The 111341-nt window shown below is 72.0% G+C and carries 105 protein-coding genes and 6 pseudogenes (2 of these 111 running past the window's edge); 65 read left to right on the forward strand and 46 right to left on the reverse strand.

Going from position 1 to position 111341, the window contains the following annotated elements:
• The 6 genes from ACZ4MF_RS22965 to ACZ4MF_RS22990 form a co-directional block, all read right to left on the reverse strand.
• Positions 1-516, reverse strand: partial view of an Ldh family oxidoreductase gene (locus ACZ4MF_RS22965; RefSeq protein WP_467493801.1) — the 5' portion only. Its footprint begins 630 nt before the window's first position; only the first 516 of its 1146 coding nucleotides appear in the window; the start codon lies at positions 514-516; the stop codon falls past the left edge of the window.
• Complete coding sequence (locus tag ACZ4MF_RS22970; RefSeq protein ID WP_467493802.1) at positions 513-1889, reverse strand: M20/M25/M40 family metallo-hydrolase; 1377 nt, start codon at positions 1887-1889, stop codon at positions 513-515. The genes ACZ4MF_RS22965 and ACZ4MF_RS22970 overlap by 4 nt, the downstream gene beginning before the upstream one ends.
• Entirely contained in the window at positions 1886-2794 is a 909-nt protein-coding gene (locus tag ACZ4MF_RS22975) for a sugar phosphate isomerase/epimerase family protein (protein ID WP_467493803.1), read from the reverse strand. Before ACZ4MF_RS22975 ends, ACZ4MF_RS22970 begins: the two co-directional genes overlap by 4 nt.
• Positions 2791-3801 (reverse strand): Gfo/Idh/MocA family protein, encoded by a 1011-nt coding sequence (locus ACZ4MF_RS22980; RefSeq protein ID WP_467493804.1) that lies wholly within the window; start codon positions 3799-3801, stop codon positions 2791-2793. The genes ACZ4MF_RS22975 and ACZ4MF_RS22980 overlap by 4 nt, the downstream gene beginning before the upstream one ends.
• A gap of 96 nt (positions 3802-3897) precedes the next feature.
• On the reverse strand, positions 3898-4191 hold the full coding sequence (locus ACZ4MF_RS22985; protein ID WP_467493805.1) for a hypothetical protein: 294 nt from the start codon (positions 4189-4191) through the stop codon (positions 3898-3900).
• Between the two features lie 95 nt (positions 4192-4286).
• Entirely contained in the window at positions 4287-4769 is a 483-nt protein-coding gene (locus ACZ4MF_RS22990; protein ID WP_467493806.1) for a hypothetical protein, read from the reverse strand.
• A gap of 559 nt (positions 4770-5328) precedes the next feature.
• On the opposite strand from ACZ4MF_RS22990, the gene ACZ4MF_RS22995 reads away from it, so the two are divergent.
• The gene (locus tag ACZ4MF_RS22995) at positions 5329-6564 is read left to right on the forward strand and encodes a nucleotide sugar dehydrogenase (RefSeq protein WP_467493962.1); all 1236 of its coding nucleotides are present in this window, start codon (positions 5329-5331) and stop codon (positions 6562-6564) included.
• Positions 6565-6621: 57 nt separating this feature from the next.
• On the opposite strand, the gene ACZ4MF_RS23000 is transcribed toward ACZ4MF_RS22995, so the two are convergent.
• The gene (locus tag ACZ4MF_RS23000; RefSeq protein WP_467493963.1) at positions 6622-8232 is read right to left on the reverse strand and encodes an FAD-dependent monooxygenase; all 1611 of its coding nucleotides are present in this window, start codon (positions 8230-8232) and stop codon (positions 6622-6624) included.
• Positions 8233-8321: 89 nt separating this feature from the next.
• Between ACZ4MF_RS23000 and ACZ4MF_RS23005 the strand changes: the two genes are divergently transcribed.
• Positions 8322-9044 (forward strand): TetR/AcrR family transcriptional regulator, encoded by a 723-nt coding sequence (locus tag ACZ4MF_RS23005; protein WP_467493807.1) that lies wholly within the window; start codon positions 8322-8324, stop codon positions 9042-9044.
• Positions 9045-9296: 252 nt separating this feature from the next.
• Positions 9297-9950 carry a DedA family protein gene (locus ACZ4MF_RS23010; RefSeq protein WP_467493808.1) on the forward strand — a complete coding sequence of 218 codons (654 nt, stop codon included), beginning with the start codon at positions 9297-9299 and terminating at the stop codon, positions 9948-9950.
• A gap of 35 nt (positions 9951-9985) precedes the next feature.
• Here ACZ4MF_RS23010 and ACZ4MF_RS23015 read toward each other — a convergent pair.
• Positions 9986-11637: pseudogene (locus tag ACZ4MF_RS23015) on the reverse strand (amidohydrolase).
• A gap of 215 nt (positions 11638-11852) precedes the next feature.
• On the opposite strand from ACZ4MF_RS23015, the pseudogene ACZ4MF_RS23020 reads away from it, so the two are divergent.
• Positions 11853-12266 (forward strand): annotated as a pseudogene (locus tag ACZ4MF_RS23020) (nitrate reductase); the annotation flags it as partial.
• A 50-nt stretch (positions 12267-12316) separates the two neighbouring features.
• Here ACZ4MF_RS23020 and ACZ4MF_RS23025 read toward each other — a convergent pair.
• Positions 12317-12805 carry a hypothetical protein gene (locus ACZ4MF_RS23025; RefSeq protein ID WP_467493809.1) on the reverse strand — a complete coding sequence of 163 codons (489 nt, stop codon included), beginning with the start codon at positions 12803-12805 and terminating at the stop codon, positions 12317-12319.
• A gap of 141 nt (positions 12806-12946) precedes the next feature.
• On the opposite strand from ACZ4MF_RS23025, the gene ACZ4MF_RS23030 reads away from it, so the two are divergent.
• Both ACZ4MF_RS23030 and ACZ4MF_RS23035 read left to right on the forward strand, forming a co-directional pair.
• Positions 12947-13306, forward strand: a complete 360-nt coding sequence (locus ACZ4MF_RS23030; RefSeq protein WP_071374411.1) for a DUF779 domain-containing protein — start codon at positions 12947-12949, stop codon at positions 13304-13306.
• Between the two features lie 92 nt (positions 13307-13398).
• Entirely contained in the window at positions 13399-14640 is a 1242-nt protein-coding gene (locus ACZ4MF_RS23035; RefSeq protein ID WP_467493810.1) for a phosphodiester glycosidase family protein, read from the forward strand.
• Positions 14641-14652: 12 nt separating this feature from the next.
• Here the strand turns inward: ACZ4MF_RS23035 and ACZ4MF_RS23040 are convergent, their stop codons facing one another.
• From ACZ4MF_RS23040 to ACZ4MF_RS23065, 6 genes are all read right to left on the reverse strand, one after another.
• Positions 14653-14847 carry a hypothetical protein gene (locus tag ACZ4MF_RS23040; RefSeq protein WP_071374410.1) on the reverse strand — a complete coding sequence of 65 codons (195 nt, stop codon included), beginning with the start codon at positions 14845-14847 and terminating at the stop codon, positions 14653-14655.
• Between the two features lie 103 nt (positions 14848-14950).
• Positions 14951-15814 (reverse strand): phosphatidylinositol-specific phospholipase C/glycerophosphodiester phosphodiesterase family protein, encoded by an 864-nt coding sequence (locus ACZ4MF_RS23045; protein WP_467493811.1) that lies wholly within the window; start codon positions 15812-15814, stop codon positions 14951-14953.
• A gap of 162 nt (positions 15815-15976) precedes the next feature.
• The gene (locus tag ACZ4MF_RS23050; RefSeq protein WP_467493812.1) at positions 15977-17068 is read right to left on the reverse strand and encodes an acyl-CoA dehydrogenase family protein; all 1092 of its coding nucleotides are present in this window, start codon (positions 17066-17068) and stop codon (positions 15977-15979) included.
• The gene (locus ACZ4MF_RS23055; RefSeq protein ID WP_467493813.1) at positions 17065-18246 is read right to left on the reverse strand and encodes an acyl-CoA dehydrogenase family protein; all 1182 of its coding nucleotides are present in this window, start codon (positions 18244-18246) and stop codon (positions 17065-17067) included. The genes ACZ4MF_RS23050 and ACZ4MF_RS23055 overlap by 4 nt, the downstream gene beginning before the upstream one ends.
• The gene (locus ACZ4MF_RS23060) at positions 18243-19208 is read right to left on the reverse strand and encodes an NADPH:quinone oxidoreductase family protein (RefSeq protein ID WP_467493814.1); all 966 of its coding nucleotides are present in this window, start codon (positions 19206-19208) and stop codon (positions 18243-18245) included. The genes ACZ4MF_RS23055 and ACZ4MF_RS23060 overlap by 4 nt, the downstream gene beginning before the upstream one ends.
• 137 nt (positions 19209-19345) lie before the next feature.
• Complete coding sequence (locus tag ACZ4MF_RS23065; RefSeq protein WP_467493815.1) at positions 19346-19918, reverse strand: helix-turn-helix domain-containing protein; 573 nt, start codon at positions 19916-19918, stop codon at positions 19346-19348.
• Between the two features lie 64 nt (positions 19919-19982).
• Here ACZ4MF_RS23065 and ACZ4MF_RS23070 point away from each other — a divergent pair, with 64 nt between their 5' ends.
• The 5 genes from ACZ4MF_RS23070 (at position 19983) to ACZ4MF_RS23090 (ending at position 24708) form a co-directional block, all read left to right on the forward strand.
• The gene (locus ACZ4MF_RS23070; RefSeq protein ID WP_467493816.1) at positions 19983-20921 is read left to right on the forward strand and encodes an NAD(P)/FAD-dependent oxidoreductase; all 939 of its coding nucleotides are present in this window, start codon (positions 19983-19985) and stop codon (positions 20919-20921) included.
• A 52-nt stretch (positions 20922-20973) separates the two neighbouring features.
• Entirely contained in the window at positions 20974-22521 is a 1548-nt protein-coding gene (locus tag ACZ4MF_RS23075; protein WP_467493817.1) for an ATP-dependent DNA ligase, read from the forward strand.
• The gene (locus ACZ4MF_RS23080) at positions 22518-22991 is read left to right on the forward strand and encodes an NUDIX hydrolase (RefSeq protein ID WP_467493818.1); all 474 of its coding nucleotides are present in this window, start codon (positions 22518-22520) and stop codon (positions 22989-22991) included. Before ACZ4MF_RS23075 ends, ACZ4MF_RS23080 begins: the two co-directional genes overlap by 4 nt.
• A gap of 75 nt (positions 22992-23066) precedes the next feature.
• Positions 23067-24452 (forward strand): NADP-dependent succinic semialdehyde dehydrogenase, encoded by a 1386-nt coding sequence (locus ACZ4MF_RS23085; RefSeq protein ID WP_467493819.1) that lies wholly within the window; start codon positions 23067-23069, stop codon positions 24450-24452.
• 25 nt (positions 24453-24477) lie between these two features.
• On the forward strand, positions 24478-24708 hold the full coding sequence (locus ACZ4MF_RS23090; protein ID WP_356026634.1) for a DUF6213 family protein: 231 nt from the start codon (positions 24478-24480) through the stop codon (positions 24706-24708).
• A gap of 6 nt (positions 24709-24714) precedes the next feature.
• Here the strand turns inward: ACZ4MF_RS23090 and ACZ4MF_RS23095 are convergent, their stop codons facing one another.
• The gene (locus ACZ4MF_RS23095) at positions 24715-25371 is read right to left on the reverse strand and encodes a thiaminase II/PqqC family protein (RefSeq protein ID WP_467493820.1); all 657 of its coding nucleotides are present in this window, start codon (positions 25369-25371) and stop codon (positions 24715-24717) included.
• Between the two features lie 185 nt (positions 25372-25556).
• On the opposite strand from ACZ4MF_RS23095, the gene ACZ4MF_RS23100 reads away from it, so the two are divergent.
• Genes ACZ4MF_RS23100 through ACZ4MF_RS23110 form a run of 3 tightly spaced genes read left to right on the forward strand, consistent with a single transcriptional unit; the run spans position 25557 to position 28372 of the window.
• Positions 25557-26621: a type III polyketide synthase gene (locus ACZ4MF_RS23100; protein WP_071379863.1), complete on the forward strand. Its 1065-nt coding sequence runs from the start codon at positions 25557-25559 to the stop codon at positions 26619-26621.
• 7 nt (positions 26622-26628) lie between these two features.
• Positions 26629-27843 (forward strand): cytochrome P450, encoded by a 1215-nt coding sequence (locus tag ACZ4MF_RS23105; RefSeq protein ID WP_467493821.1) that lies wholly within the window; start codon positions 26629-26631, stop codon positions 27841-27843.
• A gap of 7 nt (positions 27844-27850) precedes the next feature.
• The gene (locus ACZ4MF_RS23110; protein WP_356026642.1) at positions 27851-28372 is read left to right on the forward strand and encodes a cupin domain-containing protein; all 522 of its coding nucleotides are present in this window, start codon (positions 27851-27853) and stop codon (positions 28370-28372) included.
• A 198-nt stretch (positions 28373-28570) separates the two neighbouring features.
• Here ACZ4MF_RS23110 and ACZ4MF_RS23115 read toward each other — a convergent pair whose 3' ends face one another.
• On the reverse strand, positions 28571-29800 hold the full coding sequence (locus tag ACZ4MF_RS23115) for an acyl-CoA dehydrogenase family protein (RefSeq protein WP_467493822.1): 1230 nt from the start codon (positions 29798-29800) through the stop codon (positions 28571-28573).
• Between the two features lie 170 nt (positions 29801-29970).
• On the opposite strand from ACZ4MF_RS23115, the gene ACZ4MF_RS23120 reads away from it, so the two are divergent.
• The gene (locus ACZ4MF_RS23120) at positions 29971-30615 is read left to right on the forward strand and encodes a TetR/AcrR family transcriptional regulator (RefSeq protein WP_467493823.1); all 645 of its coding nucleotides are present in this window, start codon (positions 29971-29973) and stop codon (positions 30613-30615) included.
• Between the two features lie 194 nt (positions 30616-30809).
• On the opposite strand, the gene def is transcribed toward ACZ4MF_RS23120, so the two are convergent.
• Complete coding sequence (gene def / locus ACZ4MF_RS23125) at positions 30810-31349, reverse strand: peptide deformylase (protein WP_467493824.1); 540 nt, start codon at positions 31347-31349, stop codon at positions 30810-30812.
• A 150-nt stretch (positions 31350-31499) separates the two neighbouring features.
• Between def and ACZ4MF_RS23130 the strand changes: the two genes are divergently transcribed.
• From ACZ4MF_RS23130 to ACZ4MF_RS23175, 10 genes are all read left to right on the forward strand, one after another.
• Positions 31500-32738 carry a DUF1727 domain-containing protein gene (locus ACZ4MF_RS23130; protein WP_467493826.1) on the forward strand — a complete coding sequence of 413 codons (1239 nt, stop codon included), beginning with the start codon at positions 31500-31502 and terminating at the stop codon, positions 32736-32738.
• 37 nt (positions 32739-32775) lie between these two features.
• Entirely contained in the window at positions 32776-33504 is a 729-nt protein-coding gene (locus tag ACZ4MF_RS23135; RefSeq protein WP_467493827.1) for a type 1 glutamine amidotransferase, read from the forward strand.
• Between the two features lie 202 nt (positions 33505-33706).
• Complete coding sequence (locus ACZ4MF_RS23140) at positions 33707-34732, forward strand: 6-phosphofructokinase (RefSeq protein ID WP_467493828.1); 1026 nt, start codon at positions 33707-33709, stop codon at positions 34730-34732.
• Positions 34733-34852: 120 nt separating this feature from the next.
• Entirely contained in the window at positions 34853-35803 is a 951-nt protein-coding gene (locus ACZ4MF_RS23145; RefSeq protein WP_356026953.1) for a cytochrome c oxidase assembly protein, read from the forward strand.
• A gap of 72 nt (positions 35804-35875) precedes the next feature.
• Entirely contained in the window at positions 35876-36043 is a 168-nt protein-coding gene (locus tag ACZ4MF_RS23150; RefSeq protein WP_107471099.1) for a hypothetical protein, read from the forward strand.
• Between the two features lie 37 nt (positions 36044-36080).
• On the forward strand, positions 36081-36575 hold the full coding sequence (locus ACZ4MF_RS23155) for an Lrp/AsnC family transcriptional regulator (RefSeq protein WP_356026958.1): 495 nt from the start codon (positions 36081-36083) through the stop codon (positions 36573-36575).
• 152 nt (positions 36576-36727) lie between these two features.
• Positions 36728-37537 carry a dimethylargininase gene (ddaH, locus tag ACZ4MF_RS23160; RefSeq protein ID WP_467493829.1) on the forward strand — a complete coding sequence of 270 codons (810 nt, stop codon included), beginning with the start codon at positions 36728-36730 and terminating at the stop codon, positions 37535-37537.
• A complete protein-coding gene (gene rocD, locus ACZ4MF_RS23165) occupies positions 37537-38769 on the forward strand; it encodes an ornithine--oxo-acid transaminase (RefSeq protein ID WP_376288398.1) in 1233 nt (410 codons plus the stop codon). The genes ddaH and rocD overlap by 1 nt, the downstream gene beginning before the upstream one ends.
• A 140-nt stretch (positions 38770-38909) precedes the next feature.
• Positions 38910-41369: a SpoIIE family protein phosphatase gene (locus ACZ4MF_RS23170; RefSeq protein ID WP_467493830.1), complete on the forward strand. Its 2460-nt coding sequence runs from the start codon at positions 38910-38912 to the stop codon at positions 41367-41369.
• 111 nt (positions 41370-41480) lie between these two features.
• Complete coding sequence (locus tag ACZ4MF_RS23175) at positions 41481-42710, forward strand: PP2C family protein-serine/threonine phosphatase (RefSeq protein ID WP_467493831.1); 1230 nt, start codon at positions 41481-41483, stop codon at positions 42708-42710.
• An 18-nt stretch (positions 42711-42728) separates the two neighbouring features.
• Here ACZ4MF_RS23175 and ACZ4MF_RS23180 read toward each other — a convergent pair whose 3' ends face one another.
• Positions 42729-43349, reverse strand: a complete 621-nt coding sequence (locus tag ACZ4MF_RS23180) for a DUF305 domain-containing protein (protein WP_467493832.1) — start codon at positions 43347-43349, stop codon at positions 42729-42731.
• 97 nt (positions 43350-43446) lie between these two features.
• Positions 43447-43845: a DUF6153 family protein gene (locus tag ACZ4MF_RS23185; protein WP_467493833.1), complete on the reverse strand. Its 399-nt coding sequence runs from the start codon at positions 43843-43845 to the stop codon at positions 43447-43449.
• Positions 43846-44099: 254 nt separating this feature from the next.
• Here ACZ4MF_RS23185 and ACZ4MF_RS23190 point away from each other — a divergent pair, with 254 nt between their 5' ends.
• On the forward strand, positions 44100-44825 hold the full coding sequence (locus ACZ4MF_RS23190; RefSeq protein ID WP_467493834.1) for a lysophospholipid acyltransferase family protein: 726 nt from the start codon (positions 44100-44102) through the stop codon (positions 44823-44825).
• A 95-nt stretch (positions 44826-44920) separates the two neighbouring features.
• Positions 44921-45914: pseudogene (locus ACZ4MF_RS23195) on the forward strand (NAD-dependent epimerase/dehydratase family protein).
• 67 nt (positions 45915-45981) lie between these two features.
• Here ACZ4MF_RS23195 and ACZ4MF_RS23200 read toward each other — a convergent pair.
• The 8 genes from ACZ4MF_RS23200 to ACZ4MF_RS23235 all read right to left on the reverse strand — a co-directional run bounded on the left by ACZ4MF_RS23200 (position 45982) and on the right by ACZ4MF_RS23235 (position 52851).
• Positions 45982-47589, reverse strand: a complete 1608-nt coding sequence (locus ACZ4MF_RS23200) for an alpha/beta hydrolase (protein WP_467493835.1) — start codon at positions 47587-47589, stop codon at positions 45982-45984.
• Between the two features lie 167 nt (positions 47590-47756).
• Complete coding sequence (locus tag ACZ4MF_RS23205; RefSeq protein WP_467493964.1) at positions 47757-48518, reverse strand: urease accessory protein UreD; 762 nt, start codon at positions 48516-48518, stop codon at positions 47757-47759.
• Complete coding sequence (gene ureG / locus ACZ4MF_RS23210; protein ID WP_467493836.1) at positions 48515-49192, reverse strand: urease accessory protein UreG; 678 nt, start codon at positions 49190-49192, stop codon at positions 48515-48517. The genes ACZ4MF_RS23205 and ureG overlap by 4 nt, the downstream gene beginning before the upstream one ends.
• A gap of 100 nt (positions 49193-49292) precedes the next feature.
• Positions 49293-49967, reverse strand: a complete 675-nt coding sequence (locus tag ACZ4MF_RS23215) for an urease accessory protein UreF (RefSeq protein ID WP_356026984.1) — start codon at positions 49965-49967, stop codon at positions 49293-49295.
• Complete coding sequence (locus ACZ4MF_RS23220; RefSeq protein WP_467493837.1) at positions 49967-51688, reverse strand: urease subunit alpha; 1722 nt, start codon at positions 51686-51688, stop codon at positions 49967-49969. The genes ACZ4MF_RS23215 and ACZ4MF_RS23220 overlap by 1 nt, the downstream gene beginning before the upstream one ends.
• Entirely contained in the window at positions 51681-51992 is a 312-nt protein-coding gene (locus ACZ4MF_RS23225; RefSeq protein ID WP_467493838.1) for an urease subunit beta, read from the reverse strand. The genes ACZ4MF_RS23220 and ACZ4MF_RS23225 overlap by 8 nt, the downstream gene beginning before the upstream one ends.
• Before the next feature lie 10 nt (positions 51993-52002).
• Positions 52003-52305, reverse strand: coding sequence for an urease subunit gamma (locus ACZ4MF_RS23230; protein WP_467493839.1), 303 nt, complete (start codon positions 52303-52305; stop codon positions 52003-52005).
• A 234-nt stretch (positions 52306-52539) separates the two neighbouring features.
• Positions 52540-52851: a type II toxin-antitoxin system Phd/YefM family antitoxin gene (locus ACZ4MF_RS23235; RefSeq protein WP_467493840.1), complete on the reverse strand. Its 312-nt coding sequence runs from the start codon at positions 52849-52851 to the stop codon at positions 52540-52542.
• Positions 52852-52939: 88 nt separating this feature from the next.
• Here ACZ4MF_RS23235 and ACZ4MF_RS23240 point away from each other — a divergent pair, with 88 nt between their 5' ends.
• The 3 genes from ACZ4MF_RS23240 to ACZ4MF_RS23250 all read left to right on the forward strand — a co-directional run bounded on the left by ACZ4MF_RS23240 (position 52940) and on the right by ACZ4MF_RS23250 (position 54941).
• Positions 52940-53575 carry an ATP-dependent Clp protease proteolytic subunit gene (locus ACZ4MF_RS23240; protein WP_467493841.1) on the forward strand — a complete coding sequence of 212 codons (636 nt, stop codon included), beginning with the start codon at positions 52940-52942 and terminating at the stop codon, positions 53573-53575.
• A gap of 7 nt (positions 53576-53582) precedes the next feature.
• Positions 53583-53888 carry a hypothetical protein gene (locus tag ACZ4MF_RS23245; RefSeq protein WP_356030122.1) on the forward strand — a complete coding sequence of 102 codons (306 nt, stop codon included), beginning with the start codon at positions 53583-53585 and terminating at the stop codon, positions 53886-53888.
• Positions 53889-54467: 579 nt separating this feature from the next.
• Positions 54468-54941: a C40 family peptidase gene (locus ACZ4MF_RS23250; RefSeq protein WP_356030121.1), complete on the forward strand. Its 474-nt coding sequence runs from the start codon at positions 54468-54470 to the stop codon at positions 54939-54941.
• A gap of 360 nt (positions 54942-55301) precedes the next feature.
• Here the strand turns inward: ACZ4MF_RS23250 and ACZ4MF_RS23255 are convergent, their stop codons facing one another.
• The gene (locus ACZ4MF_RS23255; protein ID WP_356030119.1) at positions 55302-55733 is read right to left on the reverse strand and encodes an ATP-binding protein; all 432 of its coding nucleotides are present in this window, start codon (positions 55731-55733) and stop codon (positions 55302-55304) included.
• Positions 55734-55944: 211 nt separating this feature from the next.
• Here ACZ4MF_RS23255 and ACZ4MF_RS23260 point away from each other — a divergent pair, with 211 nt between their 5' ends.
• On the forward strand, positions 55945-56805 hold the full coding sequence (locus ACZ4MF_RS23260) for a helix-turn-helix domain-containing protein (RefSeq protein WP_376288358.1): 861 nt from the start codon (positions 55945-55947) through the stop codon (positions 56803-56805).
• 15 nt (positions 56806-56820) lie between these two features.
• Positions 56821-57042 carry a DUF397 domain-containing protein gene (locus ACZ4MF_RS23265; RefSeq protein ID WP_467493842.1) on the forward strand — a complete coding sequence of 74 codons (222 nt, stop codon included), beginning with the start codon at positions 56821-56823 and terminating at the stop codon, positions 57040-57042.
• An 80-nt stretch (positions 57043-57122) separates the two neighbouring features.
• On the opposite strand, the gene ACZ4MF_RS23270 is transcribed toward ACZ4MF_RS23265, so the two are convergent.
• The gene (locus ACZ4MF_RS23270) at positions 57123-58250 is read right to left on the reverse strand and encodes an 8-amino-7-oxononanoate synthase (protein ID WP_467493843.1); all 1128 of its coding nucleotides are present in this window, start codon (positions 58248-58250) and stop codon (positions 57123-57125) included.
• 147 nt (positions 58251-58397) lie between these two features.
• On the opposite strand from ACZ4MF_RS23270, the gene bioB reads away from it, so the two are divergent.
• From bioB to ACZ4MF_RS23290, 4 genes are all read left to right on the forward strand, one after another.
• Complete coding sequence (gene bioB / locus ACZ4MF_RS23275) at positions 58398-59630, forward strand: biotin synthase BioB (protein WP_467493844.1); 1233 nt, start codon at positions 58398-58400, stop codon at positions 59628-59630.
• A complete protein-coding gene (locus ACZ4MF_RS23280; protein WP_467493845.1) occupies positions 59623-60903 on the forward strand; it encodes an adenosylmethionine--8-amino-7-oxononanoate transaminase in 1281 nt (426 codons plus the stop codon). The genes bioB and ACZ4MF_RS23280 overlap by 8 nt, the downstream gene beginning before the upstream one ends.
• A gap of 1 nt (position 60904) precedes the next feature.
• Positions 60905-61621, forward strand: coding sequence for a dethiobiotin synthase (gene bioD, locus ACZ4MF_RS23285; RefSeq protein ID WP_467493846.1), 717 nt, complete (start codon positions 60905-60907; stop codon positions 61619-61621).
• Positions 61622-61690: 69 nt separating this feature from the next.
• Positions 61691-62383, forward strand: coding sequence for a class I SAM-dependent methyltransferase (locus ACZ4MF_RS23290; RefSeq protein WP_467493847.1), 693 nt, complete (start codon positions 61691-61693; stop codon positions 62381-62383).
• A 24-nt stretch (positions 62384-62407) separates the two neighbouring features.
• On the opposite strand, the gene ACZ4MF_RS23295 is transcribed toward ACZ4MF_RS23290, so the two are convergent.
• Both ACZ4MF_RS23295 and ACZ4MF_RS23300 read right to left on the reverse strand, forming a co-directional pair.
• Complete coding sequence (locus ACZ4MF_RS23295; RefSeq protein ID WP_071386775.1) at positions 62408-62782, reverse strand: fic family toxin-antitoxin system, toxin component; 375 nt, start codon at positions 62780-62782, stop codon at positions 62408-62410.
• Between the two features lie 4 nt (positions 62783-62786).
• Complete coding sequence (locus ACZ4MF_RS23300; RefSeq protein ID WP_071374364.1) at positions 62787-63032, reverse strand: toxin-antitoxin system, antitoxin component; 246 nt, start codon at positions 63030-63032, stop codon at positions 62787-62789.
• Positions 63033-63171: 139 nt separating this feature from the next.
• On the opposite strand from ACZ4MF_RS23300, the gene ACZ4MF_RS23305 reads away from it, so the two are divergent.
• From ACZ4MF_RS23305 to mug, 9 genes are all read left to right on the forward strand, one after another.
• Complete coding sequence (locus ACZ4MF_RS23305; protein WP_356030107.1) at positions 63172-63966, forward strand: ABC transporter ATP-binding protein; 795 nt, start codon at positions 63172-63174, stop codon at positions 63964-63966.
• Positions 63960-66527, forward strand: a complete 2568-nt coding sequence (locus tag ACZ4MF_RS23310) for an ABC transporter permease (protein ID WP_467493848.1) — start codon at positions 63960-63962, stop codon at positions 66525-66527. The genes ACZ4MF_RS23305 and ACZ4MF_RS23310 overlap by 7 nt, the downstream gene beginning before the upstream one ends.
• A gap of 423 nt (positions 66528-66950) precedes the next feature.
• Entirely contained in the window at positions 66951-67229 is a 279-nt protein-coding gene (locus ACZ4MF_RS23315; protein ID WP_467493849.1) for a hypothetical protein, read from the forward strand.
• A 121-nt stretch (positions 67230-67350) separates the two neighbouring features.
• The gene (locus tag ACZ4MF_RS23320) at positions 67351-67785 is read left to right on the forward strand and encodes a GNAT family N-acetyltransferase (RefSeq protein WP_376288349.1); all 435 of its coding nucleotides are present in this window, start codon (positions 67351-67353) and stop codon (positions 67783-67785) included.
• A 153-nt stretch (positions 67786-67938) separates the two neighbouring features.
• Positions 67939-69282, forward strand: coding sequence for a hemolysin family protein (locus ACZ4MF_RS23325; protein ID WP_467493850.1), 1344 nt, complete (start codon positions 67939-67941; stop codon positions 69280-69282).
• Positions 69279-70298 (forward strand): hemolysin family protein, encoded by a 1020-nt coding sequence (locus ACZ4MF_RS23330; protein WP_467493851.1) that lies wholly within the window; start codon positions 69279-69281, stop codon positions 70296-70298. Before ACZ4MF_RS23325 ends, ACZ4MF_RS23330 begins: the two co-directional genes overlap by 4 nt.
• A gap of 490 nt (positions 70299-70788) precedes the next feature.
• Positions 70789-71577 (forward strand): SGNH/GDSL hydrolase family protein, encoded by a 789-nt coding sequence (locus ACZ4MF_RS23335; RefSeq protein ID WP_467493852.1) that lies wholly within the window; start codon positions 70789-70791, stop codon positions 71575-71577.
• Between the two features lie 131 nt (positions 71578-71708).
• Positions 71709-73151 carry an adenylosuccinate lyase gene (purB, locus tag ACZ4MF_RS23340; protein ID WP_356030097.1) on the forward strand — a complete coding sequence of 481 codons (1443 nt, stop codon included), beginning with the start codon at positions 71709-71711 and terminating at the stop codon, positions 73149-73151.
• Complete coding sequence (gene mug / locus ACZ4MF_RS23345) at positions 73148-73693, forward strand: G/U mismatch-specific DNA glycosylase (protein ID WP_467493965.1); 546 nt, start codon at positions 73148-73150, stop codon at positions 73691-73693. The genes purB and mug overlap by 4 nt, the downstream gene beginning before the upstream one ends.
• 101 nt (positions 73694-73794) lie before the next feature.
• Here the strand turns inward: mug and ACZ4MF_RS23350 are convergent, their stop codons facing one another.
• From ACZ4MF_RS23350 to ACZ4MF_RS23360, 3 genes are read right to left on the reverse strand one after another with little or no spacing between them, the layout of a single operon-like run.
• The gene (locus tag ACZ4MF_RS23350; RefSeq protein WP_467493853.1) at positions 73795-74205 is read right to left on the reverse strand and encodes a hypothetical protein; all 411 of its coding nucleotides are present in this window, start codon (positions 74203-74205) and stop codon (positions 73795-73797) included.
• A 41-nt stretch (positions 74206-74246) separates the two neighbouring features.
• Positions 74247-74957: an ABC-2 transporter permease gene (locus ACZ4MF_RS23355; RefSeq protein ID WP_467493854.1), complete on the reverse strand. Its 711-nt coding sequence runs from the start codon at positions 74955-74957 to the stop codon at positions 74247-74249.
• A gap of 2 nt (positions 74958-74959) precedes the next feature.
• Entirely contained in the window at positions 74960-75880 is a 921-nt protein-coding gene (locus ACZ4MF_RS23360) for an ATP-binding cassette domain-containing protein (RefSeq protein ID WP_467493855.1), read from the reverse strand.
• Between the two features lie 114 nt (positions 75881-75994).
• On the opposite strand from ACZ4MF_RS23360, the gene ACZ4MF_RS23365 reads away from it, so the two are divergent.
• The 3 genes from ACZ4MF_RS23365 to ACZ4MF_RS23375 all read left to right on the forward strand — a co-directional run bounded on the left by ACZ4MF_RS23365 (position 75995) and on the right by ACZ4MF_RS23375 (position 79107).
• Positions 75995-77149 (forward strand): sensor histidine kinase, encoded by a 1155-nt coding sequence (locus ACZ4MF_RS23365; RefSeq protein ID WP_467493966.1) that lies wholly within the window; start codon positions 75995-75997, stop codon positions 77147-77149.
• Between the two features lie 41 nt (positions 77150-77190).
• Positions 77191-77847 carry a response regulator gene (locus tag ACZ4MF_RS23370; RefSeq protein ID WP_467493856.1) on the forward strand — a complete coding sequence of 219 codons (657 nt, stop codon included), beginning with the start codon at positions 77191-77193 and terminating at the stop codon, positions 77845-77847.
• 102 nt (positions 77848-77949) lie between these two features.
• The gene (locus tag ACZ4MF_RS23375) at positions 77950-79107 is read left to right on the forward strand and encodes an ROK family transcriptional regulator (protein ID WP_467493857.1); all 1158 of its coding nucleotides are present in this window, start codon (positions 77950-77952) and stop codon (positions 79105-79107) included.
• Positions 79108-79164: 57 nt separating this feature from the next.
• On the opposite strand, the gene ACZ4MF_RS23380 is transcribed toward ACZ4MF_RS23375, so the two are convergent.
• Both ACZ4MF_RS23380 and ACZ4MF_RS23385 read right to left on the reverse strand, forming a co-directional pair.
• Complete coding sequence (locus ACZ4MF_RS23380) at positions 79165-79926, reverse strand: GntR family transcriptional regulator (RefSeq protein WP_467493858.1); 762 nt, start codon at positions 79924-79926, stop codon at positions 79165-79167.
• Positions 79927-80173: 247 nt separating this feature from the next.
• Positions 80174-81070: an RNA polymerase sigma-70 factor gene (locus tag ACZ4MF_RS23385; protein ID WP_467493859.1), complete on the reverse strand. Its 897-nt coding sequence runs from the start codon at positions 81068-81070 to the stop codon at positions 80174-80176.
• Between the two features lie 178 nt (positions 81071-81248).
• Here ACZ4MF_RS23385 and ACZ4MF_RS23390 point away from each other — a divergent pair, with 178 nt between their 5' ends.
• From ACZ4MF_RS23390 to ACZ4MF_RS23405, 4 genes are all read left to right on the forward strand, one after another.
• Complete coding sequence (locus tag ACZ4MF_RS23390; protein ID WP_467493860.1) at positions 81249-81902, forward strand: NADPH-dependent F420 reductase; 654 nt, start codon at positions 81249-81251, stop codon at positions 81900-81902.
• A gap of 91 nt (positions 81903-81993) precedes the next feature.
• Positions 81994-82824: an alpha/beta fold hydrolase gene (locus tag ACZ4MF_RS23395; RefSeq protein ID WP_467493861.1), complete on the forward strand. Its 831-nt coding sequence runs from the start codon at positions 81994-81996 to the stop codon at positions 82822-82824.
• A 135-nt stretch (positions 82825-82959) separates the two neighbouring features.
• Positions 82960-84543: an alkaline phosphatase D family protein gene (locus ACZ4MF_RS23400; RefSeq protein WP_467493862.1), complete on the forward strand. Its 1584-nt coding sequence runs from the start codon at positions 82960-82962 to the stop codon at positions 84541-84543.
• Positions 84544-84741: 198 nt separating this feature from the next.
• Entirely contained in the window at positions 84742-86172 is a 1431-nt protein-coding gene (locus ACZ4MF_RS23405; protein WP_467493863.1) for a GNAT family N-acetyltransferase, read from the forward strand.
• 17 nt (positions 86173-86189) lie between these two features.
• Here ACZ4MF_RS23405 and ACZ4MF_RS23410 read toward each other — a convergent pair whose 3' ends face one another.
• Entirely contained in the window at positions 86190-87410 is a 1221-nt protein-coding gene (locus tag ACZ4MF_RS23410; RefSeq protein WP_467493864.1) for a trans-sulfuration enzyme family protein, read from the reverse strand.
• A 60-nt stretch (positions 87411-87470) separates the two neighbouring features.
• On the opposite strand from ACZ4MF_RS23410, the gene ACZ4MF_RS23415 reads away from it, so the two are divergent.
• The 6 genes from ACZ4MF_RS23415 to ACZ4MF_RS23440 all read left to right on the forward strand — a co-directional run bounded on the left by ACZ4MF_RS23415 (position 87471) and on the right by ACZ4MF_RS23440 (position 93524).
• On the forward strand, positions 87471-87956 hold the full coding sequence (locus tag ACZ4MF_RS23415) for an Lrp/AsnC family transcriptional regulator (RefSeq protein ID WP_356030079.1): 486 nt from the start codon (positions 87471-87473) through the stop codon (positions 87954-87956).
• A 53-nt stretch (positions 87957-88009) separates the two neighbouring features.
• Positions 88010-89701: a DUF885 domain-containing protein gene (locus ACZ4MF_RS23420; protein WP_467493865.1), complete on the forward strand. Its 1692-nt coding sequence runs from the start codon at positions 88010-88012 to the stop codon at positions 89699-89701.
• A gap of 165 nt (positions 89702-89866) precedes the next feature.
• Entirely contained in the window at positions 89867-90532 is a 666-nt protein-coding gene (locus ACZ4MF_RS23425; protein ID WP_467493866.1) for a hypothetical protein, read from the forward strand.
• 86 nt (positions 90533-90618) lie between these two features.
• Complete coding sequence (locus tag ACZ4MF_RS23430; RefSeq protein ID WP_467493867.1) at positions 90619-90876, forward strand: ferredoxin; 258 nt, start codon at positions 90619-90621, stop codon at positions 90874-90876.
• Complete coding sequence (locus tag ACZ4MF_RS23435; RefSeq protein WP_467493868.1) at positions 90866-92257, forward strand: NAD(P)/FAD-dependent oxidoreductase; 1392 nt, start codon at positions 90866-90868, stop codon at positions 92255-92257. Before ACZ4MF_RS23430 ends, ACZ4MF_RS23435 begins: the two co-directional genes overlap by 11 nt.
• A 34-nt stretch (positions 92258-92291) precedes the next feature.
• Entirely contained in the window at positions 92292-93524 is a 1233-nt protein-coding gene (locus tag ACZ4MF_RS23440; protein ID WP_467493869.1) for a cytochrome P450, read from the forward strand.
• Between the two features lie 20 nt (positions 93525-93544).
• Here ACZ4MF_RS23440 and ACZ4MF_RS23445 read toward each other — a convergent pair whose 3' ends face one another.
• Positions 93545-94060: an immunity 21 family protein gene (locus ACZ4MF_RS23445; RefSeq protein ID WP_467493870.1), complete on the reverse strand. Its 516-nt coding sequence runs from the start codon at positions 94058-94060 to the stop codon at positions 93545-93547.
• Positions 94061-94086: 26 nt separating this feature from the next.
• The gene (locus tag ACZ4MF_RS23450; RefSeq protein WP_467493871.1) at positions 94087-94572 is read right to left on the reverse strand and encodes a rhodanese-like domain-containing protein; all 486 of its coding nucleotides are present in this window, start codon (positions 94570-94572) and stop codon (positions 94087-94089) included.
• Positions 94573-94666: 94 nt separating this feature from the next.
• On the opposite strand from ACZ4MF_RS23450, the gene ACZ4MF_RS23455 reads away from it, so the two are divergent.
• Positions 94667-95113, forward strand: a complete 447-nt coding sequence (locus ACZ4MF_RS23455; RefSeq protein WP_356030067.1) for an Lrp/AsnC family transcriptional regulator — start codon at positions 94667-94669, stop codon at positions 95111-95113.
• Positions 95114-95133: 20 nt separating this feature from the next.
• Here ACZ4MF_RS23455 and ACZ4MF_RS23460 read toward each other — a convergent pair.
• The 3 genes and pseudogenes from ACZ4MF_RS23460 to ACZ4MF_RS23470 all read right to left on the reverse strand — a co-directional run bounded on the left by ACZ4MF_RS23460 (position 95134) and on the right by ACZ4MF_RS23470 (position 97150).
• Positions 95134-95927, reverse strand: a pseudogene (locus ACZ4MF_RS23460) (SAM-dependent methyltransferase).
• A gap of 58 nt (positions 95928-95985) precedes the next feature.
• Positions 95986-96189 (reverse strand): annotated as a pseudogene (locus ACZ4MF_RS23465) (SbcC/MukB-like Walker B domain-containing protein); the annotation flags it as partial.
• A 121-nt stretch (positions 96190-96310) separates the two neighbouring features.
• The gene (locus tag ACZ4MF_RS23470; RefSeq protein WP_467493872.1) at positions 96311-97150 is read right to left on the reverse strand and encodes a site-specific integrase; all 840 of its coding nucleotides are present in this window, start codon (positions 97148-97150) and stop codon (positions 96311-96313) included.
• 334 nt (positions 97151-97484) lie between these two features.
• Here ACZ4MF_RS23470 and ACZ4MF_RS23475 point away from each other — a divergent pair, with 334 nt between their 5' ends.
• From ACZ4MF_RS23475 to ACZ4MF_RS23495, 5 genes are all read left to right on the forward strand, one after another.
• Entirely contained in the window at positions 97485-98444 is a 960-nt protein-coding gene (locus ACZ4MF_RS23475) for an MBL fold metallo-hydrolase (RefSeq protein WP_467493873.1), read from the forward strand.
• A 196-nt stretch (positions 98445-98640) separates the two neighbouring features.
• Positions 98641-99006 carry a hypothetical protein gene (locus ACZ4MF_RS23480; protein WP_467493967.1) on the forward strand — a complete coding sequence of 122 codons (366 nt, stop codon included), beginning with the start codon at positions 98641-98643 and terminating at the stop codon, positions 99004-99006.
• A complete protein-coding gene (locus tag ACZ4MF_RS23485) occupies positions 98996-103300 on the forward strand; it encodes a DUF6531 domain-containing protein (RefSeq protein ID WP_467493874.1) in 4305 nt (1434 codons plus the stop codon). Before ACZ4MF_RS23480 ends, ACZ4MF_RS23485 begins: the two co-directional genes overlap by 11 nt.
• A gap of 9 nt (positions 103301-103309) precedes the next feature.
• Positions 103310-103759 (forward strand): hypothetical protein, encoded by a 450-nt coding sequence (locus tag ACZ4MF_RS23490; RefSeq protein ID WP_467493875.1) that lies wholly within the window; start codon positions 103310-103312, stop codon positions 103757-103759.
• 937 nt (positions 103760-104696) lie between these two features.
• Positions 104697-104996, forward strand: a complete 300-nt coding sequence (locus ACZ4MF_RS23495; protein WP_467493876.1) for a hypothetical protein — start codon at positions 104697-104699, stop codon at positions 104994-104996.
• Positions 104997-105153: 157 nt separating this feature from the next.
• Here the strand turns inward: ACZ4MF_RS23495 and ACZ4MF_RS23500 are convergent, their stop codons facing one another.
• The gene (locus tag ACZ4MF_RS23500) at positions 105154-106113 is read right to left on the reverse strand and encodes a ParB/RepB/Spo0J family partition protein (protein ID WP_467493877.1); all 960 of its coding nucleotides are present in this window, start codon (positions 106111-106113) and stop codon (positions 105154-105156) included.
• Here ACZ4MF_RS23500 and ACZ4MF_RS23505 point away from each other — a divergent pair.
• Positions 106070-107533 (forward strand): hypothetical protein, encoded by a 1464-nt coding sequence (locus tag ACZ4MF_RS23505; protein ID WP_467493878.1) that lies wholly within the window; start codon positions 106070-106072, stop codon positions 107531-107533. The two genes, ACZ4MF_RS23500 and ACZ4MF_RS23505, sit on opposite strands and share 44 nt — an antisense overlap.
• A gap of 203 nt (positions 107534-107736) precedes the next feature.
• On the opposite strand, the pseudogene ACZ4MF_RS23510 reads toward ACZ4MF_RS23505, so the two are convergent.
• Both ACZ4MF_RS23510 and ACZ4MF_RS23515 read right to left on the reverse strand, forming a co-directional pair.
• A pseudogene (locus tag ACZ4MF_RS23510) lies at positions 107737-108420 on the reverse strand (transposase); the annotation flags it as partial.
• 183 nt (positions 108421-108603) lie between these two features.
• On the reverse strand, positions 108604-111341 hold the 3' portion of the coding sequence (locus ACZ4MF_RS23515; protein ID WP_467493879.1) for an AAA family ATPase. 259 nt of this gene lie beyond the right edge of the window; 2738 of the gene's 2997 nt are visible here — the last part of the coding sequence; its start codon lies beyond the right edge, outside the window — the gene reads right to left on this strand; it ends in the stop codon at positions 108604-108606.

Here is a 111341-nt window from a genome sequence, read left to right on the forward strand (position 1 = left end):
ATCGCGTCCGCCGACGGCGGGAGCCAGCCTCTGATGGCCGCAGTTGGCGGTGACGAGGCCCACCATGTTCTCGCGCGCGGCCCGCACGGCGTGGTACCCGGCGCAGCCGAAATGGGTGCCGCCGCGCACGGAGACCATCCCGATGCCGTACTCGCGGGCCCGCTCGACGGCGAGGTCCATGGCCCGGCCGGCGGCCCACAGCCCCAACGCCCGGCGGGCGTCGAGGAGGACCGAGGCGCCGCGATCGGTGACGATCACCGGCTCGGCCCGCGGATCGCACCGGCCGCTGTCCAGCAACGGCAGGTACAGACGGGAGAGATTGGCCACCCCGTGGGAGGGAAAGCCCGCCAGATCGCCGTAGCACAGGGCTTGCGCGGCCTCGGCGGCGTCGGCGGGCGGTATGTCGTGGGCGGTGAGGACGCCGGTCACGAAGGTGAGCAGGGCGTGGTAGTCGACCCGTGGCCCGTCGGGGGCGCCGTCCGCGCTGTCGACGGGGCGGTGCACTGCCTGCGTCATGCTGTCTCCTCTGCCCGCAGCGGATCTGCCCGCAGCGGGCCATGGTGGTCACCGGTGATCACGGAACGCGCGTAGCCGACCAGGATCCTGGCGATGCCCGCGGCGAACGCCTCCAGTTCCGTCAGCTCGGCGAACTCCCCTTCGGCGTGGGCCCGGTTGGCATCCAACCGTCCGGGGCCGTAGACGGCGGTGTACGTGTCGGGCACGTCCGCCGTCCAGATGGCGTCGCAGGTGAAGGCGGGTTCGTCGGCGGGCCAGGGCGGCACGTCCGCGGCGTCCAGCAGTTCCTCGGCCCACTCCGCCCGGCTGACCAGCGTGGGCAGGCCCCGCTTCAGCCACCGCACGCGCAGGATCGACGCCGCGTCCGCCGCGGTGCGCGCGAAGTCGGGCACGGCGCCGAACCGTGCGCGGAACTCCGCGACGGCATCGCGCACGGCCTCCTCCAGCACGGTCTCGATCCGGGGGCCGGCCGCCGGGGAGCCGTAGGCGAAGTTGAGCAGCAACTGCCCCGAGCCGTAGACGCGGTTGTGTCCGTCTCCCGTGTGCAGTCCGGCGAGGCACATGCGGCCGGCCCGGTCCAGCCGTGGCGGGACCGCGAGGGCCAGGTGCCGTGCGAGATGTCCGAGCAGGGCGGTCGCGTTGTGTCCCGCCTCGGGGCTGTCGTCGACCGCGTCCTCGCCGCTCACCTGCACACAGGCGGTCATCGACGCGGTGGCGCGGGGCAGTCGGCGCAGGCCCGTCGGCTCGCAGAAGAGGTTGAGGCGTCCGACGTGCCCCTGCTCGACAAGGGTTCTGGTGCCGAACGTGCCCATGGCGCCGCCTTCTTCGCCCGCCACCGCCTGCACCAGCACGGCGACCCGATCGCCCAGCGCGGGTTCGAGGCGCCGGGCGGCCCGGATGCCCGCGAGGAGGGCCACGGCCGGACCTTTGGCGTCGATCGCGCCGCGGCCGTGGAAGCGCCGGCCGTCGAACCGGGCGGGCCACCATCCGGCCACGGTGTCGAGATGGACGTTGCACATCACGGTGGCCGGGTGCGGCAGTTCCGGTCCGAGGCGGAGCAGCAGGTTGGGCTGGCACGCCAGAAAACCGGGCTCCCGCGCGGCGTCCTGGACGGCGGCCGGCACGTCATCGCGTCCGACGACGAAGGCGGCAGCGGCGGCGGTGTGCGAGACGACGTTCATGCCGATGGTCGCGGCGGCCCGCGCGTACGCCCGTCCCGCTTCCCACAGCCGGGGCTCGGGCGCCGCACCGCCGGTCTCCAGCGGACCGGCGGTGGGGGTGTCGAGCAGGCGCAGCAGCAAGGCGCGTTCCGAGGCCGTCAGGGACACCCGGCGCAGCGGTGCGAGGCCTGGCGTCGTGGCAGCGCCGGTCACCGCACCGCCTGCTCTCGTGCTGCGCCCGCACCGCTCGGGCCGACCACCTCGTCGTGCACCAGGCGCCGCAGGTGCCGCCCGTAGGCGGCGAAGAGCGTCGGACCCGACTCCGCGGTGTCGTCGTGCCCGTCGTGCGGACGCAGGGCGAGGTGCGGCTCGATCGACCAGGCGCCGGTGTATCCGTGCCCGAGCAGCGTCCGCAGGCAGTCCGCGACCCCGGCGACGCCGAGCCCCGGCTGCGTGTACGTCACACCGTCGGGGCCCGGCACGGCGTCCTTGATGTGCACGTGGGCCACATGGTCGATGATCTGGCGGAGCAGCGCGTGGCTGTCGTACCCGTAGGGGACGCCGTTGCCGGTGTCGAACAGCAGGCGCAGGGCCGGGCTCGCGACGTCGGCCAGCAGGTCCAGCATGCGTTCGGCCCGTGTGCCGGCCCAGCCCGCGCAGTTCTCGTGGAGCAGGACCAGGCCGTGTTCCTCGGCGTGCCGCGTCAGCACGCGCAGGCGGCGCACGGCCTCCGCCCGCCAGGCCGTCTCGCTCAGCCCGGCGTTCGGGTACGACATGACGCGCACGTACCGGGTGCCGAGTCGACGGCACCGGGGGACGAGAGCGTCGAGTTCGGCGATGTCGTGCTCGAAGGGTCCCGTGACCGACCGTGACCAGTCACCGATCCGGGAATCGAGGCAGACGACGTCCAGCCCGGCTTCGCCGAGCCGGTCGGCGAGTCCGGCGAAGGTCTTGTCGTCGAGATCCGCGACCGCGACGTTGCCGACTGTCCGCAGCTCGATGGCGTGCCAGCCCAGAGCGTGCAGCGCCGACACCTGTTGGTCGAGTGCGGCGCCCGCCTCGTCGCCGATGCCCGCGTAGACGATGCCGAAGGGCGCTTCGCTGTCCGCACCGTTCATGGTGTCCGCTCCAGGGGTGTGCGGGTGAAGGCCCGCCGCTTGGCGTCCAGCAACAGGCGGCAGCAGCGCACCTGTTCCTCCAGGTCGGTGTCGCGGCCGGGGGCGCCGCTGCCGGCGTAGCGCCGGTAGGCGCGCGTGAAGAAGGTGCCGAGCGCCTCGTCCTGGACGACCTCACGGACCGCCGCGTCGCCACGGCCGTTCGCGTGGGTGACTCTGAGCTGGCCGTAGTCGTCGTCCTGCCCGATCGGGTAGTCGGCCGTGATGCCGCCTGCGGTGAACGACAGAACCACACGCCGCTGCCGGACGGGGGAGGTGAGGTCGGAGTCGATGACGGTGCGCACTCCCTTGTCGTGATGATGCAGTGTCAGGTGGGCGGATCCCATGCGCCGCACCACCTCCCCGCCCAGGTCGAGGTCCGTGGCCCGGGCGCTGACCACTTCGGCGTCTCCGGCCAGCCGCAGCGCCAGGCCGAGCGCGTGCGGTATCTCGACGTCGAAGGCGGACTCGTGGCTGCGGCTGGTCGAGGACCGGCGGAAGCGGGGCTTGTGCTGGGTGATGCTCACCGTGTGCAGCCGGCCCAGGTCACCGCCCTGGATCAGCGCGACCAGCCGGTCCGTCAGTGTGGAGTGCAGCCAGGGAGCGACCACGCACAGCCGCAACCCGTGGTCGCGGCTGATGCGCAACGTCCGCTCCAGCTCGTCCTCGTCGGCCGCCAGCGGCTTTTCGACGATGACGCGGGTGAACCCGAGTGCTGCCACCTCGCGCAGCACATCCGCCCGTACCGCGGGCGGTGTGCACAGATGGACCACGGTGCTCTGCGGTGCGAGCCGGTCGCGGGCCTGGCGCAGGGTGCGCAGCACGGTGACGGGTGGTCCCTGCGGATGTCCGCGGGGGGCGTTCGGGTCGACGGCGACGACGGGTGCGCGGCACACGCGCAACCGCGTGAGAACGGGCAGGTGCAGCCCCAGGCCGGCCCGGCCGAGGCCGATGACAAGTGCGTCGAGCATAAGAGGCCCATGCATCGCGAGCGGAAAAGGCCCTGGCGGCGGACCGGCACACCCGTGCTTCCGGTGTGCCGTCGCCGTTCGGGCGGAGGGAATCGGTCAGGCCGAGAAACTGCCTGCGCCGTGGATGTGGCTGCCGTAGCCCGGCTGGATTTCGAGGTACGGCCCCCAGCAATGCGGAAGGGTGTAGATCCTGATGGGCTGGTCGGTCAGGTTGTCGATGACATGGGCCAGGGGCGGCATGTTGTGGCAACCGACTGGATCGTCGTAGTGCGTCAGGGGCGTGGCTTCGGTCTCGAACACCACCACTTGACCGCCTTGGGCGTTGGCCGGTGCGGCGTTCATGACCAGTGCGCCGATGGCGAGCACGGCAGCTGCTACCGCACGTCGCATGGTTCCTCCTCCTTGACGAGCTTCTCTCCGAGCGCCCGCCGGACGGGGCCGCAGTGCGCCGCGGCCCCGTCCGTCCACGGGGGGGGCAGAGCTTGTCAGCGTTCCAGCGTCACGTGGTAGAGACCGGGGTGCAGAGCGACGATGTGCGCTTGTCCCGAGGCGCCGTCGTACGCACCGGTGCCCCCGCTGATCACACCCTCGAAGGAGTACGGGTAGGCGGTCGGGTTGTCGGGGATGGGGGCCTCGGCGTTGATGAACAGCTGCCCGTCCGGCAGGTTGACCGTGGTGGTGCACTGAACCGTCGTGCTGGTGGGCGTGACCGCGTCCTCGTCGCAGTGGTCGACGGCCGTTCCGATCCGGGCGCCGCTGTCGTCGGTGACGACGCCGTTGCCCACGAAGCGGTCACCGAGCTCCGGGTTGCCCGGAATGGTGGTATGGGTGAAAGCGATGGTGAAGCCTGTGTCCCCGGGAGCCGCGAGGGCGGCCGGCGCGCCGGCACCGATGGCCGCCACGGCCGCGAAGACGGCTGCGGCGATGCCGACACCCAGGCGCTTCTTGTTCCTGTGGATGTTCTGCATTGTTCCTCCTGGCTGAAGAGAATGAACAGTGCGTGCAGGCTCAGTGGGAAGATAACTGTCGAGCCGGGTCTCATCTGCCCGTCTCGAAGCTGCGGAAGCGGAAATCGAAAGGCGCCGTGACGATCTCGCGAAAGATTTTCGTCAGGCTCAAACCCCCGAATTCATGCACTCCACCGAAAAACAGAAACCCCCCGACTCTCCGGAAAAGGATTTCCCGGTTCCGAGCCGTTTCTTGCATTCACCACACTGTCAGAGCGTCAGGAGCGGTGACAATGGGTGACGAGGCAAGCTACCTCGGTCGAGTGAATCGGACAATCATCATATGAACGCGAGCGCGGACTGCAATTCCGCCACCTCCGAAAACGGCGTCCGGAATTAGCCCTTCCTCACCGCAGTGCGACATGTCAAGATCGGTTGGTCAGTCCGATCGGGGGCACGGAATCGGTATCCCCGAAAAGCCCACGGACTCGTTCCGTGGGCGGGATGAGCCGTTTTCCGTGCCGTGACTGTGAGGGCCACGAGAGCAGGGGGACGGCGAATGTCGGTCGAACTCGTAGTGATGGGGCTCGGATACGTGGGCCTGCCACTTGCATGCAGTGCGAGCAGAGCCGGACTTTCCGTGGCGGGATTCGACACCGATTCCCGCGTCGTGCGGCAACTCTGCGCCGGCCGCTCCCCCGTGCACCACGTCACCGACGCGGACGTACAACGACTTACGGCCGAGGGCTTCGTCGCCACCACCGACCCGGCGGTCCTGGCGCGGGCGGAGGCGGTCGCGGTGTGCGTACCGACCGGCCTCACCGCCGACGGAACGCCCGATCTCGGCCCGCTGACCACCGCATGCCGCACGGCCGCCGACCAGGTCGGCAAGGACACCCTCGTCGTGATCGAGTCGACGACGTTCCCCGGCGCCACCGAAGAGCTCGTACGGCCGATCCTGGAGGCGCGCGGATTCACCGTGGGCACCGACATCCACCTCGGATACTCACCGGAGCGGATCGACCCCGGCAACCCGGCCTTCGGCATCACCAACACACCCAAGATCACCAGCGGTTCCACGGAGCTGTGCGCGAAACGCTGTACAGCCCTGTACGAGCGCTTCGTCGACGCCGTGGTGCACGCCGCCGGCACGAAGGAGGCGGAACTGGCCAAGCTGCTGGAGAACACCTACCGCAACATCAACATCGCGTTGGTCAACGAGTTCGCCGTGTACTGCCACGCCGTCGGCGCCGACGTGTGGAACGTCGTCGAGTGCGCCGCCACCAAGCCCTTCGGCTACCACCCCTTCCACCCGGGACCCGGCATCGGCGGCCACTGCATCCCCGTGGACCCCGAGTACCTCCTCCACCACGCACACGACAAGGGCCTCGGCTTCGACCTGGTCCGCGCCGCCCAACGCACCCACCACGCGATGCCACGGCACGTCGTCCAGCGTGCACAGACCCTGCTGGAGAGCACCGGAACGCCCGTGCGCGGAGCCTCGGTGGTACTGCTCGGTGTCACCTACAAGCCGGACACCGACGACCACCGGCACTCACCGGCGACCCACATCGCGCAGGAACTCGCCGCGCTCGGCGCGCGGGTCAGCTACCACGACCCCTACACCCACGACTTCACCCTCGCCGACGTGCCCCTCCCCCGCCGGCCGGACCCGCTGAACGCCGCCCGCTGCGCCGACCTGACGATTCTCCTCCAGGGTCATCGCGCGTACGACCTCACCGAACTCGCCGGCACGGCCCGCCTCCTCTTCGACACGACCGGCCGCGTACCGGGGGACCGGGCCGTCCGGCTCTGAAACCTCGACGCCCCTCGGTCATGTCCGAGACAACCCGCGGCGTCGCAGCCTCACCCTTCACCGCTGCGCCGGCCCGGCGCCGTGTGCCGCATCACCCGCCCACAGATGCAGGGCGGTTTCGAGACCGGTGACGGCAGCGGTGTCGGTGGTGTCGCAGGCCCAGACGACCACCCCGTCCGGGCGTACCAGCAGCCCGGCCGGCGTCGTCGCGTGGTCGTCGGTCACGCCGGTCACACGCCCGGCCCAGGCCGCGGCGAGGCGGGCGAAGGCACCGTCCGGAGTGCGGTCGAGCAGCAGGAATCCGCCACCGTGACCGTGGTCGACGAGACGGGAGCCGTCCCTCAGCCACAGGTCGGGGGCGTACCGCCCGACCAGCGGATGATCGCCGGGCAGGTCGACGCGCTGTGTGACGCCGGAGATCTTCTTGACCGCGTAGGTCGCGCCGGCCCGTGTGCTCAGCAGATCGGCGACGACCTGACGGAGCGCGGCCGACTTCGGGTCCCCGCGCATCACCCCGGTCTGGGCCCGCGTCCAGTCCAGCACCCAGGCGCCGAGGGGACGGCGCTCGGCGTCATAGGTGTCGAGCAGCCCTTCGGGGGCCCACCCTGCGACCACGGCACCGAGCTTCCAACCGAGGTTCATCGCGTCGCCGACCCCGAGATTGAGCCCCTGCCCGCCGAACGGCGAGTGCACGTGCGCGGCGTCACCGGCCAGCAGCACCCGCCCCGACCGGTAGGCCGCGGCCTGGCGGGCGTTGTCGCTCCAGCGGGTCGCGGCGCCACGCAGCGCGGTCAGCGTGACATCGGTGCCCGAGACCCGGCGCAGACTGGCCTGCACCTCTTCGAGGGTGACCGGCACCATGGGGGTCCCCCCGCGCGAGCGAGGCCGAGCGTGGGCGAGGGGGGCGGGTGCGCCGTCGAACTCCACGGTGACCACCCGCCCGGGCTGAGGCCCGCAGCGGTACGCACCCCGGGTCGACCACACCCATCCGGGCGCGAGCTTCTCGGGATCGGCGATGTCGACGACCGCCAGGCGCCCGGTGAGTTCGGGGTCGGTACCGGGGAAGTCGATGCCCGCGAGACGGCGTACGGCGCTGTGCCCGCCGTCGCACCCGACCAGCCACCCGGTGCGCACCGGGCCGGCGGTGGTGCCGACGAGTACGCCGTCGCCGGTGTCCTCGAACGCGGTGACCTCCACCCTGCGACGCACCGGTACGCCGAGACGCGTCGCATGCTCGGTCAGCAAGCCCTCCAGCTCGCGCTGCGGCACCATCTGCGCGCCGCCGACCGCGGCATGCGCGGCGAGGTCGGCATCGGACCAGTCCACGAGGCCGGCGTCGAGGACCATTCCGGCGAAATGCCCGGTGAACCGCGTCTCGTGGGCCCGCGGGCGGTCACCGGACGGCCGGTCGCCGGTCGCGGGAGCGAACGAGCCCATCCGGTCCAGCACCTCCCGCTGCACTTGTTCGGCGGCGGGCAGCAGACCGCGGCGGTCGAGGGCCTCGGCCGTCGGCACGTTGATGGCTCCGGCCTTCATCGCCCGGTCCGGCTCCGCCCGTCGTTCGAGTACCTGCACCGTCGCCCCGGAGAGCGCCAGTTCGGCGGCGAGCACGAGGCCCACCGGCCCGGCGCCGACCACGGTCACGTCCACATCCGCGCCCACGTCCATGTCCTGGTTCACATCCACTCGGTTCACATCCCCTGTCACGAACGGTGTTCTACAAACGAACACCGTTCGTGTCAAGTTATGATGGCCGGGTGAACCCGAGAGAGCGACGTGCGGCGCGCCATCAGCCGCCGAACCCCGAGGCCGCGACCGACGCCCGACCACGGCGCCGCAAGGCCCCGATCACCGTGGAACAGGTCGTCGACACCGCGCTGGGCGTCGTTGCCACAGAGGGCTACGAGGCGCTGACCATGCGCCGGCTGGCCGGCGCGCTCGACACCGGACCCGCCTCGCTCTACGCCCACGTGGTCAACAAGGCCGACCTCGACGAGCTGCTCATCGGGCGGCTGTGCGCCGGGCTCGTACTGCCCGCCCCCGACCCCGCGGCCTGGCGGGAGCAGATCCGCGGTGTGTGCGCCCAGATGCGCGAGCAGTACCTGAAGTACCCCGGGATCTCCCGCGCCGCGCTCGCCATGGCGCCCACCGACCTCCAGACCATGCGTGTCACCGAAGGCATGCTGGCCATCCTGCTCGCCGGCGGCGTCCCCCCGCAGGCCGCGGCCTGGGCGATCGACGCCCTCCTGCTGTACGTGGCCGCCTACTGCCTCGAAGTGTCCGTCGCGCGCCGGCGAGCGGCGGACGACGACACCGCCTGGGTCCTCGACCGCGACGAGCTGACGCGCCGGTTCACCGCCCTGCCCGTCGAGACCTTCCCCCACACCACCCGCCACGCCGCCGAGCTCACCGCCGGCGAGGGCCACGACCGGTTCGACTTCACCCTCGGCGTGCTGATCGACGGCCTCGCACACCGCTGAACCGAGGGCGTTTGCGGCCGCCGGGCCCGATGCGCGTCCGGCCGCGGGACCCGTCGCCGTATCGGCTGCGCCGCCGTGGGCGTGGCGGACGTACGGCGTGCAGGACGACCTCATGGTCTGCATGGCCCAAGGTGTCACCGGCCTCCGGCCCTGGGTCGCGACGCGGGCGGTTTCGCGCCCGGCGGGCGATCCTGGTGAGCGAGCGGTGCTGCGCGGAAGCAGTGCTGCGAGGAGGCCAGGAGGCGCGCCCCGGTGATCGCCGTCAACCCGTTGAACAGCGCCTCGGTGCTGGCCGCCTTCGGCGCGCTGGGCGTCCTGGTGGTGCTCTTCGCGGAGTCCGGACTGCTGGTCGTCGGCTTCGTCCTGCCCGGTGACACGCTGCTGTTCCCGGCCGGGGTGCTGTGCGCCGGCAGCGCGCACCAGCCGCCCCGCCTCGCGCTGTGGCAGGTGCTGGTGTGCGCCGCCGTCGGGGCGGTGGCCGGCGGGCAGGTCGGCTATCTGATCGGCCGCCGTGGCGGGCGGGCGCTGCTGGCCCGCACCTCCAGCCGCCGGGTGAAGGCGACGGCCGCCCGCGCCGAGCAGCTGCTCGCGCGCTACGGCTATGGGAAGGCGCTGGTCATCGGCCGGTTCGTGCCGCTGCTGCGGACGGTCCTGCACCCCGTGGCCGGTGCGCTCGGGGTGCCTGTCCGCACCTTCACGCCGTGGCAGACCGTGGGCGGCGTGCTGTGGTCACAGACGCTGGTCCTCGCCGGTTACAGCCTGGGGGCGTCGGTCCCGCACATCGACGACTACCTGCTGCCGCTCGTCGCGGTGGTCGTCGCCGCGTCGATGGTGCCGTTGCTGATCGAGGCGTACCGCCACCGGCGCGAGAGCAGACCGGGCCGGGCCTCGCGCCGGAGCCGTTGATCGGGCGAGGCTTCCCGCACCCCCTTCGGGGCGTCTCAGACGTCCGTTCCTCGATACGTGACCCGGCCCCCGACCACCGTCAGCACGACCGGCAGATCCGCCAGATCCGTGTCGGCCACCGCCAACGGATCGTCGGCCAGGACCGTGAGGTCGGCGCGGTGTCCCACGGAGATCGCCCCCGCCCGCGTCTCCTCCCCCGCCGCCCAGGCCGCGTTGACCGTCATGCCCCGGAGCGCCTGGAGCGGGGTGAGGGCCTGGGCCGGGCCGTGCGGGGGCAGGGAGAGGTCGGCGGGGCGGCGGTGGCGGGCGCCGGCCATGACCTTCAGCGGCGGGTACGGCGCGATGGGCCAGTCGGAGCCGAGCACGATCCGCGCCCCGGCCTCCCAGAGGTCACGGCAGCGGAACGCCCGCCCGGCACGCTCCTCGCCGAGCCGGCGCGACCAGTTGTCGGTGTGGTCGGCACGCGTGAACTCGCAGCAGTGCGTGGGCTGCATCGACGCGGCCACGCCGAGCGGCGCGAACCGCCGTACGGTGTCGTCCGGGACGGTCTCGACGTGCTCGACGCGGTGGCGTACCGGCCGCGCGGCATCCGGCCCCTCCCCTCGCCTCTGCGCCTGGCCCTCCGCCTGCGCCTTCGCCACGGAGTCGAGGACATGGCGCACCGCCGCGTCGCCGATCGCGTGCGTGGCCGTCGGCACACCGGCGCGGTGCAGGGCCGTGACGACCTGGGTGTGGCGCCGCGGGTCGGGCCAGTGGGCGTGGGCCGACTCGCCGTGGCAGTCGGGTGTCTCCAGCCGGGCGGTGCCGTTGTCGATCGTGCCGTCCACGAAGAGCTTCACGCCGGCCACCCGCCACAGGGCGCCGCCGGTGCCCTGTGGCGGGTGGCCGGCGACGGCGTCGTCGTCCGTCTCCGGCCGGCACCACGGTGCGACCCGCAGCCGCAGGGGCAGGGCGTCCTCGGCCTCCAGCGCCGCGCAGACCGCGAGGCTGTCCCCGTTCGCGTCCATCGCGTGGCCGCCGGTGAGGCCGGACGCGGCCATGGCGTGCAGCACCTCGGCGGTCCGGGCGCGCACCTCGGCCTCGGTGGGCCGGGGTGCGACGGCCTCGACGAGTTCGCAGGCCGCGTCCTCCAGCAGCAGTCCGGTGGGGCGGCCGGCGGCGTCGCAGACGATCTCGGAGCCCTGGTCGAACGAGCGCGGGCCGTCGATGCCGGCCAGCTCCAGCGCGCGTTCGCCGGCGAGCGCCGAGTGCGCGTCGAACAGATCGATGAGGGCGGGTACGCCGTCGAGGACGGGGCCGAGGGCCGCGGTGCCGACAGGAGCGGTGCCGAAGGCGTTCGGGTCCAGGCCCCAGCCGCGCACCCAGCCGCCCGGCGGCAGGGTCCGTACCGCCTCGGCGTGCGCGCCGCGCACGGCGTCCAGGTCGCGGCAGCCGGACAGGTCGGCGCCCATGGTGCGCTCGGCGCCGGAAACCGGGTGCAGATGCCCGTCGGTCAGGCCCGCGGTGACCACCGCGCCGCGCAGGTCCACGACCGTGCTGCCGACTCCGGCGAGCGCGCGGGCCGCCCGGCCGTCGCCGAGGAACTGATCCGGCCGTCCTGCGCGGCGAGCGCGGTGTGCGGCAGGACGCGGCCCGTGGCGGGGTCGAGCAGCCGGGCGGAGAGCAGGACGAGGTCGGCGGCGGGCACGGGGGCTCCCTCACGGCGGTGACGGCGAGAACAGCGATGAGGGCAAGAACAGGGGAGGGCGGGACGCTCAGGTGGTGTGGTCCAAGATGCCGGGCGGCAGGCCCAGTTCGTGTTCCGCGGTGGTGAGCGGCATGCGGAGCACCGCGGCCGGCCGCTCGGGGGTCGCGGTGTTGGCGTGGGCGCCCAGGCCGTCGAGGACGACGAGGATCTGGACGGTCGGCATCCGCATCCGCCGCTCGCTCGGCGTCCTGGTCGACGGCACCGTCTCCGTCTCGCTGACCCTGTACGCACTGCTCGTCTCGGACTTCCTCGACACCGTCGGCAACGTGCTCCAGCTGACGGTGGTCCTGCTCGGACCGAGCGCGGCCGTGTACGCCACCGACATCCTGCTGCGCCGCAACCGCTACGACGGCCTCGCGCTCGGCGGCGAGAGCCGCACCAGCCCCTTCTGGTACACCGGCGGGGTCGACTGGTCCGGGGCGCTGGCCCTCGGAGCCGGCGTGACCGCCGCCGCGCTGTGCGTCGACACCGTCTGCACCGGCCCCGTGGCCGCCGCCCTCGGCGGCATCGACCTGGCCCTGCCGGCCGGCCTGGCGGTGTCCGCGGCCGTCTACGCGCCGCTCATGCGCACGCTCCGCGTCACCGGCCGAGGGCGAAGTCGGCTGCGACGCCGAGGCATTCAGCGCGGGGTGCCGCCCTTGCGGCGCTTGCGGTTCGGGCGGTGGGGGCGGTGGACGGCGGCCAGCTCCCCGATCGCGGCGCGGACATGGGCCGGGTCGCCCTTGCGGGAGCCTCCCGCGCACCACCAGGACGGCCGCCCGTCGACGTCCCTCGGGTGCATGCCCAGGTCGTGGACGGTGCAGACCGGCCACACCCGCCACAGCCGCTCGCTCACCGTCTCCTGGGCGGCGTCGGCGACGGCCGTCAGTGCCTCGGCGGCCGACTCGTACGGCATCAGGGGGTTGCCGTGCGCCTCGCCGTCGGTGAGGGCCACGTAGACCTGCTCGTCCAGGTCCGCCGTCTCCGGGTAGACCGTCAGCCGCAGCGGGCGCTGCTCGGGGACCGTCGCCGCCAGATCCCGGTTGACGGCGGCCAGCGCCTCGTCCCACAGCGGGTACTGGCCGACGGGCACCCGGCGCGGCTCGGGCGGCCGGAAGGAGGCAGACATACGCGCATCCTGTCAGACGGGCGACCGGCCGGATCGAACCCGTTCGAGGCGGCGAACGCCGCCTTCTGGACGCCTCTGTGACGAGCCGTGAGACTGGGCCGTGTACGGCGCCCCGGCGCCCCGCTCTTCAGGACGGTGACCATGGAAGAGGAAGTCCCCCGCGTCGAACTCACCCGGCGGGCCGCAGAGCTGGTGCGGCAACTGCGCGCCGCCCACGGGCCGCTGATGTTCCATCAGTCCGGAGGCTGCTGTGACGGCAGCGCGCCCATGTGCTACCCGGACGGCGAGTTCCGCACCGGCGACTCGGACGTGCTGCTGGCGGAGCTGTCGGTGGACGGCGTGGCGGAACCCGTCACCTTCTGGATGTCCCGCAGCCAGTACCAGGCGTGGAGCCACACCCGGCTGATCGTCGACGTCGTGCCCGGACGGGGCAGCGGCTTCTCGCTGGAGGCACCCGAGGGGGTGCGTTTTCTCACTCGTTCTCGCGTAGTCGAGGCCTAGTCGGCCCGCCGTCCCCCCGCTTCTGCTCAACTGCCCCTGAACCCCTTGGAACACGGGGCTCCACAAGGACAGTTGACGAGTCATCAGGGGGCATGGTGGCAGGACGAAGCAGGCGTACGACAACGGCGAGAGCGGTTCTCACGGTGGTCACCGCGTTCGGTGTGCTGGCCGGTGCGGCCCTGACGGGGGCGGCACCGGCCGCTGCCGTACCGGCGGGCACGCGGATCGCGCCCGGGGTCACCTACCGGCAGTTCGACGTCCGGGCGGCCGCGGGTCCGACGCACGTCCATCTGCTCACCGTCGACCTGGGCGATCCGCACGTCCGCGTGGATCTGCTGTACCCGGGCAAGGTGGCGGCACGAGCCACCGTCTCCGGGATGGCGGACGCGGCCGGGGCGGTCGCGGGGGTCAACGGTGACTTCTTCAACATCACCGAGACCCAGCACCCGGGCGTGCCCGCCACCGGCGCGAGTGTCGGCCCGGCGATCGCCCACGGGCTCGTGCTCAAGTCGGCGGTGCCGGACGGCCAGCGGTTCGGGCCCGCGCTGCCGCCGGGCACGAACACCCGGGACGTCTTCGGTGTCGGTGTCGACCGGCGGGCCCGGATGGACCGGCTCTCCCTGACCGGCGCCGTCCGCTCCCCGCAGGGCCGGTTCCCGCTGCGGGGCCTGAACCAGTACGCCCTCCCGGAGAACTCCGTCGGCGCCTTCACCTCGCGCTGGGGCAGCGCCTCGCGCGAGCGCGCGGTCTGCGGCACGGACACCGAACGCTCGGCGCCGTGCAGCACCGACACCCACGAGGTGCGGATCCGGTCCGGCCGGGTCGTCTCCGCCTCCGACGCCCCGGGCAGCGGCGCGATCCCGGCGGACACCACGGTCCTGGTCGGCCGCGAGGAGGGCGCGCGGCAGCTGCGCAAGCTCTCCGTCGGCGAGCGGGTGACCGTGACGCACACCCTGGTGGCGGCGTCGTCCGGGGTGCCGTACGCGTTCGCGATCGGCGGTTTCCCGGTGCTGCGGGACGGCCGGGAGCTGTCCGGGCTGAACGACGTCGCCTCGGCGGTGCGCACAGTCGTGGGCTTCACGGACGGCGGACGGCGGATGCTGATCCTGGCGCTGGACGGCGCCGCCGCCTACCGGACCGGGATGACGGTCGCCGAGGAGGCGGCCACCATGCGTGCGCTGGGCGCCTCCGACGCGTTCAACCTCGACGGCGGCGGTTCGACGGAGATGGTCACCCGGGTCGCAGGCGCCCGTACGGTGACGGTCCGCAACCATCCGAGCGGCGGCGCCGAGCGGCCCGTCGCGAACGGCATCGGCGTCTTCGCGGGCCCATGACCGGCCCGCGCCTCAGGGGTGCAGGCTGCTGACCAGTTCGGCGGTCGCGGTGAGCCCGGTGTTGATGGTGGGCCCCATGCTGGAGCCGGCCATGAAGAAGCCCAGCACCATGCAGACCAGGGCATGCGAGACCTTCAGCCCGCCGTTGCGCATGAAGATCACGGCCAGAATCATGAGCAACAGCACCACAGAGATGGAAACGGCCATCGGGAACCTCCTCCGCCACGCCCCTTGAGCGGCGTTTCGGCCGCAAGTGTGGCGTAGCGGAGGGTTGGTCCGGGCGGCTGACATGTCCCCCGATCGAGTGGTGTCACGCCGTGGGGCGGGCGTCGAGGAAGGCCTCCAGGCCGGCGAGGTCGTCGGTGTTGAGGTAGTCGACGCCGGCGGCGAGCAGTTCCGTCCACAGGGCGTCGCGGGCCGGGCCCGCGGCGTCCGGGGTGGCCCAGAACCGCACCAGCTGCCCGTGCGCGTGGGCGGCGGCGGTGATGCTCCGCAGCTTCCGCCGCTCGGCGCCCGGGAACGTGCCCTCCCCGGTCCAGGTGAAGTTCGTCGTCCAGTTGTCGCTGATCAGCGGGATGAAGGAGGCCGGGGCGGTGCTGCCGAGGTCGGTGAGCCGGCCGTCGTAGAAGGCGCGCCGCTCCGTCTGCGCCGCCATGGGGATGCGGGCGGCGCGGTCGCCGGAGACGACGGCGGTGACCGGTCCGGGGTGGATACGCCCGTGCGCGTAGCGGCTGAACAGGTGCGGGTGGCGGCGCAGATGGCGATCGAGTTCGAGGTACGTCGAGGAGCCCTCGGTCTTGATGTCGATCAGCAGTTGGAGCGGTCGGCGCCACCCCCGGTACACCGGGCCGTGCTCGGCCCGCACGCGCGCGGCGAGGGGGTCGAGGTAGAGGGATTCGAGGGTGCGGGTCGGGTTCAGCTCGGAGCTGTCGTGACCGATGAGGAGTTGGTCGCCGACGAGGAAGATGTCGGCCTCGACGCTGTTGAAGCGGTGACCGAGCGCGTCGAACAGGGGGTGCGGGTGCTCGTAGTCGTTGTGGGCGTGCGCGTTCCACAGCGGGTGCGGGCCCCGGTGCGCGGCGGCCGCCCGGGCCGGTACGGCGGGCAGGGCGACCGCGCCGGCGAGGGCGGCGCCGAGGGTGGTGAGGGCTCTGCGTCGGGTGGTGAGGGCCATGCGCTGCCTCCCTTGAGGTGCCGGAGGGGACCGGGGAGATTATGCGTGCCCTCGCCACTCAACGACCCTGATCCGGCGGGGAGTTGGCGCGATATTCACTTCTCCGGAGCAGCGGCCCGCAGTGAAGCCCGCCCCGGTGGGGCGGGCTTCACGCGGCTGACGTCAGGGTGCCTGGAGGTCGACCAGCCCGGCCAGCGCCGAGCGATGCGCGCCCGCCGTGCCGTACGCGATCGAGTCCGCCTTGGCCCGCTTGAGGTACAGGTGGATCGGGTGCTCCCAGGTCATCCCGATCCCGGCGTGCAGCTGCAGCGCCTCCTCGGCGGCGTGGACGGCGACGGGGGCGGCGTACGCCTGCGCGACCGCGACCGAGATCTCCGTGTCCTCGCCGGAGGCCAGCGCGTCGGCGGCGGCGCGGGCGGCTGCCCGGAGGTTGACCATCTCCAGCCACAGCTGGGCGAGCCGGTGCTTGAGCGCCTGGAAGCCGCCGACCGGCCGGTTGAACTGCTTGCGCTCCTTGAGATAGCGGACCGTCTCGGTCAACAGCCAGTCGGCGACGCCCAGTTGCTCGGAGGCGAGCAGCCCGGCGGCGGCGCGCAGGGCACGCCGTACGGCGGGTTCCGCGTCGCCGACACGGCGGCCGGGGGCGGCGTCGAAGGTCACCGTGGCGAGCGGCCGGGTCAGGTCCAGGGCGACCTGCGGGGTGACGGTCACGGCGTCGGCGGTCACGGCGTACAGGCCGCCGTCGTCGGCCGGGACCAGCAGCACATCGGCCGCGGCCGCGTCGGCGATGCCGGTCAACTCGCCGTGCAGGGTGCCGTTCTCGACGCGTACGGCCGTGGCGGTGGCGCCCGGTGCCGTGTGCAGGGCGACCGCGAGGGCGCCGATGGTGCGGCCGGAGGCCAGCCGTTCCAGCAGCTCCCCGTCGCCGCAGGCGAGCAGGGCCTCGGTGGCCACGACCGCGCTGGTGAGGTACGGCACGGGCGCCACGGCCCGGCCCAACTCCTCCAGTACGACGGCGACTTCGCGGTGCGAGGCACCCTGGCCGCCCTGTGCCTCGGGCACCAGGAGGCCGGCCAGACCCATGCCGTCGGCGAGCAGCTTCCACAGGGCGAGGTCGTGCGGGGCGTCCGACTCGGTGCGGGCGATGACGTCGGCCGGGGCGCAGTGGTCGGTGAGCAGGTCCCGTACGGCGGCCCGCAGCGCCTCTTCCTCCTCGGAGTAGAGGAGATCCCGCTGTGTGCGCTGTGTGGTCATCGGGCCAGGTCCTTCCACGCGACGTCCTTGTCGGTGCGCGGCTCGGCGGGCAGGCCGAGGACGCGCTCGGCGACGATGTTCAGCAGGACCTCGCTGGTCCCGCCCTCGATGCTGTTGCCCTTGGCGCGCAGATAGCGGTAGCCGGCGTCACGGCCCGTGAAGTCGACGAGCTCGGGGCGGCGCAGGGTCCAGTCGTCGTACAACAGGCCCTCCTCGCCTCGGAGTTCGACCTCCAGGCCGCTGATCTCCTGGTTGAGGCGGGCGAAGGCGAGCTTCATGCCGGCACCCTCGGGGCCGGGCTGGCCGGCGACGAGCTGCTGGCGCAGCCGCTCGGCGGTGAGGCGGGAGACCTCGGCCTCGACCCACAGCTTCAGCAGCCGCTGGTGGAGGTCGTGGGTGCGCAGTTCCGGGCGTTCGCGCCAGGTCCCCGCGACCGGCCCGATCATGCCGCCCTCGCGGGGCAGCCGCATGCCGCCGATGGCCACGCGCTCGTTGTTGAGGGTGGTCTGCGCGACCCGCCAGCCGTCGCCGATCTCGCCGAGGCGGCGGGAGTCGGGGATGCGGACGTCGGTGAGGAAGACCTCGTTGAACTCGGCCTCGCCGGTGATCTGGCGCAGCGGCCGGACGTCGACGCCCGGGTCGGTCATGTCGCACAGGAAGTAGGTGATGCCCGCGTGCTTGGGCACGTCCGGGTCGGTGCGGGCGATGAGGATGGCCCAGCGGGCGTTGTGCGCGCCGGACGTCCACACCTTCTGCCCGTTGACCACCCAGTCCTCGCCCTCCCGGACGGCCCGGGTGCCGAGCGCGGCGAGGTCGGAGCCGGCGCCGGGCTCGCTGAACAGCTGGCACCAGACCTCCTCGCCGGTCCACAGCGGCCGCAGATAGCGCTGCTTCTGCTCCTGCGTGCCGTACTTGAGGATGGTCGGCGCGGCCATGCCGAGCCCGATGCCGTTGCGACGCGCGTCGTTGTCGGGGGCGCCGGCGACCTCCAGCTCGGCGTCCACGGCGGCCTGGAGGTGGCGGGGCGCGCCCAGTCCGCCGAGGCCCTCGGGATAGTGGACCCAGGCGAGGCCCGCGTCGAAGCGGGCCCGCAGGAACTCCAGCCGGTCGGTGCTCGCGACCGGGTGGCGGTCCAGCAACTCCCGTGTGCGGCGGACCAGTTCGTCGGCGTCGGTCATGCTGCTCCCCCCATCACCACGGCGATCCGGCCGGTGGAACGGCCGTCCGCCACCTTCTGCACGGCGGTGGCGGCCTCGCCGAGCGGCACCCGCTCGCTCACCAGCGGCTTGATCGCGCCCCGGGCGGCCAGCCCGGTCAGTTCCTCGTGGCAGTGCCCGATGAGCTTGGGGTTCTTGGTGGCGTACAGACCCCAGTGCAGGCCGAGGATCGAGTAGTTCTTCACCAGGGCGTGATTGAGGGCCGGGCTCGGAATGGTGCCGCCGGCGAAGCCGACGACGACGATCCGGCCCTCGAAGGCGACGAGTTTGGCGGACTGGGCGTAGGCCTCGCCGCCGACCGGGTCGTAGATCACGTCGGCGCCCCGGCCGCCGGTGGCCTCCTTCACGGCCGCGACGACGTCGTCGCCGCGCCGGTCGACCACCACGTCGCAGCCCAGCTCCCGGGCGACGGCGACTTTCTCGGCACCGCCGACGACACCGATCACGGTGGCGCCGGCCGCCTTGCCGAGCTGGACGGCGGCGCTGCCGACACCGCCGGCGGCGGCGTGCACGAGCAGGGTCTCGCCCGACTCCAGGTGGGCCCGGCGGTGCAGGCCGAACCAGCCCGTCTGGTAGCCGATGTGCAGCGCGGCGGCCTCGGCGTCGTCCAGCGAGTCGGGGGCGGGCAGCAGCGCGCGGGCGTCGGCGACGGCGTACTCTGCGAAACCGCCGTACGGCAGCGCGGGGTTGGCGATCACCCGGCGGCCGTCCTCGGTCTCGGCGCAGATCTCCACGCCGGGCGTGAACGGCAGCGGCGGCCGTACCTGGTACTGGCCCCGGCACAGCAGGGCGTCCGGGAAGTTGATGTTGGCGGCGCGCACCCGCAGCAGCACCTGGCCGTCGCCGGGCGTGGGCGGCTCCACCTCCGCGAGGCGCATCACCTCGCTCGGCTCGCCGTTCTCGTGCACTTGCCATGCCTGCATGCGGGGCCTCCACGGGACTGCTTCGTCTGACCGGGTCCGACGGCATACTAAGCGGTCGCTTGCCCATCAGGGAACAGCCGGCCGTCAGGAAGCCGCGTCACGTCCGCGTCGACCGGGTTGCTTCCGCGTCGACCGGATCACTTCCGCGTCGGCCGCGCCCGTACGTGCATCCGCTCCCCCTGCGGCCCGAACAGGCTCAGGAACTCCACCGGCCCCTCCCCCGTCGAGCCGAACCAGTGCGGCACCCGGGTGTCGAACTCGGCGGCCTCCCCCGCCGACAGCACCACGTCGTGCTCGCCGAGGACCAGCCGGAGCCGGCCCGACAGCACGTACAGCCACTCGTACCCCTCATGGGTGCGCGGATCCGGCTGCTGCGCGCGCTTCGGTTCGAGCACCTTGAAGGCCTGGAGCCCGCCCGGCTGGCGGGTCAGCGGCCAGTGGGTACGCCCGCCCCGCTCGATCGGCTCGGCCCGCACCCGCGGATCCCCCACCGGGGGCGCGCCGACCAGTTCGTCCAGCGGCACCTGGTGGGCCTGGGCGATCGGCAGCAGCAGCTCCAGGCTGGGCCTGCGCAGGCCGGACTCCAGCCGGGACAGGGTGCTCACGGAGATCCCGGTCGCCTCCGACAGCCCGGCCAGGGTCACCTCGCGCTCCTTGCGCAGGCGCCGCAGCCGGGGGCCGACCTCGGAGAGAACGTCGTCGGTACTCATGCTCGTATTGCAGAATCGGCAAAGACATTTGTCAATACGGCAGGCCCCGGGCCACGGTCGTGCCATGACCGACAACAGCACGTACGAAGTGGTCGTCGTCGGAGGCGGGGCCGCCGGGCTGTCCGCCGCGCTCGTCCTCGGCCGGGCCCGGCGCCGCACGCTGGTCGTGGACGCGGGCGAACCGCGCAACGCGCCGAGCGCGCACATGCAGGGCTATCTGTCCCGCGACGGCATGTCCCCGGCCGAATTCCTGGCGGTCGGCCGCGAGGAGATCGCCCGGTACGGCGTGGAGCTGGTCCGGACCCGGGTGACGGACGCCGCCAGGGACGGCGAGGGCTTCACCGTCCGGCTCGCGCAGGGCCGGACGCTGCACGCCCGGCATCTGGTGATCGCCACCGGACTGAAGGACGAACTGCCCGGGGTGCCGGGGCTGGCGGAGCGGTTCGGCCGGGACGTGGTGCACTGCCCGTACTGCCACGGCTGGGAGGTCCGCGACCGGCCGACCGGAGTGCTCGCGACCTCGCCGCTGAGCGTGCACCAGGCGCTGATGGTCACCCAGTGGTCCGACGACGTGCGGCTCTTCCTGCACGAGGAGGCCGAGTCGGAGCTGACCGACGTCGACCTGCGCCGGCTGGCCGCCGCCCGGGTGGCGGTCGTCCCCGGCAGGGTGACCGGCCTGGTCGTCACCGACGACCGGCTCACCGGAGTCCGGCTGGCGGACCGTACGGTCCACGAGCGCGAGGTGCTCTACGCCGCCCCGCGCGCCGTCCCCCGCAACGACCTGCTGATCGAACTGGGCGCCGAACTGCGCGAGACCCCGTTCGGCAGCTACCCCGTGATCGACGAACGCGGCCTGACCACCGTCCCCGGGCTCTGGGCGGCGGGCAACGCGAGCGGCTTCGCCGAGCAGGTGATCAACGCGGCGAGTCGGGGGTACCGGGCGGGGGCCACGATCAACGGGGAGCTGCTGATGGCGGACCTGGACGCGAGGGTGCGGGTGTAGTCGACGCGACGGTGCAGGTGTAGTCGGCCGGTCTCTGCGTCACCATGGCTGCATGCTGCTGGCCCGGCTCGCCCAGGTGTCCCGGGACGTCGCCGCGACGACGGCGCGGTCCCGCAAGACCGAGCTGCTCGCGGAGCTGTTCCGGGAGACGGCGGCGGACGACGTGCCGATCGTCATCCCGTATCTGGCCGGACGCCTGCCGCAGGGCCGGCTCGGCGTCGGCTGGAAGGTGCTGAGCCACCCGGTGCCGCCCGCCGCCGGTCCCACGCTCACGGTCCGCGAGACCGACGCCCGGCTCACCGGGCTGGGTGCGGTCTCCGGGCCGGGTGCGCAGGCGGAGCGGGCCCGGATCGTCGGCGCGCTGATGGGCGCGGCCACGGCGGACGAGCAGGGATTCCTGCGCGGACTGCTCACCGGCGAGGTCCGGCAGGGAGCGCTGGACGCGATCGCGGTGGAGGGGCTCGCCCGGGCGACCGGCGCGGATCCGGCCGGCGTACGGCGGGCGGTGATGCTGGCGGGGTCCGTGCAGGCGGTCGCCCAGGCGCTGCTCGCGGAGGGGCCGGGGGCGCTGGAGCGGTTCCGGCTCACCGTCGGCCGGCCGGTGCTGCCGATGCTGGCGCGCGGCGCGTCCTCGGTCGCCGAGGCGGTGCGCGCGCTCGGCGCCTGCGCGGTGGAGGAGAAGCTGGACGGCATCCGGGTGCAGGTCCACCGGGACGGCGACACGGTCCGCGTGCACACCCGCGCCCTGGACGACATCACCGACCGGTTGCCCGAAGTGACGTCGGCCGCAAGGGAGTTGGCGGGTGAGCGGTTCGTCCTGGACGGCGAGGTGATCTCCTTCGGCGGCGACGGCCGCCCCCGTTCGTTCCAGGAGACCGCGGGGCGCGTCGGCTCCCGGACCGACGTGGCGAAGGCGGCCGGGGCGGTCCCGGTCTCCCCCGTCTTCTTCGACGTCCTGTCGGTCGACGGCCGCGATCTGCTCGACCTGCCGTTCGCCGAGCGGCACGCGGAGCTGGCGCGGCTGGTGCCCGAGCCGATGCGGGTGCGCCGTACCGTCGCCGCCGGGATCGAGGACATCGCCGAGGCGGAGCGGTTCCTCGCCGAGACCCTGGCCCGGGGACACGAGGGCGTGGTGGTGAAGGCGCTGGACGCGCCCTACAGCGCGGGCCGGCGCGGCGCCGCCTGGCTGAAGGTCAAGCCCGTGCACACCCTCGACCTGGTGGTGCTGGCCGCCGAGTGGGGCCACGGCCGTCGCACCGGCAAGCTCTCGAACCTGCACCTGGGCGCGCGCACCGCCGACGGCGGCTTCGCGATGCTGGGCAAGACGTTCAAGGGCATGACGGACGTGATGCTCGCCTGGCAGACGAAGCGGCTGCGCGAACTGGCGGTCGACGACGCCGACGACGACGTCCGGGTGGTCCGGGTCCGCCCCGAACTCGTCGTGGAGATCGCCTACGACGGCCTCCAGCGTTCCTCCCGCTACCCGGCCGGCGTCACCCTGCGCTTCGCGCGCGTGGTCCGCTACCGCGAGGACAAACGCCCCGAGGAGGCCGATACGGTGGAGGCCCTGCTGGCGGCCCACCCGGAGGTCACACCATGACGGTGCGTGCGACGAGGCGGAGCGCGGGACTGCTGTTGTTCCGGCACTCCGATGACGGACTTCAGGTGTTGCTCGGCCATATGGGTGGCCCCCTGTGGGCGAAGAAGGACGCGGGCGCGTGGACCGTCCCCAAGGGCGAGTACGAAGCCGACGAGCCCGCGTGGGAGGCGGCCCGCCGCGAGTTCCGGGAGGAGCTGGGGATCGCGCCGCCCGACGGGGAGGCCGTACCGCTGGGCGAGGTGGTACAGAGGAACGGCAAGATCGTCACGGCGTGGGCGGTGGCGGCGGACCCGGACCTGTCGGGCTTCAGCCCCGGCGGTTTCACCATGGAGTGGCCGCCGCGCTCCGGCCGGGTGCAGGAGTTCCCCGAGCTGGACCGGGTGGAGTGGGTCGGCCTCGACCGGGCCCGTGCGGTGATCATCGCCGCGCAGGCCGCGTTTCTCGACCGGCTGGCCGAACACACGGGCTGAACGGCGCCGCACGCGTTGCGGACGCCGCGCCCGCGCGCGAAGGTCGAGACAAGCCCGCTCCCAGGGAGGTCAGCCATGCCCATCGCGACGGTGAACCCGGCGAACGGCGAGACGCTCAAGACGTACGAGCCCATGGGCGAGGAGGAACTGGAACGCCGGCTCCAGCTCGCCGAGGCCACGTTCCGCACCTACCGGACGACCACGTTCGCCGAGCGCGCCCGCCTGATGCACCAGGCCGCCGACCTGCTGGACGAGGACCAGCCCGAGATCGGCCGGATCATGACCCTGGAGATGGGCAAACCCCTCAAGCAGGCGCGCTCGGAGGCCGCCAAGTGCGCGAAGGCGATGCGCTGGTACGCCGAGCGCGCCGAGGCGCTGCTGGCCGACGAGGAGCCCGCCGCGTCGGACGTGACGGACTCGGGGGCGTCCCGGGTGCGGGTGCGCTACCGGCCGCTCGGCCCGGTGCTCGCGGTCATGCCGTGGAACTTCCCCCTGTGGCAGGTGGTCCGGTTCGCCGCGCCCGCGCTGATGGCCGGCAACGTGGGCCTGCTCAAGCACGCCTCCAACGTTCCCCAGACGGCCCTTTACCTGGAGGACCTGTTCCACCGGGCGGGGTTCAAGGAGGGCTGCTTCCAGACGCTGCTGATCGGGGCGGGCGCGGTGGACGGCATCCTGCGCGACGAGCGCGTGAAGGCGGCCACGCTGACGGGCAGCGAGCCGGCGGGCCGGGCCGTCGCCGCCACCGCCGGCGAGATGGTCAAGAAGACGGTGCTGGAACTGGGCGGCAGCGACCCGTACGTGGTGCTGCCGTCCGCCGACCTCGACCGCGCGGCCGAGGTCGCGGTGACCGCGCGCGTGCAGAACAACGGGCAGTCCTGCATCGCCGCCAAGCGGTTCATCGTGCACGGCGACGTCTACGACGCCTTCGCCGGGAAGTTCGTCGCGGGCATGGAGGCGCTCAGGATCGGCGACCCGCTGGCGGAGGACACCGACGTCGGCCCCCTCGCCACCGAGCAGGGTCGCGCCGATCTGGAGGAGCTGGTCGACGACGCGAGGCGCAGCGGCGCCGAGGTGCTGTGCGGCGGGCAGCGGCCGGACGGGCCGGGCTGGTACTACCCGCCGACCGTGCTCGCCGGCATCCACCGGGACATGCGCATCCACCGCGAGGAGGCGTTCGGCCCGGTGGCCACGCTGTACCGGGCCGGTGACCTGGACGAGGCGCTGCTCATCGCCAACGACTCGCCGTTCGGGCTGAGTTCCAACGTGTGGACGCGGGACGCGGACGAGGTGGAGCGGTTCGCCCGCGATCTGGAGGCCGGTTCCGTGTTCGTCAACGGGATGACCGCCTCCCACCCCGCGTTCCCGTTCGGCGGGGAGAAACGCTCGGGGTACGGTCGTGAGCTGTCCGGGCACGGAATCCGGGAGTTCTGCAACATCACCACGGTTTGGCAGGGGGCGTGACGGCCGCGGGGCTACCATCCCGTTTGTGAACCGCGAAGTGACTCTGCCCCTGATCGTCGACGACCGCGGGACCCTGCAGGTGGCTGCCGCCGACGTGAGCAAGCTGTTGCGGACCGTGGGCGGGCGCTGGCTGCGGCTGGTGGAGGCCGGGGAGCGGCTGGACGAGGACACGGTCGCGGCGCTGACCATCGAGCTGGCGAAACTCGCGGACCGTATCGACGTGGCGTGCATCGCGCACAGCAGCGGGGCGCCGTAGGGATGCTCAGGCAGATTGCCCGAGCGATTCCCAGAACATGCTCTCGTACGTTTGCAGCAGCGTTCCGTACGTGTTCGCGTCGGCCGTGCTCAACGTGCCCTCGTCCAGGCCCGCCTGCACCGCGGCCCTCGCCTGTTCGTCCAGGTCCGGCGCCGGTGCCGCGAAGAAGTCGAAGAAGGCGCAGGCGTCGTCCGTGAAGCCGTAGCGCGTGCGCAGACCGTCGGCGATGCGGGCGCAGTAGCCGCCCCAGGCCGAGAAGTTGGCCGTCAGGGCCAGGACCGTGTCCGTGGGGGACGCGTTGAGGGCGAGCCAGGAGACGTAGGCGGGGTAGGCCTGGCAGCCCGGCAGCGGGACGTACGCGCGTGCACGCTCCTCCGTCACGCCGCAGGCCCGGGCGAGGGCCGTCAGATGCCCCGCGGCCAGTTCCTCGCCCGTCGCGAGGGTGGTGAAGTAGGCCGCGGCCGCCGGGTCCGCGCGCTTCGCCAGGTGCTGGAAGGCGCGGCGGTCGGCCGGGATCACCCACCGCTGTTCCAGGGCGAGGCGGGCCAGTGCCTCGGGGGGCGCCGTGCCGCGCTCCACGAGCGGGACGAAGCGGTTGGCCGCCGGGTCCGGGGCCAGTGCCCGGGTGGTCGTCCGGAGCAGCTCTGCGGCCGGGTCCGTCATGGTGTTTCCTCCCTCGCGCGACGTGCGGCTTCGTCTCAGACCCTGACACGGTGTCCCCGGTCTGGAGTAGTCCGGCGCGAGATCGCCGCCCCCACGGGTGATCGTGGATGGACCACCTCCTGAGGTGAACCACCTTCTGACCGGCGGGCGAAGGCCTTCCGGAAGGCTGAAAGCAGGCGCGGTTCATGGCGACTTTGTGCAGACCGGCAGTGTCGGTTCCGGAACACGTGATCACGATGGAGGAGACGCTGGAGCTGGCGCGCTCCCGTCACGCGGACCACCCACAACTCCCGCTCGCCCTGCGGCTGATCGAGAACACGGGCGTCAAGACCCGGCACATCGTGCAGCCCATCGAGGAGACCCTGAAGCACCCCGGCTTCGAGGAGCGCAACAAGCTCTACGAGGCCGAGGCCAAGGCCAGGGTCCCCGCGGTGATCCAGCGGGCGCTCGACGACGCGGAACTCCTCACCACGGACATAGACGTGATCATCTACGTCTCGTGCACGGGCTTCATGATGCCCTCGCTCACGGCGTGGCTGATCAACGAGATGGACTTCGACCCCACGACGCGGCAGCTCCCCATAGCCCAGCTGGGCTGCGCGGCCGGTGGTGCGGCGATCAACCGGGCCCACGACTTCTGCTCGGCCTACCCCAAGGCCAACGCCCTGATCGTGGCGTGCGAGTTCTGCTCGCTGTGCTACCAGCCCACCGACCTCGGCGTCGGCTCGCTGCTCTCCAACGGCCTGTTCGGTGACGGCATAGCCGCCGCCGTGGTGCGCGGCAGGGGTGGTACCGGCATCGAGCTGGAGCGCAACGGCTCGTACCTGATCCCGAAGACCGAAGAGTGGATCATGTACGACGTCCGCGCGACCGGATTCCACTTCCTGCTCGACAAGCGGGTGCCGGCCACCATGGAGCCGCTCGCCCCGGCGCTCCAGGACCTCGCGGGCCTGCACGGCTGGGACGCTTCCGACCTGGACTTCTACATCGTCCACGCCGGGGGGCCGCGCATCCTCGACGACCTGAGCAAGTTCCTCCAGGTCGACCCGCACGCGTTCCGGTTCAGCCGGTCCACGCTCACCGAGTACGGCAACATCGCCTCCGCCGTCGTGCTGGACGCGCTGCGCCGGATGTTCGACGAGGGCGGCACCGAGCACCGGGCGCGCGGGCTGCTGGCCGGGTTCGGGCCCGGCATCACCGCGGAAATGGCGCTGGGCCGCTGGCGCGGCTCCGACCGAGAAACGGCATGAGTACGGCATGACGGAAGAAACGCTCACCGAGACCCTGCCCCCGATCCGGCACTGGCCGGCGCTCGATCTGACCGGGACGGACTTCGACCCGGTGCTCAGAGAGCTGATGCGCGAGGGGCCGGTCACCCGCATCCAACTGCCCAACGGCGAGGGCTGGGCCTGGCTGGTCACCCGGTACGACGACGTGCGCATGGTGACCAACGACGCCCGCTTCAGCCGCGAGGCGGTCATGGACCAGCCGGTCACCCGGCTCGCCCCGCACTTCATCCCGGACCCGGGCGCGGTCGGCTTCCTCGACCCGCCCGACCACACCCGGCTGCGCCGCTCGGTGGCGGCCGCGTTCACCGCGAAGGGCGTGGAACGGGTCCGGGAGCAGGCGCAGACCATGCTGGACGAGCTGGTCGACGAACTCCTCCAGGACGGCCCGCCCGCGGATCTGACGGCCAGGATCCTCAGCCCGTTCCCGATCGGGGTGATCTGCGAGATGATGGGCGTCCCGGCCGCCGACCGGCACGTCATGCACACCTGGACGCAGCTCATCCTGTCCTCCTCGCACGGCAAGGAGGTCAGCGAGAAGGCCAAGCGGGAGATGGCCGCGTACTTCTCCGACCTGATCGGGCTGCGCGAGAACAGCACGGCCGAGGACGTCACCTCGCTGCTCGGCGCCGCGGTGGGCCGGCGCGAGGTGACGCTGGGCGAGGCCGTCGGGCTCGCCGTGCTGCTCCAGATCGGCGGCGAGGCGGTCACCAACAACAGCGGGCAGATGTTCTACCTGCTGCTGACCCGCCCCGACCTGGTGAACCTGCTGCGCGAACGCCCGGAGATCCGCCCGCGGGCGATCGACGAGCTCCTGCGCTACATCCCGCACCGCAACGCGGTCGGCCTGTCCCGCATCGCCATGGTGGACGTGGAGATCCGGGGCGTGCGGATCCGCGCGGGCGACCCGGTGTACGTCTCCTACCTGGCCGCGAACCGCGACCCGGACGTCTTCCCCGACCCGGAGACCATCGACTTCTCACGCAGCCCCAACCCGCATGTCTCCTTCGGCTTCGGCCCGCACTACTGCCCGGGCGGCCAGCTGGCCCGGCTGGAGGAGGAACTGCTGGTGGACACCCTGCTGGACCGGGTGCCCGGCCTGCGCCTCGCCGTACCGCCGCACCAGGTGCCCTTCAAGAAGGGCGCACTGATCCGGGGTCCCGAGGCCGTTCCGGTGACCTGGTGAGGGCCGGATGACCTGGGCTGAGGGACTGTACGTACCGCCGGGCCACGGCCGTGTCGTCGAGACACCGGCCCAGCGTGTGACGTTCAAGGTCACCGGCACGCATTCGCGGATGGCCTCCACCTTCGAGGTGGAGGTCCCGCCGGGCTTCGACGTGGGGGCGCATGTGCACACCCGCAGCGAGGAGCTGTTCTACGTCCTGGAGGGCGAACTCGACGTCCTCGCCTTCGAGCCCCGCATCCGCACCCCCGACAACTGGAAGAAGTGGGAGTCGAGTTCGGGCAGCCGGGTGGTACGGGCGACCCCGGGCACGGTGATCGTCGTGCCACCGGGGTGCCCGCACGCGTTCGCGAACCCGACGGACACCCCGGCGAAGATGTTCTTCCAGGCGAGTCCCCCGCCGGATCACGAGCGCTACTTCGAGGAGCTGCTGGAGATCCTGGGCAACGGCGGGCCGCCGGACCAGGAGGCGATCGAGGCACTGCGGGCCAAGTACGACATCGAACAGCTGACGCCGCTCCGGCACCGTTAGGGGGGTGTCGTTTGGATCAGCCCGGCGTCGCGGGCCCTGGCACGCACTCCCCCAGAGGGGGCACCCCCAGCCGCGTTGTCGTCGGTCGCCGAATCCCCCATGCTCGACTTCGCTCGCGCGGGAGGGGCCCCCACGACCCCGCTCGGGTCGGCCGGACCGCACTGTCCCTCACGGCCGGCCTGATCCAACCGGCACTCCCTAGCGGATGGGCATGCCCGCGAGGGTGCGGGAGATCACCAGTCGCTGGATCTCGCTCGTCCCCTCGAAGATGGTGTAGATGGCGGAGTCCCTGTGCATGCGCTCGACGGGGTACTCCCTGGTGTAGCCGTTGCCGCCGAGGATCTGGATCGCCTGGGCCGTGACCTTCTTGGCCGTCTCGCTGGCGAACAGCTTCGACATGGATCCCTCGGCGGCGGTGAACGGCTTGCCGTTGACCGCCATCCACGACGCCCGCCACACCAGCAGCCGGGCGGCGTCGATCTGCGTCCGCATGTCCGCCAGTTGGAAGGCGACGCCCTGGTTGTCGATGATCGGCCGCCCGAACTGCTCGCGGGTCTTGGCGTAGTCGAGGGCGACCTCGTACGCGGCACGGGCCGTGCCGACCGCCATGGCTCCCACGGCGGGCCGGGACGCCTCGAACGTCGCCATCGCCGCGTTCTTGACGCGCTCCCCGCCGCCCGCCTTCGCCTTCTCGCGGGCCCGGGCGAGGCGCTCGTCGAGCTTCTCCTTGCCGCCCAGCAGACAGGAGCCGGGGACACGGACGTCGTCGAGGACGACCTCGGCGGTGTGTGAGGCGCGGATGCCGTGCTTCTTGAACTTCTGGCCCTGGGAGAGGCCCTCCGTGCCGGGCGGGACGATGAAGGAGGCGTGGCCCTTGGAGCCCAGCTCCGGGTCGACGCTGGCGACGACGACGTGGACGTTGGCGATGCCGCCGTTGGTCGCCCAGGTCTTCGTGCCGTTGATCACCCACTCGTCCTTCGCCTCGTCGTACACGGCACGCGTGCGCATGGAGGCCACGTCGGAGCCGGCGTCGGGCTCGGAGGAGCAGAACGCGGCCACCTTGACGTCGTTCTGGTCACCGTACATCTGCGGGATCCAGGTGCCGATCTGTTCCTCGGTTCCGTTGGCGAGAACGCCCACGGCGGCGAGGCCGGTGCCCACAATGGAGAGGGCGATGCCCGCGTCGCCCCAGAACAGCTCCTCCATCGCCATCGGGATACCGAGCCCGGTGGAGTCGAAGTACTGCTGCGCGTAGAAGTCGAGGGAGTAGATGCCGACCTTCGCCGCCTCCTGGATCACCGGCCAGGGAGTCTCCTCGCGCTCGTCCCACTCGGCGGCCGCGGGGCGGATCACGTCGGCGGCGAAGCCATGGAGCCAGTCCCGGACTTCCTTCTGTTCGTCGTTCAGCTCCATGGTGAACTCGGCCATGTCCCCTCCAGCGGCGGCAGTGCGATGTTACTTGCGGTAACCCGAGTCTGTTACCGACCGGTAGGAAAAGTCAACCGTCGACGGCTCCTCGGCATCCCGTTCGATGTCAGGAGCACAGTCAGTGTTAGTTTGCGCAGGCGTCACCGAATCAGCACGGGTGGGGAGAGCACATGGACACCACACAGCGGACCGAGCAGCAGCGGTCCGCCGACCGCAGACGGCGCGAGCTGCTGGAGGCCGCGGACCGGGTGGTGCTCCGCGACGGCCCGCAGGCGTCGATGAACGCCATCGCGGCGGAGGCCGGCATCACGAAGCCGATCCTGTACCGCCACTTCGGCGACAAGGGCGGGCTCTACGCGGCGCTCGCCATGCGGCACACGGACGCGCTGCTCGCCTCGCTGCGGGCGGCGCTGGACGCCCCCGCGGACCGGCGCGAGCGGGTCGAGTCCACGCTGGACACCTACCTCGCCGCGATCGAGGCACGCCCCCAGGTGTACCGGTTCCTGATGCACCCGGCCGAGGGCAGCACCGGGGGCGACCAGGGCTTCGACGTCGGCAAGCACAGCGCGCCGCTGCTGCGCAGGATGGGCGAGGAGCTGGCACAGGTCATCGAGGAGCGGGTCGATCTGGGCCCCGGGAGCCAGCAGCTCGCACGGGTGTGGGGGCACGGGATCGTCGGGATGATGCACGCGGCCGGGGACTGGTGGCTCGGGGAACGACCGTGTTCCCGCGCCGAGTTGGTCCGCTCGCTGGCCGACCTGCTGTGGGGCCGGCTCGCGGCGGCGGGGGACCGGATCGGCGGTCCCGGGTTCTAGGCGGTGCCACCCAGGGGGTGTCGATTCGATCAGGCCGGCCGTGCGGAGCGGCGCCTGCCGGCCGACCCGAGCGGGGTCGTGGGCCCCTCCCGCGCGAGCGAAAGCCGAGCGTGGGAGAGTCGGCGATCGACGACAACGCCTCTGGGGGAGCGCGGGCCCGACCCCGCGACGCCGGCATGATCCAAACGACACCCCTAGCGGCTCCAGGACGCCCGGGAGATCTGCCTCAGCAGTCTTCGCCTGCGCCAGCCCTCGACGCGGTCCGCGTACACCCGGCCCTCCAGGTGGTCGCACTCGTGCTGCAGGCACCGGGCGAAGAAACCCGTGCCGTGGATCGTGACCGGCTCGCCCTGCGCCGTGCGGCCCTCGACCACGGCGTGGTCGTACCGCTCCGTGCCCGCCTCCAGGCCCGGCAGGGACAGGCAGCCCTCGGGGCCCCGGAACACGATGCCGTCCGCCGCCACCAGGCGGGGGTTCACCACATGTCCGATATGCCGCACATCGTCATCATCCGGACAGTCGTAGACGAACACCCGCAAAGACACCCCGATCTGATTCGCGGCCAGACCCACCCCCTGCGCCGCGTACATCGTGGCGAACAAGTCCTCCACGAGGTCGGCCAGTTCCGGGCCGAACTCCGTGACGTCCCGGCAGGGCTCGCGCAACGCCGCGCCGCCGAGCAGGGTGAGGGGCCTGACTCGCCCGTGGGCGCCCGCAATGGAACCGTGTCGCATGGCCGCAAGGGTACGGTTCGTTCGACCCACGCCCGTCGCGCAGGGATGGGCAGGATTCGGGTGTGCGAACGGATCTCGATAGGCTGAGGTCCACACCACGTTGCCGGATGGCCCCAGGCGCGGCGCGTACGCAAGGAGGATCGAGAACTGATGGCAGGCAACTCGGACCCGCTCACGCCGCGGGCCAAGCTGGCCGTGACCGCGGGAAAGGCGGTCGCTGCGGCATCGCGAGCCGCAGGACGCGGCAGTGGGTCGGTGATCGGTGGCCGGGTCGCGCTGAAACTCGACCCCGACCTGCTCGCCCGGCTCGCGCAGAACCTGGACGTCGTCCTGGTGTCGGCGACCAACGGCAAGACCACGACGACCCGGCTGATCGCCGAGGCGCTGCGCGCCGCGGGCCCGGTCGTCTCGAACGCGCTCGGCGCCAACATGCCGGCCGGCATCACCTCCGCCCTCGCGGGCGGCTCGGAGGCCAAGTTCGGCGTCATCGAGGTCGACGAGAAGTACCTGGCCGGTGTGGCCCGGGACACCAGCCCGAAGTGCATCGCACTGCTCAACCTCTCCCGCGACCAGCTCGACCGTGCCGCCGAGACCCGGATGCTCGCCGAGAACTGGCGCGAGGGTCTGTCCGGCTCCAAGGCCGTCATCGTCGCCAACTGCGACGACCCGCTGGTGGTGTGGGCCGCCTCGTCCTCGCCGAACGTGGTCTGGGTCGCCGCCGGGCAGATGTGGAAGGACGACGCCTGGTCCTGCCCGTCCTGCGGTGGCGTGATGCAGCGCCCTGGCGAGGACTGGTACTGCAACGAGTGCGGCTTCCGCCGGCCCCAGCCGTCGTGGGCGCTCTCCGGCGACCATGTGCTGGACCCGCACGGATCCGCCTGGCCGATCCACCTCCAGCTGCCGGGCCGCGCCAACAAGGCGAACGCTGCCAGCTCCGCCGCCGTGGCCGCCGTCTTCGGGGTGCCGCCGCAGGTCGCCCTGGAGCGGATGTACCAGGTACAGGCCGTGGCCGGGCGGTACGACGTCGTCCAGTTCCTGAACCGTGATCTGCGGCTGCTGCTGGCCAAGAACCCGGCCGGCTGGCTGGAGACGTTCTCCCTGATCGACCCGCCGCCCACGCCGGTGATCCTCTCCGTGAACGCCCGCGGCGCCGACGGCACCGACACCTCCTGGCTCTGGGACGTCGACTACACCCGGCTCACCGGCCACCCGATCTTCGTGATCGGCGACCGGAAGCTGGACCTCGCCGTCCGTCTGGAGGTCGCGAACCAGCACTTCCAGGTCTGCGACACCCTCGACCAGGCCGTGCAGGCGTGCCCGCCCGGCCGGATCGAGGTCATCGCGAACTACACCGCGTTCCAGGACCTGCGCCGCCGCGTCGGCAACTGATCCTCCGATCCTCTGATCCGCGAAGGGCGATCACCTCATGAGCGACAACCAACTGCGGCTGGTGTGGATCTACCCGGACCTGCTGAGCACCTACGGCGACCAGGGCAACGCGCTCGTCGTGGAGCGCCGGGCCCGGCAGCGCGGCCTGGACGTGGCCCGTCTCGACGTGCGCAGCGACCAGCCGATCCCGACCTCCGGGGACATCTACCTGATCGGCGGCGGCGAGGACCGTCCGCAGCGGCTCGCGGCCGAGCGGCTGCGCCGCGACGGTCATCTGCAGCGGGCGGTGCAGAACGGCGCGATCGTGTTCTCCGTCTGCGCCGGCTACCAGATCCTCGGACACGAGTTCATCAACGACCTCGGCCAGCGCGAGCCCGGCCTCGGCCTGCTCGACGTGGTCTCGGTGCGCGGCGAGGGCGAGCGGTGCGTCGGCGACGTGCTCGCCGACATCGACCCGCAGCTCGGCCTGCCCCAGCTGACCGGCTTCGAGAACCACCAGGGCGTCACCCACGTCGGCCCGAACGCCCGCCCGTTCGCCCGGGTGCAGATCGGCAAGGGCAACGGCACCGGGGACGGCACGGAGGGCGCGTACAACGGGACCGTCTTCGGGACGTACATGCACGGCCCGGTCCTCGCCCGCAACCCGCAGATCGCCGACCTGCTGCTGAAGCTGGCGCTCGACGTCAACGCACTGCCGCCGATCGACGACCGCTGGTACGAGGCGCTCCGGGGCGAGCGCATCGAGGCCGCTCAGCAGCCGGCGTAAGCCACACGTCAGCACGCTTTCAGCGTGGTCCGGCAGACTCCGTGACGGGCCCGCCTGACGGTCCGTCCGCTCATATGCGCGGGCGCGTCCAGCAGGCGGACGCCCGCTACGGAGCGACCCCCGCACGCCGGTAGGCTGGCCGGGAATCCGCCGGACGACGTGGTCCGGTTTCCCGGCCCACGTTGAGAAGGTATTTCGGGCTATGCGCATTGGTGTCCTCACGTCAGGCGGCGACTGCCCCGGCCTGAACGCCGTCATCCGGTCCGTCGTGCACCGTGCCGTCGCCGACCACGGCGACGAGGTCATCGGTTTCCGGGACGGCTGGAAGGGCCTCCTGGAGTGCGACTACACGAAGCTCGACCTCGACGCCGTGGGCGGCATCCTCGCCCTCGGCGGCACCATCCTCGGCTCGTCCCGGGTCCGCCCCGAGCATCTGCGCGACGGCGTGGAGCGGGCGAAGGGCCATGTCGAGGAGCTCGGCCTGGACGCGATCATCCCGATCGGCGGTGAGGGCACGCTGAAGGCGGCCCGGCTGCTGTCGGACAGCGGACTGCCGATCGTGGGCGTGCCCAAGACGATCGACAACGACATCGCCGTCACGGACGTCACCTTCGGCTTCGACACGGCCGTCACCGTGGCCACCGAGGCGCTGGACCGGCTGAAGACCACCGCCGAGTCGCACCAGCGCGTGCTCATCGTGGAGGTCATGGGCCGGCACACCGGCTGGATCGCGCTGCACTCCGGCATGGCGGCCGGCGCCCACGCCGTCGTCGTTCCGGAACGCCCCTTCGACATCGACGAGTTGACGCGGAAGGTCGGCGAGCGGTTCGAGGCGGGCAAGCGGTTCGCCATCGTCGTCGCGGCGGAGGGCGCCAAGCCCCGGGCCGGCTCGATGGAGTTCGACGAGGGCGGCAAGGACATCTACGGCCACGAGCGCTTCGCCGGCATCGCCCGGCAGCTGTCGGTCGAGCTGGAGCACCGGCTCGGCAAGGAGGCCCGGCCGGTCATCCTCGGGCACGTCCAGCGCGGCGGCACGCCGACGGCGTACGACCGGGTGCTGGCCACGCGCTTCGGCTGGCACGCGGTGGAGGCCGTGCACCGGGGCGAGTTCGGCCGGATGACGGCCCTGCGCGGGACCGACATCGTGATGGTGTCGCTGGCGGAGGCCGTGGAGACGCTGAAGACCGTGCCCGTGGCGCGGTACGACGAGGCGGAGTGCGTCCTGTAGCCCGGCCGCGTTCCGTAGTTCACCCGAGAACAAGCCGCCCCCGGTCCCAGCCGTGACCGGGGGCGGTTCTAGTCTTGGGGCGGACAACTCGCACAACCCCCACGAATCAGGAGCCGCAGGATGGACCACAGCGGGCACGGCATGATGATGGATCTGCCGCCGTTCACGCTGGGACGGGGGCTTCAGTGGTCCGCGGACCCGTTCTTCCTCGTCGCCTGCCTGCTCGGGCTCGGACTGTACGGCTGGGGTGTCGTACGGCTGCGGCGGCGCGGGGACCAGTGGTCCGCCGGCCGTACGGCGGCGTACGTCGTCGGTGTGCTGACGGTCGCGCTGGTGATGTGCACCAAGCTGAACGACTACGGCATGGTCATGTTCAGCGTGCACATGGTGCAGCACATGATCATCAGCATGCTGTCGCCGATCCTGATCCTGCTCGGCGCCCCGGTCACGCTGGCGCTGCGCGCGCTGCCCGTGGCCGGCAAGGGTCGCAAGGGGCCGCGCGAGCTGCTGCTGATGCTGCTGCACAGCCGCTACATGCGGATCGTGACGCACCCGGCGTTCACCATCCCGATGTTCATCGCGAGCCTGTACGTGCTGTACTTCACCCCGCTCTTCGACACCCTGATGGGGTCGAAGGCCGGGCACATCGGGATGATGGTGCACTTCTTCGCCGTGGGCATGGTGTTCTTCTGGCCGATCATGGGCGTCGACCCGGGTCCGCACCGGCCGGGTTACGTGATGCGGATGCTGGAGCTGTTCGCGGGGATGCCGTTCCACGCGTTCTTCGGCATCGCGTTGATGATGGCGTCGCAGCCGATGGTGAGCACCTTCGAGCACCCGGCCGCCTCGCTCGGCGTCGACGCGCTCTCCGACCAAAACGCGGCCGGCGGCATCGCCTGGGCGTTCAGCGAGATCCCGTCGGTGCTGGTGCTGATCGCGCTGCTCTTCCAGTGGTACCGCTCGGAACAGCGCCAGGCCAAGCGCATGGACCGCCTCGCGGACCGCGACGGCGACAAGGAACTGGCGGCGTACAACGCCTACCTGGCCTCGCTGAACACCCGCAAGAGCTAGCGCCTGTCCGGTCCCGTCGAACCGGGTTTCGAGGCACCATGGTCGAGGACGGACCAAGAGAAGGGTGTCGCGATGCCCGGTTCCATGAACGGTTCCACCAAGGCGATGGGGGCGCTGACGGTCGGCGGGCTCGTCGTCGTGACCGCCTACACGGTCGCGCTCGGCAGCAACGGCTGGCTGTGGTTCGGCTGGGTCGTGCTGGGCCTGCTGACGCTCGCCATGGTCGTCACGCAGTCCTAGGCCGACTCCGTGCGGCGCGGCTGATTACAGTGCCCGCATGAACAGCAGGACCGCCTCCTTCGACGACCTCGACCGCAAGATCATCACCGCGCTGATGGCGAACGCCCGCACCAGCTTCGCCGAGATCGGCGCGGACGTGGGGCTGTCGGCCACCGCGGTCAAACGGCGCGTGGACCGGCTGCGGGAGACCGGGGTGATCACCGGGTTCACGGCCACCGTGCAGCCGTCCGCGCTGGGCTGGCGCACCGAGGCGTACGTCGAGGTGTACTGCGAGGGCGCGGCGCCGCCCCGGCGGCTGGCGGAGGTCGTCCGGGCCTACCCGGAGATCACCGCGGCCATGACGGTGACCGGCGCCGCGGACGCGCTGCTGCATGTCCGGGCGCGGGACGTGGAGCACTTCGAGGAGGTGCTGGAGCGGATCCGCACCGAGCCGTTCATCCGCAAGACGATCAGCGTGATGGTGCTGTCCCACCTCCTCCCGGAGAGCCCGGAGGCGGGCGCCACCCAGGCGGCTCCGGACGGACCGGAGTGACCAGGATTATGCGCAGCACTCGTGCGTGAATACCGGTGAGAACGCATCGATGCTGCGTATGCGCGCAGCTCTTCGCACTTGTCGGCCGTGGATCTCCGTTTCTACCGTTGTGACACCCCTCAGTGACACACAGGAACCGGAGGAGACCCTCTGTGCCCGAAAGCCGTGTGCCGCGCTCCCGGCGCTTCCTCGTCTGCGAACCCAGACACTTCGCCGTCCAGTACGCGATCAATCCCTGGATGCATCCCGACCGGCCCGTCGACGTGGACCTCGCCCAGGAGCAGTGGCAGGAGCTGATCCGCGCCTACCGCAGCCTCGGTCACACCGTCGACTCGGTCGAGCCGGTGCCCGGCCTGCCGGACATGGTCTTCGCCGCCAACGCGGCGTGCGTGGTCGGCGGCCGCGTCTTCGGCTCCCTGTTCCACGCGCCCGAGCGGCGCCCCGAGTCCTCGCACTACGACACCTGGTTCAAGGCGGCCGGCTACGACGTCTACCGCCCGGAGGCCGTGACCGAGGGAGAGGGGGACCTGGTGTGGACGGGCCGGTACGTGCTGGCCGGCACCGGGTTCCGCACCACCCGCGAGGCGCACCGGGAGGCCCAGGAGTTCCTCGGCCACCCGGTGATCGGCCTGACCCTGGTGGACCCGTACTTCTACCACCTGGACACCGCGCTGTTCGTCCTCGACGACGACAACATCTGCTACTACCCCGAGGCGTTCTCGGCGGGCAGCCGCGAGGTGCTGCGGCGGCTGTACCCGGACGCGGTGCTGGCCACCCGCGACGACGCCCTCGCCTTCGGCCTGAACTCCGTGTCCGACGGCCGCAACGTCTTCATCGCCCCCCAGGCCGAGGCCCTGGCCGAGAACCTCGCCGGCCACGGCTATGTCCCCGTCCCCGTCGACCTGTCGGAGTTCCACAAGGCCGGCGGTGGCATCAAGTGCTGCACCCAGGAGATCCGCTGATGACCGCGCCCACCCGTGTATCCGCGCCGACGCGTACGGCCGCCGACCTGATCCGTGCGGAGGAGCCGGTCGTCGCGCACAACTACCACCCGCTGCCCGTGGTCGTCGCCCGGGCCGAGGGCACCTGGGTCGAGGACGTCGAGGGACGGCGCTATCTCGACATGCTCGCCGGCTACTCGGCCCTGAACTTCGGCCACCGCCACCCGGCGCTGATCGAGGCCGCGCACCGCCAGCTCGACCAGCTCACCCTGACCTCCCGCGCCTTCCACAACGACCGGCTCGCCGGGTTCGCCGAGCGGCTCGCGGAGCTGACCGGCCTCGACATGGTGCTGCCGATGAACACCGGCGCGGAGGCCGTGGAGAGCGCCGTCAAGGTGGCCCGCAAGTGGGCCTACGACGTCAAGGGCGTCCCGGACGGGCAGGCGACGATCGTCGTCGCGGCGGAGAACTTCCACGGCCGTACGACGACCATCGTCAGCTTCTCCACCGACGAGACGGCGCGCAGCGGCTTCGGCCCGTTCACGCCCGGCTTCCGGATCGTGCCGTACGACGACCTGGCCGCGCTGGAGGAGGCCGTCGACGAGACGACGGCGGCGGTGCTGATCGAGCCCATCCAGGGCGAGGCCGGGGTCGTCATCCCTTCCCCGGGCTATCTCGCCGGGGTGCGTGAACTGACCCGGCGCGAGGGCTGTCTGTTCATCGCGGACGAGATCCAGTCGGGCCTCGGCCGCACCGGCCGCACCTTCGCCGTCGAGCACGAGGACGTCGTGCCGGACATGCTGCTGCTCGGCAAGGCGCTCGGCGGCGGCATCGTGCCGGTGTCGGCCGTGGTGGCCCGGCGCGAGGTGCTGGGGGTGCTGCACCCGGGCGAGCACGGCTCGACGTTCGGCGGCAACCCGCTCGCGGCGGCGGTCGGCACGGCCGTGATCGACCTGTTGAAGACCGGCGAGTTCCAGCGTCGGGCCGCCGAGCTGGGCGTGGTCCTGCGGGACGGACTGGCCGAGCTGGCGGGCAACGGCGTGGTCGGCTTCCGGGCGCGCGGGCTGTGGGCGGGCGTCGACATCGACCCGGCGATCGGCACCGGCCGCGAGATCAGCGAACGGCTGATGCGGGAAGGGATCCTGGTGAAGGACACCCACGGCTCCACCATCCGGCTGGCGCCCCCACTGACCATCACGGCGCAGGAGCTGCGCTCCGCGCTGGCGGCACTGAAGCGGGTCCTGGCTTCGTGACGTAGGAGTGACGTCGTGGAGGGGGGCGGCCGTTCGCGGCCGCCCCCGCTCGTTCGCGTGCCGTGTCCCATGCCCGAAGAGTGAAGATTGAGTCATGGACGGGTAGACCACTCTCAGCGACAGAGAGGTCGGCCGTGGGCATGCACGAGAAGCAGGACGCCTCCCGACAGCGGTTCGACGTGGCCGACGCCGCGCCCCTCCTGCTCGACGCACAGGGCGTGGTGACGAGCTGGACCCGCGATGCCGAGCGGCTGCTGGCGTACACCGCCGCCGAGGTGGTGGGCACCACGGTGACCGGCCTCCTGACCGCCGAGGACGCGGCGCGGGTGCCCGAGCTGGGCGAGCAGTGCCGCAGGAACGGCGGCTGGGCGGGGCTGCTGACCGCACGGCGCAAGGACGGACGGCCGGTCCGCGTGATGGTCCGGATCACCCCGGCGGTGGAACCCGGCGGCGCGGCGCACTGGCTGGTTCTGCTCTGCGACATGTCCGGGGCGCGCGGCTGGGACATGAGCCGTGCGGTGCTGGAGCAGATGGTGACCGACTCCCCCGTCGGCATAGCGATCGTGGACACCGATCTGCGGTGCGTCTGGTCGAACGCGGCCCTGGAGCAGTTCGGCGGCGGCCCGCCGCGGGAGCGGCTCGGGCGTCGGCTGGCGCAGATCCAGCCGGGCATCGACGCCGCGAACATCGAGACGCAGATGCGGTACGTGCTGGCGACCGGGCGGCCGGTGGTCGGGTACGAGCACGTGGGCCGGGTGCGCTCCACGCCCCTGCGGGAGACGGCGTGCATGATGTCGTTCACTCGTCTGGAGGACGACCGGGGTCATCCGATGGGCGTGTACTACACGGTCGTCGACATCACCGAGCGGCACCGTGCCCGGCAGCGCCTGGCCCTGCTCGACCGGGCCGGCGAGCAGATCGGCCGCACCCTGGACATCGTGCGGACCGCGCAGGAACTGGCCGACGTGGCCGTGCAGGACTTCGCCGACTTCGTCTGCGTGGACCTGCTGGACTCCGTGCTGCGCGGCGCGGAGCCGGAGCCGGGGCCGCCGTACGGCACCGGCGAGGTGCCCCTGCGGCGGGCCGGGCACCAGTCGGTGAACCCGGGGGTCCCGGAGGCCGTCGTCGGGATCGGCCAGGTGGCCGCCTACCTCGGGGGATCACCGCCGGTCCGCTGTCTGACCACGGGCTCCTCCTGGCGCGAGGAGCGGCTCGACCCGCTGGGCGAGGAGTGGGCCGCGGACATCCCGGGCGGCCGCCGGGCGACCTTCCTGGAGCTCGGCCTGCACAGCGTGATGATCGTGCCGGTCCGCGCGCGCGGTGTGACGCTGGGCGTCACGTCGTTCTTCCGGCGCCGGCGTCAGGAGCCGTTCGACGCGGACGATCTCAGCCTCGCCGAGGACCTGGTGTCCCGGGCGGCGGTCTGTGTGGACAACGCCCGGCGCTACACCCGCGAGCGGGACGCCGCGCTGGTCCTCCAGCGCAGTCTGCTGCCGCGCCGGCTGCCCGAGCAGGACGCCGTGGAGGTGGCCGCCTGCTACCGGCCGGCCGACGAGCTGACCGGCCTGGGCGGCGACTGGTACGACCTGATCCCGCTGTCCGGCGCGCGCGTGGCCCTGGTCGTGGGCGAGGTGCCGGGGCACGGGATCGACGCCGCGGCGGACATGGGTCGGCTGCGCACCGCCGTACGCACCCTCGCCGCGCTGGACCTGCCGCCCGAGGAGGTCCTCGCGCACCTCGACGACGTCGTCGCGCGCACGGTCCGCGAGGAGGGGCAGGGGTCCTCGGCCGCGCAGGACGTCGACGCCCGGGCGGTGGGGCCGGGATGTGCGTACGTCGTCTACGACCCCGTCGACGGGCAGTGCACGATGGCCGCCGCGGACCATCCCGCGCCCGTCGTCGTCCTGCCCGACTCGACCGTCGTCCGCGTCGACGTCCCGCAGGGCCCGCCGCTCGGGGTGGGCGGCCCGCCCTTCGAGTCGGTCGAGCTGGCCCTGGCCGAGGGCAGCACGCTGGCCCTGCACACCGACGGACTGCTGGCCCAGCGGGACGGCGGCGGGGCGGACGACGGCACGGACCGCGACCGGCTGCGCACCGCGCTGGCCCGGCCCGCGTCCTCGCTGGAGCTGCGCTGCCGGGACGTGGTCGACGCCCTGGTGCCGGACCGGCCCCGCGACGACGTGGTCCTGCTGATGGCCCGGACCAGGCTGCTCGGCGCCGACCGGGTCGCCGACTGGGACCTGCCCGTCGACCCGGCCATGGTCGCCGACGCCCGCAAGGAGGCCGCCCGGCAGCTGGACGAGTGGGGGCTGGCGGAGCTCGCCTTCACCACCGAACTGATCGTGAGCGAGCTGGTCACCAACGCCATGCGGCACGCACAGGGCCCGATCCAGCTGCGGCTGATCAGGAACCGGTCGCTGATCTGCGAGGTCTCCGACGGCGGTGCCACCGCACCCCATCTGCGCCATCCGCGCACCACGGACGAGGGGGGCCGCGGGCTGCTGCTGGTCTCCCAGGTCACCGAGCGCTGGGGAACCCGCTTCGTACCCGACGGGAAGGTCATCTGGGCCGAGCAGAACCTGACGGAGCCACCGGCCTGACGTGCGCGGCGCCCGTGTCCGTCGTATGACAGAGGGACACGGAGACAGAGGGACACGGACGGGCGAAGTACTCGACGGGAACAGGTGCGATCCGGCGGATGGGCGGCAGCCATGGACGACACGGCCATCGACTACGCGGCGGTGTTCCAGGCGCTGCCGGGCATGGTGGCGCTGCTGACGCCCGAGCTGGTCTACGTGGACGCCAACGTGGAATTCCTGCGCATGGCCGGGCGCACCCGTGAGCAGGTGGTGGGGCGGCACCTCTTCGACGTCTTCCCGGACAACCCGAAGAACGACGGCGCGTCGGGCATGCGCAGCCTGGGCGCCTCGCTGGCCCGGGTCGCCGCCACCGGCGAGCGTGACGCCATGGCCCTCCAGCGGTACGACGTGGAGGACCCCGAGCGGCCCGGGGAGTGGGAGGAGCGCTACTGGAGCCCGGTCAACGCGCCGGTGCTCGACGTGGACGGGAAGGTGACGCTGCTCGTGCACCGGGTCGAGGAGGTCACCGAGCTGATCCGGGCCCGCGGCGGTCCCACCGGCAGCCGGGCCCGCGTCCTGGAGGCCGAGCTGTACACGCGCGCCCGTGAACTCCAGGAGGTCAACGAGCGGCTGCGCCAGGCCCACGCCCGCGAGCGCGAGGTGGCGCTCGCCCTGCAGAAGGCGATGCTGCCCGCCCGTCGGCAGGTCGGCCGCCATCACGCCGCCGTGCGCTACCGGCCGGCGGTCGGCGCGCTGAACGTGTGCGGGGACTGGTACGACATCGTCGACCTGGTGGGCGGCCATCGCATGGCCGTGGCCGTGGGCGACGTGGTCGGGCACGGGCTGGAGGCCGCCGGGGTCATGGGCCAGCTGCGCAGCGCGCTGAGCGCGGCCTCCCGGGTGGCCGTGGGGCCGGGCGAGGCCCTGAACGTCCTGGGGCTGTACGCGCACGTCGTCGACGGCGCCGAGTCGGCGACCGCCGTCTCGACGTTCATCGACTTCGACCACCACACGATCAGCTACAGCAGCGCGGGGCATCCCCCGCCCGTCCTGATCCGCCCCGAAGGCGGGGTGGAGTTCCTCGACCAGGCCACCGACCCGCCGCTCGACGCCCGCCCCGACCCGTTCCCCCGGCCGCAGGCCTGGACGTCGTACACGGAGGGCGCCACGCTCGTCCTCTACACCGACGGACTCGTGGAGCGCCGTGGCGAGGACATCGACACCGGTCTGGCGCGCCTCGCCGACTCCCTCGACCGGCACCGCGACGAGGACCCCGAGAGGCTCGCGGACCACGTGCTGCTGGAACTGCTGCCTCCCGGGGGTGCCACCGACGACACGGCGCTCGTCATCGTGCGGCTGTGATCGTGCGCCCTGCCCGCGTCAGTTCTTGCCGAGGAGCTTCTTCATCTCCTTGATCTCGGCGGTCTGGCCGGTGACGATGGCGTCCGCCATGGTCCTGGCAGGACCGTAGGCGCCCCTGGTCCTCTCGGTGCCGGCCATCTCCAGGGCGCCCTGGTGGTGTTCGACCATCATGGACAGGAACGACGTGTCGAAGTCCGTGCCCCGCTTCTTCTTCAGGGCGGCCATGTCACCGTCGCTCATCATCCCGGTCATCCCGGGCATGCCGGAGTGGCCCGAGTGGTCCATGCCGGCCATCGGCACCTGCTCGCCCCAGGCCCTGAGCCAGCCGGTCATCGTGCGGATCTCGGGGTCCTGCGCCTTCTCGATGCGGGCGGCGAGGTCCTTCACCTGCGCCGAGGAGGCGCGGCCGGCCGCCAGCCGCGCCATCTCCAGGGCCTGCTGGTGGTGCGGGATCATGCCCTGTGCGAAGGCGACGTCCTGGGCGTTGTGGGCGGAGGCCGAGGCGGTCGCGCCGGGGGCGGCGGAGGTGTCGTGGGCGGCGCTGCCGTGGCTGCCGCCACCGCAGGCGGCGAGGACGAGGGCGGCGGCCACGGCGACGGCGACCTGGGCGGCACGGCGCGTGGGAATACGGGTGGTCATGCGGTAACTCCTGTGGTTCTCAAGGGATGTGGGACACGCGTGAGCGCGACCGGGGGCTCCGCCGGGCAGGGGCGGGCGCCACGGCCGACGGGACGTCCTATATCCGCAGGAGCTGGAGTTCGGCCAGGGAGGGCGGGGCGCGGGCGCCTTCCGACTGCGCCGCCGCGCGGGAGTGCGGGCGGACATCCGCGGCAGGGGCGGCCACGGGGTCGGGGACCAGGGCCGGCATCTGCGGCCCGCCGGTCACCGCCCCCGAGGCGCAGGTGGGGTCGGCGTGATGCATAAGGCCGCCACCGCAGTGCCCGTCATCGCCGGCACACGCGTCAGAGGCGGTGAGCGCGACGGCATGGACACTCCGGCCGTGCTCCGCGTGCCCGGCGCTCCCGGCGGGCCCCAGCGCGTGCATCCCCAACAACCCCACCAGCACGAACAACACGAGCAGCACGCGCCGCCGCCACTGGGGCGGGCGCGGGGCGTGCGGTCCGGTGCTGTACATCGCAGCCATCGTACGGGGAGGGGGTATACGAAGCATCGCAGGCCCGCCGGACGGATCATCGCAGGCCCCGCCGGACGGATGACGACGACGCCCGCCCCGGGTGGGCGGAGAAGCCGGCGGGCGCGGTGGGTATGAGGGGGTTGCGAGGCGGTTACGTATGACTTACGCATCACTACAGACGCACGCGGGCCGGCACCGGGATCATGCCGGGACGACACCGGTGCCGCCGGGCCCGGCGGAATGAGGGGCGAGCCGTGTTCTACCATCTGCTGAAGTACGTGCTGCTGGGCCCCCTGCTGAGGCTTCTGTTCCGGCCCCGGATCGAGGGCCTGGAGAACGTGCCGGGGTCGGGCCCCGCGATCGTCGCCGGGAACCACCTCTCCTTCTCCGACCACTTCCTGATGCCGGCGATCCTGAAGCGCCGCATCACCTTCCTGGCCAAGGCGGAGTACTTCACCGGCCCGGGGCTCAAGGGCCGGCTCACCGCGTTCTTCTTCCGCAGCGCCGGGCAGATCCCGGTGGACCGCTCGGGCAAGGAGGCCGGCCGGGCGGCGATCCGGGAGGGTCTCGGGGTGCTGGGCAAGGGCGAGTTGCTCGGGATCTATCCCGAGGGGACGCGCTCGCACGACGGGCGGCTGTACAAGGGCAAGGTCGGCGTCGCCGTGATGGCGCTGACGGCGGGCGTGCCGGTCGTGCCGTGCGCGATGATCGGCACGTTCGAGGCCCAGCCGCCGGGCAAGGTCGTCCCGCACTTCCACCCCGTCACCATCCGCTTCGGCAAGCCCCTCGACTTCTCCCGCTACGCCGGCATGGAGCGGGAGAAGGCGATCCTGCGGGCCGTCACGGACGAGATCATGTACGCGATCATGACCCTGTCCGAGCAGGAGTACGTCGACGAGTACGCGGCCGTCGTCAAGACCCGGCAGAGCGCGGAGAAGGCAGGGAAGGAACGCAGGTTCCCGCGCGCGCCGCTCGGTTGAGCGACCGGCCGGCTCCGCCGCACCCGCCTCTGCCGACGGCAGACGTCCACGCCCCGCGCCGCCCGCACACCGGGGCTCGCCGTATGAAGAAGGCTGTGGTGATCGGGGCGAACGGCCAGATCGGCCATCCGACGGTGGACGCGCTGACGCGGGACGGCTGGGAGGTGGCGGCCGTCTCGCGCAGCGGCGGCCGCGACGCCGCGTGGGACGAGGGGGTGCGGACGGCCCGCCTGGACCGCGCCGCCGACACGGCTCCTTCCGCTCTCTCCGCGCTGGTCGGTGACGGCTGTGAGCTGCTGGTCGACGTGGTGGCCTACGACGCGTCGCACGCCCGGCAGTTGACGTCCCTCACGGGCCGCGCCGGCTCGGCGGTGGTGATCTCCACCGTGTCGGTGTACAGGGACGACTCCGGGCGGAACTTCGACACTCTGCGCGATCCGGAGGGCTTCCCGGCCTTCCCGGTGCCGGTTCCCGAGAGCCGGCGGACGATCGCTGCGGGCGGGGCGTCGTACAGCACCAGGAAGGCGGCGCTGGAGCGTGAACTCCTCGTCGGTGGTGACGAGTTCCCGGTCACCGTGCTGCGGCCGGCCGCGGTGCGCGGGCCGTACAGCCCGCTGCCGCGAGAGCTGTACTTCGTGAAGCGGAACCTCGACGAGCCTGTTCCATCCGTCGAGTGCCCGCAACATCGCCGAACTGGTGCGGCTGGCGGCGGCGCGGCCCGGCACCCGGGTGCTGAACGCCTGTGACGGCGAGACGCCGACGTCGGCCGAGATCGGCGCGGCGGTCGACGCGGTGATGGGCGTGTCGACGCGGACGGCGTTCCTCGACGGTCCGCCCGAGGGCTGCGTCGGCAGCACGCCGTGGTCGATCCCGCTGCCGGTCGTCTTCGACATGTCCGCCGCGGAGCGGGAGTTGGGGTACCGGCCGGTGGTGTCGTACGCCGAGAGCCTGCCGGAGACGGTGGCGTGGCTGACGGACATGCTCGCCGCGCGGGACTGGCGGGAATCCTTCCCCTTGCTCGCCCAGGCGTACCCGGACCTCTTCGACTACGCGGCCGAGGACGCCTGGTTCGCGAAACGAGCGGCGTGAGCGGCATGAGTGAGGGGCGGCCGGGCGGTGGTGCTCCCGGCCGCCCCTCGTCACCGTACGGTCCCGGTTACGGCTTGGGTGTGGCGTGCGGGCCGCAGGTCACGTCCGCGCCGTCCAGCTTGCCGTCGACCAGGTAGGCGTCGACGCGCTGGTTGATGCAGGGGTTCACCAGGCCCGTCACACCGTGGGAGCCCGCGTCCTTCTCGGTGATCAGACGGGAGCCCGCGAAGCGCTGGTGCAGCGTGACGGCGCCCTCGTACGGGGTGGCGGCGTCGCGGGTGGACTGCACGATCAGCACCTGCGGCAGGCCCGTGTGGGTCGTGACGTGGACCGGGTTCTGCTGCGTGACCGGCCAGGTGGCGCACGGCAGGTTCATCCATGCGTTGGCCCAGGTCATGAACGGATAGTCCTTGTTGAGCCGGGTGTTGTCCCGGTCCCACTTCCGCCAGCTGGTGGGCCACTTGGCGTCGGTGCACTCGACGGCCGTGTAGACGGCGTTGCCGTTCTCCGCGGAGATGTTGCCGGCCGTGTTGGACAGGTCGGGGGCCGCCGCGTCGACCAGTGCCTTGGTGTCACCGGCGACGTACTTGCCGAACACCGTGGCGGTCGGCACCCACGAGGAGTCGTAGTACGGCGCGTTCTGGAAGAAGGAGATCAGCTCGGCCGGGCCGACGACCCCGCCGATGGGGCTCTTCTTGGCGGTGGCGCGCAGGTCGAGCCACTTGGCCTGGACGGCCGCGCGGGTGGTGCCGAGGTGGAAGGAGGCGTCGTTCTTCGCGACCCAGTCCTCCCAGTCCTTCCAGCGGCCCTCGAAGGCGATGTCCTGGTTCAGGTTGGCCTGGTACCAGATGTTCTCGCGGGCCGGGTTGACCACGCTGTCCACGATCATGCGGCGCAGGTGGCCCGGGAAAAGGGTGCCGTAGACGGCGCCGAGGTAGGTGCCGTAGGAGACACCGAGGTAGTTGAGCTTCTTCTCGCCGAGCGCCGCGCGGATGACGTCCAGGTCACGCGCGGTGTTGGGCGTGGTCATCTGCTGGAGCATCGCGCGGCCGGTGCGGTCCAGGCAGCCGTCCGCGTACTGGCGGGCCAGCTTGCGCTGGGCCAGCTTGTCCGCCTCGGAGCCGGGCACCGGGTCCATCTTCGGCGCCTTGACGAACTCCTGCGGGTCCTCGCAGGAGATGGGCGCCGAGTGGCCGACGCCGCGCGGGTCGAAGCCGACGAAGTCGTAGGCCTTGGCGACGTTCGCCCAGACGGGGTTCTTGTTGGTGACCCGCGTCGGGAAGCGCATCCCGGAACCGCCGGGACCGCCCGGGTTGTAGACGAGCGCGCCCTGGCGCTCGGCCTTGGTGCCGGTGTTGCCGATGCGGTCGACGGCGAGCTGGATCTGCTTTCCGTACGGGTGCGTGTAGTCGACGGGCACGCTGACCCAGCCGCACTGGATCGGTTTGGCCAGACCCCAGTTGGCAGGGCAGTCCTGCCAGTTGATGCCCGCCCTGGCGGCGCGGGCGGCGGCGATCTCGGCGCCCTTGGCCGCGCGGTCCTGGCCGGGCCGGCCGGTGGCGCCGGCGGCGCTGGCCGCGGGTGCCGACACGGCGCCGGCGATCAGGGTGGCGGTGACGAGCGCTCCGGCCGAACCGAGCGCCAGCAGGCGGCTCTTCGGTCTGTTGTCCCTCAAGTGGGCCCCTCCCCCTACATATGCATCGCTGCGAGTCGTCAAACGGGGATCCTCTCGGCTGTGAGCCGACTGTGAACAGGGGGCATCTGCCATCTTTACCAATCCGATAACCGGACGATCATGTCCCGTTGACCGGTACACACGTCACGCGGTGACCGATACGCACCTCACCCGGCGAGCAGCGACCGCGCTTCCTCCAGCAGCCCCCGCAGCCGCAGCGCGTCCGGCGCGACGGCGCTGACCAGGGCCGCGGGTCCCGCCAGCGGTATCAGCGCGGCGCACTCCCCCAGGGCCTGTGCCCGGACCGGCCGCTCGGCGAACTCCGGCCGTACGACGACGAGTTGACCGACGGTGCGGTGTCCGTCCAGGACCGCCGGGCCGTCCCAGCCGCCCGGGGCTCCGGGGCCGCAGGACAGTTCCTGGTCCAGCACGGTCCGGCCCGCGACACGTACGGTCAGCCGGCTGGTGAGCCGGCCGGGTTCCTCTCCGGCCCGGCCGAGGACCTGCTCCTCGCGCAGGAGGAGGCGGGCTCCGGCGGCGAGTTCGGCGCGGGTGGTGACGTACAGGTCGCTGCCGCCGGCCGAGATCAACTGCTCGGGCAGCCAGTGCAGTTCGCCGCCCTCGGCCACGTCGAGCCGGACGTCGTAGCGGGCCTCGCCCTTGGTCGGGCCCGGCAGTGCGATGGTGGCGGCGGCCGACCCGACGTGCAGTCGGGCGCCCTCCGCGACGGACGCCGAGAGCGCCAGGCGGTCGCCGCCGAGCGGAGCGCTCATCGCGCCGACGACCATGACCCTGGCCTCGGCGCCGGTGGACCGGACGCGGCGCAGGGCCAGCGGGCCCTCACCGTCGAGCACGGGCAGCACCGTGCCGCCGCGGCCGTCGGCCCGGGCGGCGATCCGCGCGTGGGCCCGGACGCCGGCGGCGGTCACACCGTCCACGCGGCGAGCCGTTCCCGGACCCAGGCGGCGACGTCCGCGACCCCGTCCCCGGCGCGCAACGACTGGAAGACGACGGGGAGTTCGGCCCGCTGGGCCTTGGCGTCGGCGGCCATCCGGGTGAGGTCGGAGCCGACGTACGGGGCGAGGTCCGTCTTGTTGACGACGAGCAGGTCGGCGGTGGTGACGCCCGGGCCGCCCTTGCGCGGGATGTCGTCACCGCCGGCCACGTCGATCACGAAGATCTGCGCGTCCACGAGCCCCTTGGAGAAGGTCGCGGTGAGGTTGTCGCCGCCGGACTCGACGAGGATCAGGTCCAGCGGGCCAACCTCGTCCTCCAGGTCCTCCACGGCTTCGAGGTTGGCGGAGATGTCGTCGCGGATCGCCGTGTGCGGGCAGGCTCCGGTCTCCACGGCGGTGATCCGCTCGGGCGGCAGCACGGCCTCCCGGAGCAGGAACTCGGCGTCCTCACGGGTGTAGATGTCGTTGGTGACCACGGCGAGGGACAGCTCGTCGCGCAGCGCCCGGCACAGCGCGGCCACGGTCGCGGTCTTCCCGGACCCGACGGGCCCGCCGAGCCCGATGCGCAGCGCACGGCGCGTGCCGTCGGGGCGGTGTGCGTCCGCGCTGACGGCGGCGGGGCCGGAGTGGGTGTGATCGAGGTGCATGGGTACGGCTCCTAGGGACCGGGAGGTTGGTTCGGGGGGGGGCGGCGTCCCCGGGCTGTCGCTCGTCAACTGGTCGCGCCGGTGGGGTGGTTGGTCCAGGTCATGACGCGAACAGCCGGACCGGCCAGGCCGCGTGCCACTCCGCGCCGACCTCCAGCAGGGGGCCGGACGCCGCGGGCAGCGCGTCGACGCCTTCGGCGGCGGCTCGCCGTGCCGCCTCCACCGCCCTGTCCGCCACGCGGTCCACCTCCGGTGCCAGCCGCGCCAGCACGCCGGTCGCGTCGAACGGGTCCAGGCTCAGCAGGCGCACGGTCGCCGTCGCCGGCCCGCTCACGCTCTCGTACGCCGCGCAGTAGGCCGCGTCGTCCGGGCCCAGTCCGGCCATCCGTGCGGCCAGTCCGAGCACCACCGGCTGATGGGCGCCCTTGGGGAACTCCCGGGCCAGCGCGTCGAGTTCGGGCGCGGGCCAGCTCGCGCGGGCGGCCCGCAGCAGCTGGCGTCCGAGCCGGCGCGCGGCGGCGCGCAGCGCCGGGGAGGGGGTGCGGGCGTCCGCCGCCGCGTCCAGTTCCCGCACGTCCACGCCGAGTACGGCGGCCGCCGCGAGCGCGCCCGCGACCAGCCCCGCGGTGTGCAGCCGGCCCCGGCAGAAGTCCTCCAGGTGCCCGGCACCGGTGATCCGGCCCGCCTTGACGGCGGCCTCCGCCCCGCCGGAGTGCGCGTGCCCTCCGGCGGGAAAGCGGCCGTCGGCGAGGACCAGCAGCGCAGCCCTGCTCATCAGAAGAGGAAGTAGCGCTGGGCCATGGGCAGTTCGGCCGCGGGTGTCGCCTCGACCAGTTCGCCGTCGATGTGCACGGCGAAGCTGTCGGGGTCGATCCGCACGTCGGGCCGGGCGTCGTTCTCGCGCATGTCGGCCTTGGTGACCTGCCGGGTGGACTCGATCGCCACGAACCGCTTGCCGAGCTGGAGCCGCTCCGGCAGCCCGTCCTCGATCGCCAACGGGGCCACGAAATTCACCGAGTTGGCGGCCGGGGCACGGCCGATCGCGCCGTACATCGGGCGGGGCAGGATCGGCTGCGGAGTGGGGATGGAGGCGTTGGCGTCGCCCATCTGCGCGTACGCGATCTGCCCGCCCTTGAGCACGAGGAGCGGCTTGACCCCGAAGAACGCGGGCTCCCACAGGACGAGGTCGGCGAGTTTGCCGGTCTCGACGGAGCCGATCTCGGCGGCGAGGCCCTGGGCGAGCGCCGGGTTGATCGTGTACTTGGCGACGTAGCGCCGCACCCGGTGGTTGTCCGCGCGGCCGTCGCCGGGCAGGGCGCCCCGCCGGCGTTTCATGACGTGCGCCGTCTGCCAGGTCCGCAGGATCACCTCGCCGACCCGGCCCATCGCCTGGGAGTCGGAGGAGATGATCGAGATCGCGCCGAGATCGTGCAGCACGTCCTCCGCGCCGATGGTGGACGGCCGGATCCGGGACTCGGCGAACGCCAGGTCCTCGGGGACCGCCGGGTTCAGGTGGTGGCACACCATCAGCATGTCGAGGTGTTCCTCGGCGGTGTTGACGGTGTACGGCCTGGTCGGGTTGGTGGAGCTGGGCAGCACGTTGGCCTGCGAGACGACGGTCATGATGTCCGGTGCGTGCCCGCCGCCGGCGCCCTCGGTGTGGTACGAGTGGATGCCCCGGCCCGCGATGGCGGCGAGGGTGTCGCCGACGAACCCGGCCTCGTTCAAGGTGTCGGTGTGGATGGCGACCTGAATGCCCGTCCGGTCGGCCACGGTGAGCGCGGCGTCGATGACGGCCGGGGTGGAGCCCCAGTCCTCGTGCAGCTTCAGGCCGGCGGCGCCGCCGCGGATCTGGGACAGCATCGCCTCGTGGCTGACGGTGTTGCCCTTGCCGAGGAAGCCCACGTTGACGGGATAGGCCTCCATCGCCTCCAGCATCCGGGCCAGATGCCAGGGTCCGGGTGTCACGGTGGTCGCCTTGGAGCCCTCGGCCGGGCCGGTGCCGCCGCCGACCAGGGTGGTGATGCCGGAGGCGAGCGCCTCGTCGGCGATCTGCGGGCAGATGAAGTGGACGTGCGCGTCGATCGCACCGGCGGTCAGGATCCGCCCGTTACCCGCGATGATCTCGGTCTCGGGGCCGATGACCAGGTCGGGGTGGACGCCGTCCATGGTGTCGGGGTTTCCGGCCTTGCCGAGCGCGGTGATCCGGCCGTCGCGGATGCCGACGTCGGCCTTGACGACGCCCCAGTGGTCGACGACGACCACGCCGGTGATCACGGTGTCGGGGGTGCCGTCGGCGCGGGTGGCCCGGGACTGGCCCATGGACTCGCGGATGACCTTGCCACCGCCGAAGACCGCCTCGTCCCCGGAGGCGCCCGGGCCGCCGGATCGGTCCTCCTCGATCTCGATCAGCAGATCGGTGTCGGCGAGCCGGATGCGGTCACCGGTGGTGGGGCCGAAGAGGTCGGCATAGGCGCCGCGGGAGATCTCAGGCATCGAGGGAGCCTCCGGTCTCCCCGCGCAGCCCCGGCACGATCCGGGCGCCCGCGAGAGGGACGAGTTCGACGTCGACGGGGATGCCGGGCTCGAAGCGCACGGCGGTGCCGGCGGCGATGTTCAGCCGCCTGCCGCGGGCGGCGGCGCGGTCGAACTGAAGGCCGGGGTTGGCCTCGGCGAAGTGATAGTGGGAGCCGACCTGGACGGGCCGGTCGGCGGCGTTGAGGACGGTCACGCGGGTGGCCTCGCGGCCCTCGTTGTAGGCGACCGGGCCGTGCGCGAACAGAACCTCTCCGGGAATCATCGCGGCGCCCTCAGATGATCGGCTCGTGCACGGTGACGAGCTTGGTGCCGTCCGGGAAGGTGGCCTCCACCTGGACGTCGTGGATCATCTCGGCGATGCCCTCCATGACGTCGTCCCTGGTGAGGATCTTGCGGCCGGAGGACATCAGCTCGGCGACCGTACGGCCGTCCCGCGCGCCCTCAAGGATGTGCGAGGTGATGAGGGCGACCGCCTCGGGGTGGTTGAGCCTGAGCCCGCGGGCCCGGCGCCTCTCCGCCACGTCGGCCGCCACGTGGATGAGCAGCCTCTCTTGCTCGTGCGGGGTCAGTTGCACGTCCCACCTCACAGTCCTCGCTCCGGACCGTACGGGGTCCGGTTGCCGCAGCCACCACGACGGAGACAGGTCTAACACACCGACAAATACCAGGATTGCCAGCAATCCGGGCAGAAAAACCGCTGGTGGCGTGGATCGGCAGGTTAGTTCGCCGGAGTTTCAACGACGTTAACCAGACCTTGATCGCGCGATGACCGCGGGACGGTAAGCGGCTTACCCGTTCATCCGCACGGGTCAGGACACGCCGGGCCGCCGGTGCTCGGCGGCCATGCCGGGCCCCCGGTGCTCGGCGGCGAGCCCGAACCGCTGCTGCCGTTCGCGCGGAGCGGAACCGGCCTCGCGCAGCCCCGACACGGAGCTGATCACCTGATCCTCCGCGGCCGGCTCGTCGAGCGCGTCCAGCCGCTCCAGGTCACCGGCCGAGACCAGCGCGACCAGCGGCTTTCCATGCCGTGTCACGACGACGCGCTCACCGCCGTACACCACCCGGTTGATCAGGTCGGCGAGCTCAGCCCTGGCTTGCGTCACCGGAATCTCGTAGGCCATGACCCCATTCTAACGTCACGTACATCCTGTACATTTTTTACAGACGTCGAGCCGCACCGGCGGCCACGCCACACGAAGGGGTACGACCATGTCCCGCGCATTGGCCCGTCACGTCCTGCCGGAGTTCACGGAGCGCACCAGCAGCGGCGCACGCACGCTCGATCCCTACGGCAAGCTCTTCGAGGACCGGATCGTCTTCCTCGGCACCCCGCTCGACGACATCGCGGCCAACGACGTGATGGCGCAGCTGATGTACCTCGAACACGCGGCCCCCGAGCGGGACATCACGCTGTACATCAACTCCCCCGGCGGCACCTTCCAGGCGATGACCGCGATCTACGACACGCTGACCTACGTCAGCTGCGACGTGGCCACGTACTGCCTGGGCCAGGCCGCCTCCTACCCCGCGCTGCTGCTCGCGGCCGGCACCCCGGGCAAGCGGTTCGCGCTGCCCGGGGCGCGCATGGTGCTGGAACAGCCCCAGCTGACCGAACCGGTGCAGGGTCAGCCGAGCGACCTCCTCATCCAGGCCGAGGAGTTGACGCGGATGCGGGCGTTGACGGAGGAGATGCTGGTGCGGCACACCGGGCGCACGGCGGAGCAGGTGCACGCCGATCTGGAACGGCAGACGGTCCTGGACGCCCCGGCGGCTCTCACCTACGGTCTGGTGGACGGCATCGTGCCCGGCCGGCGCAGCACGCCCGGCGCACCGGACGCGAGGTGAGCCGAGGATGCTTCCCGAGCTTCCGCCGCTGCCCGCACTCACGCGGGCCGAGGGCGAACTGATCGACCGGTACCTGGAGGCGGCCGACCTGCTGGGCAGGGTCAACCCGGCGGCCGGCGGGGACACCTACCGAGGTCTGCGTGCGGCCCAGGCGCTGGTGCGCAAGGCCGCAGAGCTGCGTGACGCCCTCGCGTTGATGCACCGGCGGGGCGAGACGGAGCTGCACGGGGACACGCTGGCACGGGCGTTGCGGGTGCTGGACGGTGAACGCCGTACTGCGCGCGTCACGCTCCCGCCGGACGGCGTCGGCTGATCCGGACGCCCGGATGATCCGGCGGGATCGACATGTCGACACGATTGGTTCGTACGGGGTGTCAAACGGCCCGAACGACGTACCGCCGACCGGTGTATATCCAGATCGTTTTCCGGGGCCCGCGGCCCGCGCACGGCGCGGGCCGGCGGATCCTGCACGCTGACGTCTTCCCAGGTCCGGGGCTACGTACGGGTTTTGACGAGGTCTCGAACACCGCGCTGTCCACCCGAACGGGTGAGTGGTGAGTAACGCCACAAATCCCCGGTTCCGTTGGGATTTTCCGACTGCAGTACGTCAAGATCCCTGACTGACGACAAGCCCCCGCCACAGCGGCGGGGCGATCCGGGCGGACGCCGAGTCCTGCCGCCGCCCGGGTGACCGGTCGACAGGAGTGGATCGGCAGGAGTGGAGGACCCAGGCAAGACGGGTCGCCGGGGCGGACGTCGTCTGTGCGTGACAGGCGGACGACCGAAGGCTCCGAGCAGCCCTTGGGGTGAAGCCGCGGCAACGCGGCCGGGCACCTTCGCCAGCCCGAATCCGACAGGTCATCCTTCACAGGCGGCTGACGAAGGGTTGCGCATGACTGCGCTCAATCGTGTCCCGTCGCTCATGGCCCGGGCCGGTACGGCCTCGGCCCTCACCCTCGCCGCCGTGGGCGGCTCGATCGTGGTCCCGGGGCTCTCCACCGACGCCTCGGCAGCTACTCTCGCGACGAAAGCGCTCCAGGTCGCGGCCTCCAAGAGGGGCGCCCCGTACCAGTACGGGGCCACCGGGCCGCGCCGGTTCGACTGCTCGGGGCTGACCCTCTACTCGTTCAAGAAGGCGGGCAAGACCCTGCCGCGTACCGCCGCCGCGCAGTACAACACGTCACACCACATCTCGGCCGACAGCCGCAGGGCCGGTGACCTGGTGTTCTTCCACTACGGCTCGAACGTCTACCACGTCGGCATCTACGCGGGCCACAACAAGATCTGGCACGCGCCGAAGACCGGGGACGTGGTACGGCTCCAGAAGATCTGGACCAGGAGCGTCTGGTACGGCCGGATCAGCTGATCCGGCGTCAGGCTGTGAGCGGCTCCAGCAGCAGGGCCGCTCACAGCACCGTAGCGCCACCCCGGTGCCCGCCTGGAGCCCACGGGCGGCCCGGGGAGGCGGGGCGACCGCACCACGCGATCTCGGTGGCCTCGGGGGTGTCGCTTGGATCAGGCGGCCGTGCGGAACGGCGCCTGCCGGCCGACCCGAGCGGGGTCGTGGGGCCCCTCCCGCGCGAGCGAAGCCGGGCGTGGGAGAGTCGGCGATCGACGACAACGCCGCTGGTGGTGCCCCCTCTGGGGGAGCGCCTGCCAGGGCCCGCGACGCCGGGATGATCCAAACGACACCCCCTCGTAGCCTGCCGTCGGCGCTGACGCTCCTTCAGGATGCCGTCGGCACCGCCCACGGCAGTTCGATGGACACCGTCTTGCCGCCCTCCCTCGTGGGGCGGATGCGGAGTTTGCCGCCGCACTCGGCGGTGAGCCAGCGGATGATGACCATGCCGCGGCCGTTGTCCTGCTGCACGGCGGCGGGCAGTCTCTTCGGGAAGCGGGGATGACTGTCCGTGACGCCGATGTGCAGTTGTTCGTCACGGTCCAGTGCGATGTCGACCGTGAAGGTGGGTGACTGGCCGAAGGTGTGCTGTACCGCGTTGGTGGCGAGTTCGGAGACGATGAGCCGGACGGTGTCGGCCGCTTCGGTGTCCGACGGCAGGCCCCACTCCGCGAGGGTGCCGACGACGTAGGAGCGGGCGGCGGAGACCGAGGCGGGAGCGCTCGGCAGAGTGACGGATGCTTCCAGGTGGTCTGCCATGGCGTCGTCGTCCCTTTCCCGCGGGATCGCACCGACAAGGAGCGGTTGGTTCGAGTACGGTCCCGGACTGGTGCTTCTTCGTCAGACTGCCATCACCGAAGCGGTCACGGGGAGGGATCCACCAAGATATGCATATATCTGTCGCCCGAAGCGGTGAACTCTACGACGCAATACCGTATTGGGGCGGCCCGGAAGGAGTAAGGAGGAGCCCATGCAGAACGGGCCGGCGGTACGGCGCCGCAAACTGGGCGCCGAACTGCGCATGCTGCGTACCGGCGCTGGGCTCACGAGCGGTGACGCGGCCCGGCTGGTCGGGTGGCACCAGTCGAAGGTGAGCCGGATCGAGACCGGCGCCAGCGGGGTGAAACCAGCCGATGTGCGCTCCCTGCTCGACGCCTACGAGGTGCGGGACGGGCATCTGCGCGAGTTGCTGCTGATGCTGGCGGGCTCCGACGGGGCGGGCGACCGGCACCGCTGGTGGCACGCCTACCGCGGGGTGCTGCCGCCGACGTACCGGGATTTCATCAGTCTGGAATCGCAGGCGAGCGCGATGCGGACCCTGGAGACCACGGTGGTGCCGGGCCTGCTCCAGACGCCCGAGTACGCCCGCGCGGTGACCCGGGCGGCGGTGCCCGACCTGGACGAGGAGCGGCTGGACACGCTGGTGGAGGTGCGGCTGGCCCGGCAGGACGTGCTGCGCTCCGACCCGCCGCTGGAGCTGAGCGCGGTGCTGGACGAAGCGGTGCTGCGGCGCGAGGTCGGCGGCCCCGATGTGATGGCCCGCCAGTTGGAGCGGCTCACGGAGGCCGCCCGCCTGCCCCAAGTGCGGCTGCAGGTACTGCCGTTCGCCGCCGGAGCCCATGTGGGCCTCACCGGACCTTTCGTTATCTTCTCATTTCCGAGCACTTCTGATCTGGACGTGGTTGTTCTCGACCAATTGACGAGTAGCCTCTACCTCGAACGGAAAGAAGACCTCAAGGCTTACTCGGAGGCCTTCGACACCCTTCGGATCCACGCCCTTTCCCCCGAGGACTCGTTGGATTACATCGCCGGAATAGGTGACGGCGCGTAAGGAGGCACGCCCCCCATGTCAGCACCGCCTCGGATCGTCCCTGCCAGTACCGACCTGCACGACGTGCGCTGGCTGCGCAGCAGCTACAGCACGGGAGCCAACAACTGCGTGGAGACGGCTCGGCCGCGCTCCGGCCCGTGGGCCGGAGCGCTCGCCGTGCGCGACTCGAAGAGCCCGGCCGGGCCCGCGCTGCTCTTCTCCGCCCGCAGCTGGGCCGGGTTCCTCTCCACTCTCTGATCAGAGCCGATCACACGTAGTCAGTCAGGTAATCAGCCAGGCAGTCCGTCACGCGTGAAGCACGACCGTGTCACGCCGACTCATGGTCGCGTTTCGTCGATCACCCGTACAGCGCGTTCGGTCTCCGCCCCGGACAGGTCCGCCCGGGCGGTCAGCCGCAGCCGCGAGATGCCGTCGGGCACGGAAGGAGGACGGAAGCAGCCCACGGCCAGTCCCGCCGTACGGCAGTCGGCCGCCCAGCGCACCGCCTGCTCCGGGGACGGAGCCCGCACGGAGACCACCGCGGCGTCCGGACGCACCGCGTCCAGACCCGCGGCGGTGAGCCGTGCGTGCAGCTCCGCGGCCACGTCACGGGCCCGCGCCGCCCGCTCCGGCTCGCGCACGAGCAGCCGCAGGGCCGCCAGCGCCGCACCCGCCGCCGCCGGGGCCAGCCCCGTGTCGAAGATGAACGTCCTGGCCGCGTTGACCAGATGGTCGATCACCCGCGCCGGTCCCAGCACCACCCCGCCCTGACTGCCCAGCGACTTGGACAGAGTGGCCGTGACCACCACGTCCGCCGCGCCCGCTAGCCCCGCCGCGTACGGCGCGCCCCGGCCGCCGTCGCCCAGCACCCCGAGCCCGTGCGCGTCGTCCACGACCAGTCCGGCGCCGTACTCGCGGCAGGCCGCGGCCAGCTCGGCCAGCGGCGCCGCGTCGCCGTCCACGGAGAACACCGAGTCGGAGACGACGATCGCCTCACCCTCGTGCGTGCTCAGCGCCTTGCGCACCGCCTCCGGGTCGGCGTGCCCGACGACCTGCCGGGCGCCCCGGGCGAGCCGGCAGCCGTCGATGAGCGAGGCGTGGTTGCCCGCGTCGGAGACGATCAGCGAGCCGTGCGGGCCGAGCGCCGTGACCGCGGCCAGGTTCGCGGCGTACCCGGAGGAGAAGACCAGGGCCGCCTCGAAGCCGCAGAAGGCGGCCAACTCGCGCTCCAGCTCGGTGTGCAGCTCGGTGGTGCCGGTGACCAGCCGGGAGCCGGTGGAGCCGCCGCCCCAGGTCCGGGCCGCCCCGGCCGCGCCCTCGACGACCTCGGGGTGGTGGGCGAGGCCCAGGTAGTCGTTGCTCGCCAGGTCCAGCAGGGGTGAGTCGGCGGGGCGCGGGCGCAGGGTGCGGACGAGTCCGGCGCGGCGGCGCGCCTCGGCCTGGTCGTCGATCCAGCCGAACGCCATGGTTCCTCCGGGGCTTTTGTAGGTAGCGCACAGACACTAGCGGCCCGGCCGACCGCCCAGGGTGTGGCAATACCCACACGGTGAACCGTCTCCGTTGTGCAAACTCTCCTTGGCCCCGGGCGGTCCCGTAAGACAGGATCGGACCTCATGGACCTGCTGAACACGCTGGTGGACAAGGGGCTTCGGCGCGAGCTGCCGACCCGCGAAGAAGCGCTCGCCGTGCTGGCCACCTCCGACGACGACCTGCTCGATGTGGTGGCCGCGGCCGGGAAGGTGCGCCGGCACTGGTTCGGGCGCCGGGTGAAACTCAACTATCTGGTGAACCTCAAGTCGGGCCTGTGCCCGGAGGACTGCTCCTACTGCTCCCAGCGGCTCGGCTCGGACACCGGCATCCTGAAGTACACCTGGCTGAAGCCCGACGAGGCCTCCCGGGCCGCGGCGGCCGGGCTGGCCGGCGGTGCCAAGCGGGTCTGTCTGGTGGCGTCGGGCCGCGGTCCGACCGACCGTGACGTGGACCGGGTGGCCGGCACGATCAAGGCGATCAAGGAGCAGAACGAGGGCGTCGAGGTGTGCGCCTGCCTCGGGCTGCTCTCCGACGGCCAGGCCGAGCGGCTGCGCGAGGCGGGCGCGGACGCCTACAACCACAACCTCAACACGTCCGAGGGCACGTACGCCGACATCACCACCACCCACACCTACGCCGACCGGGTGGACACGGTGAACAAGGCGCACGCGGCCGGTCTGTCCGCCTGCTCCGGGCTGATCGCGGGCATGGGCGAGAGCGACGAGGACCTCGTCGACGTGGTCTTCTCGCTGCGCGCGCTGGACCCGGACTCGGTCCCGGTCAACTTCCTGATCCCGGTCGAGGGCACCCCGCTGGCCAAGGAGTGGAACCTCACCCCGCAGCGCTGCCTCCGGATCCTCGCGATGGTGCGCTTCGTGTGCCCGGACGTCGAGGTGCGCATCGCGGGCGGCCGTGAGGTCCACCTGCGCACGATGCAGCCCCTCGCGCTGAACCTGGCCAACTCCATCTTCCTCGGCGACTACCTGACCACCGAGGGCCAGGCCGGCAAGGCCGACCTGGAGATGATCGCGGACGCCGGGTTCGAGGTGGAGGGCGCCGGCGAGGTGACGCTGCCGGAGCATCGGGTGACGGGCGCGGCGGCGGGCGGCTGCGGGTCGCACGAGGGCGCCGGGTGCGGGTCGCACGAGGGCGCCGGGTGCGGGTCGCACGAGGGCGCCGAGGGTGCCGGGTGCGGGTCGCACGCCGGTGGTGGTGTCTGCGGTACGGCGGAGGTGCCGGTAGCGAACGAGGCGCGCACGGACCTCGTCGCCGTACGCCGCCGAGGGGCCGGAACGGACCTCGCGCCCAATGCCTGAGCTGGGGGTGCCCGAGCTGCTGGAGCTGGACCGGCGGCACGTGTGGCATCCGTACGGACCGATGCCGGGGCGTGTCCAACCGCTCGTCGTGGAGTCGGCGAGCGGTGTCCGGCTGCGGCTCGCGGACGGCGCGGGCGAGCTGGTGGACGGCATGTCGTCCTGGTGGTCGGCGATCCACGGCTACGCCCACCCGGTGCTCGACGAGGCGGCGCGGCGGCAGCTCGGCCGGATGAGCCATGTGATGTTCGGCGGGCTCACGCACGAGCCCGCCGTGCGTCTCGCGAAGCTCCTTGTCGACATGTCGCCGGACGGTCTGGAGCACGTCTTCCTCGCCGACTCCGGCTCGGTGTCGGTCGAGGTCGCCGTGAAGATGTGCCTCCAGTACTGGCGTTCGCTCGGCCGCCCCGGCAAGCGGCGCCTGCTGACCTGGCGCGGCGGCTATCACGGCGACACCTGGAACCCGATGTCGGTGTGCGACCCCGAGGGCGGGATGCACCAGCTGTGGTCCGGGGTGCTGCCGCGCCAGGTGTTCGCGGACGCGCCGCCCACGGAGTACGAGGAGTCGTACGCGGACCGTCTGCGGGAGCTGGTCGCCCGCCACGCGGACGAGCTGGCCGCGGTGATCGTGGAGCCGGTGGTGCAGGGCGCGGGCGGAATGCGCTTCCACTCCCCCGCCTATCTGCGGGTGCTGCGCGAGGCGTGCGACGCGCACGGCGTGCTGCTGGTGTTCGACGAGATCGCCACCGGATTCGGCCGGACGGGCGCGCTGTTCGCGGCGGACCACGGGGCCGTCACCCCGGATGTGATGTGCGTGGGCAAGGCGCTCACCGGCGGCTATCTGACGATGGCCGCGACGCTGTGCACCGCGCGGGTCGCCGACGGCATCTCGCGGGGCGAGGTGCCGGTGCTCGCGCACGGCCCCACGTTCATGGGCAACCCGCTCGCGGCGGCCGTGGCCTGCGCCTCTGTCGAACTGCTGCTGGGCCAGGACTGGCTGTCCGAGGTCAAGCGGATCGAGACGGGCCTGCGGGACGGGCTGGCACCGGCCGCGGAACTGCCGGGTGTGAAGGACGTCCGGGTGCTGGGCGCGATCGGGGTGGTCCAGCTCGATCACGAGGTGGACATGCGGGCCGCCACGGACGCCGCGGTGCGGGAGGGCGTGTGGCTGCGCCCGTTCCGCGACCTGGTCTACACGATGCCGCCGTACGTCACCTCGGACGAGGACGTGGCACGGATCGCGCGCGCGGTGTGTGCCGCGGCGCGGGAGGGTTGAGATGCCGGTACTGGTGATCACGGGGACGGGCACGGAGGTCGGCAAGACCGTCACCACCGCCGCCGTCGCCGCCGCGGCGCTCGCGGCGGGGCGCTCGGTGGCCGTGCTGAAGGCCGCGCAGACGGGCGTACGGCCGGACGAGCGCGGGGACGCCGACGAGGTCGCACGGCTCGCGGGTCCGCTCACGGCGGCCGAAACGGCCCGCTTCCCCGAGCCGTTGGCGCCGGGCACGGCGGCCCGGCGCGCCGGGATGGCGCCGGTGCACCCGCAGGAGGTGGCCGACCGGGCGGCCAAGCTGACCGCCGAGCACGATCTGGTGCTGGTCGAGGGCGCGGGCGGGCTGCTCGTCCGGTTCGACGCGGCCGGCGGCACACTGGCGGACGTGGCCGGGCTGCTGGACGCGCCGGTGCTGGTCGTGGCCTCGCCCGGGCTCGGCACGCTGAACACCACGGAGCTGACGGCCCGCGAACTGCGGTGCCGGGAGCTGGAGTTGGCGGGCGTGGTGATCGGCAGCTGGCCCGACTCCCCCGACCTGGCCGCCCGCTGCAACGTGACCGACCTGTCGGCGGTGGCGGGGGCGCCGCTGCTCGGCGCCATTCCCTGCGGAGCCGGGGCGTTGTCGCCGGGCGACTTCCGTGTGGCGGCGCCGGGGTGGCTCGCGCCACCGCTGGACGGGACGTGGGACGCGGAGGCCTTCCGGGTGCGGGTGGCGCCGTAGGGGTACGGCGCGGGTGCCTTCGCGGATCCCGGGGGACAATCCCCCTGAGAACGTCCTCCGGGAGGTGCCATGCGACTGATGTCGGCCGGTTCTGCCAAGGTCGCGCCGAGCCCTGTCCACCATCCGCTGTTCGCCCGGTTCTACGCCCGCTGCAGCGTCGACGCGGAGAGGCGGCTCGGTCTCGCCGCCGTGCGGGAGCGGCTGCTCGCCGGGCTGTCCGGGCGGGTGATCGAGGTCGGCGCGGGCAACGGGCTGAACTTCGCCCGCTATCCGGCCGCCGTGGCCGAGGTCGTCGCCGTCGAGCCCGAGCCGCTGCTGCGCCGGTTGGCCCTGGATGCCGCGCAGCGTGCGCAGGTGCCGGTCGACGTGGTGCCGGGCGCGGCGGAGGCGCTGCCTGTCAAGAGCGAGGCGTACGACGCGGCGGTGCTGTCGCTGGTGCTGTGCAGCGTGCGGGACGTGGCGCGGGCGCTCGCCGAGGTACGGCGGGTGCTGCGGCCCGGCGGTGAGGTGCGCTTCTTCGAGCACGGGCGGGGCGGCGGCCGGATGATGACGCTGACCCAGCGGGCCCTGGACCGCACCGTGTGGCCCGTGCTGTTCGGCGGCTGTCACGTAGCCCGCGAGCCGGTCGAGGCGCTGCGCGAGGCGGGATTCGAACTCGGCCCGTACCGGCGGCTGTTGCTGCCGGAGCAGGGCCCGAAGCTGCCGACCTCGTACGGCGTGCTGGGCGTCGGCTGGCGCCCGAGGGAGCCGGGGTCCCGCTGACCGCCGCGAGCCGGACGGTCTGCGTCAGATGCTCCAGCGCCGCAGCTCCCGTGCGATGGCGTCCACGTCGGCCGCGCCGTCCTTCACCAGCCGGGCCAGGTCGCGCACCTGCTCGGCGGAGGTGACGACCTTGACGCCGCTGGCGACCAGGTAGGCGTAGGCGACCGCCGAGGCGAACAGCGCGTTGGAGCGCTCCAGCGCCGGTACGTGGATCAGCAGCTGGAGGAGGGCGGCGGCGCGGGCATGCGGGTCGTCGTAGACGGGTACGCCGAATATCTCGGCGCGGTGCCGGGCGACGGCGGCGATCAGCGCGCCCCAGTCGGTGACCTGCGGGTCCCCGGGTGTGCGCTGTTCGGCGAGCATGAGCAGCCAGGCGAGGTCGATGCTGAGCTCGTTCAAGGGATCAGCGGCCGTCCCCGGTGCCGCCACCGCTGCCCCGGGTCTCGGTGAACTCCTCGGCGAACACGGTCTCGTACTGCTTCATGAAGTCGGCGGCGGCGTCCACGAACGTGCGGCCGGCCTCGCCGGTGTCCTGTCTGACCAGCTCTTCTATGTAGCGGTTGACGCTGATGCCACGGGCCAGGGCGCGTTCGCGGGCCGCGCGGGCGGTGCCTTCGTCCACGCGCACGTTCAGCTGGGTCTTCGCCATGCTTCGACGCTAGCGCCGAGGTGCTAGCAACCGCAAGGGCGCACGGAATCGCCGTGCCGTGCCTGTCTGTCCCCCGCGCGCGCCGTCCCTTACGCTCGCCCAGGACGGGCGTACGCGGACCGGCGACCGGGAGGCGGTCTTGTCCACACCTGACGCAGTGGCTGCGCAGCACGGGCCGGGGCGCGCGCCGGACGGCGGGTTCGCGGCCCGCGCCCGCGCCCTGACCAAGGCCTACGGCTCCGGCGAGACGGCCGTGGTCGCCCTGGACGCGGTGGACGTGGACATCGCGCGCGGCCGGTTCACCGCCGTGATGGGGCCCTCGGGCTCCGGCAAGTCCACGCTCATGCACTGCCTGGCGGGGCTCGACACCGTGACGGCGGGCGAGGTGTGGCTCGGTGACACCGAGATCACCGGGCTGAGGGACCGTGAGCTGACCCGGCTGCGGCGAGACCGGATCGGGTTCATGTTCCAGTCGTTCAACCTCGTTCCGACGCTCACGGCCGCCGAGAACATCACGCTGCCGATGGCCATCGCGGGCCGCAGGCCCGACGAACGATGGCTGGACCAGGTGATCGACAGGCTCGGCCTGCGGGACCGGCTGGCCCACCGGCCCGCGCAGCTGTCCGGCGGTCAGCAGCAGCGTGTGGCGTGCGCGCGGGCGCTGCTCTCCCGGCCTGAGCTGATCTTCGCCGACGAGCCGACCGGCAACCTGGACTCGCGGGCCGGCCTGGAGGTGCTGGGCTTCCTGCGCGGGGCTGTGGACGATCTCGGGCAGACGGTCGTCATGGTCACCCACGACCCCGGCGCCGCCGCCCATGCCGACCTGGTGCTCTTCCTCGCCGACGGCCGCATCGTGGACGAGACGGCCCGGCCGACGGCGGACGCCGTACTGGAACGCATGCGTGTCCTTTCCGGAGGGAACCCGCGGTGCTGAAGGCGACCCTGAGGAGCTTCGTCGCGCACAAGGGGCGGCTCGCGCTGTCCGCCCTGGCGGTGATCCTGTCCGTGGCGTTCGTCGCGGGCAGCCTGATCTTCTCGGACACCGTCACCCGTACCTTCGACCGGCTCTTCGCCTCCACCGCCGCCGATGTGACCGTGCAGCCGAAGCAGGACCTGAAGTCCCCGGTGCCGGGCGCCGCGGTGCAGACCCTGCCCGCGACGCTGCGGGACCGGGTGGCCCGGGTGCCCGGGGTCGCGGCCGCCCGCGCGGACGTCAAGGTGCAGAACATCGTGGTGGTCGACCGCCACGACAGGTCCGTCGGGCCGACCACCGGCGCCCCGACCATCGCCACCGCCTGGTACGCCGGTCACCGCAGCCCGGTGGAGCTGACCTCCGGCCGCGCGCCGCACGGTGCGGGCGAGGCGCTGCTGGACGCGGACACCGCGGCCAGGAAGCACGTACGGATCGGCGACCCGCTGACGGTGCAGGCGCAGCCGGGCACGTTCCGCGTCCGGGTCGTCGGGATCGCCACGTTCACCACGACCAACCCGGGCGCGGCCCTGGTCTTCCTGGACCCGGCGGTGGCGGGCCGGGAGCTGCTCGGCTCCCAGGCGCTCGCGACCAGCGTCTCGGCGGACGCGGCGAAGGGCGTGTCGGACGCCTCGCTCAGGCTGCGGGTCGGCCGGGCGGTCGGCACCGGCGCCTACGACGTGAAGACGGCCGGCGAGCAGGCCAAGTCGGCGGCGGCCGCTCTCGGCCCCTTCCTGGACGTGATCAAGTATGTGATGCTCGGTTTCGCGGGTGTCGCGCTGCTCGTCGGCGTCTTCCTGATCGTCAACACCTTCTCCATGCTGATCGCCCAACGCACGCGTGAGCTGGGCCTGTTGCGGGCGCTCGGCGCGGACCGGCGGCAGGTGCGGCGCTCGGTGCTCACCGAGGCGCTGCTGCTCGGACTGGCCGGCTCGACGCTCGGCCTCGGCGCCGGGATCGGGCTGGCGCTGGGGCTGATCCGGCTGATGAGCCTGTTCGGGATGAACCTCAAGGCCACGGAGATGGTCATCGGCTGGCCGACGCCCGTCGCGGCGTACGTCGTCGGGCTCGGCGTCACCTTCGTGGCGGCCTATCTGCCCGCCCGGCGCGCGGCGGCGGTCTCGCCGATGGCCGCGCTGGTGGACGCCGAGGTCGCCGGCGTGGGCAGGCCGTTGACGGCGCGGGCCGTCGCCGGGGCGGCGCTGGGTGCGGCCGGGGCGGCGGCGCTGGCGGGGTGCGCCGCGGCCACGAAGACCGCGCAGGCGGCCGTGCTGCTGGGTGCCGGAGTCGTCCTGACCCTGATCGCGACCGTCGTCGCCGGACCGCTGCTGGTTCGGCCCGTGATCCGGGTGCTGGGCGCCGCCTTCCCGGCGCTGTTCGGCCCGGTCGGCCGGATGAGCCAGCGCAACGCCCTGCGCAATCCCCGCCGTACCGGCGCCACCGCCGCGGCCCTCATGGTGGGCCTCGCGCTGGTGGGCGGGATGTCGGTGGCCAGCGCCTCGATGTCGGCGTCGTTCGACCGGCAGATCGACAAGAACCTCGGCGCCGACTTCATCGTCCAGAACGCCAACTTCACCCCGTTCACCCGGCAGGTGCGGGACACCGTGGCCGCCACGCGCGGCGTCGGGCTCGTCGTACCGCAGCGGCTCACCCAGGTCGCCGTACGACTGCCGGACGGCCGCCGGGTCCAGACCTCCGCCGTCGGGTACGGCCCGGGGCTCGACGATGTCGTGCACCTCACGTACGCGCAGGGCGGCACGGCCGCCGCGCTGGCGGACGGGCACCTCGCCATGGACGCCGGCTTCGCCAGGGACCACGGGGTGCGGATCGGCGGCACGCTCCCGGTCGAGTTCCCCGGCGGGCGGCACACGACGCTGACCGTCGGCGCGCTCACCCACCAGGACACGGCACAGGGCTTCGGCGCCCAGGGCGGCCTGTACTTGGGCCTCGCCACCTTCGCGAGGTACGTGCCGAGCGGCCAGGACTCGGTGCTGTACGTCAACGCGGCCACCGGTACGAGACCGCAGGACCTGCGCCCCGGGCTGGAGCGGGCCCTGAAGCCGTTTCCGCAGGTCCAGGTGCGCGACCAGGACGACTACAAGCAACTGGTCCACGACCAGATCGCCGTGCTGCTCTACCTCGTGTACGCGCTGCTCGCCCTGGCGATCGTCATCGCCGTGCTCGGTGTGGTCAACACGCTCGCCCTGTCGGTGGTGGAACGGACGAGGGAGATCGGGCTGCTGCGCGCGATCGGGCTGGGACGCCGGCAGCTGCGCCGGATGATCCGGCTGGAGTCGGTGGTGATCGCGGTCTTCGGAGCGGTCCTCGGGCTGGCGCTGGGGCTGGTGTGGGGCGTGTGCATGCAGCGGGTACTGGCCCTGCGCGGGCTGCGGGAACTGGCGGTCCCCTGGACCACGATCGTCGCGGTCGTCATCGGCGCGGCGGTGGTGGGCGTGGTGGCGGCGCTGCTGCCGGCCCTGCGGGCGTCCCGGATGAACGTGCTGGCGGCGATCGCCCACGAGTGAGGATCCGGCGGGCGCAGCCGAGCGTGGAGTGAGGACCCGCCGGAGAGCATCCGCCGTGCCGGGTCGCGCCCGACGCACCCGGGATCGCCTGCTCAGCAGCGACGCGCGTCGAGCGCCTCGTCGTTGGCCGTGGTGGCGGCCGCGGAGCGCCTGTACGGCGGTGCGGAGAACGCGCCGGATGCCCGTGGGGTGGCTGCTCGATGAGGAGTTCGCGTTCGGCGAGCCCTAGGGACGACCGGCGAGTTCCTCGGCGAACTCGCGGATGCCGTAGCCCACCAAGGCACGTGCAGCGACACCACGGCCCAGGCCGTCCCCTTCCTCACAGAGCTGATCTGTGACGACGGCGTCGCCCCCGGCAGCCGCTTGGTTCTGCTCTGCGACCTGTTGCGGCTCGGTGCCTCGGGGCTCGCGGCAGCGGTCTCCGTGGCCGACCGCGTCACAGCACTCGGGGGCGTCTGGGAGGAGTCCGCGGCTGAGTACGTGACACGGCGGGCCATCGTCAGCGAGCTGCCGAGGCTGCTGTCCCGCTGGGAGGACGAGAGCGATGCCGTCCGATTCGCTCTCCCGGCTCCGGCAGGCAGTTCCCGCGCCGACGTCGTGTCGCTCAAAGCCGCACGCCCGAACGTGGATCCGGAGAATCTGGGACGGGCCGTCCTTCCGGTTCTCGTCCTCGAAGACGTGGGGCCCGAGGCACAGGCATAGGGAGAGGCAAGCGAGGGGCATGGGGAGACGAAGCCGCCGGGGGCGGTGCACGGCCCGCGTTGTCCGCCCCCGGCACGGAAACCGTTCGCCAGACAGACCGGCGCTCTGCTTGGCTCCCCCCATGAGCGATCTCCACATCCGCTGCGCCACCCTCTCGGACATCGACACCGTGCTGCGGTTCTGGCGCGACGCCGCGGAGGGAACGAGCATCAGCGACGACCACGACGGAGTGGCCCGACTCATCGCACGAGACCCCGAAGCCCTGCTCCTCGCCGAGCGCGACGGCCTCCTCACCGGCACGGTCATAGCGGGCTTCGACGGATGGCGATGCTCCGCCTACCGACTGGCCGTACACCCCGACCACCGCCGGCAGGGCATCGCCACCGCCCTGCTGGAAGCCGCGGAACAACGCTTCGCCGCCCTGGGCGGGCGACGGGTCGACGCCATGGTGCTGGAGGCCAACGAACGGGCGCACCACACGTGGGCCGCGGGCGGCTACCACCGCGAGGACCACTGGCGGCGCTGGGTGAAGCCGCTGTCCGAGCCCGCGAACTGACCCCGAAGACCAGCTTTGCCCATCCTTTACCATTGAGGGAGCACTCGACCCCTCGATGAAAGGTTGTGAGCGTCCGCCCATGGGCGAGCCTCCCAGTCCGCGACACCGCGCGTTCCGCCCCGCCCTGCCCGATCATGGGACGGGGGTGACCCGATGACCGAAGTGCTGCTCCTTCTGGTGGCGATCCTGCTGTCGCTCGCCTGCGGCGCCTTCGTGGCGGCGGAGTTCTCGCTGACCACGGTGGAGCGCGGCGAGCTGGAGCGCGCGGCGGAGCGCGGCGAACGCGGGGCGCAGGGCGCCCTGAAGGCCGCGCGGAACCTCACCTTCCAGCTCTCCGGCGCCCAGCTCGGCATCACCGTGACCAACCTGGTGGTCGGCATGCTCGCCGAGCCGTCGATCGCCAAGCTGCTGGCCGGCCCGTTCCGGGCGACGGGCCTGTCGGACGACGTGGCGAGCTCGGTCGCCCTGGTGGTCGGTACGGCGCTGTCGACGGTGTTCCTGATGGTCGTCGGCGAGCTGGTACCGAAGAACTGGGCGATCTCCTCGCCGCTGGCCGTGGCCAAGCGGGTGGGCAGTGCGCAGCGCTTGTTCAGTGCGGCCTTCGGGCCCTTCATCACACACCTGAACAACACGGCCAACCGTGTGGTGCGCCGCCTCGGCATCGAGCCGGCCGAGGAGCTGGCCTCCGCGCGCGGCCCCCAGGAGCTGGCGGCGCTCGCCCGGCACTCCGCGAAGCAGGGCGCGCTGGAGGCGGACACCGCCGAGCTGTTCGTGCGCACCCTGAACCTGGCCGACCTCACGGCGGAGAACGTGATGACCCCGCGCGTGCAGGTCGTCGCCCTGGACACCCAGGCGACCTGCGAGGACGTGGCGAACGCGACCCGGGCCACCGGGCTGTCCCGGTTCCCGGTCCACCGGGGCGGCCTGGACTCGGTCGTGGGCATCGCGCACGTGAAGGACGTCCTGGCCGTGCCCGCCGCCGAGCGGCCGCGCCGCCCGGTCTCGCAGGTGATGCGCGAGCCGCTGCTCGTCCCCGAGTCCCTGACCGTCGACCGGCTCCTGGACCGCCTCGGCGGCCGGCGCACGATGGCCGTCGTCATCGACGAGTACGGGGGCACGGCGGGCGTGGCGACGCTGGAGGACATCGTGGAGGAGGTCGTCGGCGAGGTGCGCGACGAGCACGACCCGCACGAGACGCCCGACCTCGCCCCCGCCGGCGCGGACGAACAGGGCCGCGCCCTGTACTCGGCCGACGGCGCCGCCCGCACCGACCAGCTCGCGCGCGTGGGGCTGCGCGTCCCCGAGGGGCCCTACGAGACCCTGGCCGGTCTGGTCGCGGCGCGGCTGGGCCGGATACCGCGGACCGGTGACACGGTCGAGGTCGCCGGCTGGCGGCTGGACGTCGTGGACGCCTCCGGCCGCCGGGCGGCCCGGGTGCTGCTGCACGCGCCGCTGGACGACGAACAGGCCCACGAAAGCCCGGAGGGGGCGCGATGACCGCCGTACAGCTGCTGATCGGGCTGGCGACGCTCGTCGTCAACGCCTTCTTCGTGGCGGGCGAGTTCGCGCTGATCTCCGTGCGCCGCTCGCAGATCGAGCCGCTGGCCCAGGAGGGCGACCGGCGCGCGAAGAGCGTGCTGTGGGGTCTGGAGCACGTCTCGGCGCTGCTGGCCGCCGCCCAGCTCGGCATCACGCTGTGCACGCTGGTCCTCGGTGTGGTCGCCGAGCCGGCGATCGCGCATCTGCTGGAGCCGGTCTTCCACGCGCTCGGGGTGCCCGTGAGCGCGGGCCACGCCGTGTCCTTCGTGATCGCGCTGACCCTGGCGACGTATCTGCACATGCTGCTCGGCGAGATGGTCCCGAAGAACATCTCCCTCGCCGAACCGGTGCGCGGCGCGCTGCTGCTCGGCCCGCCGCTGGTCGCGCTGTCCCGGGCGCTGCGGCCGGTGATCTTCTCCGTCAACGCGTTCGCGAACGGGCTGCTCAAGCTGTTGCGGGTGGACGCCAAGGACGAGGTCGCGGCGAGCTTCACCGACGCCCAGCTGGCCGAGATCGTCAAGGACGCCGGTGAGGCCGGCCTGATCGACGACCGGGCGCAGGAGCGGCTGCACGACGCCCTGGAGCTGGGCCGCCGGCCGGTGCGGGACGTCGTGGTGCCGTTGGACAGGGTCGTCTACGCGCGCGTGGGCGTCACCCCGGAGGAGCTTGAGCGGCTGACGGCCGAGTCGGGCTTCTCGCGGTTCCCGGTGGTCGACGCGGGCCGGCGGATCGTGGGTTATCTGCACGTCAAGGACGCCCTGGACGCCTCGCCCCAGGACATACCGTTCCGGCTGCGGGACATGCGCTCCATCGCGCGCGTGCGGGAGAGCACCCCGTTGGACGACGTCCTGACCGCGATGCGCGGCAGCCGCACCCACCTGGCGGCCGTGCTCGGCGAGGACGGCCGCCTGGCCGGCCTGGTCACCATGGAGGACGTCCTGCGGGAACTGTTCGGCCAACCGGCCCCCGGCTAACGCCGACACGGGCGCCGAAGCCGGGTCCGGGCACCCGGGTCCGGGGGGCGGTTGGCTGGATCGGGGGGCGGTTGGCTGGGTCCGGAGGCCGGGGACGCGGGCCTGGTCTGGGGGGCCTGGTCTGGGGGAGGCCGGAGGGGCCGAGTCCGGGGCCGTGAGGACGTGGGCCGGGACCGAGGCTGGGGCCCACGGCCGAGGTCCGAAGGCCGAGGGCCGAATCCAGGGCCGTGAGGACGGAGGCCGAGGCCATGGCCCACGGCCGAGGTCCGGAGGCCGGAGGGCTGAGTCCCGGCCGCGAGGACGCAGGCCGGGAGCGAAGCGAGGGAGCCAAGGGGCTGCGAGGACGCGAGGCTGGAACCGGGGCCCGAGAGGCAGGGTCCGGGTCCAAGAGCCGGGGGCCGGGAACCGGGGGCCGGGAGCCCGGGGGCAGGGAGGCTGGTCCGGGGTGACCGACCGGCGGGTATGGAAGCGGGATACCATCGCTGACGCCATGCAGACGAATCCCGCATCTCCCCCCTACAGCAGCCTGGTCGCGGTGGGCGACTCCTTCACCGAGGGCATGTCGGACCTCCTGCCCGACGGTTCCTACCGGGGCTGGGCCGATGTGCTCGCCGCGCGGATGGCCGCCCGCACGCCGGGTTTCCGGTACGCCAACCTCGCCGTGCGCGGCAAGCTGATCGGACAGATCGTCGACGAGCAGGTCGACGTGGCGGCGGCCATGAACGCCGACGTGATCACGCTGGTCGGCGGCCTCAACGACACCCTGCGGCCGAAGTGCGACATGGGCCGGGTGAAGGGCCTGCTGACCGAGGCGGTGGAGCGTCTGGCGCCGTCGTGCAGGCAGCTGGTGCTGATGCGCAGCCCCGGCCGCCAGGGCCCCGTGCTGGAGCGGTTCCGGCCGCGCATGGAGGAGCTGTTCTCCTGCGTGGACGAGCTGGCCGCGAAGAACAGCGCGGTCGTCGTGGACCTCTACGGCGCCGCGTCGCTGGCCGATCCCCGGCTGTGGGACGTGGACCGGCTGCATCTGACGGCGGAGGGGCATCGCCGGGCCGCCGAGGCGGTGTGGCAGACGCTCGGGTACGAGCCGGAGGACACCGAGTGGCGGGTGCCGATGCCGGCCACGCCGCCGCCGGGCTGGGCGACGCGCCGGGTCGCGGACGCGCGCTTCGCACGGCAGCATCTGCTGCCGTGGATCGGCCGCCGGCTGACCGGCCGCTCCTCGGGCGACGGCCGCCCGGCCAAGCGTCCGGAGCTGCTGCCGTACGAGGGCCAGGCGTAGCCACGGGTGACCGACGTCCCGGGCCCGAGCCCCGCGTGCCGCCGGCGGCGATCAGTGACCCCCGTCTCGTAGCTTCCGCCGAACAGGGGCGTGGCGCTGGCCTGCACAAACCGCCAGTACAATCTGGACACGTGACTTCTGCGCCCGCCAAGCCCCGCATCCCGAACGTCCTCGCCGGACGCTACGCCTCCGCCGAGCTCGCCACGCTCTGGTCCCCCGAGCAGAAGGTGAAGCTGGAGCGGCAGCTCTGGCTCGCCGTGCTGCGCGCCCAGAAGGACCTCGGCATCGAGGTGCCGGACGCGGCGATCGCCGACTACGAGCGCGTCCTCGACACCGTCGACCTGGCCTCCATCGCCGAGCGCGAGAAGGTCACCCGGCACGACGTGAAGGCACGGATCGAGGAGTTCAACGACCTCGCCGGGCACGAGCACGTGCACAAGGGCATGACCTCCCGTGACCTCACCGAGAACGTGGAGCAGCTCCAGATCCGCCTCTCGCTGGAGCTGATGCGCGACCGTACGGTGGCCGTGCTGGCGCGCCTCGGCAAGCTGGCCGGCGAGTACGCCGAGCTGGTCATGGCCGGCCGCTCGCACAACGTGGCCGCGCAGGCCACGACCCTGGGCAAGCGCTTCGCGACGGCGGCCGACGAGCTGCTCGTGGCCTACGGCCGCGTCGAGGAGCTGCTCGGCCGCTACCCGCTGCGCGGCATCAAGGGCCCGGTCGGCACCGCGCAGGACATGCTGGACCTGCTGGGCGGCGACGCGGCCAAGCTCGCCGAGCTGGAGAACCGGATCGCCGGACACCTGGGCTTCGCGCAGGCGTTCACCTCGGTCGGCCAGGTCTACCCGCGCTCCCTGGACTACGAGGTCGTCACCGCGCTGGTGCAGCTGGCGGCGGCGCCGTCCTCGCTGGCGAAGACGATCCGGCTGATGGCGGGGAACGAACTGGTCACCGAGGGCTTCAAGCCGGGCCAGGTCGGCTCCTCGGCGATGCCGCACAAGATGAACACCCGCTCCTGCGAGCGCGTCAACGGCCTCATGGTCGTCCTGCGCGGCTACGCCTCGATGACCGGCGAGCTGGCGGGCGACCAGTGGAACGAGGGCGACGTGTCCTGCTCGGTGGTGCGCCGGGTCGCGCTGCCGGACGCGTTCTTCGCGCTCGACGGTCTGCTGGAGACCTTCCTGACGGTCCTCGACGAGTTCGGGGCCTTCCCGGCGGTCATCGCGCGTGAGCTGGACCGCTACCTGCCGTTCCTCGCCACCACCAAGGTGCTCATGGGCGCCGTGCGGGCCGGGGTCGGCCGCGAGGTCGCGCACGAGGCGATCAAGGAGAACGCCGTCGCCACCGCGCTCGCGATGCGTGAGCAGGGCGCCGAGCGCAACGACCTGCTCGACAAGCTCGCCGCCGACGAGCGCCTGCCGCTCGACCGGGAGCAGCTGGCGGCGCTGATGGCCGACAAGCTGTCCTTCACCGGTGCCGCCGCCGACCAGGTCGGCGTCCTCGTCGGCCGGATCGAGGAGATCGCCAAGCAGCACCCGGAGGCGGCCGGATACACCCCCGGGGCGATCCTCTGACCCGCTTCAGCCGTGCGGAACTGGAGGCCGCCCGCGACCGTCTCGTACCGGACGTCGTCGCGGACGGCCTCCGGGTGCTCTTCTGCGGCATCAACCCGGGCCTGCTGACGGCGGCGACCGGTCATCACTTCGCCCGCCCCGGCAACCGTTTCTGGCCGGTGCTGCACCTGTCCGGCTTCACGCCGAGGCTGCTGAAGCCTGCGGAGCAGCGGGAGCTGCTGTCGTACGGACTGGGGATCACGAACGTGGTGGCGCGGGCGACCGCGCGCGCCGACGAGCTGGGCAACGACGAGTACGTCGAGGGCGGCCGGCTGCTCACCGAGAAGGTGGCACGGCTCGGGCCGCGGTGGCTGGCGGTGGTCGGGGTGACCGCGTACCGGGCGGCCTTCGGGGAGCGCACGGCTCAAGTGGGGCCGCAGGAGCGGACGTTCGGGGAGACCCGGGTATGGGTGCTGCCCAATCCGAGCGGGCTGAACGCGCACTGGACGGCGCAGACGATGGCCGAGGAGTTCGCCCGGCTGAGGGCGGCCGCGCGCGGCTGAGCGGGTCCGCCGCGTGGGCGCGACCGGCCGCAACGGACCCGCGGACACCGGACGGCACATCACGGCACTTCCCGCGGTGCGCTCGACAGCGGCCCGCGCGGTCACGGCGGCGGTGTCGCCGTGGCCGTGGCCAGGAGCCGTATCTCGTCGGTGTCGTCCCGGTCGGCGACGCCGAGGGCGATCCAGCGGCCGGTCCCCGGCGGCTGCCACACGTCCAGCTCGTCGGAGAGCAGGCTGAGGGTGGCCCAGGGCTCCGGTATCTCCTCGCCCCGGGCCACACGCAGCCGCACCGTCTGCTGGCCCCAGGGGTGCGGCCGGCCCCAGCGGTCGTGCAGCCGCTGCGCCAGTGCCTCCCGGTACGCATGGAAATCCGCGGCGGTCCGCTCCCGGATCAGGGCGTCGTCCGCGCGTGTCCCGTGGCTGGTCGCTAACTCCACCGTCCGATGGCCGGCTTCCGGGAACTCCCCCGCGCACAGCGCCTCGACGGCGGTCAGGAACTTCACGATGTCCATGTGATCCAGTAAACCGGGCGGCACTGACAATTGGCGGGCCGTCAGGCGTCCCGGCGGTGCAGGGTCCACGCACCCGCGAGCAGCGCGGCCGCCGCCCACAGCGCGGTCACCGCGAGCCCGCTCCACGGGCCGAGGGCGCCGTCCCAGGTGCTGTGCAGGGCAACTTGACCGGCCCGGTCGGGGAGATAGTCGGCGACGCCGCCCGACAGGTCCCCGACGACGAAGGACACGATCAGCACGAACGGGATCAGGACGGACAGGGTCGCGACGCCGCTGCGCAGTACGGCCGCGAGTCCGGCGGCGAACAGGGCCATCAAGGTCAGCTGGAGGCCGCAGCCGACGGCGCCGCGCAGACCTGCCGTCCATGTCGGCCCGTCGGCGCCGCGGACCGCCTTGCCGACCAGCAGCGTGACCAGTCCGGTGAGGACGCCGACGGGCAGGGCGGACAGGGCGATCGCCGAGGCCTTGGCGGCGAACCACCGCCGCCGGTCCGGCACCGCCGACAGCGCCAGCCGCAGCGCGCCGCCCCGGAACTCCGCCGATACGGCCGTCGCACCGAAGGCGATCGCCGCGATCTGGCCGAGGCTCACGCCGAAGAACACCGCGTACAGCGGGTCCGGGTCGGCGCCTGACGAGGCCGCGACGGCCGAGAACGCGGTCGTGGCGAGGAGGATCCCGGCCAGGCCCCCGAGCAGCGAGGGCAGGGTACGGATCTTGATCCACTCGGCGTGCAGCACGGGTGCGAACGGCATGGTCAGGCCTCCTGGGACTGTGCGGTGAACTCGGCCTCGGCCGCGGTCAGGTCGAGATAGGCCTCCTCCAAGGTGGCCTCCCGCGCGGCGAGTTCCAGGACGGGGACGCCCGCCTCGGCCATGATCCGGCCGAGGTCGTCCACGCGCGCGTGGCTCACGGTCCGGGCTCCGTCCGCGTCCCGGGAGGTGTCGAGGCCGTGCCGGGCGAGCAGGTCGTCCAGCGCGGTGGGGTCGGTGGTGCGGATCCGGACGTGGGGCCGTACGCGCGCGTGGATGAAGTCCTGGACGGGTGTGTCGGCCAGCAGCCGGCCCCGGCCGAGGATCACGAGGTGGTCGGCGAAGGCGGCGGTCTCGCCCATCAGATGGCTGGAGACCAGCACCGTACGGCCCTGCCCGGCGAGTCGGCGCAGCAGCGTGCGGATCCAGACGATGCCCTCGGGGTCGAGGCCGTTGGCCGGTTCGTCGAGCAGGATCACCTCGGGATCGCCGAGCAGGGCTGCGGCGATCCCGAGACGCTGGCGCATGCCGAGGGAGTACGTCCGCACCCGGCGCCGCGCCACCGCGGCCAGCCCGGTCTCCTCCAGCACGGCGTCGACCCGGCGGTCCGGGATCCGGTTGCTCGCGGCGAGGGCGCGCAGGTGGTCGCGGGCGGTGCGGGAGCCGTGCGCGGCGCGCGCGTCGAGCAACGCGCCCACCGTGTGCAGGGGTTCACTCAGGCCGGCGTAGGCCCGGCCGCCGATCGTGGCGGTGCCGGAGGTGGGCCGGTCGAGGCCGAGGACGAGGCGCATGGTGGTGGACTTGCCGGCGCCGTTGGGGCCGAGGAACCCGGTGACGCGGCCGGGGCGCACGCTGAAGGTGAGTCCGTCCACGGCCCGTCGTCCGCCGTACTCCTTGGTGAGGTCGTGTACGTCGATGCTGGTCATGCCACCAGCCTCGCCGTGCGAGGGCGTCGTGGCCTCCCCCGCCGGTGGAGAGCGTCTCCCCCGTGCGGGGGAGGTCCGTTGTCAGTGCCGGCTGCGACGATGGGCGTCGTGGTCATGCCCCGCTTCCTGCGCCCGCTGCTGCGCGGGACGACGTACACGCGCCTGCTGCACCAGTGGGTGCCCATGCTGATCCAGAGCATGTGGATGTTCATCGACATGTCGAAGCCCTGGGTCCCGGGCGCGATGCTCGTCCTGCTGGGCCTCGTGCCCGCCGTGCGCAGGGGCGAGGGGGTGCAGGCGCGGCTGTTGCTGACGCCCGGCGAACAGGAGCCGGGCATCTCCGAGGCGCCGTCCACGACATGGCGCGACCGGACGCGCACGGTGGTGTGGCTGGAACTGCGCTGGGTCCTCGGCTGGATCAGCATGTTCGCCACGGTGTGGCTGCTCGTCTGCGCGTTCGAGCTGGCTCGGGCCGCTTGGGGGCGGGCGCCGTCCGGGCTTCCCGTGCTGGGCCAACTGCCGCAGCACCGCGCCTGGGCACTGCTGACGCCGCTGCCGCTGCTCGTCCTGTACGGCGTGGTGGTGGGCCTCGGCATGCTGATCACGGTCTGTGCGCGCCGGCTGCTGGGGCCGTCGGCGGCGGAGCGGCTGGCCGCGCTGGAGGAGCGCACCGAGCAGCTGCTCGAACGCACGCGGATCGCACGGGAGTTGCACGACTCGATCGGGCACGCGCTGACGGTGGCGGTGGTGCAAGCCGGTGCGGCGCGCGCGGCGGGCGATCCGGAGTTCACCGAGCGCGCGCTGGACGCCATCGAGGAGACCGGCCGGGCCGCCCTGGAGGACCTGGAGCGGGTGCTGGGCATCCTGCGCGAGAGTGAGCGGCCGGTGAGCGCCCGGCCCACGCTCGCCGACGCGGGCCGGCTGCTGGAGTCGGCGCGGGCCTCGGGTGCGAAGGTCGACGCCGAGGTGACCGGTCCGGTCGCGGCCCTGCCGGGGCCGGTCTCCCGGGAGGGCTACCGCATCCTCCAGGAGTCGCTCACCAACGTGCTGCGGCACGCCGGTTCCGTGCCGGTGCTGGTCCGCGTCGCGGTCACGGACGGCCGGCTCGCCCTGGAGGTCCGCAATCCGCTGCCGGCCCCGGTGCCCGGCCCCGGCCGCGGCAGCGGCCTGCGCGGCATACGCGAGCGGGCCGCCCTGCTCGGCGGCAGCGCCCGCACGGGTCCGCACGAGGGCGACTGGCAGGTGCGGGCGGAGCTGCCCCTCGGCTGATCAGGCCGGGTGGGTCCGCTCAACTGATCTAGGCTGGCCGAATGCCGGTCACCGTACTCCTCGTCGACGACGAACCCCTGGTCCGCGCGGGTCTGCGGGCCGTGCTGGAGGCGCAGCCCGACATCGAGGTGGTGGGCGAGGCGGCCGACGGCGCCGCGGTCATCCCGCTGGTGCGGCAACTGCGGCCCGACGTGGTCGCGATGGACGTCCGCATGCCCCTGCTGGACGGCATCGAGGCCACGCGCGCGGTGCTGCGCACGGTGGCCGAGCCGCCGAAGATCCTCGTGGTGACCACCTTCGAGGACGACGCGTACGTGTACGAGGCGCTGCGCGCGGGCGCCGACGGGTTTCTGCTGAAGCGGGCCCGGCCGGCCGAGATCGTGCACGCCGTACGGCTGGTCGCGGAGGGCGAGTCGCTGCTCTTCCCGGCCTCCGTACGGCGCCTGGCCGCCCGGTACGGCGACGGCGAGCGCCCGGCGCGGGCCGCGCTGGAGCGGGCCCGGCTGACGGAGCGGGAGGAGGAGGTGCTGCGGCTGATGGCGCGCGGGCTGTCGAACGCGGAGATCGCCGCCCGGCTGGTGGTGGGCACGGAGACGGTGAAGTCGCATGTGAGCGCCGTCCTGGCGAAGCTCGGCGCGCGCGACCGCACCCAGGCGGTGATCGCGGCCTACGAGTCGGGGTTCGTGGCACCGGGCTGAGCCGCACCGACGGCCCCCGGATGCGGAACGCGCCACTCGCCGCAGGCGCGTCCGGCCGAGTACCATCCGCCCCAATACCCCCGCGAGCTGGAAGGACGGACGGTGACGCAGCTGACCGGCGGCGATCCCTCGCTGCTGCGAAGGATCAATTCCGCGGTGGTGCTGCACGCGCTGCGCGGCACGGACTGTGCGACGCTCACCGAGATCACCCGCTTCACCGGACTGTCCCGGCCGACCGTCGAGGGCGTCGTCGAAGGGCTCATCGAGGGCGGGCTCGTGGTGGAGACGGCCCCCGACGAGGGCGGCGCGCGCCGTCAGGGCCGGCCCGCGCGCCGGTTCCGGTTCCGGGCCGAGGCGGGGCATCTGCTGGGCCTGGAGATCGAGCCGCACCGGGTCGCCGCGCTGCTGTCCGACCTGGACGGGCGGGTGCTGGGCGCACAGGCCAGGGAGGTCGACGAGACGGCCCCGGCGGACGAGCGCCTGGACCGGCTGCGCGGCGTGGTCGCCGAACTGCTGCGCCGGGCCGGGGTCGCGCGCGGCTCGCTGCGGGCGGTCGGCGTGGGCACGCCGGGGATCGTGGCGGCCGACGGCACGGTACGGCTGGGCACGGCGCTGCCGCAGTGGACCGGGCTGAACCTGGGCGAGCGGCTGAGCCGGTCCTTCAAGTGCCCGGTACTGGTGGAGAACGACGCCAACGCGGCGGCCGTCGCCGAGCACTGGAAGGGTGTGGCGACCGAGTCCGACGACGTGGTGTTCGTGCTGGCGGGGCTGAGCCCGGGCGCGGGTTCGCTGATCGGCGGGCGGCTGCACCGGGGGTACGGCGGGGCGGCCGGGGAGATCGGGGCGCTGCATCTGCTGGGGCGGGAGGCGACGCCGGAGGCGCTGCTGTCCACCACCGACGAGCCGCTGCATCCGCTGGACGAACAGGCGGTCGCCGAGGTGTTCGCGCTGGCGCGCAAGGGCGACCGGCGGGCGCGGGCGGCCGTCGACCGGTTCAGCCAGCGGCTCGTGCACGATGTGGCCGCGCTGGTGCTCGCGCTCGATCCCGAGCTGGTCGTGATCGGCGGCTGGGCGGCCGGCCTGGACGGCGTCCTGGAACCGCTGCGCCGTGAACTGGCGCGGTACTGCCTGCGGCCGCCTCAGGTGGCTTTGTCGTCGTTGGGTGAGGCTGCCGTGTCCACCGGGGCGTTGCGGTTGGCCTTGGACCATGTCGAGGCGCAACTGTTCGCCGTGGACGGCTCGGTGACGGCCCGTCGGTGAGCGATGCGCGGTGACGGCGCGGCTCGTCGCACGACTGCCGCGCCGTCACCGTACGGCTCAGGAGGCCTGGCGCTCCGGATCGTGGTGTATCTCCACGCCCGTCGAGTCGCCGAAGGTGAGCCGGCAGGTGTCGGCCCGGTAGGTCGCGACGGACAGTGCGGCCGTGCGGCCCTCGGCGGCGAAGCGGGTCGTGACGACGAGGACCGGTGAGCCGGGGAGGCGGTCGAGGTCCTTGGCGTCGTCCGCACGGGCCGAGCCCAGTTCGACGGAGCGGTCCTGGCCCTCCAGGGACAGGTGCTGGAGCTCGCGCAGCACCGCACGCGCGCGTGCCGGGCCGGACGGGGCGTCGATCGCGGTGAGGCCGGGCACCGAGGCCGCCGGGACGTAGAGCAGGTCGGTGGCGACGCGCTGGCCCTGGGACATCCGGGACCGGCGCACGACGTGCACAGGCTCGTCGGCGCCGATCTCCAGGGCCGCGGCGACGGCGGCGGGCGGGGTCGTCTGCTCGCAGTCGACGGGCTGCCAGGCGTCCCCGGCGGCGCCCGGCCAGGCGTGCTGCTCGGTGCCGACGGCCACGCCGACGCGCGGCGGCGCCACGGTCGTACCGACACCGCGGCGGCGCTGGAGGCGGCCCTCCAGCTCCAGCTGTTCGAGCGCCTGGCGGAGCGTGGCGCGGGCCACGCCGAAGCGGGCGGCGAGGTCGCGCTCGTTGGGCAGGATCTCACCGACCGAGAACTCGGAGTCCAGTGCTTCGCTCAGCACCGTCTTGAGATGCCAGTACTTCGGTTCCGGCACCGATTCCAGCTGCGTGGTCCCCACCCTGTCCTCCGCGAGAGCCGTGGTCCGGCGGTTTTTAGCGCCCTTGTTTATTAAAGGTTGTTGCACTTGTCTGCGACCATAGGACGGCCGTCACCCTTGGTCAAGACCAATCCTCGATCCCTTGGGGAACCCACGGACGCGCCGCCGTACAGCGTTCACGAGGCGTTCGCACGCGCGCGTGGGTGTGACATCGCGGCAAAGCCCCCGTCGTACGGCGGGGGCTTCGCGAGGCGGGAGGGTGCCCGGGTCAGACGGTGGCGAGGTGCCGCAGCTTGTCGGGGTTGCGGACGATGTACACGGTCGTGACGCGGCCGTCCGTGATCTCCAGCTGGAAGAGGCTGTCGGGCCGGTCGCCGTCCAGGAGCAGGACGGCCGGGCCGCCGTTGGCCTCCACGAAGCGGTACGACATGGTCTCCCAGGCGCCCGGTACGACGGCGGCCAGGAAGCGGCCGACCTTGTCGGCGCTGTGCACGATCCGCGAGGGCGCCTTGGCCTTGCCGCCGCTGTCGCCGACCAGGCGGACGTCGGGGGCGAGCAGGGACATGAGCGCGTCCAGGTCGCCGTCGGACGCGGCGTCGAGGAAGCGCTCGGTCACCGCGCGACGCTGGACGGGATCGACCTCGTAGCGCGGCCGGCGTTCGTCGACGTGCCGTCGGGCCCGCCCGGCGAGCTGCCGTACCGCCGCCTCGCCGCGGTCGAGCAGCGCGGCGATCTCGGCGAACGGGTAGCCGAACGCCTCCCGGAGCACGAAGACGGCCCGCTCCAGCGGGGACAGCGACTCCAGGACGACCAGCACGGCGAAGGAGACGCTGTCGGCGAGCAGGACGCGGTCCGCCGCGTCCGGGGCCGGGTCGCCGAACTCGCCGATGTACGGCTCCGGCAGCCACGGCCCGACGTACGACTCGCCGCGCGCCTGCACCTGGCGCAGCCGGTCGATGGCCAGGCGGGTGGTGATGCGCACCAGATAGGCGCCTGGTTCGCGGACCTCCGCGCGGTCGGCGCGGGACCAGCGCAGCCAGGCGTCCTGGACCACGTCCTCGGCGTCGGCGACACGGCCGAGCATGCGGTAGGCGACCCCCATGAGCAGGGGCCGGTGTTCTTCGAAGACGTCGGTGAAGACATCGGTCTCGGTGTCGGAGCTCACCCCCGCATCCCATCCGACCCGCGCCGGGCGTGTCCAGTTCCGCGTCCCGCCCCTTCGTCCCGCGCGCTTCGTCCGCGCCCCGAGACGGACCGGGCGGAATCGGCCCGTCCGCCCAGGATCCGGATCACAATGACCGCGGACCGCCGGGGGTCGGCGGCCGGTGACCGGGAGGTGGCCGATGCGGTACGGGGTACTGGGCACGGGCGAGGTGGGCCGCACGCTGGCCGGCAAGCTGGTGGAGCTGGGGCACGAGGTGACCCTGGGGTCGCGTGCCAAGGACAATCCGGTGGCGCTGCAGTGGGCCGCGGGCAAGGGGGACCGGGCCCGCGCCGGCACGTTCGCGGAGGCGGCCGCGGCGGCCGAGGTGGTGGTCAACGCCGTGGGCGGCCCGGTGGCGCTCGACGCGCTGCGCGCGGCCGGCGCGGAGCATCTCGACGGCAAGGTGCTGGTGGACGTCTGCAACCCGCTGGCGTTCGTGGACGGCGAGGCGCGGCTGGACCCGGTGGAGTCGGACAGCGTGGCCGAGCGGATCCAGCGGGCCTTCCCGCACGCGCGCGTGGTGAAGACGCTGAACACGGTCAACGCCCAGGTGATGGTGGACCCGGACCGGGTGCCGGGTGCGCACAACCTCTTCGTGAGCGGTGACGACGCCGGGGCCAAGGAACAGGTGACGGCGCTGCTCGGGGAGCTGGGCTGGCCGGCGGAACGGGTGGTGGACCTGGGCGGGCTCCGCACCGCGCGGGCGACGGAGATGTACCTGCTGCTGTGGTTCACCATGTACCGCAACTCCGGCAGCGCGGACTTCAACATCGAGGTGCGCCGGGCGGACTGACCGACCGTGGTCATTCCGGGGGCTACCGACGGGTAGCAGTTGCTGACAAACTGTCTATGACGTTCGTCAGCAGCCAGACGAGGAGCACCCCATGTCCGCCACCGTCTCCTTCCCGGTCCCCGGTCCGCACGGCCCGAAGGACGTGACCGTGTCCTACGCGCGCGTGGGCCGCGGCGAGCCGCTGGTCCTGCTGCACGGCATCGGCCACCACCGGCAGGCCTGGGACCCGGTCGTGGACATCCTCGCCACCGAGCGGGAGGTAATCGCCGTCGACCTCCCCGGCTTCGGCGCCTCGCCGGGCCTGCCGGACGGCCTCGACTACACCCTGCCCGACACCAACGCCGTACTCGGCGCCCTGTTCGAGGCCCTGGAGCTGGACCGCCCGCACGTGGCGGGCAACTCGCTCGGCGGCCTGCTCGCCCTGGAGCTGGGCCGCGAGGAGCTCGTACGGTCCGTCACGGCCCTGTCCCCCGCCGGATTCTGGACCGAGGCCGAGCGCCGGTACGCCTTCACGACGCTGCTCGCGATGCGGGCGGTCGCCCGGCGGCTGCCGCTGCCCCTGGTGGAGCGCCTGTCGCGGACGGCGGCCGGGCGTACGGCGCTGACGAGCACGATCTACGCCCGTCCCGCGCGCCGCGCGCCCGAGGCCGTGGTGGCCGAGACGCTCGCGATCGTGGAGGCCACGGGCTTCGACGCGACGCTGCGGGCGGGCCGGGCGGTGCGGTTCACCGACGAACTGGCGGGCCTGCCGGTCACGGTGGGCTGGGGCACCCGGGACCACATCCTCGTGCGCCGGCAGGGTGTGCGCGCCAAGCGCATGATCCCGCACGCGCGTCTGGTGCGGCTGCCCGGCTGCGGCCACGTCCCGATGAACGACGACCCGGCGCTCGTCGCGCGCGTCGTCCTGGACGGCAGCCGCTGACCCGGATCCGGGTACCGGCGCGCCCGAACCCGCCACCCTCGGCCGGTTGTTCACTTCGGGTTCGCATGCGCGCCGCGACGCCCGCGTAGGTGTGGCTGTGCACACTGGCCGGATCCCGCCCCTGGAGGCACAGCCATGTCCCACCGTCCGTTCCCCGGTCGCCGCAGCGTGCTGCGCGGCTCGCTCGCCGCGTCGGCGGCCCTGACCCTGCCCGTCGGCCTCGGCGCGGCCCCGGCGTTCGCCCGCTCCGGGCGCCCGCGGGCGAGCTGGGGGGTGCAGGCGGGCGACGTGACCGCGAACTCCGGCCTGGTGTGGGTGCGTTCGGACCGGCCCGCCCGGATGATCGTGGAGACCGCGGCCACCGAGTCGTTCCGCGATCCGCGCCGATGGCAGGGCCCGCTGCTGGGCTCCGGCACCGACTTCACCGGCACCACCCGGCTGCACGGCCTGCCCGCGGGCGAGCAGGTCCACTACCGCGTGCTGCTCGCCGACCCCGACGACCCGCGCCGCACGGGCCAACCGGTGACCGGGACCTTCCGCACGGCGCCCGCCGAGCGGCGCCACGGCGTGAGGTTCGTCTGGTCGGGCGACCTCGCCGGACAGGGCTGGGGCATCAACGAGTCCATCGGCGGCTACCGCATCTTCGACGCCATGGCGCGGACGGACCCCGACTTCTTCCTGTGCAGCGGCGACAACATCTACGCCGACGGCCCCATCGCCGCGAGCGCTCCGCTGCCCGACGGCGGCGTGTACCGCAGCCTCACCACCGAGGAGAAGTCGCACGTCGCGACCACCCTGGCCGACTACCGGGGCAACTTCCGCTACAACCTGCTGGACCAGGCGCTGCGCCGGTTCAACGCCCAGGTGCCGAACATCATCCAGTGGGACGACCACGAGGTGCGCAACAACTGGTACCCCGGCGAGGTCATCGGCACCGGCACCCCCTACCCGGCCGGCACCCGGCTCGACGACCTGGCGCTGCGCTCGCGGCAGGCGTTCTCCGAGTACTTCCCGATCTCCACGATCAGCGGCCGCCCCGACGGCCGCATCTACCGCGTCGTGCACCACGGCCCGCTGCTGGACGTGTTCGTGCTCGACATGCGCACCTACCGCAACGCCAACTCCCCCGACGACCAGACCACGGACCCGGTCGGCATCCTCGGCCGCGAGCAGCTGGAGTGGCTCAAGCGGGAGCTGGCGAAGTCCCGCGCGGTGTGGAAGGTGATCGCCAACGACATGCCGCTCGGGCTGGTCGTGCCGGACCCCGTCGAGGGCAGGCCGAACTTCGAGGCGGTCGCGCAGGGCGACCCGGGCGCGCCGCTGGGCCGCGAGCTGCAGATCGCCGAGTTGCTGCGGTTCGTCAAGCACCGGCGGATCACCGGCACGGTGTGGCTGACGGCCGACGTGCACCACACGTCCGCCCAGCACTACGACCCCGCGCGGGCCGCGTTCAAGGACTTCGAGCCGTTCTGGGAGTTCGTCTCCGGCCCGCTCAACGCGGGCGCGTTCCCGGCCAACGCCCTCGACGGCACGTTCGGCCCGGACCGGGTGTTCGTCAAGGCGCCGACGACCGCGAACGTGTCACCGGCCGAGGGCTACCAGTTCTTCGGCGAGGTGGACATCGACGGCGACAGCGGCGAACTGACGGTCCGGCTGCGGGAGTACGACGGCACCGTGCTGTTCACGCGCACGCTCCAGCCGGGCCGGGTCGGCCAGTAGCCGGCGGCGGGTACGCTTCCTCTCACACCGTGCCGCGCTACGGCGTCATCCCCCGGAGCGCGGCAGGGTCCCGCCGCGCCCGGGTCTCGGTCAGGGGCGAGGGGTCGTAATAATCTGGACAATTGGCGCGGAGCATACTTTACCCATCGGTCACAAAGCGTTCGTGATCACGCAACACCCTTCCTTCACAGTGGGTGCATGACTCCAGAGATGTCCGATGTGACCCGCACGAAGCACGGACGCCCCGTGCACCACTGGCGCCGCGACGTCGTCGAACTCGCCGCCCTGTTCACCGCCGTCGCGGTCGCCGACGGGGTGGCGAACCTGATCGGGCACGGCCCCGGCGGTCCCGCCCTGCTGATGATCTCGGCGGTGCTGCTCGCCGCGACGGCCGGCTTCCACACCTGGTGGGCACGGCGCCACGGCCACGCACCGCCGGCCGACGATACCGGCGCCCGGCCCACCGCCGGGACACGGTCGGCCGGGCCCGCCGAGCAGCCCGGCACGGCGGCGGGCGAGGCGGCCGGCGCCGCCGCGCTGTGGCGGATGCGGACGACCGTGCAGGACGAGCCGGGCTCGCTGGCGGCCCTGTGCACGGCGCTCGCCGGACAGCGCGTCGACATCCTCAGCCTCCAGACGCATCCGCTGGCCGACGGCACCGTGGACGAGTTCCTGCTGCGGGCGCCGGGCGCCCTGGAGGCGGCCGCGATCACCCGGGCCGTCGCGCTGGCCGGGGGCGTGTCCACCTGGATCGAGCGGGCGGACGCCCACGACCTGGTCGACGCCCCCACCCGGGTGCTCGGCCTCGCCGCGCGCACCGCGCTGGACGCCGCCGAACTGCCCCTGGCGCTGCGGCAGTTGCTGGGCCGCTGCACCATCCGTTCGCTGCCCGGCAAGCCGGCGGGCGGGGGCCGTGGGCCGCAGCCGGTGCCGGTCGAGGGCGTGCTGGAGGACACCGTCATGCGGCTGCGCGCGCCCGAGGGCGGGGTGCTCACGGTGGAGCGGCCGTATCTGCCGTTCACACCGACCGAGTTCGCGCGGGCCCGGGCGCTGGTGGAGCTGGACAACCGGCTCGGCCCGCGCATCCCGCGCGGCGAGTACGTGCTGACGCTGCCCGCGGGCGACGACATCACCGTCCGCCGCGCCGACACCGGTGACGTGGAGGCGGCCAGGGCGATGCACGAGCGGTGCTCGCCGCGCACTCTCAGCCTGCGCTACCACGGCCCGGTCGGCGACGCCGACCGCTATCTGAACCACCTGCTCAGCCCGCGCTTCGGGCGCACCCTGGCCGCGCAGACCGCCGCCGGCCGCATCGTCGGCCTCGGCCATCTGCTGTGGGACGGCGACGAGACCGAGGTCGCGCTGCTGGTCGAGGACGACTGGCAGCAGCGCGGCATCGGCGCCGAACTGCTCGGCCGGCTGGTCGCCATGGCCGAGGACGCCGGCTGCGCGAGCGTGTACGCCGTGACGCAGGCGTCCAACACCGGCATGGTCGCCGCGATGCGTGGCCTCGGCCTTCCCCTGGACTACCAGATCGAGGAGGGCACCCTGGTGATCACGGCCCGGCTGGACGCGACCCGGGCGGTCGGCGCCCGCGACGCCCGTACGGCGCGCACCCGGCTCACCTGACTCCGCCGCGCCCGCGCTCAGCCACGACGGAGGCGCCCGGCGGTGACGGACTCACCGGCACCCACCACGGTCTCCGGCGTGGCACCCAGCGCCTGGTCCAGGTCCGCCCACAGGTCGTCCGCGTCCTCCAGGCCCACCGACAGCCGCAGCAGCCGGTCGCTCACCCCCGCCCCGCGCCGGTCGTCGGCGTCGACGATGCGGTGGCTGATGGACGCGGGGTGCTGGATGAGCGTGTCGACGCTGCCCAGGCTGACCGCCGGGGTGACGAGCCGGACCCGGGAGATGACCTCGTGCGGGTCGCCGTACACCTCGAAGGCGATCATCGCGCCGCCGAGGCGCGGGTAGTGGACGCGGGCCACGCGCGGGTCGACGGTGAGCCGGCGGACCAGTTCGGCGGCGTTCGCGGAGGCGGCCCGCACGCGCACCGGGAGCGTGGACAGCCCCCGGAGCAGGAGGTAGCCCGCGAGGGGATGCAGGACGCCGCCGGTGGCGAACCGTATCTGCCGCAGCCGGCCCGCGAACTCCTCGTCGCAGGCGACCACTCCGGCCAGCACGTCCCCATGGCCGCCGAGGTACTTGGTGGCGCTGTGCAGCACCAGCCGGGCGCCCTGCTCGGCCGGGCGTTGCAGGACGGGCGTGGCGAAGGTGTTGTCGGCGAGCAGCGGGACCGAGCCGCAGGCGTGGGCGACGGCGCGCAGGTCGAGTTCGGCGAGGGTCGGATTGGCCGGGGACTCGACCAGCACCAGGCCGGTGTCCGGGCGCAGCGCGTCGGTGATCCCGGCCGGGTCGGTCCAGGTGACCTCCGTACCGAGGAGCCCGGCGGTCAGCAGATGGTCACTGCAGCCGTACAGCGGCCGTACGGCGACGACATGCCGCAGGCCCATGGCGGAGCGGGCGAGGAGGACGGCGCTGAGCGCGGCCATGCCGCTGGCGAAGGCCACCGCGGACTCGGTGCCCTCCAGGCGGGCCAGCGCGGTCTCGAAGCGGGCGACCGTCGGATTGCCGAGCCGGCCGTAGACGGGCGGCCCGGCCGGGTCGGCGCCGTCGGTCGCGAACGCGTCGATGCGGGCGGCCTCGGCGCGGCTGTCGTACGACGGATAGGTCGTGGACAGGTCGATCGGCGGGGCGTGCAGGCCCTGGCGGGCGAGGTCGTCGCGGCCGGCGTGCACGGCCTCGGTGGCAAGGGCTCTCGATGCGGTGCGTACGCCGTCGTAGGCACCGGTGCTCGCTGTGTCCATGGCCGGAAGGGTGAACATCGAACGGTTTCCGCGGATCGAACACCGTGCTACGTTCGGCCAATGGCCGAATCTGTCGTACTGGATCCGGTGGACCTCCACCTGCTGCGGCTCCTGCAGAACGACGCCCGGACCACCTACCGCGACCTCGCCGAGCAGGTGGGCGTCGCCCCGTCGACCTGCCTGGACCGGGTGACCCGGCTGCGCCGCTCGGGTGTGATCCTCGGCCATCGGCTGCGGCTGGATCCGGCCAAGCTGGGGCGCGGGCTCCAGGCCCTGCTGTCGGTGCAGGTACGGCCGCACCGGCGGGAGCTGGTGGGGCCCTTCGTGGAGCGGATCCGGGCGCTGCCGGAGGCCCGGACGGTGTTCCATCTGACCGGGCCGGACGACTATCTGGTACTCGTGGCCGTCGCGGACATGGCCGATCTCCAGCGGCTGGTGCTCGACGAGTTCACCTCGCGGCGGGAAGTGGCCCGGGTGGAGACCCGGTTGATCTTCCAGCAGTGGGAGTGCGGGCCGCTGCTGCCGCCCGGCCAAGCCCACAGCTGAATCCCCCCGAACACGGGTGACGCGGAGATCGCCGTCGTACGAGGATGGGCGGCATGTCTGAGACCAAGATCCCGCTGCCCCGTCAGGTGGCCGACGCGTATGTGGACGACCTCATCGCCCTCGACCCGGTCACCGGTACCTATCTCGGTGTGAAGGAGAGTTCGACCCGGCTGCCCGACTACTCCCCGGCCGGTCAGGAGGCTCTCGCCCGGCTGTCGCGGGCGACGCTCGCCCGGCTCGACGAGGCGGAGCGCCGGCCCGGCGCGGACAGTGACGTGGAGCGCCGCTGCGCGCGGCTGCTGCGGGAGCGGCTGACCGCCGAACTCGCGGTCCACGAGGCGGACGAACACCTGCGCGCGGTCGGCAACATGCACACCCCCGGCCACGCGGTGCGGGACGTGTTCACGGTGACCCCGCAGCAGACGGAGGAGGACTGGGCGGCGATCGCGGAGCGGCTGCGCGCCGTGCCCGCGGCGCTCGCGGGCTACCGGGAGTCGATCCGGCTGGGCCTGGACCGCAAGCTGTTCGCGGCCCCCCGGCCGACGGCGACGTACATCGGGCAGCTGACCGAGTGGACGGGCGCCGACGGCTCGGGCCGCGGCTGGTTCGAGGACTTCGCCGCCGCCGGGCCGGACGCGCTGCGCGCCGAGCTGGACGAGGCGGCCCGCGCCGCGACCGCCGCCCTGGTGGAGCTGCGGGACTGGCTGCGGGACGTGTACGCCCCGGCGATCGAGGGCACCCCGGACACCGTGGGCCGCGAGCGCTACGCCCGCTGGTCCCGCTACTTCAACGGCACCGACCTGGACCTCGACGAGGCGTACGGGTACGGCTGGGCGGAGTTCCACCGGCTGCTCGGCGAGATGAGGCGGGAGGCGGAGAAGATCCTGCCCGGTGCCCGGACGCCGTGGGTGGCGCTCGCCCACCTGGACGAGCACGGCCGGCACATCGAGGGCGTCGAGGAGGTCCGGGAGTGGCTCCAGGGCCTCATGGACCAGGCCGTCGCGGACCTGGACGGCACCCACTTCGAACTCGCCGAGCGGGTGCGCCGGGTGGAGTCGCGCATCGCACCGCCCGGCGGTGCTGCGGCGCCGTACTACACGGCACCGTCGGAGGACTTCTCGCGCCCGGGCCGCACCTGGCTGCCGACCATGGGCCAGACCCGCTTCCCGGTCTACGACCTCGTCTCGACCTGGTACCACGAGGGCGTGCCCGGCCATCACCTCCAGCTCGCGCAGTGGGCGCACGTGGCGGAGGACCTCTCCCGCTACCAGGCCACGGTCGGCGGCGTCAGCGCCAACGCGGAGGGCTGGGCGCTGTACGCGGAGCGGCTGATGGACGAACTGGGCTATCTGAAGGGCCCGGAGGAGCGGCTCGGCTATCTGGACGCGCAGATGATGCGCGCGGTCCGGGTGATCGTGGACATCGGCATGCACCTGGAGCTGGAGATTCCGGCGGACTCGCCGTTCCACCCCGGTGAGCGCTGGACGCCGGAGCTGGCGCAGGAGTTCTTCCGTGCGCACAGCAGCCGGCCGGCGGACTTCGTGGAGAGCGAGGTGACCCGGTATCTGACGATTCCGGGCCAGGCGATCGGCTACAAGCTCGGTGAGCGGGCGTGGCTGCTGGGCCGGGAGAAGGCGCGCGAGCGGCACGGCGACGCCTTCGACCTGAAGGCCTGGCACATGGCCGCGCTGTCGCAGGGTTCGCTGGGCCTGGACGACCTGGTGGACGAGCTCGCCCGGCTCTGACGGCCTTCTGCCCCAAGGGAGTCGGACACAGGCGGCCCCCGGCGCCGTCGGCTCCCGCGCCGGACCCGGTGTCCGCCGTCCGGCCCTCCCCCGGTGGCGGGCGGGGGCGGCGGACTGCTGGCTGGTGGCGGAAGCGATGACGCCGACGGCGAGGAGGCGGGGTGCGTGGCGGGGAGCCAGCAGACGGGGGCGGCGGCGGAGGCGCTGCGGACGCCGCGGGCCGCCGGGCTGGCCGGGGTCGTGTTCGCGCTGTTGCTGGCGACGGTCATCGTGCTCGTGCGCCTGGGCATCCCGCAAGGGGCGCACGTGGTCACCGCCCGGGGGTTCACCGACTCCGGGCGGCGCGCCGCGCTCCGGACGGCCCTCGCGCTGGTGCCGTTCACCGGGATCTTCTTCCTGTGGTTCATCGGTGCCGTACGGGCGCACGTCGGCGCGGCGGAGGACAAGTTCCTCGCGACGGTCTTCCTGGGCAGCGGACTGGTCTTCACCGCCACGCTGTTCGGCGTCGGCGCCGCCGCCGGTGCCGTGCTCGACGTCGCGCATCCGAGCGGCACGGCACCGCCGCCGGCCTCCTGGGACTTCGGGCGCCACTTCGCCTATCTCCTGCTGATGGAGTACGCCATGCGGATGGCGGCCGTCTTCGTGTGCTCGCTGTCGGTGCTCGGCCACCGCCTGGGCGTACTGCCCCGCCCGCTCACGCTGCTGGGCTTCGTCACCGCCGTGACCCTGCTCTTCGCCTCCTCGAACGTGCCCTGGGCGGAGCTGGTGTTCCCCGCGTGGTCGCTGGTGCTCAGCGGCTACATCCTGGTCGTGGGCGGTCGCGCCCGTTGACCCGGACGGTGGTGCCGGCGAGCGGAGTGCGCGCGTGGCTCGCATGCTGGCGGGCGGGACATGACCACGGGAAGAGCGGAGCGTCGATGAGGCTCGTCGTCGATCTCAACAAATGTCAGGGGTACGCCCAGTGCGCGTTCCTCGCACCGGACGTCTTCGCGATGCACGGCGAGGAGTCGCTGATCTACAACCCGCACGCGCCGGAGGAGCAACGCGAGCGGCTGGCCCGCGCGGTCGCCGCCTGCCCGGTGCAGGCGATCACCGCCGACGGGCTGGAGAACCTCGTGACCGAGCCGGCCACCGGTCCCCGCCAGGTGGCGCCAGAGGCGTCCGATGGCCGCTGACTACCTGGACCGGCTCCGGCGCGAGGGCCGGATCGTCATCGTGGGCGCCTCCCTGGCGGGCCTGCGGGCGGCGGAGACGCTGCGCGCCGAGGGCTTCGCCGGCGAGCTGACCCTGATCGGCGACGAGCCGTACGAGCCGTACGACCGCCCGCCGCTGTCCAAGTCCGTCCTGCTGGGCATGGCGTCCCCGCGCCGCACCGAGCTGCCGCACCGCCGGGAGATCGACGCCAAGTGGCGGCTCGGTGTCGCGGCGACCGGGCTGGACCTGTCGGCCAAGCGGGTCAAGCTGGCCGACGGGGACGAGGTGCCGTACGACCGGCTGCTCATCGCGACCGGGGTGCGTGCCCGGCCCTGGCTGAAGGAGGACGAGGCCCGGCTCGGCGGTGTCTGTCTGCTGCGGACCCGGGACGACGCGGCCGATCTGGTCCAGCGGCTGGACGCGGGACCGCGCCGGGTGTTCGTCATCGGCGCCGGGTTCGCCGGTTCGGAGATCGCCTCGGCGTGCCGCGAGAAGGGGATCCCGGTCACCGTGGCGGAGCGCGCCGGGGCGCCGCTGGTGGGCGCGCTCGGTGGCGTGATCGGCGCGGTCGCCGCCGACCTCCAGACCGAGAACGGCGTGGACCTGCGCACCCATGTCACGGTGACCGGTCTGGAGGGCGACTCGATCGGCCGGGTGCGGGCCGTCCATCTGTCCGACGAGAGTGTCGTCGAGGCGGACGTGGTCGTGGTCTCGCTGGGTTCGCAGCGCAACACCGAGTGGCTGACCGGGTCGGGGCTGGGTGCCGGGCCCCGGGGCATCGCGTGCGACGCGGGCTGCCGGGCCTTCGACTTCCGGGGCATCGTCACGGACGACGTCTTCGTGGCGGGCGACGTGGCGCGCTCCCCGCACGCTCTGTTCGGCTACCAGTTCCTGTCGCTGGAGCACTGGGGCAACGCCGTCGCACAGGCGGAGACCGCCGCGCACAACATGATCTGCCACGGCGCCGACCGCCGCCCGCATCTGTGGATGCCGGCGTTCTGGTCGTCGATGTTCGGCGTGAACATCAAGTCGGTCGGCGTGCCGCCCATGGGCGACCAGCTCATGATCACGCAGGGCTCGCTGGCCGAGCGCCGGTTCGTCGGCGTGTACGGCTACCAGGGCCGCGTCATCGCCGCCGTGACCTTCGACAACGCCCGCTGGCTGGAGTTCTACGCACGGCAGATCGAGCGGGGCGCCCCGTTCCCGGTGGAGTACCCGACGATGGACCGGCGGCCCGAGAACCGGCAGCCGGTGGCGGCCGACTTCCCCGACCCGTCCCTGCCGACCCACGGCCCCACCGTGACGCTCAGCGGCTACTCGCCGGCCGACCAGCAGCTGGTCTTCCACCCCGCCCGCCACTGACGGCCGCCCGGCCCGACGCTCCGAGGAACGAGTCATGCCGAAAGCCTCGCTGTTCCGCCAGATCACCGACTTCGCCAACCGCGCCCACCCGTACCCGCTGTACGAGGAGCTGCGCCGGACACCGGTGCTGCACGAGGAGGAGGACGGCCCCTACGTCATCAGCTCGTACTGGGACATCGAGGCGCTGCTGCACGATCCGCGGATCAGCTCCGACGCCGCCAACCTGGCCGCCGCCGGGGCCGACGAGCTGAGCCAGCCGGACGAGACGGGCGGGCTGCCGCCGTCGTTCATCCGGCTCGACCCGCCCGAGCACGACCGGCTGCGGCGCATCGCCAACCAGGGCTTCGGTCCGCCGCACCGGCCGCGCCGGATCGAGGGCATGCGCGGTGAGCTGGAGGAGATCGTCGCCGGTCTGCTCGACGACCTCGGCGACGCGCGGCAGATCGACCTGGTGGACCAGTTCGCCTATCCGTTCCCGGTGACGGTGATCTGCCGGCTGCTCGGCGTGCCCCGCGAGGACGAGCCCAGGTTCCGCGCCTGGGTCGACCCGATCGTCGCCGGCCTGGACCCCGACTCCCGCACGAGCGCCGACTCCGCACGTGCCGCGCAGGAGGCACGGCTACAGCTCGGCATGTACCTGTCCGGGCTGGTCGAGCAGCGCACCAGGGAACCACGGGACGACCTGCTGTCCGACCTGGTCAACAGCCACGGCCCGGACGGCTCCATGACGATGTTGGAGGTCCTCGCCACCGCGGTGCTGCTGCTGATCGCCGGCCATGAGACGACGGTCAACCTCATCACCAACGGCATGCTGACCCTGCTGCGGTACCCGGACGTCCTGCGCCGTCTCGCCCGGGACCCGGGCCTGTCGGTGCGGATCGTGGAGGAGTTGCTGCGCTACGAGCCGCCGGTGCAGATCGTGCCGCAGCGCACCTGTATCGCCGACATCGAGGTGCGCGGGGTCGTCATCCCCAAGGGCTCGCGCATCTGGCTGATGCTGGCCGCGGGCAACCGCGACCCCGAGCGGTTCAAGGACCCCGACCGGTTCGACCCGGACCGTGAGGACATCCAGCATCTCGGCTTCGGCAGCGGCATCCACAGCTGCTTCGGCGCCCCGCTGGCCCGTCTGGAGGCCCAGACCGCCCTGGCCGCGCTGGCCCGGCGGCTGGAGAACCCCCGCCTGGTGGCGGACCCGCCGCCGTACCGGCAGAACGCGGTCCTGCGCGGCCCGCGCCATCTGGAGATCGCCTTCGACGGGCTGAAGTGACCGCCGGGGTCGCGTTCGGGTCAGTGGCCGAGGCGGCTGAGGTGGACCAGCCCCACCCAGGTCTCGGGGCCCGGCTGGGCGTACGCGGCGCGCACCGCGTACGTGCCCGCCTCCAGCGGCACCCGGAGGTGTTCGACGCGGCCGGCGGCGCGGCCCGGCCAGGCCGAGTCGAACAGCAGCACCGGGCCGGGCACCCGCCAGTGCACCTCGCTGCCCCACACCGCCGAGTCGAGGGCGGCCGGGACACCGGCCAGCAGTTCGTCCTCGGAGTGGGCGGCGGACCACCGTACGAAGGTGGCGTGCTCCGGCAGGAAGGAGGTGGAGGCGGGCTCCTCGCCGAACACGAGGGCCGCGCTGTCGCCGACGGGCAGCAGACCGACGTGCCCGTCGACCTCGCACGCCCGGTCGTAGTCCGTGGCGAGGTCCTCGTTGTCGGCGCCCGCCCAGAACGGCAGCACCGTCTCGGGCACGGCTATCAGAGGGCCGCCGGCCGACTCCACCCACTCCAGCACGCCTGGATCCGCGTATCGAGCCATGGCCCAAGAACCTACACGGGCCGACGTCAGCAGCCGCACTCGCCTTCGACCGGCGCGGTCAGCGGGTCGGGATCGCGCCGCGCCGGTCCCTGCCAGGTGTCGTAGGCGAAGCCCTCGCGGACCCAGTACTCGAAGCCGCCGAGCAACTCCTTTACAGGATAGCCGAGTTCGGCGAGGGCGAGGGCGGCGCGGGTGGCGCCGTCGCAGCCGGGGCCCCAGCAGTACGTCACCACGGGCACGGAGAGGTCGAGGAGTTGCCCCGCCTGTTCGGGGATGCGGGCGGTGGGCAGGTGGACGGCGCCGGGGATGTGACCCTGGTCCCAGGACTCGGTCGAGCGGGAGTCCACGACGACGAACCCGGGGTCGCCGCCGGCCGCCAGCGCCGCGGCCACGTCGGAGACGTCGGTGTGGAAGGCGAGGCGCGCCCGGAAGTGGGCGGCGGCCTCGGCGGGGGCCGCGGGGGCCACGCGCAGGACGGGGTTCACGGGGGCCGGTGAGGTGTGCGTGATCATGGCCAAAAATCTACGGCCGCACGCCCGGCCACTGAAGGGGCGATCCACGGGCCTGCCCTTGCAGCGCCGGGGATTTCCCTGCTATCCATCCGGGATGACCGTGTATTCCCCGGACGCCACCGACTGGCGCATCCTTGAGGTCCTCCAGCGCGAGGGCCGGGCCAGTTACGCCGAGCTGGCGCGCGCCGTCTCGATGTCGCCGAGCGCCGTCACCGAACGCGTACGGCGGCTGGAGGAGGCCGGCGTGATCCAGGGGTACGCGGCGGTCGTGGACCCCGAGCGGCTGGGGCTGCCGATCCTGGCGTTCGTGCGGCTGCGTTATCCGAACGGCAACTACAAGCCGTTCCACGACCTGGTCGCCGCCACGCCCGAGATCCTGGAGGCGCACCACGTGACGGGCGACGACTGCTTCGTTATCAAGGTCGCTGCCCGTTCCATGTCCCATCTGGAGGAGATCTCCGGGAAGATCGGCGCGCTGGGCTCGGTGACCACCAGCGTCGTGTACTCCTCTCCGCTCCCCCGGCGCGCGCTGGGCCGCTGACCCGAACAGGCCGTGCGGGGCTACCGCTTGCGGGCCACGCCGCCGAAGTTGTCGACTTCGGCCGGTGCTTCGGCGCCGCTCGGCGCGGGGCGCCACCGGGACGTGGAGACCAGGCCGGGCTCCAGCATCTCCAGGCCGTCGAAGAAGCGGGCGAGCTGGGCGGGGCTGCGGTTGACACGAGGGTTGTCGCTCGCCTCGTTCCACTGCTCGACCATGGCGCGCTGCGCTCGGGGTGGATGACCTCGGTGCTGTCGCAGAACACGAGATGGCTGCCGGACGGCAGGGCGCCGAGCAGCCGCTGCACGATGCCGTAGACGGAGTCGTCGGTGACATGCGCGGCGATCCCGAGCAGGATCAGGGCCACCGGCTGGGTGAAGTCCAGTGTCCTTGCGGCCTGTTCGAGGATGCCGTCCGGGTTCCGCAGATCGGCGTCGATGTAGTCCGTCGCGCCCTCGGGCGTGCTGGTGAGCAGCGCCTCGGCGTGCACGAGGACGACCGGGTCGTGGTCGACGTAGACGATCCGCGCCTCGGGCAGCAGGCGCTGGGCGACCTCGTGGGTGTTGTCCGCGGTGGGCAGCCCGGTGCCCACGTCCAGGAACTGGCGGATACCGGCGTCCCGGACGAGGTACTCCACGGCCCGGACGAGGAACGCCCGCTGCGCCCGGGCGGTGTCGAGGATCCCCGGGTTGGCCGCGGCGATCCGGTCGCCGACCTGCCGGTCGATCTCGTAGCAGTCCTTGCCGCCCAGCCAGTGGTTCCAGATGCGGGCGGAGTGCGGCGCGCTGCTGTTGACAGGCTGGCGTTCGACGGGCATGCGGGCTCCCCTGGTCGGCCGGTGGTCACCTCACGACTCATTCCTCGCAACGGGGCCCTCACCCGCCCCGCTGCCGCAGCACCGATCCCGTCCTTCCCTTGACCACCTCCAGCTGGGCGTGGATGCGGCGGCGCAGGTCGGGGACGTGGCTGACGATGCCGACGCTGCGGTCGCGTTCGCGCAGCGAGTCGAGGACATCGAGGACCTCGTCGAGGGTCTGGTCGTCGAGGCTGCCGAAGCCCTCGTCGAAGAAGAGGGTGTTGCAAGATCGAACTCTACGGGTGCACTGGTTCTGACCAGGCAAAACAGGGTACGAAAAGCCCCTCGGAGTGATCTCCGAGGGGCTCTCTTGGCGGCAGGGGGACAAACGGGGGACAGCGCGATCAGGCAGCGCCCAGCGCCTCGTCCCGAGGGTCGGGCCGTACGACGCGCAGATGCCGGTCGCTTGCTTCTTCGTCGACCGAGGCGGTGGTCGCCCCTTGCTCTATTCCTTCTTCGTCGTGGGCTGGGGCGGGGAGTTGCATAGGGTGTGCCTTGGCTGCCTGGGCTTGCTCATACGTGGGTTTCTCGACGCCGTTGCGGCGTGGTACCAGGTCGAGGGGTGCGTTGGCGGCGGCTTGTTCGAACTGTGGCAGCAGGCTGGTGTAGGTGTCGGCGGTGAGTTGGTAGCTGCTGTGGCCGAGTAGGGCTTGGATGGCTTTCATCGACAGGCCGGCGGCCAGGCTGAGTGATGCGGCGCAGTGACGCAGGTCGTGGAGGCGGACCGGCGGGAGGCCGATGCGCTGGATGAATCTCCAGAAGGCTTGGGAGACGTTTTGGGGGTTGTGGGGGCGGCCGTCGGGCCGGGTGAAGACGTAGCCGGAGTCGACGTATGGGCCATGTGTCTTGGGGTCTTGGCGGTGTTTCTCCTCCCATTCGGCGCGTTGGGCCTTCTGTACGTCGCGCCAGGCGGTGAGCAGAGCCAGTGTGGCGTAGTCGAGGGCGATGGCACGGCGGCCGCTGCGGCTCTTGGGGGTGTCCTGCCACATGTTGTAGTTCGAGTCGGTGACGAGTTGTCCCGAGACGTGTGCCACGCCTTTGGTCAGGTCGAGTTCGGTCCAGGACAGGCCTGTTGCCTCGCCGCGGCGCGGTGCCCGGTAGACCATGAGGTGCCACATGATGTACATGGGGTGGTTGATGGCTGCGTCGAGGAACTGGCCGATCTGTTCGGGGGTCCAGACCATGACGGGTCCGGGCTTCTCGCCGGTTTCGCGCCAGCGGGCTACGCGTTCGTCGGTCCGTACGAGCGGTTGGGGGCGTTCGTATTTGGGGAGGACGACGAGCTTGGCCCAGTTCTGGGTGATCAGTCTTTCGGTTACCGCGTCACCGAGTGCGGCGGAGAGGCAGTCGAGGTACCTCTTCTGCGAGGCGGGGCCTGTGTTCTGGCGGGGCTTGGCCCGGGCTTCCTTGAGGGCTGCGCGGGCCTGGTCCCATGCCTGGCGAAGTTCCGGCGGCCGTGGGGTGGGGGCCTGTCTCCAGGCAAGGTAGGCGGCCTCGCATTCGATTTGATGTGGGCCTGTGACCGAACGACACAAGGAAATTCTGCTCGTGCCAACTCCTGGCCTTCGTCCTCTGTCCGCGTCGAGTTGGGCGTGGCTGCACGACCGCACGGACTGGGGGTACAGCAACAGCGGCCTCGTCGTGTCCGAGGGCCAGGCGCTGCTCGTCGACACGCAGTTCACCTTGCACGCGACGGAGGAGTTGCTCAGGGCGGTGGAGTCGGTGTGCCTCCGGGAGGAGATCGGTCTCCTGGTGTGCACGCACCAGAACGGGGATCACACGTGGGGGAACCAGCTTCTGGCCGGGGCAGAGATCATCACGTCGGCGTCAGGCGCCGCCGGCTTGTGTCACGAGATGGGTCCCGAGCGGTTGACGATGCTGGCCCGCTCGGGTGGCCCGGATGCGGCTGGCGCGTACGTTGCCCGGCACTTCGCGCACTTCGACTTCGCCGGCGTCACGGTGACGGCACAGACGCGCACCTTCCAGGGACGTGAGGAGGTCAAGGTCGGCACTGTGCTGGTGGAGTTGATCGACCTCGGAGCCGGGCATAGCGCGGGCGACGTCGCCGTGCGCTTGCCGGAGGAGGGTGTGGTGTTCGCGGGGGACGCCCTGTTTTCCGGAGCCCACATGGTCGTGTGGTCGGGCTCGCTGAGCGGCTGCATCAGGGCGTGCCACAGGCTGTTGGACACGGGCGCGGAGTTGTTCGTGCCGGGTCACGTGCCGCTGCTCGCCCGTAGTGGAGTGGCAGATATCCGCGACCGCCTCGCGCGCGTTGCTGAGGAGGCTGCGCAGTGTGCACGACGCAGTGTGCCGCTGGTCGAAGCGGCCCGCCGGATCACGGCGGGCCACGGTGGCACATGGGCGCATCCGGAGCGTCTTTTCACGCAGACCGCGGCCGCCTACGCGGAGGCCGGGGTTGTGGGGGTGCCGTCGAGCACGCTCGCGATGGTGGAAGGCATGGCCTCACTAGCCGGCTGAACGATGTCGCTGGGCATGACATTCATGAAGCGGATGCCTGTTGTCCAGTTGGGCCGGAGTCGAACGAACTCGACCTCATCGATGGGCAGCGCCACCGCTGACACATTACCTACGCACACCTTGAACATGACCTTTCCTTGACCCGTCTCCCCTAGGGTCAGTAGCCGCGGTTGCGAACCGGGGGGAGACGACAGCGATAGGTGACGGCAAGGTCCCCGGCAAGGTACTGGACATCAAGACCGCCGACATCAAGGCGGCAGCACCGGCCTTCCACCAGGGGGCCATTGATCTGAGCAAGGCCCTGACCACTTTGATCAAGACCCTGGACGGCCTCGGCGAGCCCTGGGGCCACGACGACCAGGGCAACCAGTTCGGCGGCGTCTACAAGCCGAACCAGAAGAAGATCGAGAGCGCGGCGGGCATCTTGGTGCTCGGCCTGACGAGCATCAACGAAGCCATGGTCGACATGTCCGACGGACACGTGGACAACGACAAACTCGTCGCGGGCATGTTCACGGAAATAAAGACCCACAAGCAGAGCGACGGTGCCGGTGAGCGTTGAGTCCAAAGCCCGCCACATCCTTCTCGACATGGGCCTGTGGTGGCCCGAGGCCGACCCCGACAAACTGCGAGCTGCGGCGAAAGCGTGGCGCGCGTTCGCCCACTCGGTGGATGACGTCCGCTCCCCGGTGAACCGCAGCGCGTCCGGGATCATCCACAACAACACGGGCGAGTCGATCGAGGCGTTCCACAAGTTCTGGAACCGCTACGCCAAGGATCAGCACGGCGGCTGGCTGAGTGACCTCGCGGAAGCTTCGCGGGACATGGCCAACGGCTTGGACAAATTCGCCGACGGCATCGACGACGCGATCAACAAGCTGTGGACGCGGATAGCCATCGACGCAGTCGTGATCGCGGGCGGCATCACGCTGGCCGTGCTCACTGCGGGCATCGCCTCGGGTGCGGCGGCAGCCGCGGCGGACGCGGTGATCGAGTTCGGCGCCACGATCGGCGTCGGGGTCTCCGCAGTGGTGGCCGACATCATCGGAGGCGCCTTCGCCGGCGTTGCGTTCGGCGGGGTCGAGTCGGTCACCATCGACGCGGCCGTGGCCCAGCCGCTGCAGATGGTCACGGGTCTGCAGCACGGCTTCAGCCTGGACGAGGTCAACCAGGCCGCCAAGGACGGCATGATCTTCGGCGGCGCGCTCGGAGCGGGCGACGGCCTGCTGAAGGCGAGCATGGAAGGCGGCCTTGCCGACACCACCCCGCTGCTGCTGCGCCCGCCGTCGCTCCGCCCGGACCTGATCGATCTGGGCACGGCGGCCCGCAAAGCCGACGACATGCCGTGTGTGGGCGAGCCGATCGACGTGGCCACCGGCGCGATGCTGATGACGCAGACGGACCTGACACTGCCGGGAAGTCTGCCGCTTCAGTTCACGCGCACTCACCTCTCCTCCTACCGGGGCGGCGTCTACTTCGGTCCGACCTGGATCTCCACCCTGGACGAGTGTCTCCAGATCGACGGCGAGGGTGTCGTCTTCGCTGCCGCGGACGGCATGCGTCTGGTGTACCCGGTGCCGGAACCCGGCGTTCCCACGATGCCGGCCAAGGGCGCCCGCTGGCCGCTGGAGTGGGACGGCAAGCCGGACGGCGCGATGACGGTCACCGACCCGGCGACAGGCGTGACGCGGACCTTCGCCGCCCCTGTCCCCTCCCCGTCCTTCGGCGTGTTCCACTTGGCGCTGGACTCCTGGACGGACCGCAACGGCAACCGCATCGACGTCGAACGCGACGACGAGGGCATCCCGTTCGGCATCCGCCACTCCGGCGGCTACTACGTTGCCGTCGACACCCAGGGCCCCCGCATCACCTCCCTGCGCCTGCTAGACGAGCCGCCATCCCGCTACCGCCCGGGTACCACGCCCGACGAGGGCACGGTCGTTATGCGCTACGGCTACGACCCGTCGGGCAACCTGACCGAGGTCACCAACTCCAGCGGCGAGCCTCTCCGTTTCACCTACGACCCCGAGGGCCGCGTCACCCGCTGGACCGACCGTAACGGCACCTGGTTCGGTTACATCTACGACGAACGCGGCAGGGTGGTGCGCACCGAGGGCATCGACGGCATCCTCTCCGGCACGCTGGCTTACGACGACACCGTCCGCACGACGACGTACACGGATTCCCAGGGCCATGTCTCGGTTCACCGGTACAACGCCGAGGGCCAGGTGGTGGAAGAGACGGATCCGCTGGGACATGTCACCCGGACGGAGTGGGACGAGTACGGCGACAAGCCATTGTCTGTCACCGACGCCCTGGGCCGTACCACCCGCTATCTCTACGACGAGGCTGGCAACCTTACTGAGCTAGCTCTGCCCGACGGCTCGGTGACCCGTGCTGTGTACAACACGCTGGGTCTGCCTACCGAAGTGGTCGAGCCGGGCGGGGCGGTCTGGCGGCACACGTACGACGAACGGGGTAACCCGCTCACGACGGTCGACCCTCTAGGCGCTGAGACGCGGTACGCCCTTGACGAAGCGGGCCGTCCGACAGCGATCACGAACGCACTCGGCGACATTCGCACGGCGGCGTACGACGCTGCGGGCTTGCCTACCGCCCTGACGGACGAACTGGGCCACACGACGATACTCCGCCGTGATCCATTCGGCCGGGTGATCGAGGTGTGCGACCCGCTCGGCCACGTCACTCGTCTGGGTTGGACCACGGAGGGCAAGCCATCGTGGCGTCAGCTGGCCGACGGCACCCGCGAGTCGTGGACATGGGACGCCGAGGGCAATCTCGTCACCCATACCGATCCCGTCGGCAACACCACCCACCACACAGCTGCGCCCTTCGACCTCCCGGCTACTCGCACGGACCCGAACGGGACCCGGTACGCGTTCACGTACGACACCGAACTGCGACTGACCAGCGTCACTAACCCCGAAGGGAGGACCTGGTCGTACATCTACGACGAGGCCGGCCGACTGATCGCGGAGACGGACTTCAACGGGCGCACGCTGACGTACGCACACAACGCTGCGGGAGAACTGATCGCCCGGACCAACGGCACCGGCGAGATCATGCGCTTTACACGGGACGTGTGCGGTCGGGTCATGGCTCAGGAAGACGACTTCGGTCAGGTCACGACGTACCAATACGGGCTGGACGGCGGGCTCCGACGCGCGGCCAACGCGGACGCTGAGGTGGTGTTCGAGCGTGACGCACTGGGGCGAACTCTGTCGGAGACAGTCAACGGCCGTACGTCGACCTTCGCGTACGACGCAGTCGGCCGTCGCACCCGCCGCATGACTCCCTCCGGCCTGGCATCGGAATGGGCGTACGACGCGGTCGGACGCCCAACGCTGCTTCGTTCGGAGGCGGGCTCAGTTACTTTCGCCTACGACGAGGCGGGACGCGAGACCGAGCGACGACTCGGTGAGGCGGTCAGTCTGACCCAGAGCTGGAGCCCGGCTGGGCGGCTGACCGGTCAGTCCCTGGTGTCGGCTCCGACTGGTACGGGATCGGACCGTCTCCTTCAGCACCGCACGTATGCCTACCGCGACGACGGACACCTCACGGAGGTCCGCGAGCTGACTTCCGGTACGCGCCGCTTCGATCTGGACGCGATGGGTCGAGTTACGAGCGTCCGCGCACATGGATGGACCGAAACGTATGCCTACGACGCGGTCGGTAACCTGCTGCGAGCGTCGGCCCCCGGCCACGACTCCGCGGGCGGACGGGAGTTCGAAGGCACGATTGTCCGCCGGGCGGGGCGCACGACGTTCGAGCACGACGCACAGGGCCGCCTGATCCGCCGAACACGCAAGCTCCTCAACGGACAGAAGCGCATCTGGACCTACTCATGGAATGTCGAGGACCGGCTGACAGAAGTGGTCACACCTGACGGCGACCAGTGGCTCTACCACTATGATCCGATCGGTCGGCGCGTCTCCAAACACCGTGTCGGCGAGGATGGCAAAGCAGCGGATCGCATCGACTTCTCGTGGGACGACACCCGCCTCGCGGAACAGACGGGCCCGGACGGCAGGGTCACCACCTGGGACTACGAACCAGGCACCTATCGCCCGGTCGCGCAGACCGACCGACGGGAGTCGTCAGCCGCAGATTCGTTCTTTGCCCGGCTGGCCGAGGAGACCAGCCTCGACAAGAGGTCACGTTTTCACGCCGTGATCACGGATGTCGTCGGCACGCCCATGGAACTGGTCTCCCCCTCCGCCGAACTCGCGTGGCAGTCCCGCACCACACTCTGGGGCACCAAGTTCCCCGCTTCCGTGGACTCTGAGGCGGCTGTGGACTGCCGGCTGCGGTTCCCGGGGCAGTACGCCGATGACGAGACGGGCCTCGACTACAACCTATTGCGTTACTACGATCCCGAAACGGGCGGATACCTCACGTCGGACCCAATGGGCCTCCTGCCTGGCCCCAACCCGCATGCCTATGTCGGCAACCCGGGGAGCGAGTCGGATCCGCTGGGCCTGTTCACCTGCAAGGTTGAGAACGCACTCAAGAGCTGGCAGAGCCAGAAATATCAGTTCGGTAGCAATGAGTTCGTGCTTGACAAGAAGGGTTTGGCGCATGTCCTGGAAAGGCATCACCCGGAATACTGGGACGGGTCTGTCAAGGCGAAGCAGTCGTTCCTCGACGGAAAGATGTCAATCCAGGATGTGCAAGATGCCATCACGGAGACACTGAAGCAGAACCGGGACGAACTCGTCTCGCGCGGCCCGATGGGCATGTATCAGATTGAGGGTCGAGTAAACGGCGTGGACTACGTCCTCGGCATCAAGAACGGTCGCGTCGGCCAATTTTATCCCGGAATCCTCGACAAGTAGGCTGGCTAAATGATCAACATCACGTCCTACCTGCGCACCAAGTCGGGATCGTTCATCGACGTGGCGGAGGCGAATGTCCCCCCGCCAGATCCTTCGTATGTCGAAGGTGCCGTCGATATGACGGTCAATGGTGTACAGGTCTTGGACCAGGAACTCTGGGACTATGTCGACGAACTGTGGGCCTACATCAGTGACATGGTTCTGAAGCTCGCGACCGAAGGCGAAGCGTCAACATACTTCCCGGACCAGCCGATCCGATTGTCATTCAAACGACTGGGTGGCGGACTCGTCCTCGTGTCACTCGCCTATGACGACGTTAAGCGGACAGTTTCCGTCGAAGAGCGGGAACTCGTGGCCGCCTTGCAGCGATCCGGCACAGAATTCTTCACCAGGATGAAGGAGCTACTCCCTGAGAACGCTCTGGGGTATGACGACGCCTTGACACGACTCACACGCTGACGCGGTCGACGGTGCTGGTCGCAGATTCGGGGCCACGTCAATGGCGATTTCCAGTATTTCGGACGGTACTAGCCATGACCACTCTTCTCCCCTGGCTTGAGGAGCCGCTCTACCGGGAACGGTTGGCGACCCTCCTGTCATGCGTTGCAGACGCACCTCTTATAGAGGTGCGCTATGTAGCCCCGTCGGGTGGAACCTGGCCCCAAGGTCATCGCGCAGACCGCGGCGTGCACGAAGTTGACATGGCGATTGCCCTCACCCTGGGCAACGGGTGGGTGTTGGCGGCGTCCTGGGCCATGGATGGCCTCAACGAAGGCTTGGCCCTTCAATTGGCGGAACCGGGTGACACACCGGACCTCCCCGGAACAGCTGTCGACGTGTCCGGACGAACCGAGTGGTCCGAGTTCCTCGGGACGACTCTCACCGGCATCACGCCTGTGATACACGTACCGAATGAAGGATGCCCGGCAATGCCCTGGGCTTTCCGACTTGATTTCTCTGTCACCCCTCCCGTGACAGTCGCCCTGGGAGAGTCCGCCGGACCTGGATTTACCTACATGCCCGCCTCATTGGTCGTCATCTTCGATGAGAAGGAGGCCGCCGGATACAGAATTCCGGCCAGCTCCGAACCTGCCCTCGGGTGCAGGTAACAGCGAGAGGAATGGTCGGTACGGCAGGCCAACCCCGAGCTGTCGCCTCTCGGGGCCGGCTTGGCCTCCCGACGGCAGCGCGACGCAGGTCGACTTGGCGCCCGTGCTGGATGTGCATCCGGAGGCCCTGCCCACGCCCGTGCCGCATGTGGCCAGCGTGGCGACTGATGAAGTGCCCCGGCGGGCGACTGGCCCTGCTGGCCCGTCGCTGATCGACGCGCACTGGACGCCGTACGGGAACCCTGGACCGACCGAGGCGCGGAACGACGAAAGGAACGTCAAGAAAAATGCAGCACCTTGCCGCCGGGGCGCACGGGCCGTCCCCGATGATCGACATCGTCTTCGCCGTGGGAGGCATGGTTTTCCTGTGGCGCGGGTTGAGTTGGGCGTTCGATGTGCGGGGGATCACCACTCGCAGAGCCGAACGGATTCACCGCAGGAACCAGGAGACGTGGGCGATGGGACATCTCGGCGGCTCTCCGAACCTTTTCGCTTCTGTCGGGTATCTGCGGTTCCTGGGCGCTGTCATGGCAGGTGCGGGACTTCTCCTGCTCGTTGCGGTGTATGCGCTGTGGCACCTGGGCTGAAGGCAGGTGCTACGCGAGCGCTTTGCCGATGAAGTTAGTACGCGCAGGTCGGCGCTCTTCGTCGGGACTGGCTTCTCCGCCGACGGACATCGCCATCGCCCAGTACGCAAAAAGCGGCTGGGCCCCGTCAGGGCGCCCAGCCGCACTTTGGAGGACGTCAGACCGCCGCTGATTCCTCGCGCTCATGCTCGGCCGCCGCCGTCAGCTTGGCCAGCTCCGCTTCCGCCTCGGCCAGCTCCGCCTCCGTGGGCTCCAGCTCGGAGACTCCGTCCGCGGTGCCCACCGTCTCCTCCGAAGGCTTGGTGGGCTCGTCCTCCTCGGTCTCCAGCTCCGGCGACGCAACCTCCAGCTCGGGACGAACCTCCAGTTGCTTCGCCTCGGACATCGCCTTCGCCTTGCGCAGCTTCTTTGCCGCCTCGGCCGCCGCCTTGCGCACGCGCTCCCCAGCGTCCAGGTGCTTGCCGACCTCGTCCTCGAACAGCTCGGCCAGCTCCTCCGGGGACTTCTTCGCCGGCTCCGCCATGAGGGTCCCGGCCCGCTCGACGTGGTCGACCTTGGTCCTGGCCTGCTTACGCTCCTTGGCCTTCTTCTCCTTCTCCTTCTCCGACAGCTCCTTGTCCGAGAAGAAGCCCTCCTGCTTCTCCTTCATCCGCAGGGCCTGCGCGAAGGTGGAGGCGTCCGTCTCCGACCTGAAGTCGCCCCTCATGTACCGGGTGACGGCCGCCTTCTGGTTCGCCGTCGACAGCCGTGACAGGTGCCACGCGAAGTGCGGCTTGATCTTTCCGTCGGCCACCAGCGCCGCGATGTCGGTCGTCAGGTTGAGCAGGTCCATCCGCCACTTCACGTAGTCCGGCGTCTTGCCGAACATCTCCGCGATGCGCTCCGCCGTGTGACCGAACCCGACCAGGTCGGCGTACGCCTGCGCCTCCTCCATGAGCATCATGTCCGCGCGGCCGACGTTCTCGGAGATGCCCATGATGAACGCGCGCTCGTCGTCGACGCTCTTGATGACTTGGGCCCTGATGGTGGTGGCGTCCTTCACCAGGTGCGTCGCCCGCCAGCGCCGCCCGCCCATGATGATCTGGAACTTGCGCTTGCCCTTCGGCCGGCGGAGCACGATGAACGCCTACGCTGACTCCCTTGACGCCGGCGCCGATGCTGACGCCGCACGGCAGGCTGCGAACGACGCCGACAAACACGCTGACGACTCCGAGGCAGCCGCCAAGAAGGCCCAGAGCGACGCCGACGCCGCCACACAGGCAGCCGGAGACGCTGACGCCGCAGCAACCCGTGCCGAAGCGGCGGCCAAGCGGGCACGCGCGGACTCCGACGCCGCACAGGCTGCCAAGGCCAAGGCCGACGCCGACGTCCGTACCGCCACCGCATCGACCGCGGACGCAATCGCCGCCTCGCAGCACGCTGCCTCGGAGGCCCGTGCGGCGGTCAGACTCGCCGACCAGGCCGAGACCGACGCCAATAGCGCCAAGGCCCAAGCAAACGCGGCGAAGAAGGACCTGGCGGTCGCACTCCTCGCAGCAGCCAAGGCGGCCGGGTACGCGCACATCACGGCGCAGGCGGCGGTGGATGCGGGGAAGTCGGCGAAGCAGGTCGTCAAACCGGCCAACGACGCCATCGAACTCGGATCCCCCTACGTCGACACCGACAGTGTCGCGAGTCTGGTGGTCCTGACCGGTCAGGCGTCCAAGTCCCTCGCGGAGCAGCTGAAGGCTGTCGCTGACGCGCACTCGAAGAACGCCAAACAGGAAGCCGCCGATGCCAAGGCGCTCGCGGATAAGGCCAGCGCGGACACCAAAGCCGCCCTCCAGTCGGCCGCGAACGCAGCACAGTCCGCCTCGGACGCCCGCGACTACGCCAACCAAGCACTCGACTACTCGGCCGACGCCGCCACGTCAGCAGCGGCAGCGGTCGACTCCCTGAACCGGACGAAGGAGTACGACCGGCAGGCCGGAGAGGACGCCGCCGCCGCTGATGCGGCAGCCGGACGGGCCGAAGGGTATGCCAAGGACGCCCGCGACAGCGCCGACCAGGCCGCCCTCGACGCCCAGGCAGCCCACCAGGCAGCCGACCAGGTCTCCCAGGACGCCAAGGACGCCCGCGCCGCCGCCGACCGTGCCGACAAGGACGCCAGCGAGGCCGAGCAGTACGCCAAGGACGCCGACAAATACGCCAAGGACGCCCAGGAAGCAGCCGATAACGCTGCGAAGAAACAGGCCAACCAGGAACTGTCCAAGGGCTCTACCACGGGAATCCCCGGCGTGTTCGCCGTGCCGGACCAGTCCACCGTGGAGATCGTCAGCTCCCGGCAGATCGGGCAGTGCCCATCCAACGCGGTGCTCGTCGGCTGCGACGCCACCTACAACCTGGTCGTGGACTACGAGGCCGACTTCTACCTGTGCACGGATGACAACGCCCAGGCCACAGCGGACAGCTGCCCGAAGCCGGCATGGCAGTACCTCCAGCGTTCCACGCCGGTGCTCTACCCCCAGGGCGGACCCATTGAGAGGTTTTCAACCTGAAGTTGCAGGTCGCGGGGGCTGGCGTGAGTCGTGGATGGTGTGCTCGTGCCGGTCAGGGACGTGATCGTCGGCAGGTGATCGTCTGTCAGCGGCTGACTTCCGCGTTCGTCAGCACGAGCAGGGCGCGCAGGAGTGTGGTGGCGTGGATGGCGTTCATGCGGACCTTGCTGAGGATCCGCCAGACACCTCACGTTGCCAACGCGTCAAGCGGCGGGGGCGAGTTCGGTGGGGAAGGCGGTGCGTTCGTCGAACAACTCGCGCCGCTGAAGACAGTGATAGAGCTGTCCGAGCATTCGATTGAACAGGTTCCGCCGGGCGGCTGCGTGCCAGTCTCCGTGTTCGTCGCGGCGCCGACGGTAGTGGGCCTTGGCCCCGGGTGATCCGTTCGGAGCGGCGAAGGCCCACAGGTATCCGGCGTGGTTGAGCCGGTCGTTCTTCACCCACCGCCGCGTGATGCTCGTCTTCTTGCCGGAGGCGCGCGTGATGGGCGATGCGCCCGCGTATGCCTTCAGCCCCCGGGCGTCGGTGAAACGGGTGTGGTCGTCACCGATCTCGGCCAGGATCCGGGCGGCGAGTTGGATGCCGAGCCCGGGGAAGCTCAGCAGGATCTCAGCGTCCGGATGCAGAGGGAACGCGTCCTCCACCGCCTCGGCGAGCTGGTCGGCGGCGGTGCAGGCGGCGTCGAGCTGCATGAGGAGGGCGAGCATCTGTTTGCCGAGGGCGTCCTCGACAAGTGGCGGCTGGTGGGCCCGCTCGGCGCGGAAGTTGTCGCGGATTCGGTCGGCTTCGGCTGCGATGCCGCGCTTGCGGCCGGCCCGCTTGAGGGCGGCTTGGAGCTGGGTGCGGGTCAGGCGTGCCGCCCGCGTCGGGGTCGGGGCGGCCTTGAGACCTGCGGCTGCGGACATGCCCACAGGCCCGACTCCCATGACGGCTGGTCCCGGGGGATGTCCGGGGGACAGGCGGGGGACAGAAGGCCGAGGACGATCAAGGAAGGAGACGGAAAGACAGGTACCAAATCCGCCCAGACTGACAGCAATGTGTTAGCGGGCGAACGAGCGTTCATGACCCGCTCAGACCCCCCGCTGCCGCAGCACCGATCCCGTCCTTCCCTTGACCACCTCCAGCTGGGCGTGGATGCGGCGGCGCAGGTCGGGGACGTGGCTGACGATGCCGACGCTGCGGTCGCGTTCGCGCAGCGAGTCGAGGACATCGAGGACCTCGTCGAGGGTCTGGTCGTCGAGGCTGCCGAAGCCCTCGTCGATGAAGAGGGTGTCGAGCCGTACGCCGCCGGCCTCGTCCGTGACGACGTCCGCGAGACCGAGGGCGAGGGCGAGCGAGGCGAAGAAGGTCTCGCCGCCGGAGAGGGTGGCGGTGTCGCGCTCGCGGCCGGTCCAGGCGTCGACCACGTGCAGCCCGAGCCCGCTGCGACCGCGGCCGGAGCGGTCGTCGGAGTGGACCAGGGTGTAGCGGCCGGACGACATGCGCTGAAGGCGCGCGGTCGCGGCGGCGGCGACCTGCTCCAGGCGGGCCGCCAGGACGTACGACTCCAGGCGCATCTTGCGCTCGTTGTCGGCGGAGGTGCCCGCGGTGAGGGCGGCGAGGCGGGCGACCCGGTCGTACTCCTCGCGCAGCGGGGCGAGTTGCCGTACGGCCTCGGTGGCGCGGGCGGAGAGGCGGTCCAGCTCGGTGCGGCAGTGGGCGGCCGCGTCGCGCGCGGAGGCGGCCGTGCGCAGGCGGCGCTCCGCCTCGGCCGCGGTGCGCTCGGCCGCGGCGAGGTCGGCGGGCGGCTGCTGGGCGGCGGCCGCGGTGTCGCCCTCGGCCAGCACGGCCCGTACGGCCGCCTCCTCCGACTGCCAGGCGTCCAGGCGGTGTTGCAGCTCGCGGTGGGCGGCGGGGTCGAGGAGGGCTGTGGCCGCGGCCTGCGGGGTGTCGAAGCCGGCCCGGTAGGCGGCGTCGGCGAGGCGGGCGTCGGCGTCCTTCAGGCGCTGGGCGGCGTCCTCGGCGCTGCGCGTCGCGTCGGCGGCGTCGGTGAGCAGGGCGACGCGCCGCTCCAGCTGGGCGGCGCGCGCGGCCACGCTGCCCGCGTCACCGCGTGCCTGCGCCAACTCGGTTTCCAGTTGGGCCTGTTCGCGTTCCAGGGTTTCGCGCCGGGTGAGCCGGGACGCGGTGCGCACGGCGGCCTGCTGGCGGTCGGCGAGGCGCTGCTCGCGCTCGCCCTCGGCGCGGCGCAGCTCCTCGTGGGTGGCGTGCAGGACGGAGGCCTCACGGCGGGCACGGGCGTATGCCTGCTCCAACTCCCCCGCCTGTGCTTCCAGTTGGGAGGTCGGGATGTCACCGGCCTCGGCGGTGGCGGCGGCCAGGGCCTCGCGGACGACACCGAGGCGCCGTTCGTCCTCGGTGCGGCGCTGGTCGGCCTGCTGGAAGGCCCGGTGCGCCCGCTCCTCGGCCGCGCGGTCGACATGTCCGGCGTTCTTGCGGGCCGGGGCGGGGTGCGCGGTGGCTCCGCAGACGGCGCAGGGCTCGCCGTCGGTGAGGTGGGCGGCCAGCTCGGCGGCGATGCCGCTCAGGCGCTGTTCCTTGACGTCGAGCCAGTGGGCGCGGGCGTCCAGTGCCTGCTTCTGGGACGTGCGGGCCCGGTGCTGTGCGTCCTCCAGGTCGGCGGCCAGCGCGTCGCGGGTGCGGGCCGCGGTGAGCCGGCGGTCCATCGGTTCCCGCCGGACGGCGAGCTGTTCGGCGCGGGTGGCGGCCTCCTGGGCACGGTCCACGCGGGCCTGGAGCGCGGCGCGAGCGGTGTCCCAGCCGTCGAGCCAGGTGTCGGCCTCGCGCAGCACCTCCTCGTCGGCGCGCTCCTGCCGGTCGAGCCCGTCGCGTTCCTCGGCCAGGTGCACGAGCCGCTGCTCGGCGCGCCGGGCCGCGTCCAGGCCGCCCAGCTCCTCGGCGGCCCGGCGGGCGGCGGCGGCCAGTCCGCTCGCTCCGGCGTCGGCGTACGACTCGGGGAGCCTCCCACGCGCGCGTGCCTCGGCCGCCGCTGCCCTGCGGTGCTCCTGCTCGGCGGCCTCGCGCAGCTCCAGCGCGGGCGCGACCGTGTCCGCCTTGCGGCCCCGCTCCATGCGCTCCTGGGCCTCACGGTGCGCTCCGGAGTGCTGCTGGAGCCGCTCGGCGCGCTGCCGGGCCTCGGCGAACCTGCCCTGGAGCCGGGCGAGTTCGCGTACGTCGTCCAGGGCGCGGCGGGCCTCGGTGTGCGCGGACTCGGCGGCACCGAGGCGGAGGTGGGCGATGGTGAGGCGCTCGCGGGCGGTGGCGCGGGCCACGGCGGCGGCAGCGAGCACCTGCTCCGCCAGGCCCGGCTCGCCCGGCGCCAGGTCCGGCAGCTCCATGGTGTCGCCGGCCTGCTGCTGCATGCGGTGGGCGTCGGCAAGCAGGGCCGCGTCGCCCTCGCGCACGCGTGCCTCGGTGGCGCGGCGGCGGTCGGCGAGGCGTTTTTCGACGTCGGCGAAGCGCTGGGTGTCGAAGAGCCGGCCGAGCAGCCGGCCGCGGGCCTCTGCGTCGGCCCGCAGGAAGCGGGCGAAGTCGCCCTGGGGCAGCAGCACGACCTGGCAGAACTGCTCGCGGCTCATGCCGAGCAGCTGGGTGATCTCCTCGCCGATCTCCTGGTGGGAGCGGCTGCGGTCGCGCCAGGCGCCGGCCGCGCTGTCGTACTCGCGCAGCCAGGTCTGGGCCTTGTCGACCGTGGTCCCCCTGCCGCGCAGTTTGCGGCGCGCCCAGGGCGGCTGCCGGGTGATCTCCAGCCGGCGGCCGGCGACGGTGA

This window comes from Streptomyces sp. NPDC025793, from assembly GCF_055558375.1.

Bases quoted from the DNA above. Each gene is read 5' to 3' on its own strand.
- ACZ4MF_RS23170 (WP_467493830.1), top strand. From the start codon at position 38,910: ATGCACGAGAAGCAGGACGCCTCCCGACAGCGGTTCGACGTGGCCGAC.
- ACZ4MF_RS23070 (WP_467493816.1), top strand. From the start codon at position 19,983: ATGACCGACAACAGCACGTACGAAGTGGTCGTCGTCGGAGGCGGGGCC.
- ACZ4MF_RS23025 (WP_467493809.1), bottom strand. From the start codon at position 12,805: ATGTCTGCCTCCTTCCGGCCGCCCGAGCCGCGCCGGGTGCCCGTCGGC.
- ACZ4MF_RS23360 (WP_467493855.1), bottom strand. From the start codon at position 75,880: ATGACCAGCATCGACGTACACGACCTCACCAAGGAGTACGGCGGACGA.
- ACZ4MF_RS23400 (WP_467493862.1), top strand. From the start codon at position 82,960: ATGTCCCACCGTCCGTTCCCCGGTCGCCGCAGCGTGCTGCGCGGCTCG.
- ACZ4MF_RS23325 (WP_467493850.1), top strand. From the start codon at position 67,939: ATGACCGAAGTGCTGCTCCTTCTGGTGGCGATCCTGCTGTCGCTCGCC.
- ACZ4MF_RS23470 (WP_467493872.1), bottom strand. From the start codon at position 97,150: ATGGTCTGGACCCCCGAACAGATCGGCCAGTTCCTCGACGCAGCCATC.
- ACZ4MF_RS23440 (WP_467493869.1), top strand. From the start codon at position 92,292: ATGCCGAAAGCCTCGCTGTTCCGCCAGATCACCGACTTCGCCAACCGC.
- ACZ4MF_RS23455 (WP_356030067.1), top strand. From the start codon at position 94,667: ATGACCGTGTATTCCCCGGACGCCACCGACTGGCGCATCCTTGAGGTC.
- ACZ4MF_RS23120 (WP_467493823.1), top strand. From the start codon at position 29,971: ATGGACACCACACAGCGGACCGAGCAGCAGCGGTCCGCCGACCGCAGA.
- ACZ4MF_RS23415 (WP_356030079.1), top strand. From the start codon at position 87,471: ATGGCCGAATCTGTCGTACTGGATCCGGTGGACCTCCACCTGCTGCGG.
- ACZ4MF_RS23180 (WP_467493832.1), bottom strand. From the start codon at position 43,349: ATGACCACCCGTATTCCCACGCGCCGTGCCGCCCAGGTCGCCGTCGCC.
- ACZ4MF_RS22985 (WP_467493805.1), bottom strand. From the start codon at position 4,191: ATGCGACGTGCGGTAGCAGCTGCCGTGCTCGCCATCGGCGCACTGGTC.
- ACZ4MF_RS23235 (WP_467493840.1), bottom strand. From the start codon at position 52,851: ATGGCCTACGAGATTCCGGTGACGCAAGCCAGGGCTGAGCTCGCCGAC.
- ACZ4MF_RS23060 (WP_467493814.1), bottom strand. From the start codon at position 19,208: ATGCAGGCATGGCAAGTGCACGAGAACGGCGAGCCGAGCGAGGTGATG.
- ACZ4MF_RS23110 (WP_356026642.1), top strand. From the start codon at position 27,851: ATGACCTGGGCTGAGGGACTGTACGTACCGCCGGGCCACGGCCGTGTC.
- ACZ4MF_RS23100 (WP_071379863.1), top strand. From the start codon at position 25,557: ATGGCGACTTTGTGCAGACCGGCAGTGTCGGTTCCGGAACACGTGATC.
- ACZ4MF_RS23355 (WP_467493854.1), bottom strand. From the start codon at position 74,957: ATGCCGTTCGCACCCGTGCTGCACGCCGAGTGGATCAAGATCCGTACC.
- ACZ4MF_RS23065 (WP_467493815.1), bottom strand. From the start codon at position 19,918: ATGAGTACCGACGACGTTCTCTCCGAGGTCGGCCCCCGGCTGCGGCGC.
- ACZ4MF_RS23320 (WP_376288349.1), top strand. From the start codon at position 67,351: ATGAGCGATCTCCACATCCGCTGCGCCACCCTCTCGGACATCGACACC.
- ACZ4MF_RS23080 (WP_467493818.1), top strand. From the start codon at position 22,518: ATGACGGTGCGTGCGACGAGGCGGAGCGCGGGACTGCTGTTGTTCCGG.
- ACZ4MF_RS23175 (WP_467493831.1), top strand. From the start codon at position 41,481: ATGGACGACACGGCCATCGACTACGCGGCGGTGTTCCAGGCGCTGCCG.
- ACZ4MF_RS23270 (WP_467493843.1), bottom strand. From the start codon at position 58,250: ATGGCGTTCGGCTGGATCGACGACCAGGCCGAGGCGCGCCGCCGCGCC.
- ACZ4MF_RS23095 (WP_467493820.1), bottom strand. From the start codon at position 25,371: ATGACGGACCCGGCCGCAGAGCTGCTCCGGACGACCACCCGGGCACTG.
- ACZ4MF_RS22980 (WP_467493804.1), bottom strand. From the start codon at position 3,801: ATGCTCGACGCACTTGTCATCGGCCTCGGCCGGGCCGGCCTGGGGCTG.
- ACZ4MF_RS23255 (WP_356030119.1), bottom strand. From the start codon at position 55,733: ATGGCAGACCACCTGGAAGCATCCGTCACTCTGCCGAGCGCTCCCGCC.
- ACZ4MF_RS23505 (WP_467493878.1), top strand. From the start codon at position 106,070: ATGATGATCTGGAACTTGCGCTTGCCCTTCGGCCGGCGGAGCACGATG.
- ACZ4MF_RS23350 (WP_467493853.1), bottom strand. From the start codon at position 74,205: ATGGACATCGTGAAGTTCCTGACCGCCGTCGAGGCGCTGTGCGCGGGG.
- ACZ4MF_RS23085 (WP_467493819.1), top strand. From the start codon at position 23,067: ATGCCCATCGCGACGGTGAACCCGGCGAACGGCGAGACGCTCAAGACG.
- ACZ4MF_RS23410 (WP_467493864.1), bottom strand. From the start codon at position 87,410: ATGGACACAGCGAGCACCGGTGCCTACGACGGCGTACGCACCGCATCG.
- ACZ4MF_RS23145 (WP_356026953.1), top strand. From the start codon at position 34,853: ATGGACCACAGCGGGCACGGCATGATGATGGATCTGCCGCCGTTCACG.
- ACZ4MF_RS23420 (WP_467493865.1), top strand. From the start codon at position 88,010: ATGTCTGAGACCAAGATCCCGCTGCCCCGTCAGGTGGCCGACGCGTAT.
- ACZ4MF_RS23395 (WP_467493861.1), top strand. From the start codon at position 81,994: ATGTCCGCCACCGTCTCCTTCCCGGTCCCCGGTCCGCACGGCCCGAAG.
- ACZ4MF_RS23490 (WP_467493875.1), top strand. From the start codon at position 103,310: ATGATCAACATCACGTCCTACCTGCGCACCAAGTCGGGATCGTTCATC.
- ACZ4MF_RS23245 (WP_356030122.1), top strand. From the start codon at position 53,583: ATGCTTCCCGAGCTTCCGCCGCTGCCCGCACTCACGCGGGCCGAGGGC.
- ACZ4MF_RS22975 (WP_467493803.1), bottom strand. From the start codon at position 2,794: ATGAACGGTGCGGACAGCGAAGCGCCCTTCGGCATCGTCTACGCGGGC.
- ACZ4MF_RS23075 (WP_467493817.1), top strand. From the start codon at position 20,974: ATGCTGCTGGCCCGGCTCGCCCAGGTGTCCCGGGACGTCGCCGCGACG.
- bioB (WP_467493844.1), top strand. From the start codon at position 58,398: ATGGACCTGCTGAACACGCTGGTGGACAAGGGGCTTCGGCGCGAGCTG.
- ACZ4MF_RS23155 (WP_356026958.1), top strand. From the start codon at position 36,081: ATGAACAGCAGGACCGCCTCCTTCGACGACCTCGACCGCAAGATCATC.
- ACZ4MF_RS23290 (WP_467493847.1), top strand. From the start codon at position 61,691: ATGCGACTGATGTCGGCCGGTTCTGCCAAGGTCGCGCCGAGCCCTGTC.
- ACZ4MF_RS23115 (WP_467493822.1), bottom strand. From the start codon at position 29,800: ATGGCCGAGTTCACCATGGAGCTGAACGACGAACAGAAGGAAGTCCGG.
- ACZ4MF_RS23430 (WP_467493867.1), top strand. From the start codon at position 90,619: ATGAGGCTCGTCGTCGATCTCAACAAATGTCAGGGGTACGCCCAGTGC.
- ACZ4MF_RS23260 (WP_376288358.1), top strand. From the start codon at position 55,945: ATGCAGAACGGGCCGGCGGTACGGCGCCGCAAACTGGGCGCCGAACTG.
- ACZ4MF_RS23140 (WP_467493828.1), top strand. From the start codon at position 33,707: ATGCGCATTGGTGTCCTCACGTCAGGCGGCGACTGCCCCGGCCTGAAC.
- ACZ4MF_RS23445 (WP_467493870.1), bottom strand. From the start codon at position 94,060: ATGGCTCGATACGCGGATCCAGGCGTGCTGGAGTGGGTGGAGTCGGCC.
- ACZ4MF_RS22990 (WP_467493806.1), bottom strand. From the start codon at position 4,769: ATGCAGAACATCCACAGGAACAAGAAGCGCCTGGGTGTCGGCATCGCC.
- ACZ4MF_RS23040 (WP_071374410.1), bottom strand. From the start codon at position 14,847: ATGGCCGTTTCCATCTCTGTGGTGCTGTTGCTCATGATTCTGGCCGTG.
- ACZ4MF_RS23330 (WP_467493851.1), top strand. From the start codon at position 69,279: ATGACCGCCGTACAGCTGCTGATCGGGCTGGCGACGCTCGTCGTCAAC.
- ACZ4MF_RS23150 (WP_107471099.1), top strand. From the start codon at position 35,876: ATGCCCGGTTCCATGAACGGTTCCACCAAGGCGATGGGGGCGCTGACG.
- bioD (WP_467493846.1), top strand. From the start codon at position 60,905: ATGCCGGTACTGGTGATCACGGGGACGGGCACGGAGGTCGGCAAGACC.
- ACZ4MF_RS23105 (WP_467493821.1), top strand. From the start codon at position 26,629: ATGACGGAAGAAACGCTCACCGAGACCCTGCCCCCGATCCGGCACTGG.
- ACZ4MF_RS23185 (WP_467493833.1), bottom strand. From the start codon at position 43,845: ATGTACAGCACCGGACCGCACGCCCCGCGCCCGCCCCAGTGGCGGCGG.
- ACZ4MF_RS23300 (WP_071374364.1), bottom strand. From the start codon at position 63,032: ATGGCGAAGACCCAGCTGAACGTGCGCGTGGACGAAGGCACCGCCCGC.
- ACZ4MF_RS23130 (WP_467493826.1), top strand. From the start codon at position 31,500: ATGGCAGGCAACTCGGACCCGCTCACGCCGCGGGCCAAGCTGGCCGTG.
- ACZ4MF_RS23250 (WP_356030121.1), top strand. From the start codon at position 54,468: ATGACTGCGCTCAATCGTGTCCCGTCGCTCATGGCCCGGGCCGGTACG.
- ACZ4MF_RS23055 (WP_467493813.1), bottom strand. From the start codon at position 18,246: ATGACCGACGCCGACGAACTGGTCCGCCGCACACGGGAGTTGCTGGAC.
- ACZ4MF_RS23335 (WP_467493852.1), top strand. From the start codon at position 70,789: ATGCAGACGAATCCCGCATCTCCCCCCTACAGCAGCCTGGTCGCGGTG.
- ACZ4MF_RS23405 (WP_467493863.1), top strand. From the start codon at position 84,742: ATGACTCCAGAGATGTCCGATGTGACCCGCACGAAGCACGGACGCCCC.
- ACZ4MF_RS23365 (WP_467493966.1), top strand. From the start codon at position 75,995: ATGCCCCGCTTCCTGCGCCCGCTGCTGCGCGGGACGACGTACACGCGC.
- ACZ4MF_RS23035 (WP_467493810.1), top strand. From the start codon at position 13,399: ATGGTGGCAGGACGAAGCAGGCGTACGACAACGGCGAGAGCGGTTCTC.
- ACZ4MF_RS23135 (WP_467493827.1), top strand. From the start codon at position 32,776: ATGAGCGACAACCAACTGCGGCTGGTGTGGATCTACCCGGACCTGCTG.
- ACZ4MF_RS23215 (WP_356026984.1), bottom strand. From the start codon at position 49,967: ATGAGCAGGGCTGCGCTGCTGGTCCTCGCCGACGGCCGCTTTCCCGCC.
- ureG (WP_467493836.1), bottom strand. From the start codon at position 49,192: ATGCACCTCGATCACACCCACTCCGGCCCCGCCGCCGTCAGCGCGGAC.
- ACZ4MF_RS23495 (WP_467493876.1), top strand. From the start codon at position 104,697: ATGCAGCACCTTGCCGCCGGGGCGCACGGGCCGTCCCCGATGATCGAC.
- ACZ4MF_RS23370 (WP_467493856.1), top strand. From the start codon at position 77,191: ATGCCGGTCACCGTACTCCTCGTCGACGACGAACCCCTGGTCCGCGCG.
- ACZ4MF_RS23045 (WP_467493811.1), bottom strand. From the start codon at position 15,814: ATGGCCCTCACCACCCGACGCAGAGCCCTCACCACCCTCGGCGCCGCC.
- ACZ4MF_RS22995 (WP_467493962.1), top strand. From the start codon at position 5,329: ATGGGGCTCGGATACGTGGGCCTGCCACTTGCATGCAGTGCGAGCAGA.
- def (WP_467493824.1), bottom strand. From the start codon at position 31,349: ATGCGACACGGTTCCATTGCGGGCGCCCACGGGCGAGTCAGGCCCCTC.
- ACZ4MF_RS23225 (WP_467493838.1), bottom strand. From the start codon at position 51,992: ATGATTCCCGGAGAGGTTCTGTTCGCGCACGGCCCGGTCGCCTACAAC.
- ACZ4MF_RS23050 (WP_467493812.1), bottom strand. From the start codon at position 17,068: ATGACCACACAGCGCACACAGCGGGATCTCCTCTACTCCGAGGAGGAA.
- ACZ4MF_RS23000 (WP_467493963.1), bottom strand. From the start codon at position 8,232: ATGGACGTGGGCGCGGATGTGGACGTGACCGTGGTCGGCGCCGGGCCG.
- ACZ4MF_RS23390 (WP_467493860.1), top strand. From the start codon at position 81,249: ATGCGGTACGGGGTACTGGGCACGGGCGAGGTGGGCCGCACGCTGGCC.
- ACZ4MF_RS23265 (WP_467493842.1), top strand. From the start codon at position 56,821: ATGTCAGCACCGCCTCGGATCGTCCCTGCCAGTACCGACCTGCACGAC.
- ACZ4MF_RS23030 (WP_071374411.1), top strand. From the start codon at position 12,947: ATGGAAGAGGAAGTCCCCCGCGTCGAACTCACCCGGCGGGCCGCAGAG.
- ACZ4MF_RS23280 (WP_467493845.1), top strand. From the start codon at position 59,623: ATGCCTGAGCTGGGGGTGCCCGAGCTGCTGGAGCTGGACCGGCGGCAC.
- ACZ4MF_RS23450 (WP_467493871.1), bottom strand. From the start codon at position 94,572: ATGATCACGCACACCTCACCGGCCCCCGTGAACCCCGTCCTGCGCGTG.
- ACZ4MF_RS23220 (WP_467493837.1), bottom strand. From the start codon at position 51,688: ATGCCTGAGATCTCCCGCGGCGCCTATGCCGACCTCTTCGGCCCCACC.
- ACZ4MF_RS23240 (WP_467493841.1), top strand. From the start codon at position 52,940: ATGTCCCGCGCATTGGCCCGTCACGTCCTGCCGGAGTTCACGGAGCGC.
- rocD (WP_376288398.1), top strand. From the start codon at position 37,537: ATGACCGCGCCCACCCGTGTATCCGCGCCGACGCGTACGGCCGCCGAC.
- ACZ4MF_RS23435 (WP_467493868.1), top strand. From the start codon at position 90,866: ATGGCCGCTGACTACCTGGACCGGCTCCGGCGCGAGGGCCGGATCGTC.